103 protein-coding genes and 1 tRNA gene (2 of these 104 running past the window's edge) are annotated in these 110,481 nt (G+C 67.7%); 22 read left to right on the top strand and 82 right to left on the bottom strand.

The features are described 5' to 3' along the window. Positions 1 to 670: the 5' portion of an NAD(+) synthase gene (locus ACS5PK_RS05780; RefSeq protein ID WP_439439306.1), read on the bottom strand. 1,373 nt of this gene lie to the left of the window's left edge; 670 of the gene's 2,043 nt are visible here — the first part of the coding sequence; it begins with the start codon at positions 668 to 670; its stop codon lies off the left edge, out of view. Positions 671 to 747: 77 nt separating this feature from the next. Here ACS5PK_RS05780 and ACS5PK_RS05775 point away from each other — a divergent pair, with 77 nt between their 5' ends. Then, positions 748 to 1,932 carry a GNAT family N-acetyltransferase gene (locus ACS5PK_RS05775; protein WP_439439305.1) on the top strand — a complete coding sequence of 395 codons (1,185 nt, stop codon included), beginning with the start codon at positions 748 to 750 and terminating at the stop codon, positions 1,930 to 1,932. A gap of 75 nt (positions 1,933 to 2,007) precedes the next feature. Here ACS5PK_RS05775 and ppa read toward each other — a convergent pair whose 3' ends face one another. Continuing rightward, complete coding sequence (ppa, locus tag ACS5PK_RS05770) at positions 2,008 to 2,547, bottom strand: inorganic diphosphatase (protein WP_439439304.1); 540 nt, start codon at positions 2,545 to 2,547, stop codon at positions 2,008 to 2,010. 271 nt (positions 2,548 to 2,818) lie between these two features. Between ppa and ACS5PK_RS05765 the strand changes: the two genes are divergently transcribed. Further along, positions 2,819 to 5,044 (top strand): sodium-translocating pyrophosphatase, encoded by a 2,226-nt coding sequence (locus ACS5PK_RS05765; RefSeq protein WP_439439303.1) that lies wholly within the window; start codon positions 2,819 to 2,821, stop codon positions 5,042 to 5,044. 156 nt (positions 5,045 to 5,200) lie between these two features. Continuing rightward, positions 5,201 to 6,052: a J domain-containing protein gene (locus tag ACS5PK_RS05760; protein ID WP_439439302.1), complete on the top strand. Its 852-nt coding sequence runs from the start codon at positions 5,201 to 5,203 to the stop codon at positions 6,050 to 6,052. Positions 6,053 to 6,214: 162 nt separating this feature from the next. On the opposite strand, the gene ACS5PK_RS05755 is transcribed toward ACS5PK_RS05760, so the two are convergent. The 9 genes from ACS5PK_RS05755 to ACS5PK_RS05715 all read right to left on the bottom strand — a co-directional run bounded on the left by ACS5PK_RS05755 (position 6,215) and on the right by ACS5PK_RS05715 (position 14,817). Next, positions 6,215 to 7,813, bottom strand: coding sequence for a cytochrome D1 domain-containing protein (locus ACS5PK_RS05755; RefSeq protein ID WP_439439301.1), 1,599 nt, complete (start codon positions 7,811 to 7,813; stop codon positions 6,215 to 6,217). Continuing rightward, positions 7,810 to 9,057 (bottom strand): heme d1 biosynthesis radical SAM protein NirJ, encoded by a 1,248-nt coding sequence (nirJ, locus tag ACS5PK_RS05750; RefSeq protein ID WP_439439300.1) that lies wholly within the window; start codon positions 9,055 to 9,057, stop codon positions 7,810 to 7,812. The genes ACS5PK_RS05755 and nirJ overlap by 4 nt, the downstream gene beginning before the upstream one ends. 2 nt (positions 9,058 to 9,059) lie before the next feature. Next, a complete protein-coding gene (gene ahbB, locus ACS5PK_RS05745; protein ID WP_439439299.1) occupies positions 9,060 to 9,584 on the bottom strand; it encodes a siroheme decarboxylase subunit beta in 525 nt (174 codons plus the stop codon). Further along, positions 9,581 to 10,087, bottom strand: coding sequence for an Lrp/AsnC family transcriptional regulator (locus ACS5PK_RS05740; protein ID WP_439439298.1), 507 nt, complete (start codon positions 10,085 to 10,087; stop codon positions 9,581 to 9,583). Before ACS5PK_RS05740 ends, ahbB (ACS5PK_RS05745) begins: the two co-directional genes overlap by 4 nt. Further along, on the bottom strand, positions 10,080 to 11,123 hold the full coding sequence (gene ahbB, locus ACS5PK_RS05735) for a siroheme decarboxylase subunit beta (protein ID WP_439439297.1): 1,044 nt from the start codon (positions 11,121 to 11,123) through the stop codon (positions 10,080 to 10,082). The genes ACS5PK_RS05740 and ahbB (ACS5PK_RS05735) overlap by 8 nt, the downstream gene beginning before the upstream one ends. Further along, the gene (locus tag ACS5PK_RS05730; RefSeq protein ID WP_439439296.1) at positions 11,120 to 12,340 is read right to left on the bottom strand and encodes a cytochrome D1 domain-containing protein; all 1,221 of its coding nucleotides are present in this window, start codon (positions 12,338 to 12,340) and stop codon (positions 11,120 to 11,122) included. The genes ahbB (ACS5PK_RS05735) and ACS5PK_RS05730 overlap by 4 nt, the downstream gene beginning before the upstream one ends. Then, a complete protein-coding gene (locus ACS5PK_RS05725) occupies positions 12,337 to 12,693 on the bottom strand; it encodes a c-type cytochrome (RefSeq protein ID WP_439439295.1) in 357 nt (118 codons plus the stop codon). The genes ACS5PK_RS05730 and ACS5PK_RS05725 overlap by 4 nt, the downstream gene beginning before the upstream one ends. A gap of 6 nt (positions 12,694 to 12,699) precedes the next feature. Beyond that, the gene (locus ACS5PK_RS05720) at positions 12,700 to 13,005 is read right to left on the bottom strand and encodes a c-type cytochrome (RefSeq protein ID WP_183104767.1); all 306 of its coding nucleotides are present in this window, start codon (positions 13,003 to 13,005) and stop codon (positions 12,700 to 12,702) included. 78 nt (positions 13,006 to 13,083) lie between these two features. Further along, positions 13,084 to 14,817, bottom strand: coding sequence for a cytochrome D1 domain-containing protein (locus tag ACS5PK_RS05715; RefSeq protein WP_439439294.1), 1,734 nt, complete (start codon positions 14,815 to 14,817; stop codon positions 13,084 to 13,086). Between the two features lie 211 nt (positions 14,818 to 15,028). On the opposite strand from ACS5PK_RS05715, the gene cobA reads away from it, so the two are divergent. Continuing rightward, on the top strand, positions 15,029 to 15,862 hold the full coding sequence (gene cobA / locus ACS5PK_RS05710; RefSeq protein WP_439439293.1) for a uroporphyrinogen-III C-methyltransferase: 834 nt from the start codon (positions 15,029 to 15,031) through the stop codon (positions 15,860 to 15,862). Here the strand turns inward: cobA and ACS5PK_RS05705 are convergent. The 25 genes from ACS5PK_RS05705 to ACS5PK_RS05585 all read right to left on the bottom strand — a co-directional run bounded on the left by ACS5PK_RS05705 (position 15,847) and on the right by ACS5PK_RS05585 (position 43,584). Continuing rightward, positions 15,847 to 16,545 (bottom strand): Crp/Fnr family transcriptional regulator, encoded by a 699-nt coding sequence (locus tag ACS5PK_RS05705; protein WP_439439292.1) that lies wholly within the window; start codon positions 16,543 to 16,545, stop codon positions 15,847 to 15,849. The genes cobA and ACS5PK_RS05705 overlap by 16 nt on opposite strands. A gap of 220 nt (positions 16,546 to 16,765) precedes the next feature. Next, a complete protein-coding gene (locus tag ACS5PK_RS05700) occupies positions 16,766 to 18,625 on the bottom strand; it encodes a nitric oxide reductase activation protein NorD (protein ID WP_439439291.1) in 1,860 nt (619 codons plus the stop codon). Beyond that, positions 18,625 to 19,725 (bottom strand): 4Fe-4S binding protein, encoded by a 1,101-nt coding sequence (locus ACS5PK_RS05695; protein WP_439439290.1) that lies wholly within the window; start codon positions 19,723 to 19,725, stop codon positions 18,625 to 18,627. Before ACS5PK_RS05695 ends, ACS5PK_RS05700 begins: the two co-directional genes overlap by 1 nt. 31 nt (positions 19,726 to 19,756) lie before the next feature. Continuing rightward, positions 19,757 to 20,572, bottom strand: a complete 816-nt coding sequence (locus tag ACS5PK_RS05690) for a CbbQ/NirQ/NorQ/GpvN family protein (RefSeq protein ID WP_439439289.1) — start codon at positions 20,570 to 20,572, stop codon at positions 19,757 to 19,759. A gap of 36 nt (positions 20,573 to 20,608) precedes the next feature. Next, positions 20,609 to 22,060, bottom strand: a complete 1,452-nt coding sequence (locus tag ACS5PK_RS05685) for a cbb3-type cytochrome c oxidase subunit I (RefSeq protein ID WP_439439288.1) — start codon at positions 22,058 to 22,060, stop codon at positions 20,609 to 20,611. Positions 22,061 to 22,075: 15 nt separating this feature from the next. Further along, the gene (locus ACS5PK_RS05680; RefSeq protein WP_183104760.1) at positions 22,076 to 22,507 is read right to left on the bottom strand and encodes a c-type cytochrome; all 432 of its coding nucleotides are present in this window, start codon (positions 22,505 to 22,507) and stop codon (positions 22,076 to 22,078) included. A 166-nt stretch (positions 22,508 to 22,673) separates the two neighbouring features. Continuing rightward, positions 22,674 to 23,078, bottom strand: a complete 405-nt coding sequence (locus ACS5PK_RS05675; RefSeq protein WP_439439287.1) for a 50S ribosome-binding protein YggL — start codon at positions 23,076 to 23,078, stop codon at positions 22,674 to 22,676. Between the two features lie 64 nt (positions 23,079 to 23,142). Beyond that, positions 23,143 to 24,255, bottom strand: a complete 1,113-nt coding sequence (locus ACS5PK_RS05670; RefSeq protein ID WP_439439286.1) for a DUF5694 domain-containing protein — start codon at positions 24,253 to 24,255, stop codon at positions 23,143 to 23,145. A 693-nt stretch (positions 24,256 to 24,948) separates the two neighbouring features. Next, positions 24,949 to 25,025 (bottom strand) — tRNA-Pro (locus ACS5PK_RS05665). A gap of 29 nt (positions 25,026 to 25,054) precedes the next feature. Then, positions 25,055 to 25,531 carry a MerR family transcriptional regulator gene (locus ACS5PK_RS05660; protein ID WP_439439285.1) on the bottom strand — a complete coding sequence of 159 codons (477 nt, stop codon included), beginning with the start codon at positions 25,529 to 25,531 and terminating at the stop codon, positions 25,055 to 25,057. Positions 25,532 to 25,565: 34 nt separating this feature from the next. Further along, positions 25,566 to 25,934 (bottom strand): integration host factor subunit alpha, encoded by a 369-nt coding sequence (locus ACS5PK_RS05655; protein ID WP_439439284.1) that lies wholly within the window; start codon positions 25,932 to 25,934, stop codon positions 25,566 to 25,568. A gap of 14 nt (positions 25,935 to 25,948) precedes the next feature. After that, positions 25,949 to 28,384 carry a phenylalanine--tRNA ligase subunit beta gene (pheT, locus tag ACS5PK_RS05650; protein ID WP_439439283.1) on the bottom strand — a complete coding sequence of 812 codons (2,436 nt, stop codon included), beginning with the start codon at positions 28,382 to 28,384 and terminating at the stop codon, positions 25,949 to 25,951. A 67-nt stretch (positions 28,385 to 28,451) separates the two neighbouring features. After that, on the bottom strand, positions 28,452 to 29,495 hold the full coding sequence (gene pheS, locus ACS5PK_RS05645) for a phenylalanine--tRNA ligase subunit alpha (RefSeq protein WP_439439282.1): 1,044 nt from the start codon (positions 29,493 to 29,495) through the stop codon (positions 28,452 to 28,454). A gap of 130 nt (positions 29,496 to 29,625) precedes the next feature. Beyond that, the gene (gene rplT / locus ACS5PK_RS05640) at positions 29,626 to 29,982 is read right to left on the bottom strand and encodes a 50S ribosomal protein L20 (RefSeq protein ID WP_058934277.1); all 357 of its coding nucleotides are present in this window, start codon (positions 29,980 to 29,982) and stop codon (positions 29,626 to 29,628) included. A gap of 24 nt (positions 29,983 to 30,006) precedes the next feature. Next, complete coding sequence (gene rpmI, locus ACS5PK_RS05635) at positions 30,007 to 30,210, bottom strand: 50S ribosomal protein L35 (protein ID WP_183104755.1); 204 nt, start codon at positions 30,208 to 30,210, stop codon at positions 30,007 to 30,009. A gap of 327 nt (positions 30,211 to 30,537) precedes the next feature. Beyond that, a complete protein-coding gene (gene infC, locus ACS5PK_RS05630) occupies positions 30,538 to 31,083 on the bottom strand; it encodes a translation initiation factor IF-3 (protein WP_269630523.1) in 546 nt (181 codons plus the stop codon). A gap of 71 nt (positions 31,084 to 31,154) precedes the next feature. Further along, entirely contained in the window at positions 31,155 to 33,062 is a 1,908-nt protein-coding gene (gene thrS / locus ACS5PK_RS05625; protein WP_439439281.1) for a threonine--tRNA ligase, read from the bottom strand. Positions 33,063 to 33,341: 279 nt separating this feature from the next. Continuing rightward, positions 33,342 to 33,857 carry a glycine zipper 2TM domain-containing protein gene (locus ACS5PK_RS05620; protein WP_439439280.1) on the bottom strand — a complete coding sequence of 172 codons (516 nt, stop codon included), beginning with the start codon at positions 33,855 to 33,857 and terminating at the stop codon, positions 33,342 to 33,344. Between the two features lie 126 nt (positions 33,858 to 33,983). Then, entirely contained in the window at positions 33,984 to 35,069 is a 1,086-nt protein-coding gene (locus tag ACS5PK_RS05615) for a patatin-like phospholipase family protein (RefSeq protein ID WP_439439279.1), read from the bottom strand. A gap of 37 nt (positions 35,070 to 35,106) precedes the next feature. Beyond that, positions 35,107 to 37,305: a TonB-dependent receptor plug domain-containing protein gene (locus ACS5PK_RS05610; protein WP_439439278.1), complete on the bottom strand. Its 2,199-nt coding sequence runs from the start codon at positions 37,303 to 37,305 to the stop codon at positions 35,107 to 35,109. A 135-nt stretch (positions 37,306 to 37,440) separates the two neighbouring features. After that, on the bottom strand, positions 37,441 to 39,771 hold the full coding sequence (locus ACS5PK_RS05605) for a Tex family protein (protein WP_439439277.1): 2,331 nt from the start codon (positions 39,769 to 39,771) through the stop codon (positions 37,441 to 37,443). A 72-nt stretch (positions 39,772 to 39,843) separates the two neighbouring features. Further along, positions 39,844 to 41,124 (bottom strand): NAD(P)/FAD-dependent oxidoreductase, encoded by a 1,281-nt coding sequence (locus ACS5PK_RS05600; protein WP_439439276.1) that lies wholly within the window; start codon positions 41,122 to 41,124, stop codon positions 39,844 to 39,846. 66 nt (positions 41,125 to 41,190) lie between these two features. After that, positions 41,191 to 42,087: an SDR family oxidoreductase gene (locus tag ACS5PK_RS05595; protein ID WP_439439275.1), complete on the bottom strand. Its 897-nt coding sequence runs from the start codon at positions 42,085 to 42,087 to the stop codon at positions 41,191 to 41,193. A 4-nt stretch (positions 42,088 to 42,091) separates the two neighbouring features. Continuing rightward, positions 42,092 to 42,568 (bottom strand): GNAT family N-acetyltransferase, encoded by a 477-nt coding sequence (locus ACS5PK_RS05590; protein ID WP_439439274.1) that lies wholly within the window; start codon positions 42,566 to 42,568, stop codon positions 42,092 to 42,094. After that, complete coding sequence (locus ACS5PK_RS05585) at positions 42,568 to 43,584, bottom strand: NADP-dependent oxidoreductase (protein ID WP_439439273.1); 1,017 nt, start codon at positions 43,582 to 43,584, stop codon at positions 42,568 to 42,570. The genes ACS5PK_RS05590 and ACS5PK_RS05585 overlap by 1 nt, the downstream gene beginning before the upstream one ends. Positions 43,585 to 43,818: 234 nt before the next feature. On the opposite strand from ACS5PK_RS05585, the gene ACS5PK_RS05580 reads away from it, so the two are divergent. Together ACS5PK_RS05580 and ACS5PK_RS05575 are read left to right on the top strand one after the other, a co-directional pair. Next, a complete protein-coding gene (locus tag ACS5PK_RS05580; protein WP_439439272.1) occupies positions 43,819 to 45,384 on the top strand; it encodes a methyl-accepting chemotaxis protein in 1,566 nt (521 codons plus the stop codon). 153 nt (positions 45,385 to 45,537) lie between these two features. After that, positions 45,538 to 46,395 carry a substrate-binding periplasmic protein gene (locus ACS5PK_RS05575; protein ID WP_439439271.1) on the top strand — a complete coding sequence of 286 codons (858 nt, stop codon included), beginning with the start codon at positions 45,538 to 45,540 and terminating at the stop codon, positions 46,393 to 46,395. Between the two features lie 30 nt (positions 46,396 to 46,425). Here the strand turns inward: ACS5PK_RS05575 and ACS5PK_RS05570 are convergent, their stop codons facing one another. The 13 genes from ACS5PK_RS05570 to ACS5PK_RS05510 all read right to left on the bottom strand — a co-directional run bounded on the left by ACS5PK_RS05570 (position 46,426) and on the right by ACS5PK_RS05510 (position 61,440). Next, positions 46,426 to 46,887 (bottom strand): PaaI family thioesterase, encoded by a 462-nt coding sequence (locus ACS5PK_RS05570; RefSeq protein WP_439439270.1) that lies wholly within the window; start codon positions 46,885 to 46,887, stop codon positions 46,426 to 46,428. A gap of 26 nt (positions 46,888 to 46,913) precedes the next feature. Further along, complete coding sequence (locus tag ACS5PK_RS05565; RefSeq protein ID WP_439439269.1) at positions 46,914 to 47,705, bottom strand: SDR family oxidoreductase; 792 nt, start codon at positions 47,703 to 47,705, stop codon at positions 46,914 to 46,916. A 34-nt stretch (positions 47,706 to 47,739) separates the two neighbouring features. After that, positions 47,740 to 49,566: an acyl-CoA dehydrogenase gene (locus ACS5PK_RS05560; protein WP_439439590.1), complete on the bottom strand. Its 1,827-nt coding sequence runs from the start codon at positions 49,564 to 49,566 to the stop codon at positions 47,740 to 47,742. Between the two features lie 48 nt (positions 49,567 to 49,614). Then, complete coding sequence (locus ACS5PK_RS05555) at positions 49,615 to 50,031, bottom strand: PaaI family thioesterase (RefSeq protein WP_439439268.1); 417 nt, start codon at positions 50,029 to 50,031, stop codon at positions 49,615 to 49,617. A gap of 53 nt (positions 50,032 to 50,084) precedes the next feature. Next, the gene (locus ACS5PK_RS05550; protein WP_439439267.1) at positions 50,085 to 51,260 is read right to left on the bottom strand and encodes an acetyl-CoA C-acyltransferase; all 1,176 of its coding nucleotides are present in this window, start codon (positions 51,258 to 51,260) and stop codon (positions 50,085 to 50,087) included. Positions 51,261 to 51,414: 154 nt separating this feature from the next. Continuing rightward, the gene (locus ACS5PK_RS05545; protein WP_439439266.1) at positions 51,415 to 53,523 is read right to left on the bottom strand and encodes a 3-hydroxyacyl-CoA dehydrogenase NAD-binding domain-containing protein; all 2,109 of its coding nucleotides are present in this window, start codon (positions 53,521 to 53,523) and stop codon (positions 51,415 to 51,417) included. 295 nt (positions 53,524 to 53,818) lie between these two features. Further along, on the bottom strand, positions 53,819 to 54,163 hold the full coding sequence (locus ACS5PK_RS05540) for a hypothetical protein (RefSeq protein WP_439439265.1): 345 nt from the start codon (positions 54,161 to 54,163) through the stop codon (positions 53,819 to 53,821). 214 nt (positions 54,164 to 54,377) lie between these two features. Beyond that, positions 54,378 to 55,097 (bottom strand): ABC transporter ATP-binding protein, encoded by a 720-nt coding sequence (locus ACS5PK_RS05535; RefSeq protein WP_439439264.1) that lies wholly within the window; start codon positions 55,095 to 55,097, stop codon positions 54,378 to 54,380. Continuing rightward, a complete protein-coding gene (locus ACS5PK_RS05530) occupies positions 55,094 to 55,897 on the bottom strand; it encodes an ABC transporter ATP-binding protein (protein ID WP_439439263.1) in 804 nt (267 codons plus the stop codon). Before ACS5PK_RS05530 ends, ACS5PK_RS05535 begins: the two co-directional genes overlap by 4 nt. After that, positions 55,894 to 57,201 (bottom strand): branched-chain amino acid ABC transporter permease, encoded by a 1,308-nt coding sequence (locus ACS5PK_RS05525; protein ID WP_439439262.1) that lies wholly within the window; start codon positions 57,199 to 57,201, stop codon positions 55,894 to 55,896. Before ACS5PK_RS05525 ends, ACS5PK_RS05530 begins: the two co-directional genes overlap by 4 nt. 12 nt (positions 57,202 to 57,213) lie before the next feature. Continuing rightward, the gene (locus ACS5PK_RS05520) at positions 57,214 to 58,230 is read right to left on the bottom strand and encodes a branched-chain amino acid ABC transporter permease (protein WP_439439261.1); all 1,017 of its coding nucleotides are present in this window, start codon (positions 58,228 to 58,230) and stop codon (positions 57,214 to 57,216) included. A gap of 194 nt (positions 58,231 to 58,424) precedes the next feature. Then, complete coding sequence (locus ACS5PK_RS05515; protein WP_439439260.1) at positions 58,425 to 59,672, bottom strand: branched-chain amino acid ABC transporter substrate-binding protein; 1,248 nt, start codon at positions 59,670 to 59,672, stop codon at positions 58,425 to 58,427. A gap of 109 nt (positions 59,673 to 59,781) precedes the next feature. Beyond that, complete coding sequence (locus ACS5PK_RS05510; protein WP_439439259.1) at positions 59,782 to 61,440, bottom strand: 3-(methylthio)propionyl-CoA ligase; 1,659 nt, start codon at positions 61,438 to 61,440, stop codon at positions 59,782 to 59,784. Positions 61,441 to 61,547: 107 nt separating this feature from the next. On the opposite strand from ACS5PK_RS05510, the gene ACS5PK_RS05505 reads away from it, so the two are divergent. The 6 genes from ACS5PK_RS05505 to ACS5PK_RS05480 all read left to right on the top strand — a co-directional run bounded on the left by ACS5PK_RS05505 (position 61,548) and on the right by ACS5PK_RS05480 (position 66,077). Beyond that, positions 61,548 to 63,104: a protein adenylyltransferase SelO gene (locus ACS5PK_RS05505; RefSeq protein ID WP_439439258.1), complete on the top strand. Its 1,557-nt coding sequence runs from the start codon at positions 61,548 to 61,550 to the stop codon at positions 63,102 to 63,104. Then, complete coding sequence (gene msrB / locus ACS5PK_RS05500; protein ID WP_439439257.1) at positions 63,101 to 63,508, top strand: peptide-methionine (R)-S-oxide reductase MsrB; 408 nt, start codon at positions 63,101 to 63,103, stop codon at positions 63,506 to 63,508. Before ACS5PK_RS05505 ends, msrB begins: the two co-directional genes overlap by 4 nt. 24 nt (positions 63,509 to 63,532) lie before the next feature. Beyond that, positions 63,533 to 64,192: a septation protein A gene (locus ACS5PK_RS05495; RefSeq protein WP_439439256.1), complete on the top strand. Its 660-nt coding sequence runs from the start codon at positions 63,533 to 63,535 to the stop codon at positions 64,190 to 64,192. After that, complete coding sequence (locus ACS5PK_RS05490) at positions 64,189 to 64,476, top strand: BolA family protein (RefSeq protein ID WP_439439255.1); 288 nt, start codon at positions 64,189 to 64,191, stop codon at positions 64,474 to 64,476. The genes ACS5PK_RS05495 and ACS5PK_RS05490 overlap by 4 nt, the downstream gene beginning before the upstream one ends. Before the next feature lie 138 nt (positions 64,477 to 64,614). Then, positions 64,615 to 65,415, top strand: a complete 801-nt coding sequence (locus ACS5PK_RS05485) for a peptidylprolyl isomerase (protein WP_439439254.1) — start codon at positions 64,615 to 64,617, stop codon at positions 65,413 to 65,415. Positions 65,416 to 65,543: 128 nt separating this feature from the next. Beyond that, positions 65,544 to 66,077 (top strand): hypothetical protein, encoded by a 534-nt coding sequence (locus ACS5PK_RS05480; RefSeq protein ID WP_439439253.1) that lies wholly within the window; start codon positions 65,544 to 65,546, stop codon positions 66,075 to 66,077. Positions 66,078 to 66,090: 13 nt separating this feature from the next. Here ACS5PK_RS05480 and ACS5PK_RS05475 read toward each other — a convergent pair whose 3' ends face one another. After that, positions 66,091 to 66,759, bottom strand: a complete 669-nt coding sequence (locus ACS5PK_RS05475) for an ABC transporter ATP-binding protein (protein ID WP_439439252.1) — start codon at positions 66,757 to 66,759, stop codon at positions 66,091 to 66,093. Positions 66,760 to 66,787: 28 nt separating this feature from the next. Here ACS5PK_RS05475 and ACS5PK_RS05470 point away from each other — a divergent pair, with 28 nt between their 5' ends. Continuing rightward, a complete protein-coding gene (locus ACS5PK_RS05470; protein ID WP_439439251.1) occupies positions 66,788 to 67,402 on the top strand; it encodes an arylesterase in 615 nt (204 codons plus the stop codon). Positions 67,403 to 67,421: 19 nt separating this feature from the next. On the opposite strand, the gene ACS5PK_RS05465 is transcribed toward ACS5PK_RS05470, so the two are convergent. Next, positions 67,422 to 69,524, bottom strand: a complete 2,103-nt coding sequence (locus ACS5PK_RS05465) for a DUF6600 domain-containing protein (protein ID WP_439439250.1) — start codon at positions 69,522 to 69,524, stop codon at positions 67,422 to 67,424. A gap of 101 nt (positions 69,525 to 69,625) precedes the next feature. Next, positions 69,626 to 70,162 carry a peptide deformylase gene (gene def, locus ACS5PK_RS05460; protein ID WP_439439589.1) on the bottom strand — a complete coding sequence of 179 codons (537 nt, stop codon included), beginning with the start codon at positions 70,160 to 70,162 and terminating at the stop codon, positions 69,626 to 69,628. Positions 70,163 to 70,214: 52 nt separating this feature from the next. On the opposite strand from def, the gene ACS5PK_RS05455 reads away from it, so the two are divergent. After that, positions 70,215 to 71,174, top strand: coding sequence for an MBL fold metallo-hydrolase (locus ACS5PK_RS05455; protein ID WP_439439249.1), 960 nt, complete (start codon positions 70,215 to 70,217; stop codon positions 71,172 to 71,174). Between the two features lie 4 nt (positions 71,175 to 71,178). On the opposite strand, the gene ntrC is transcribed toward ACS5PK_RS05455, so the two are convergent. The 14 genes from ntrC to ACS5PK_RS05385 all read right to left on the bottom strand — a co-directional run bounded on the left by ntrC (position 71,179) and on the right by ACS5PK_RS05385 (position 87,093). After that, positions 71,179 to 72,657, bottom strand: a complete 1,479-nt coding sequence (gene ntrC, locus ACS5PK_RS05450; RefSeq protein WP_439439248.1) for a nitrogen regulation protein NR(I) — start codon at positions 72,655 to 72,657, stop codon at positions 71,179 to 71,181. A gap of 30 nt (positions 72,658 to 72,687) precedes the next feature. Next, on the bottom strand, positions 72,688 to 73,779 hold the full coding sequence (glnL, locus tag ACS5PK_RS05445) for a nitrogen regulation protein NR(II) (protein ID WP_439439247.1): 1,092 nt from the start codon (positions 73,777 to 73,779) through the stop codon (positions 72,688 to 72,690). Between the two features lie 26 nt (positions 73,780 to 73,805). After that, on the bottom strand, positions 73,806 to 74,348 hold the full coding sequence (locus ACS5PK_RS05440) for a hypothetical protein (protein ID WP_439439246.1): 543 nt from the start codon (positions 74,346 to 74,348) through the stop codon (positions 73,806 to 73,808). A gap of 162 nt (positions 74,349 to 74,510) precedes the next feature. Beyond that, positions 74,511 to 75,926 (bottom strand): type I glutamate--ammonia ligase, encoded by a 1,416-nt coding sequence (gene glnA, locus ACS5PK_RS05435; protein ID WP_439439245.1) that lies wholly within the window; start codon positions 75,924 to 75,926, stop codon positions 74,511 to 74,513. A gap of 268 nt (positions 75,927 to 76,194) precedes the next feature. Then, the gene (locus tag ACS5PK_RS05430; protein WP_439439244.1) at positions 76,195 to 76,989 is read right to left on the bottom strand and encodes a competence/damage-inducible protein A; all 795 of its coding nucleotides are present in this window, start codon (positions 76,987 to 76,989) and stop codon (positions 76,195 to 76,197) included. Between the two features lie 19 nt (positions 76,990 to 77,008). After that, positions 77,009 to 77,911, bottom strand: coding sequence for an EI24 domain-containing protein (locus tag ACS5PK_RS05425; RefSeq protein ID WP_439439243.1), 903 nt, complete (start codon positions 77,909 to 77,911; stop codon positions 77,009 to 77,011). A 102-nt stretch (positions 77,912 to 78,013) separates the two neighbouring features. Next, complete coding sequence (locus tag ACS5PK_RS05420; protein ID WP_439439242.1) at positions 78,014 to 78,997, bottom strand: sterol desaturase family protein; 984 nt, start codon at positions 78,995 to 78,997, stop codon at positions 78,014 to 78,016. Between the two features lie 29 nt (positions 78,998 to 79,026). After that, positions 79,027 to 79,833: a polysaccharide deacetylase family protein gene (locus tag ACS5PK_RS05415; RefSeq protein ID WP_439439241.1), complete on the bottom strand. Its 807-nt coding sequence runs from the start codon at positions 79,831 to 79,833 to the stop codon at positions 79,027 to 79,029. Further along, positions 79,833 to 80,822, bottom strand: a complete 990-nt coding sequence (locus ACS5PK_RS05410) for a YncE family protein (RefSeq protein ID WP_439439240.1) — start codon at positions 80,820 to 80,822, stop codon at positions 79,833 to 79,835. The genes ACS5PK_RS05415 and ACS5PK_RS05410 overlap by 1 nt, the downstream gene beginning before the upstream one ends. Before the next feature lie 97 nt (positions 80,823 to 80,919). After that, on the bottom strand, positions 80,920 to 83,331 hold the full coding sequence (locus tag ACS5PK_RS05405) for an ATP-binding protein (protein ID WP_439439239.1): 2,412 nt from the start codon (positions 83,329 to 83,331) through the stop codon (positions 80,920 to 80,922). Further along, positions 83,328 to 84,218 carry a substrate-binding periplasmic protein gene (locus ACS5PK_RS05400; protein WP_439439238.1) on the bottom strand — a complete coding sequence of 297 codons (891 nt, stop codon included), beginning with the start codon at positions 84,216 to 84,218 and terminating at the stop codon, positions 83,328 to 83,330. Before ACS5PK_RS05400 ends, ACS5PK_RS05405 begins: the two co-directional genes overlap by 4 nt. Next, positions 84,215 to 84,973: a substrate-binding periplasmic protein gene (locus ACS5PK_RS05395; RefSeq protein WP_439439237.1), complete on the bottom strand. Its 759-nt coding sequence runs from the start codon at positions 84,971 to 84,973 to the stop codon at positions 84,215 to 84,217. The genes ACS5PK_RS05400 and ACS5PK_RS05395 overlap by 4 nt, the downstream gene beginning before the upstream one ends. Continuing rightward, positions 84,970 to 86,112, bottom strand: a complete 1,143-nt coding sequence (locus ACS5PK_RS05390) for a GGDEF domain-containing response regulator (RefSeq protein ID WP_439439236.1) — start codon at positions 86,110 to 86,112, stop codon at positions 84,970 to 84,972. The genes ACS5PK_RS05395 and ACS5PK_RS05390 overlap by 4 nt, the downstream gene beginning before the upstream one ends. Positions 86,113 to 86,280: 168 nt before the next feature. Beyond that, the gene (locus ACS5PK_RS05385; RefSeq protein ID WP_439439235.1) at positions 86,281 to 87,093 is read right to left on the bottom strand and encodes a TIGR00266 family protein; all 813 of its coding nucleotides are present in this window, start codon (positions 87,091 to 87,093) and stop codon (positions 86,281 to 86,283) included. Positions 87,094 to 87,180: 87 nt separating this feature from the next. On the opposite strand from ACS5PK_RS05385, the gene ACS5PK_RS05380 reads away from it, so the two are divergent. After that, on the top strand, positions 87,181 to 87,987 hold the full coding sequence (locus tag ACS5PK_RS05380; protein WP_439439234.1) for an IclR family transcriptional regulator: 807 nt from the start codon (positions 87,181 to 87,183) through the stop codon (positions 87,985 to 87,987). A gap of 862 nt (positions 87,988 to 88,849) precedes the next feature. On the opposite strand, the gene phbB is transcribed toward ACS5PK_RS05380, so the two are convergent. The 3 genes from phbB to phaC form a co-directional block, all read right to left on the bottom strand. After that, the gene (gene phbB, locus ACS5PK_RS05375; RefSeq protein WP_439439233.1) at positions 88,850 to 89,593 is read right to left on the bottom strand and encodes an acetoacetyl-CoA reductase; all 744 of its coding nucleotides are present in this window, start codon (positions 89,591 to 89,593) and stop codon (positions 88,850 to 88,852) included. Between the two features lie 181 nt (positions 89,594 to 89,774). Beyond that, entirely contained in the window at positions 89,775 to 90,956 is a 1,182-nt protein-coding gene (locus ACS5PK_RS05370) for an acetyl-CoA C-acetyltransferase (protein ID WP_439439232.1), read from the bottom strand. 63 nt (positions 90,957 to 91,019) lie between these two features. After that, positions 91,020 to 92,765, bottom strand: a complete 1,746-nt coding sequence (gene phaC, locus ACS5PK_RS05365; RefSeq protein WP_439439231.1) for a class I poly(R)-hydroxyalkanoic acid synthase — start codon at positions 92,763 to 92,765, stop codon at positions 91,020 to 91,022. Positions 92,766 to 92,995: 230 nt separating this feature from the next. On the opposite strand from phaC, the gene ACS5PK_RS05360 reads away from it, so the two are divergent. Next, positions 92,996 to 93,292 carry a hypothetical protein gene (locus ACS5PK_RS05360; RefSeq protein WP_439439230.1) on the top strand — a complete coding sequence of 99 codons (297 nt, stop codon included), beginning with the start codon at positions 92,996 to 92,998 and terminating at the stop codon, positions 93,290 to 93,292. Here the strand turns inward: ACS5PK_RS05360 and pgeF are convergent. Together pgeF and maiA are read right to left on the bottom strand one after the other, a co-directional pair. Beyond that, a complete protein-coding gene (pgeF, locus tag ACS5PK_RS05355) occupies positions 93,224 to 94,009 on the bottom strand; it encodes a peptidoglycan editing factor PgeF (RefSeq protein ID WP_439439229.1) in 786 nt (261 codons plus the stop codon). The genes ACS5PK_RS05360 and pgeF overlap by 69 nt on opposite strands. After that, a complete protein-coding gene (gene maiA, locus ACS5PK_RS05350; protein WP_439439228.1) occupies positions 94,006 to 94,644 on the bottom strand; it encodes a maleylacetoacetate isomerase in 639 nt (212 codons plus the stop codon). The genes pgeF and maiA overlap by 4 nt, the downstream gene beginning before the upstream one ends. A gap of 95 nt (positions 94,645 to 94,739) precedes the next feature. Between maiA and ACS5PK_RS05345 the strand changes: the two genes are divergently transcribed. Further along, positions 94,740 to 95,288 (top strand): NUDIX hydrolase, encoded by a 549-nt coding sequence (locus ACS5PK_RS05345; protein ID WP_439439227.1) that lies wholly within the window; start codon positions 94,740 to 94,742, stop codon positions 95,286 to 95,288. Positions 95,289 to 95,354: 66 nt separating this feature from the next. On the opposite strand, the gene ACS5PK_RS05340 is transcribed toward ACS5PK_RS05345, so the two are convergent. Continuing rightward, on the bottom strand, positions 95,355 to 97,268 hold the full coding sequence (locus ACS5PK_RS05340; RefSeq protein WP_439439226.1) for an EAL domain-containing protein: 1,914 nt from the start codon (positions 97,266 to 97,268) through the stop codon (positions 95,355 to 95,357). A 37-nt stretch (positions 97,269 to 97,305) separates the two neighbouring features. Next, positions 97,306 to 97,917 carry a transglutaminase-like cysteine peptidase gene (locus tag ACS5PK_RS05335; protein ID WP_439439588.1) on the bottom strand — a complete coding sequence of 204 codons (612 nt, stop codon included), beginning with the start codon at positions 97,915 to 97,917 and terminating at the stop codon, positions 97,306 to 97,308. A gap of 331 nt (positions 97,918 to 98,248) precedes the next feature. On the opposite strand from ACS5PK_RS05335, the gene ACS5PK_RS05330 reads away from it, so the two are divergent. Beyond that, positions 98,249 to 99,112: an HDOD domain-containing protein gene (locus tag ACS5PK_RS05330; protein WP_439439225.1), complete on the top strand. Its 864-nt coding sequence runs from the start codon at positions 98,249 to 98,251 to the stop codon at positions 99,110 to 99,112. Positions 99,113 to 99,721: 609 nt separating this feature from the next. Here the strand turns inward: ACS5PK_RS05330 and ACS5PK_RS05325 are convergent. Both ACS5PK_RS05325 and ACS5PK_RS05320 read right to left on the bottom strand, forming a co-directional pair. Further along, positions 99,722 to 100,768 (bottom strand): M35 family metallo-endopeptidase, encoded by a 1,047-nt coding sequence (locus ACS5PK_RS05325; RefSeq protein ID WP_439439224.1) that lies wholly within the window; start codon positions 100,766 to 100,768, stop codon positions 99,722 to 99,724. A gap of 213 nt (positions 100,769 to 100,981) precedes the next feature. Continuing rightward, on the bottom strand, positions 100,982 to 102,154 hold the full coding sequence (locus ACS5PK_RS05320; RefSeq protein ID WP_439439223.1) for a rhodanese-like domain-containing protein: 1,173 nt from the start codon (positions 102,152 to 102,154) through the stop codon (positions 100,982 to 100,984). 188 nt (positions 102,155 to 102,342) lie between these two features. On the opposite strand from ACS5PK_RS05320, the gene sorT reads away from it, so the two are divergent. The 4 genes from sorT (at position 102,343) to ACS5PK_RS05300 (ending at position 105,431) form a co-directional block, all read left to right on the top strand. Further along, positions 102,343 to 103,557 carry a SorT family sulfite dehydrogenase catalytic subunit gene (gene sorT, locus ACS5PK_RS05315; RefSeq protein ID WP_439439222.1) on the top strand — a complete coding sequence of 405 codons (1,215 nt, stop codon included), beginning with the start codon at positions 102,343 to 102,345 and terminating at the stop codon, positions 103,555 to 103,557. Beyond that, entirely contained in the window at positions 103,557 to 103,916 is a 360-nt protein-coding gene (gene sorU, locus ACS5PK_RS05310) for a SorU family sulfite dehydrogenase c-type cytochrome subunit (protein ID WP_439439221.1), read from the top strand. Before sorT ends, sorU begins: the two co-directional genes overlap by 1 nt. Before the next feature lie 124 nt (positions 103,917 to 104,040). Continuing rightward, positions 104,041 to 104,793 (top strand): hypothetical protein, encoded by a 753-nt coding sequence (locus ACS5PK_RS05305; protein ID WP_439439220.1) that lies wholly within the window; start codon positions 104,041 to 104,043, stop codon positions 104,791 to 104,793. Positions 104,794 to 104,846: 53 nt separating this feature from the next. Then, positions 104,847 to 105,431 (top strand): hypothetical protein, encoded by a 585-nt coding sequence (locus tag ACS5PK_RS05300; protein WP_439439219.1) that lies wholly within the window; start codon positions 104,847 to 104,849, stop codon positions 105,429 to 105,431. 23 nt (positions 105,432 to 105,454) lie between these two features. Here the strand turns inward: ACS5PK_RS05300 and ACS5PK_RS05295 are convergent, their stop codons facing one another. The 7 genes from ACS5PK_RS05295 to lpdA all read right to left on the bottom strand — a co-directional run. Further along, on the bottom strand, positions 105,455 to 106,168 hold the full coding sequence (locus ACS5PK_RS05295; RefSeq protein ID WP_439439218.1) for a LiaI-LiaF-like domain-containing protein: 714 nt from the start codon (positions 106,166 to 106,168) through the stop codon (positions 105,455 to 105,457). After that, entirely contained in the window at positions 106,165 to 106,554 is a 390-nt protein-coding gene (locus ACS5PK_RS05290; protein WP_439439217.1) for a LiaF transmembrane domain-containing protein, read from the bottom strand. Before ACS5PK_RS05290 ends, ACS5PK_RS05295 begins: the two co-directional genes overlap by 4 nt. Before the next feature lie 158 nt (positions 106,555 to 106,712). Next, positions 106,713 to 107,684, bottom strand: a complete 972-nt coding sequence (locus ACS5PK_RS05285) for a J domain-containing protein (protein WP_439439216.1) — start codon at positions 107,682 to 107,684, stop codon at positions 106,713 to 106,715. Further along, positions 107,685 to 108,041 (bottom strand): hypothetical protein, encoded by a 357-nt coding sequence (locus tag ACS5PK_RS05280; RefSeq protein ID WP_439439215.1) that lies wholly within the window; start codon positions 108,039 to 108,041, stop codon positions 107,685 to 107,687. Further along, positions 108,038 to 108,946, bottom strand: a complete 909-nt coding sequence (locus tag ACS5PK_RS05275) for a hypothetical protein (protein WP_439439214.1) — start codon at positions 108,944 to 108,946, stop codon at positions 108,038 to 108,040. The genes ACS5PK_RS05280 and ACS5PK_RS05275 overlap by 4 nt, the downstream gene beginning before the upstream one ends. Positions 108,947 to 109,158: 212 nt before the next feature. Next, positions 109,159 to 109,923, bottom strand: a complete 765-nt coding sequence (locus ACS5PK_RS05270; protein ID WP_439439213.1) for a hypothetical protein — start codon at positions 109,921 to 109,923, stop codon at positions 109,159 to 109,161. Between the two features lie 186 nt (positions 109,924 to 110,109). Beyond that, positions 110,110 to 110,481 carry the 3' portion of a dihydrolipoyl dehydrogenase gene (gene lpdA, locus ACS5PK_RS05265; RefSeq protein WP_439439212.1) on the bottom strand. 1,431 nt of this gene lie beyond the right edge of the window, so only the last 372 of its 1,803 coding nucleotides appear in the window; the start codon falls outside the window, past its right edge — the gene reads right to left on this strand; it ends in the stop codon at positions 110,110 to 110,112.

The following is a 110,481-nucleotide window of genomic DNA, read 5'->3' as shown; positions in this document are numbered from 1 at the left end:
GCTGCGACACCAACTGGCGCCGGTACGCCGCCTTGCCCACCGTGACATTGGAGGCTGACAGGTTCACCAGCACCGTCGCGCCGGCCAGGGCCGCGTAGCTGGAGGGCGGGATGGGGGTCCAGACGTCCTCGCAGATCTCGGCATGCAGCACCAGGCCCGGCACGTCCTGCGCCTCGACCAGCACATCGCTGCCCACCGGCACGCGCTGGCCCAGCAGCTCGATCTCGCGGCTCAGTAGTTCGTCGGCCGCGTTGAACTGGCGGGCCTCGTAGAACTCGGCATAGTTGGGCAGATAGGTCTTGGGCCACACGGCCAGCAGCCGGCCGCGATGCAGGGCCACGGCGCAGTTGAAGAGCCGGTGCTCCAGGCGCAGCGGCAGGCCCACGATGGCAATGGGCGCCAGCGCCAGGGAGTGCTGCAGCAGCTCGGCGAGGGCCTCCTCGCAGGCGTCCAGCAGGGCTCGCTGGTGGAAGAGATCGTCGCAGCTGTAGGCCGAGAGGCCCAGCTCGGGGAAGGCCACCACGGCCGCGCCGGCCTCGTGCGCCTGCTGCATCAGGGCCGCCGTCTGCAGCGCATTGAAGGCAGGATCGGCAATGCGGCACTGAGGCACGCCCACCGCAATGCGCGCCAGTTGGTGGTTGTAGAGGTTGTGAAATTCCATGGCCAGCATCCTGCCATCATTTTTTGCCCGGGGTCCAAATCCCTGCGCGACAGGGGCTTGCGGTCAGCGCCCTAAGATCCCGGCCGATGAGCCCTCGCCCACCCTTGGAGGTCCGGATCGACGACGATCCCGGCCAACTGCCCGCCACCGCCTGGAACGCCCTGCTGGACGCCAGCGCGCAGCCCACGCCCTTCATGCGCCTCGAGTACCTCCAGGCGCTGCACGCTTCGGGTTCGGCGGTGTCCGGGAGCGGCTGGACGCCGCAGTTCTTCAGCGTCTGGGAGGGGCCCGCGCTGGTGGCCGCCTGCCCGGCCTACCTCAAGGCCCATTCCTACGGCGAGTACGTCTTCGACTGGGCCTGGGCGGACGCCTATGCCCGCCACGGCCTGGCCTACTACCCCAAGCTGCTGGTGGCCGTGCCCTTCACGCCCGTGCCCGGCAGCCGGCTGCTGGCGCGCGACGCAGCGGCGCGCCAGGCCCTGGTCCAGGCGCTGCGGGCCCATGCGCAGACGCTGCAGCTGTCCTCGGCCCATGTGCTGTTCCCCACGACCGAGGAGCAGGCGGCACTGATGGACGCAGGCTGGCTCGGTCGCAGCGGCGTGCAGTTCCACTGGGAGGTGGGGCCGACGCCGCCATCCAGCTTCGACGCCTTCCTGGCGAGCCTTCAGCGCGACAAGCGCAAGAAGATCCAGCAGGAGCAGCGCCGCGTGCGCGAGGCCGGCATCCGCTACCGGGTGCTGCAGGGCGAGGAGATTCTTGAGCAGGACTGGGACTTCTTCCACCGCTGCTACCGCCAGACCTACGCCGAGCACCGCAGCACGCCCTACCTCAGCCGGGACTTCTTCCGGCGCATGGCGGCGGGCATGGCGCGGCATTGGCTGCTCTTCGTCGCCGAGCGCGAGGGCGAGCCGGTCGCCTGCTCCCTCATCGCCCTGGACCCGGACCAGGGCGTGGCCTACGGCCGTTACTGGGGCAGCCTGGTCGACATCTCCTGCCTGCATTTCGACGCCTGCTACTACCAGCCCCTGGCCTGGTGCATGGCCCAGGGCTACCGTCGATTCGAGGGCGGCGCCCAGGGCGAGCACAAGCTGGCGCGCGGTCTGCTGCCCGTGAACACGCAGTCGGCGCACTGGCTGGCCCACCCCGACTTTCGCGACGCCGTGGCGGACTATCTGGCCCGCGAGGGCCCCGCCATCGCCGGCTATGCCGAGGACCTGCGGGCGCACCAGCCCTTCAAGCGCGCCCCGGCCGCCGAGTCCGGATCGCCATGAAAAACGCCGCCGGGGCCAGGGCCGCGGCGGCGTGGTCTGGGTAAGGCGCTGACCGGGGGTCAGGGCTTGCCCGGCTTACTTCTGCAGGGACTTGGCGTAGTTCTCGATGCCGGTCAGGATCTCGGCCTTGGCGGACTCAGGGCCTTCCCAGCCCTGCACCTTGACCCACTTGCCCGCTTCCAGGTCCTTGTAGTGCTCGAAGAAGTGCTGGATGGCCTTCAGGCGCATCGGGTTGATGTCCTCGGGCTTGTTCCAGTGGTCGTAGATGGGCAGGATCTTGCTGGTGGGCACGGCCAGCAGCTTGGCGTCACCGCCGGCTTCGTCGTCCATCTTCAGGACGCCGATGGGGCGGCAGGTCACGACCACGCCCGGGGTCAGGGCGAAGGGCGTGATCACCAGCACGTCCACGGGGTCGCCGTCATCCGACAGGGTCTGGGGGACGTAGCCGTAGTTGCACGGGTAGTGCATGGCCGTGGTCATGAAGCGGTCCACGAACAGGGCGCCGGTCTCCTTGTCGACCTCGTACTTGATCGGGTCGGCGTTCATCGGGATCTCGATGATCACGTTGAATTGCTCAGGCGCCTTGGGGCCGGGGGTCACGTTGTGCAGGCTCATGGTCTTATCTGTAGTCAACGAAAGGGGGTCCGCGCTTGCGTCACGGGGAAACCCGGATTCTACTGGCGCCCCTGATCTCAGCCTGACACAGGCATGCGACCTGCCCTGCGGCGGCCGTCAAGGTATTTCCGGCAACCACTGGTAAACGATCAATCTTTCGGCACTTCCACTCGCATAGCATGCCCCGACGGACCTGTTGAACGGCGTGCAGGACTGGCGTTGAGAAGCAGGCGTTTTTTCAAACGGCAGAGACAACGAAGGAGACATGTACATGTCGACGAGTGTGGCGCTGTATTTCGCGCTGGCCTGCGGCCTGGCCGCGGTTCTTTATGGTTTCATTCAACGCAGCTGGATCCTGAGTCAGGACGCCGGCAATGCCCGGATGCAGGAGATCGCCGCGGCGATCCAGCAAGGCGCGGCGGCCTATCTGGGCCGGCAGTACCGCACCATCGCCATCGTGGGCGTCGTGCTGGCCATCGCCATCGCGGTGGTACCGGGGCTGGGCCTGCAGACGGCGGTCGGCTTCGTCATCGGGGCCGCGCTGTCGGGCATCTGCGGCTTCATCGGCATGAACATCTCGGTGCGGGCCAATGTGCGCACCGCGCAGGCCGCCACCAAGGGCATGGGCCCGGCGCTGAACGTGGCCTTCAAGGGCGGTGCCATCACCGGCATGCTGGTCGTGGGCCTGGGCCTGATCGGCGTGGGCGGCTTCTACTACGCCATCACCGGCGGTACGGGCGCCACCAGCGAGGCCCTCAAGCCCATGCTGGGCCTGGCCTTCGGCTCCTCGCTGATTTCCATCTTCGCCCGCCTGGGCGGCGGCATCTTCACCAAGGGCGCTGACGTCGGTGCCGACCTGGTGGGCAAGGTCGAGGCCGGCATCCCCGAGGATGACCCGCGCAACCCGGCCGTGATCGCCGACAACGTGGGCGACAACGTCGGCGACTGCGCCGGCATGGCGGCCGACCTCTTCGAGACCTATGCCGTGACCCTGATCGCCGCCATGGCGCTGGGCGCGCTGATGGTGGGCGGTTCCGCAACCCATGCCGGCGTCGTTTACCCGCTGGCGCTGGGCGGCGTGTCCATCATCGCCTCCATCATCGGCTGCGGCTTCGTCAAGGCCAGCGAGGGCATGAAGAACGTGATGCCCGCGCTGTACAAGGGCCTGATCGTGGCCGGCGTGCTGAGCCTGATCGCCTTCTACTTCGTCACCACGGCCATGTTCCCCGGCGAGATCGAGCTGGCCGGCGGTCTCAAGGCCAACGCCATGTCCCTGTTCGGCGCCTGCGCCGTGGGCCTGGTGCTGACCGCCGCCATGGTCTGGATCACCGAGTACTACACCGGCACGCAGTACGCCCCGGTGCAGCACGTCGCGCAGGCCTCGACCACCGGCCACGGTACCAACATCATCGCCGGCCTGGGCGTCTCGATGAAGTCCACGGGCTGGCCCGTGATCTTCGTGTGCGCCGCCATCTACACCGCCTTCCATCTGGCAGGTCTGTACGGCATCGCCGTGGCGGCCACGTCCATGCTGTCCATGGCCGGCATCATCGTGGCCCTGGACGCCTACGGCCCCATCACCGACAACGCCGGCGGCATTGCCGAGATGAGCGACCTGCCCGACAGCGTGCGGGACATCACCGACCCGCTGGACGCCGTGGGCAACACCACCAAGGCCGTGACCAAGGGTTATGCCATCGGCTCGGCCGGCCTGGCCGCCCTGGTGCTGTTCGCCGACTACACCCACGCGCTCGAAGCCCGGGGCATGCACCTGAGCTTCGACCTGTCCGACCACAAGGTCATCGTGGGCCTGTTCATCGGCGGCCTGATCCCCTACCTCTTCGGTGCGATGGCCATGGAGGCCGTCGGCCGTGCCGCGGGCTCGGTGGTCGTCGAGGTGCGCCGGCAGTTCAAGGAGATCCCCGGCATCATGGAAGGCACGGCCAAGCCCGATTACAGCGCGGCCGTGGACATGCTGACCTCCGCCGCCATCAAGGAAATGATCGTTCCTTCACTGCTGCCGGTGATCGCCCCCATCGTGGTCGGCATGACCCTGGGCCCGGCCGCCCTGGGCGGTGTGCTGATGGGCACCATCGTGACCGGCCTCTTCGTGGGCATCTCCATGTGCACCGGCGGCGGCGCCTGGGACAACGCCAAGAAGCTGATCGAGGAAGGCTTCACCGATGACAAGGGCGTGGTGCACCGCAAGGGCTCCGAGGCGCACAAGGCCGCCGTCACCGGCGACACCGTGGGCGACCCCTACAAGGACACCGCCGGCCCGGCCGTGAACCCCTTGATCAAGATCATCAACATCGTGGCCCTGCTGATCGTGCCCCTGCTGCCCATGACGCCGGGCACGGCCAAGCCTGTGGAGGCCAGCCCTGCCCCCGTCAGCGCCCCGGCGCAGGCCGCCTCCGAAGCCGCGGGCATGGCCTCGGCTCCGCTGATGGCCTCCCCAGCCCCGGCGGCAGAGGGCGCCTCCGCGCCCAAGCCCTGAACGGCGGCGGACCCGGACCGCCTTCCTGCCCAGGATTACCCGAATCCAGGCAAAAGAGCTCGCATCTGCGGGCTCTTTTCATTGGGGGGCACCCGGCGGCAGGCCACAATAGTGCCCAGTATGTTTGCGAGTCGTGACACCTTTCCTGGATCTGCCATGCGCCGCCCTGTGCTCACTCGCCACGAGTTCGAACGCCGCCGCCAGCAACTGGCGGACCTGCAGCGCTACGTCGCCGAGCAGGAGCAGAGCTTCCACCTCCTGCACGCCTCGCTGCAGGCCTTCGTGGACCGCTACATCGCCCTGCTGGGCCCGCTCTACCTGGAACTGGACGCACTGGAATCCCAGCTGCACGCCGCCAGCCTCTACCTGGCCGAGGCCCTTCGCCGCAACGGCCTGGAGGCGCCCCTGCCCACGCCGCCGCGGGCGACCGCCCTGCCCCAGGTGCCGCGACTGCCGGAGTCGGCCCCGCTGCCGCGTCAGCCCGAGGGCGGGGGCGTGGTCGAGATCGAGCCACCGTCACTCAAGCAGCTCTACCGCCGTGCCGCCATGCGCCTGCACCCGGACTTGGCGCCCAACGAGGCCCAGCGCCGCCAGCGGGAGCAGGCCATGATGGACGCCAACAAGGCCTATGCCGAGGGCAACCGCTTCCTGCTGGAGAAGCTGCTGCTGGAGGCCGGAGAGGACCCGCTCAAGGTCACCGGCAGCAATGGCGACGCCGTGCTGGAGTGGCTGCGCCGCAGCGAGCTGGCCGTGCAGGGCCGGCTGCGCGTGGTGCAGGCCCACCTGATCTCCCTGCAGGCCCATCCCATGCACCAGTTGATGCAGGCCATCGAAGGCGCCGAGGGCCGCGGCCTGGCGCCCTTCGAGATCATGCAGAGCCGCCTGCGCACCCAGATCAGCCAGCGCCGCCAGGAGCTCTACATCGGCCAGCGCCTGCAGCCCGAGTCCGATCTGGCGGTGGCCTTTCTCACGCAGCGCGTCGAGCGTCTGGGCGCCTCGGCCTGCTGATCCGGCGCCGCAGCGCGGCTTCGGTCGCTGCACGAGTGGGGCGGGAACGCTTCAGAAGGGCACGGACGGCGCGATCGCCGCTGCATCGAGCTCCTCCCCCCCCCACACTGCGCCGCCAGCCCGGCCTTGCGGGCCCGGCTGTGCGCCTCACGGCCTCCCTGCTCAGTGCGAGGTGCCTTCCTCGCGGCTGATCTTGTTCCAGACGTTGTACTTGCCCACCGGCTTGCTCATGGGCAGGCGCTTCAGTTCCTTGAAGGTCCGGGCGTCGTACACGATCAGCGCGCCGTCCAGCTCCCACAGGCTGGCCAGCACGTAGCGCCCGTCCTTGGTGAACTCGACGTGGGCCAGGGTCTTCCCCGGCTCGCACACCTGGGCGACGACCTCCAGGCGCTGCTTGTCGATGATGCTCAGCGTGTCCCTGGCCGTGGGGCTCATCATGGAGTCCGCCCAGGCGTAGGGGCTCTGAGCATGGCTGCGCATGAAGAAGCCCGGGCCGGGGGTGGCAATCTCCTTGACCAGCTGCCAGCTCTTGAGGTCGACCACGCTGATGCGGCCGTCCTTGAGATTGGGGCTGGCCAGCAGGCGCCGGCCTTCGCGGGTGAAGCTGATGCCCGATCCCAGGTGCGGCAGCCCCGGGATGGGCAGCTCGGCGATCTTCCTGCGCACATCCAGGTTGACCACCTGCCCCAGGCTGCCGGCGCCCTCGCGCGGCCGCGCCGAGCCCAGCACGTGGGCGTAGCTGTCGTCGAAGAAGAAGTCGTCCAGCGGCTCGTCCAGCAGGGTGCGGCGGATGTTCTGGTAGCCCGGTGTGGGCAGGGACTCGCCCATCTTGTAGTCGTGCACATAGCCCTCGTGGATGGGCTCGGCCTGGGGGTCGTAGCTGATCTCCCAGAGCTCGGGCAGGTCCTTGAGGGCCACGACGAAGCTCTTGCGCGGCGTGGCGTCATACACCGCCGACACGCGCGAGCTCTGCGCGCCGTCGCGGCTCTGGGCGGGGTAGCTGCGCACCAGCTGCAGGTCCGCGTCGAAGAGCACAGCGGTGCGCGGCAGGTAGTTGGCCGCCATCACCCAGCGCCCATCGGCGCTCACGGCCACATTGCGCATGTTCAGGCCGGCCCGCACCTCGGCCACCAGCTTCAGGTTCCAGAGGTCGTACTTGCTGATCCAGCCGTCCCGCGAGCCGAAGAACACATAGCGGCCGTCCGGCGTGAACTTCGGGCCGCCATGCAGGGCGTAGCGGCTGGCAAAGCGGTGCAGAACCTCGAAGCGCTCGCCATCCACCAGGCTCACATGGTGGTCGCCGCCCTCCACCACCACGAAAAGGTTCATGGGGTCCGCCTTCCACTGGGGCCTGGCCGGCCAGCGGACGCTGTCGAGCTCGAAGCTGCGGGAGGCACGGATGTCGGCGTCGCTCCAGCGCGGCACGGGCAGCTGGGGCGCGTAGACAAAGGCCTGCAGCGCCTGGATCTCGGCCTCGCTGAGCTGGGCGCCGAAGGCTGGCATCTGCGTGGCCGCGCGACCGTTGCGGATCACCGCCAGGGCCTCGGGCCTGCGCAGGCGCTCCAGGCTTTCGGGCAGCAGGGCCGGGCCCATGCCGCCGGTGCGCTCGGTGCCGTGGCAGCTGGCGCAGTGCTGCTGGTACAGGGTCGCGCCGGACAGCGGCCTGGCGACCTCGTCTGCCGCACGGGCGTAGTCCAGTCCCGCCATGACGAGGCCGGCCGCCAGCAGCAGCTTGCAGAAGGACTTGAGGGACTCGTTCATGCCGACAGCACCTCGATGACGCGGCGCTTGCCGCTGAAGGGGGTGAGCTCCACGCGCGCCAGGCGGCTCGCAGCCTCGGGCGAGAGGCCGATCTCGCCATCGTCGAGATAGCAGCCCGGGTCCTCGGCCCAGTAGTCGCCGGTCAGCTGATGGGCGCGCACCCGCGTGTTGCCGCCGCACAGGGCGAAATGCTGGCATTCGGCGCAGCGGCCCTTGACCGGGCGCGGATGGCGCTTGAGCCCGTCCATCAGCGGATCGCTGCGGTCGCTCCAGATGGCCGAGAAGGGTCGCTGGCGCACATTGCCCAGGTCGTGATGGCCCCACATGGTGTCGGGGTGGACCTCGCCCTGGCTGTCGATGTTGGCCACGCCCACGCCCGAGGCATTGCCGCCCCAGGCCACCAGCCGTGCGCGCAGCGGGGCCTGCCACTGCGGCCAGCGCCGCCCCACCCAGGCGAGCAGGTAGGCGGCGTCGGCGTCATTGTTGCCGGTGACGTAGTCGCGGCGGCTGCCGGCCTCGGCATCGGCCCAGGCGGTCTCGAAGAGCAGTTCCAGGGCCTGGCGCGTGGCCTCGAAGTGGGCGTCTCGGCCGCGGTGGATGTTGCCGCGGCCAGCGTAGTTGAGGTGAGAGAAGTAGAACTTGTCCACGCCCTCGTCCTTCATCAGCTGCAGCAGGAAGGGGAAGTCCTGGCCGTTGAGGTCGGTGAAGGTGTAGCGCAGGCCGGTCTTCACGCCGCGTTCGTGCAGCAGGCGGATGCCGGCCATGGACTGATCGTAGGCCCCCTCCTTGCGGCGGAAGCGGTCATGCGTGGCGCGGCTGCCGTCGATGCTGACGCCCACGTAGTCGAAGTCCTGGGCCGCGATGCGGTCCGCCATCGCGGCGTCGATCAGCGTGCCGTTGCTGGAGAGCGCCGTGTAGAAACCCTGCTGCTGCGCGCGGCTGGCGATCTCGAAGAGCTGCGGATGCAGCAGCGGCTCGCCGCCGGAGAGGATCAGCACCGGCACGCCATAGGCGCGCAGATCGTCCATCACGGTACAGATTTCCTCATGGCTGAGCTCACCGGGATAGTGATGGTCGGCCGAGAGCGCATAGCAGTGCTTGCAGGTGAGGTTGCAGCGCCGGGTCAGGTTCCAGATGACCACGGGCCGCGGCTCACGGCCCGAAGCGCTGCGGCGGGCGCTGGGATAGACGCCCTCGCGCTCGGCTTGGGCGATCTCGCGCAGGTAGTGGCTGATGCGAAGCATGGTCAGTCTCCCATGGCTGCCGGCGGTGCCGACAGGCGCAGCCCGGTCTTCTTCAGGATGGCGCTGCTGTAGAGGATGTCGCTGGCACGGCAGGCGTCACCCAGCAGGCTGCGGATCTCCTGGACTTGCGCCTCCACCTCCTCGCGGCTGCGGCCGTGCAGCATGGCGAAGAGGTTGTAGGGCCAGGCCGGCAGGTGGCGCGGGCGGCGATAGCAGTGGCTGACGCAGGCAAGGCCGCCGATGCGCTCGCCGATCTCGTCAACCAGCGCATCGTCCACATCCCACACTGTCATGCCGTTGGCCAGGTAGCCCAGGCGGTAATGATTGGGCACGGCGCCGATGCGGCGGATCAGGCCGCGGTCCTGCATGTCCTGCATCAGGTGCAGGACCTCGGTCTCGGTAATGCCCAGCAGCGCACCCAGCGCCTCGTAGGGCTTGGCCACCAGGGGCAGGCCCTGCTGGGTGGCGGCGATGAGATGGCGCTCCAGCGCGCTGAGCTGTGCGGGCGCCTGCCATGAAGCGTTCATGCGCGGGTCTCCGTCGTGGCGCGGGCCGGCAGGTGCAGGCCCACGAAATACTCACGCTCCTTGGGAAAGGCCCAGACCGTCAGCCCCGTCTCGGCCTCGATGGCCTGGACCACGCGTGCGATGCCGGCCTCCTGCTCGGTGGCCAGCACGAACCACATGTTCAGCAGGTGCTCGCGGCGGTAGTTGTGGGCCACCTCCGGGTGCGCATTGACCAGGGCGGTCACGGCCTCGTAGCGTTCCTGCGGCACCTGCAGCGCCGCCAGCACGAAGCGGCCACCGGCTCGCTCGATCTGGAACAGCGGGCCGAAGCGGGTCAGCGTGCCCTCGCCCAACAGGCGGTGCAGGCGGTCCAGCAGCTCGGCCTCGCTGCAGCCCAGCTCCTCAGCCACGGCGGCGAAGGGCCGCGGCACCAGGGGCAACGCGCCCTGCAGGCGGTTGATCAGCGCCGCGTCGAGGGCATCAAGGCGCGCCAGGCTGCGGCGCGCGACGGAAGGCTCATGCATGGGCACACTCCTGTAGCAACGCACTTGCGGCCGCAGCCGGCAGTGCATCGACGAAATAGCCCGAGCCGCACTGCTTGAAGCGGCGGCGGCTGAACAGCTGGGCCTGGGGAAAGGCACGAAGGCCCGCGGCCTCGCGGGCGGCGGCCAGCGCCGCGCACACGCCCTCGCGCTCGCGGCCATGGATCATGCAGAAGAGGTTGTAGGGCCAGCCCGGCGCCCGCTCGCGGCGGTAGCACAGGGTGACGCCGGACTGCTGTGCGAGCACGCGCGCATGGGCATCGACTGCCTCGTCGGGCACGTCGAAGACGCACATCGCGTTGCTGGCAATGCCCAGCTCATGGTGCCGCACGATGACGCCGAAGCGCCGCAGCACGCCCTCGTCCAGCCAGGCCTGCAGCGTGGCCAGGACCTGGGCCTCGGTCCACCCAAGGGCCTGGGCCCAGGCGGCATAGGGCCGCGGCTGCAGAGGCAGCCCCCGCTCCAGCAAGGCTGCGAGCGGCCGTTGCGCCTGTGTGATGGCCCGCACACGCGCCGGCTGGGCCGCGCCGGCCGGCACGGGCACGGGGCCGCGTGCGCGCAGGTCGAAGCCCAGGTTGATGCGATAGGGCCGCACCATGGGCAGGCGCAGGGCTTGCAGGCCGCAGGCCAGCTCCAGCTCATGCAGGCGCTGCTCGATCCACTCGCGCGAGGGGCCGGTGATCACGAACCACAGCGAGTACGCATGTTCGCGCTCGTAGTTGTGATTGACGCCCGGCACCGCATTGACCACGGCGGCCACCGCCTCCAGGCGTTCAGGCGGCACCGCCAGCGCGCACAGCAACCCTGCCCCACCCGACCCCGGCGCGAAGACGCCGCCCAGGCGCGAGACCGAACCCTGGCTCAACGCCTGAGCCAGCTGCTCGATCACCACCGCCTCGCTGCAGCCATAGCGCCTGCCCATGGCCTCGAAGGGCTGGGGGACCAGGGGCAGCTGCTGCTGCCAGTCGTTCAGCAGGGCTTCGCGCAGCGGCGAGGGGCTGGCGGTCGGCTCGCTCACAGGCCCACCTTGCCGGCCCGGCTGGTGAAGAAGATGCCGCTGGGAGAGGCCGACTCCAGCGTCGCCATCGTGGCGAAGCTGGTGGTGTCGATGACCGACACGCGGTTGGCGTCGCGCGAGGAGATCCACACGGCCTCGCCGCGCGGCGTGAACTCCATGTGCAGCACGGCCTTGCCGGGACTCAGCGTCTGCACGATCTGCCGGGTCTGGGTGTCTATCACCTGCACACGGTCGTAATCGGGCACGGCGAAGTTGACCCAGACCTGGCGCCCGTCCGGCCGCGCCATCACGAAGACCGGCTGGCCCTGCACGGGAATGCGGCCGACCTCGCGCCAGGTCTCGGTGTCCACCACCAGCACCTCATGGCGGCCAATGGCGGGCAGGTAGGCGTGGCGGCCGGCCACGGCCCAGCCGCGCAGGTGCGGCATCTTGAACACGGGCAGCGGCTCCTGGCCGCGGCCATAGCCACCCAGGATGCGCTCCACGCGGGGCTCGGCGGCCCACAGGTCGATCTTGGCCAGGCCGTCCTCGCCGAAGAGGCCGGCGATGTAGTGGCGGCCGTCCGGCGTCACCAGCGCGTCGTAGGGCTGGCGGCCGATGTGGCGGAACTTCTGCAGCTTTGGCGCACGCGGGTCGGCGAGGTCGGCAATCCAGATCTCGTCGGCGTCGAAGAGCGCGTAGATGAAGCGCTGCCCCGGCAGGTCCGCCAGGCCCACCACGCGCGAGAACTTGCCCGGCGCGTACTCGGCGGGGATGTCGGCCAGGAGCTGCAGGGTCTGGGCATCGAAGACCTTGATGCCACCGGGCTGGTAGTTCTGCGCCACCACGAGGCGGCCATCCTGCGAGATCGCCCCGCCGATGGAATTGCCGGCCTGCTGCACGCGGGCCACGATGCGGCGCTCGCCCAGGTTCACCTTGCTCAGGGCACCGTCGCGGCCAAAGACGTAGGCATGCAGGCCGTCACGGGCATAGACGATGGAGGCATGGGACAGATCGCCCAGACCCTCGATGCGGCCCAGCACGCTGCGGCTGCTGGTGTTGACCACCTGCAGGCGGCCGTCGGCACGCTCCACCACCAGGCCCAGGTCGCCCGTGCCCAGCCAGCGCGTCACCGGAGTCGACGTCTGTGGCACGGTGGCGCAGGCACCCAGCAGGCTCAGCAGCAGGGCGGACACGGCCGGCCACAGCCCCTTCAGCCAGGGGCGCTTCTTGTTCATGGTTGTCTCCTCGGCACCGCCTGCGCAGGCGTCTCGCGGCCTGGCGGCGGGCTCAGCAGCTGCAGCGCCAGCCAGTCGGCCTCCTCGCTGCTCAGCATGCTTTTCCAGGGCGGCATGGGCGTGCCCGGCCGGCCGTGGAAGATGGTGGCGCTGAGGCTCTGCCAGGGCTTGCCCTGCAGCGCATCGGCCGTGAGGGCCGGCCCCAGGCCACCGGTGAGCCGCATGCCGTGACAGGACCCGCAGTCCTGCCGCAGCATGCGCAGCAGCTCGGTCTGGCGCTCAGGCATGGGCTCGGCCCGGCCGAGGAGCGGCCAGGCCAGGACCAGCAGGAGCAGACCGACCGCGCCGCGCATGGCCGCTCAGCTCTTCAGGATCTGCTCGACGGCAGCCTTGAGGTCGCCATCGCTGATCTTGTCCGGGCCGACGGGCGCCATCGGAATGGGGCCGAAGGTGCCGGCGCCGCCCTTGCGGACCTTCTCCATCAGCTTGGCCGTGACGTCCTGCCCCTTGTACTTGGCCGCAATGTCCTTGAAGGACGGGCCCACGACCTTCTTGTCCTTGCTGTGGCAGGCCATGCAGCCGGCCTTGTTCATGGCCTCGTCCACATTGGCATGCGCCGTCACGGCCGCGAGGCCCAGGCTCAGGGTGATCAACAACGCTTTCATGTGTGCTCCTTGGCTTTTTGTCCTGAAGACCGCCCCAGCCCTCGCTCGACGGCTGGGGTCAGGTCTTGCCTGCTTCACTCAGTACACGTCGTGCTGGGTGTTGTAGACGTTGAAGTGGCCGGTCGGCGTGATCAGGCGCGGGTCCTTGATGACGGCCTTGAGCTTCAGCGTCTTGTCGTCGACGACCACCAGCGCGGACTGTTTGTCCTTGGCGGACCAGACGGCGAACCACACCTCGTCACCGGCCTTGTTGAACTCGGGCTGCACGACGCGCTGGGCGCCACCGTCCTTGATGTCGGCCCACTCGGCGATGGGCAGCACGGTGTAGCCCTTGTCCAGGTTCTTGATGTCGAACACGGCGACCGACTGCGACAGCTTGGGATCCGGGTTGAGCGGCGTATCCACGTACAGGTGCTGGCTCTTGGGGTGGCTCTTCAGGAACAGCGAACCGCCGCCCTGCCCCTTGAGCACGGCCACTTGCTTGAAGGCGTACTGCTTGTGACCCTTGGGATCGGTGGCGATCAGGGAGATGGCCTCGGAGCCCAGGTGGCCCGTGGACCAGACCGGACCGAACTTCGGGTGCACGAAGTTGGCGCCGCGGCCCGGGTGAGGGATCTTGTCCACGTCGACCAGCGCGGCCAGCTTGCCTTCCTTGGCGTCCACCGCGGCAATCTTGTTGCTCTGGTTGGCGGCCACCATGAAGTAGCGCTTGCTGGAGTCCCAGCCGCCGTCATGCAGGAAGCGGGCAGTGCCGATCTCGGTGGTCTTGAGGGCGTTCAGGTCGGAGTAGTCGACCATCAGCGTCTTGCCGGTCTCCTTGACGTTCACCACGAACTCGGGCTTGAAGTGCGAGGCCACGATGGAGGCCACGCGCGGCTCGGGGTGGTACTCCTGCTTGTCCACCGTCATGCCGCGGGTGGCGACGATCTTCAGCGGCTCCAGCGTGTCGCCCTTCATGATCACGTACTGCGGCGGCCAGTAGCTGCCGGCGATGGCGAGCTTGTCCTCGTAGCCCTTGTACTTGGAGGTGTCCACCGAACGGGCTTCCAGGCCCACGCGGATCTCGGCCACGTTGTCGGGCTTCTCCATCCACAGGTCGATCATGTTGACCTTGGCGTCACGACCGATCACGTAGAGATAGCGGCCGGACGCCGAGGTGCGGGAGATGTGCACCGCGTAGCCGGTCTTGACGATGTTGATGATCTTCTTGGTATCGCCGTCGATCAGCGCGACCTCGCCGCTGTCACGCAGCGTGGTCGAGAAGATGTTGTCGATGTTGTAGCTGTTCATCTTCTTCGTCGGGCGCTTCGACGGGTCGATGAGGACCTTCCAGGTGCCCTTCATCTGCTCCATGCCGAACTCCGGCGGCATGGGCGGGTCCTGCTGGATGTAGCGGGCCATCAGATCGACTTCCTTGTCGTTCATCTCGCCCGAGGTCAGCCAGTTGGGCATGCCGGCGGCCGAGCCGTAGGCGATGAAGATCTTCAGGTAGTCGGTGCCCTTGGCCAGCGTGATGTCCGGCGTCAGCGGCTTGCCGGTGGCGCCCTTGCGCAGCACGCCGTGGCAGCCGGCGCAGCGTTCGAAGTAGATCTTGCGACCCTGCTCGAACTCCGCCTGCGTCATCGCCGGCGCCTTGGGATTGCTGCTCTGGTACATGGGCTCACTGGCCAGGGGCGAGGCGCCTGCCTGGTAGTTCACCTCCGCGGGGGTCACGCTCTTCTTGGCATCCTGTGCCTGAGCATGCAGGCTGGCCAGCAGGGCCAGGGCGGCCACGCTGATCACGGCGAACCGGGGACTTTGCGGTGTCTTCATCACTCCACTCCGACAGGGACGGGGCCCAACAAACACTTGGGCGGCGCCCCAGAGGCAGCACATCGTCCAGACTTTGCTGGGCTCGACAGGGGCTGCGTGTGCCTGGTTCGAGCGAAGCCATCGTCCCGCCGGCCGCCCCTGGCGTCCTTGAACTGGTTCAAGGACGCCACAAGAGCCCCTTTTCACAATGGGCTCATCCAAGGAGAGCCTCATGAGCCGACTCGACGAGCCGCTGTACTTCTCGACCCACACCAGCGCCCGCGCGGAACAGCCCGCGCCGGTCACGCTGGTCGGCGCAGGCCCTGGTGACCCCGATCTGCTGACGGTCAAGGCTGCTCGCGCCCTTGGCCAGGCCACGCTGGTGCTCTACGACCACCTGGTGTCCAAGGACGTGCTGAAGCTGATCCGCGATGACGCGGACTTGATCTATGTCGGCAAGGAAGCCGGCCACCACACGCTGACCCAGGAAGGCATCATCGAGCTGATGATCCGCCTGGCCCGCAGTGGCCGCGCGGTGCTGCGGCTCAAAGGCGGCGATCCCTACATCTTCGGCCGTGGCGGCGAGGAGGCACAGGCCCTGGCTGCCGCCGGCATTCCCTTCGAGACGATTCCCGGCATCAGCGCTGCGCAGGCCGCGGGCGCGCTGGCGGGCATCCCGCTGACCCATCGCGACCACGCCTGCTCCCTGGTCTTCGCCACCGGGCATCTGCGCGAGGCCGTGGACGGCGAGCCGCGGTCCGTGGACCTGGACTGGGACATGCTGGCCCGGCCGCGCCAGACCGTGGTGATCTACATGGGCCTGGGCAGCCTGGCCATCATCAGCGAGCAGCTGATCGGCCACGGCCTGTCGCCGGACACGCCGGCCGCGCTGGTGGAGAAGGCCAGCACCCCGCAGCAGCGCTGCCTGCGTGGCAGCCTGCAGACCCTGCCCATGCTGGCCCGGCTGCATGGGGTGAAGCCACCGGCCCTGCTGATCATCGGCGAGGTGGCCGCGCTGCATGAGCAGCTGGCACCCGCGATGAAGGCCACTCACTGCAAGGGGTAGGAAGCCAGGCCGCGGGTGTTGAGGATGCGGATGTCGCGGCGATCGATCTGGATCAAGCCTTCCGCCTCCAGTTCGTGCAGCACCCGCGAGAAGTACTCCGGCGTCAGCGAGAGCCGCGAAGCGATGGTGGCCTTGCTCACGGGGAGCGACACGGTGAGCGTTTCTCCATCCCCATAGTCGTCGTCGTCCTGCTCGCTGAGCAGGAAGCCGATCACGCGCTGGATGCCACTGTGCAGGCAGTAGGACTCCACATCGCGGATCAGGCCGTGCAGGCGGCGCGAGACACCGGCCAGCATGCGCAGCGCAAAGCGCGGGTCGCGGGCAATCTCCTCCATCACCGCCGCCTTGCTGATGGACAGCAGCAGGCATTCCGACAGCGTCTGCGCATTCACGATGTGCGGACGGTCGGTGAACATGAGGGCCTCACCGAAGCTGTTGCCTGGGCCCACGAGCTCAATCACCTTCTCGGCTCCGCTGGGCGACAACGCATACAGCTTGACCTGCCCCGTCACCACCACATGGAAGGCATCGCAGGACTGGCCCACGCGGAACACAGTCTCCCCGCGACCCATGCGATGCAGCTGGCAGCCCTGCTGGGCCAGGGCCTGCAGCTCCTGGGGCTGCATGTCGCCGAACAGCGGCAGGACGGACAGGTAGCGGGGGAGATCGAAGGTGGCTGGCATGGGGGGCTCCCGGAATGGCTGGCGACCTTTGCAGGTCTGACGGACGCGATTCTGTGGAGCGCACTCCCCGCCGATTTGAGGCGGATCAAGTACGACCGGCGGCTAGTTCTTCCGAACGATGGGGCTGTTGTGGTGCCCTAGTTCCTCGGACGTACCGCGTTTGAGGCGGCACCCTGCTGGCCACCTCGCCGAGATCGCTGAGCACTCAGGCAGACAGCACTCAGGCCGCCAGCCGCGCATACAGCCGAGGCAGGCTGCTGACGAGCTCCTGCGGCCGCCGCAGGTGCACGAAGCCCTGCTGGCCGAAGAGATAGGGCAGGTAGTCGGCCGGGCCCTCGTCGATGCTGATGCACATCGGGCTCAGCCCCGCCTCGCGCGCAGCCAGCACGGCCTGACGCGTGTCCTCCAGGCCCCAGCGGCCCTCGTAATGATCCAGATCATTGGGCTTGCCGTCGGTCAGCAGCAGCAGCAGGCGCTGGCGCTCGGGTCGCTCGGCCAGGCGCTCGGTGGCATGGCGCAGGGCCGCGCCCATGCGGGTGTAGAAGCCCGGCTTGATGGCGCCCACGCGGTGGCGGGGCACCGCCCCCCAGCGTTCCTCAAAGCCCTTGAGCTGCTGGATGCGCACCTGCTGGCGCTTGACCGAGGAGAAGCCCAGCATCTCGAAGGGATCGCCCAGGCCGGCCAGAGCCTCGCCGAAAACGTAGAGCGCATCGCGGATCACGTCGATCACCCGCGTCTCGCCCTGCACGCAGGCATCGGTGGAAAGGCTCAGATCGGCCATCAGCAGGCAAGCCAGGCTGCGGTCCTGCCGCTGCGCCTGCTGGAAGACGGGTGGTGACTCCGCCGCGCGCCGGTCGCCCTGCAAACGCGTCTCGCTGGCGTAGCGCACCCAGGCGTCCAGGTCCAGCTCGTCCCCCTGGGGCAGGCCCTTCTGCCATCGGGGTGCCGCGCGCAGCACTTCCAGGCGGCGCCGCATGCGCTGGCCCAGCAGACGCAGGGCTGGTGGCGGCAGCCAGGGCTCAGGCCGGGCGGCGACGAAGCGCTGCAGGCCGCAGTAGTCCTCGCGCAGCTGCCGCGCCTTCCAGTCCCACTCGGGCAGGCGCTCGGGCAGACCGACGGGGGCGTCGTCCGCAGCGGCGCTGGGCAGGTCCAGGTCGAAGCGCACCCGCGAGGCCAGGGTCTCGCCGCCCTCGGCCACGTCGAGCTGCCGCATATCGTTGGCGACGGCCGCGGCGTCGCTGTCCGGGTCGTCATCGCCCGCGCGGTTGACCTTGACGAACTCAGACCAGGACAGCACAGACTCGGCCCGGAACATCAGGATCAGGCCCTGCCTGCTGCTGCTGTCCTCATTGCGCCGGGCGCTGCGGCGCTGGCGGTCCTGGGCGGCCTTGCTGCCGCTGGTGGGCGGCGGTGCATCCTTGCGAACCGGCATGGCCGCCGTCGCCGGGGCCGGCTGCAGCCACAGCCACACGGCGGCCAGGGCCTCGGGCTCCAGCGATTGCGCGGCCGCAGGCAGCGCGTCCAGGCGGCCGCGGGCCTGCAGGGCCTGGCGCAGCAGGCGCTCGGCAGCTGCGTCGGCGCCCATGGTGTCCGGGTCGGGCCGCTGGCGCAGGTGGGCATCCAGCAGGCGCTCATGAAGCTCGGCCAGGCCCGGGAAGCGCTCCAGCGCCAGGGCCGTGGCGCGCACATTGGCGGCCAGCCAGCCGCCCTGCCCGGCCTCGTCGACACCGCCAGCCTCCCAGCAGGACGACAGCGCCGCCAGCCAAAGGTAGAGGCCGCGGTTCAGGGCGGGATCGGCGAACACGTCCAGGCGGGCCGGCAGCGCCAGCACCTCGGGCCCCAGCTGGGCCTGGGCAGCACGCTGCTCACTGCCGGCCAGGCGCTGCAGCCAACCGCGCGGTCCGCCATGGCGCAGGGCCTGGGCTTCTGCCAGGCGCAGGGCATGCGAGCCGCCGCCGGCGCGGAACAGCAGGCCCAGTGCGCGCTGCACCTGTGCCAGCTCCGCGGCGGCCTCGGGATGGCCCTGCTCGGCGGCACGCGTCACCCAGCGGTGCCAGGTCTTGCCTACCCACTCTTCCATCAGGCGGCCTCCCGGTCGGGGCGTGTGCCGTTGGTGGCGGAGTTGGTGGCGGAGTTGGTGCCGGAGCTGGTGCCGGCGTTGGTGGCGGAGCTGGCGGTCTCGCGCCCGGGCGGCATGTCACCGGGTGCTGCCTGCTGCAGGGCCTCCAACCTCTTTTGGCGCAAAGTCTCGCGCACGGCCTCCAGGCCGACCTGCCATTTCAGGAGCGGTGCCTTCTCACGCCGGCCCTGCGAGCTTTCGCAGGCATCCAGGCACTGGCCGCACTGCACGCAGGAGAACATCATGCGCTTGATGTTGCGCGGGTTCAGGCGCATGGGGCAGGCGGCGTCGCAGGCTGAGCCGGACAGGCCGGGGGCGATGTCGCAGGACTTGCAGTCCCGGGCCTGCTCCCGCTTGAAGGCCACCACCATGCCGCGCGGATTGGCCATCCACATGAGACTCTGGAACAGGCCCACGGCACAGCCGAAGCGGCAGAAAAGATGGCGGGCAAAGGCGAACTCGGCGCTGAACACCAGGGTGCCGATGCCGATGAAGCGCACCTGGTTGGGCGTCAGCGTGCCGTTCCACAGGCCGCTCCACAGCTCCCGGGGCGGCAGCAGGTAGCTGGCCAGGGTGATGGCCCACACAAAGCCCATCAGCACGCAGGCCAGGCCGAACACCGGCCACCAGCGGCCGTCCGGGCTACGCCCGGCTCGCTTCACGGGCAGGCGGTCCCACAGCGAGAGCTTGCCGATGGCGCGGTGCAGCAGCCCGTTGAGCAGCTCCACGATGGAGAAATGCGGACACAGCCAGCCGCAGTAGAGCCGGCCGTAGCGCCAGGCCACGAAGAGGAAGCTGCCGACCACGCCTACGATGGGCAGCAAGGCCTTCAGCAGCAGGTTCAGCGCGGCGTCAGCGCCGCTGGCCCGGCCATGCTGGACGGCGTCCAGCCCCAGATGCCAGGGCTGGCCGAAGAGCCACAGCTGCGTCTCGTGAAGGTCAAAGCGCAGCAGGTCCAGCAGCGGCGCCGAGACGAACAGCAGGAAGAAGCCCAGCTGCAGGCCGCGGCGCAGGCGCTGGGAAGGCGCCGAGCGGCCGCTGCCCCTGGCGGGCTTCAGCATGGCAGAGGGAGGCTGCTCCATGTCAACCCAGTCACACCAGGACGGCCTCCACGACCTCGGCCAGTGCGGCTGCGGTGTCGGCCTCGTCGGTCAGCGCATCCACGATGGCCGTCTGCACCGCCAGGCGCAGCGGCAGGCCGGCCACGGCCAGGCGGGCTGCGGCGACCAGCAGCCGGGTGCTGACGGTCTCTTCCAGGTCATGCTCGCCCAGTCGGCGCAGCGCCGAGGCCAGGCGCACCAGCTGCTGGGACAGCCGCTCGTCACAGGCTGATTCGGTCTGCACGATGCGCTGCTCCACCTCGGGCGCCGGATAGCCCATCTGCAGCGCCACGAAACGCTGGCGCGTGCTGGGCTTCAGGCTTTTGAGCAGGTTCTGGTAGCCGGGGTTGTAGGAGATGACCAGCATGAAGCCGGGCGCCGCGGCGATCTGCTCGCCGGTGCGCTCGATGGGCAGCATGCGGCGGTCATCCGCCAGCGGGTGCAGCACCACCGTGGTGTCGCGGCGCGCCTCCACCACCTCGTCGAGGTAGCAGACGGCGCCCTGGCGCACGGCCCGCGTCAGCGGCCCGTCGCTCCAGACGGTGGCACCGTCCTGGATCAGGAAGCGGCCCACCAGGTCGGCCGCCGTGAGGTCGTCATGGCAGCTGACCGTGATGAGGGGGCGGCCCAGGCGGGCCGCCATGTGCTCGACGAAGCGCGTCTTGCCGCAGCCCGTGGGCCCCTTGATGAGCAGGGGCAGGCGCTGAGCATGCGCATGCGCGAAGACCCGGCATTCCTCTCCCTGCTCCGCATAGAAAGGCAGTTCACCCTGCCCCAGCTGGGCGGCGCTTGCCTGGAGTCTGTCCACCGGGTCCTCCTCGTTCACAGGTCCATCACAGGTCGGTCACAGATCGCGCACGCGCTGCGAGGGCTGGGCACGCAGCAAGCCACCGCCGCGGGCGTCGGCGTCGGCCTGCGTCAGCGGCTCACCGCCGATGAAGAAGCTCGACAGATAGGCCAGCAAGCCCAGCAGGAAGCCCACGCCGCCGGCCAGTCGCACCCAGTAGAAGAAGCGCAGCTGGTCCTGGGTGGCCATGAAGCTCATCGCGCCTTCGGTGGGCATGCGTTGCAGCCAGACCTGCAGGATGCCGGCGCCGGTCAAGGCCAGCACCATCACGCCCATGGAGACGGTCATGATCCAGAAGCTCCACATCTCCATGTTCTGCGCACGTTGGCTGTTGGCGATGCGACCGCGCAGGATGGGCATGGCGTAGCTGATCAGCGTGATCACCACCAGCACGTAGGCACCGTAGAAGGCCAGGTGGCCGTGGGCCGCGGTGACCTGGGTGCCGTGGGTGTAGTAGTTGACCGGCGACAGCGTGTGGATGAATCCCCAGAGGCCCGCCCCCAGGAAGCCCATCACCGAGGTGCCCACGGCCCACAGCACGGCTGCCTGGTTCGGATGCTCGCGGCGGCGGCGCTGCACCATGTTGAAGGCGAAGACCGTCATCATGAAGAAGGGGATGGGTTCCAGCGCCGAGAAGATGCTGCCGATCCAGGTCCAGTAGCCGGGCAGGCCGATGAAGTAGAAGTGGTGGCCGGTGCCCAGGATGCCCGTCATCAGCGCGAAGGCGATGATCACGTACAGCCACTTGTCGATCACCTCGCGGTCCACGCCGGTGGTCTTGATCAGCACATAGGCCAGCAGCGAGCCCAGGATCAGCTCCCAGACGCCTTCCACCCAGAGGTGAACCACGAACCACCAGTACATCTTGTCCCGCACCAGGTTGTGCGGATTGACGAAGCTGAACAGGAACATCAGCGCCAGGCCCCACAGGCCCATCAGCAGGACCAGGGAGATGGCCGTCTTGCGGCCCTTCAGCACGGTCATGCTGATGTTGTAGAGGAAGCCCAGGGCCACGACCACGATGCCCAGCTTGGTGGGCAGCGGCTGCTCCAGGAACTCGCGCCCCATGGTCTGCAGCAGGTCATTGCCCGTCAGCTCGGCCAGCTTGGCGTAAGGCACGGCCAGGTAGCCCACGATGGTGAGCGCCCCGGCGACGAGGAAGATCCAGAACAGGGCCAGCGCCAGCTTGGGGCTGTGCAGCTCGGTCTCGGACTCCTCCGGCACCATGTAGTAGGCCGCCCCCATGAAGCCGAACAGCAGCCACACGATCAGCAGATTGGTGTGGACCATCCGTGCCTGGTTGAAGGGAATGTAGGGGAAGAGAAAATCCCCGACGAGGTACTGCAGGCCCAGACCCAGCCCGAAGAGGATCTGGCCAGTGAAGAGGGCCAGGGCGGCGATGAAGTAGTACTTCGCCACTGCCTGGGATTTGTACTTGAGTGCGGTCATGATGGGTGCGCCTCCTCAGCCTTCGATGTTGGGGGGCCACTGCTCGGTGTTGATCTCGCCGGTCCACTTGAGGAACTCGACCAGATCATTGAGCTGCTGCTCGTCCAGGTTGAATTGCGGCATCTGGCGGCGCCCTTCCGCGTGCGTGGGCTGGGCCTTCATCCAGGCCTTGATGAACTCGCCGCCACGGCGCTTGTAGACATTGCCCAGCTCAGGCGCGAAATAGGCACCCTCGCCCAGGAGGGTGTGGCAACCGATGCAGTTGCGCGTCTCCCAGATCTTCTTGCCTGCGACCACCGCGGGCGTGATGGCCTGCGCGTTGGAGCGCTGCGGGATGCGCTGCTCCGTGTGGAACACGATGGCCGCGAACAGCAGGGCAAAAAATACAGAACCGCCCCAGAACATGTTTCGTGCCATCTGCTTGGTGAAACCGCTGCCCTGACTCATGGGGCCTCCTTGCGTGGATCAAACAGATGGGCGCAAGACTAGGGGGCGGGAGGGCAAGAATCCTTGAACCGGTTCAAGAAGCCGGCAATTCCGAAAGATATAAGAAAGATATAGCTATTGACAAAGAAAAAACCGCCCGAAGGCGGTTCATGCGGGGTGGCAGACCTCAGACGTCCTGCATCTGCAACTCTTCTTCGCGGGGGTACCAGGCATCGACCCAGGCGCTGATGCGCACCTGCGCGACGGCCGGATAGGCCTTGAGCCAGGCCGCAGCAGCGGCGCGCTGCGCTTCGCTCACCGAGCCTCGGCCCAGCGTGCCGACGAAGCCATCGGTCTCGGCCAGGGGCAGCCAGCCGCCCAGGCCGCCGATCTGCAAGCCTTGAGCAGCCAGGGCGGGATAGACGGCGCCGCAGAAGGCATCCAGGGCCGCATCGTCCAGGGCAGACTTGAACTTCAGCTCCACCCAGAAGCCCAGCTCCTGGAACTCGCCGACGCGCAGCTTCTTGCGCTGGCGGCGGTTCAGGCGGGACAGGCGGCGCTTGGACAGCGAAGGAACGGTGTGTTGAGTCATGCCCGGCATTGTACGGACCCAGGGGCCTGCGCCGTTCTGCCCCACCGCGGCCACCTTCGCCTCTTCAGTCCTTGAGCAAGGCCATCGGATCCACCAGACGCACATCGTGCATCTGCTGGAGATAGGCCTCGTAGTAGCCTTTGTGCGAAGCCCCCACGACGGTAAGCATGCGCGAGCCCGGATGCAGGCCCAGCACCTCGCGCACATGGGCCACCATGCGCAGATTGCGGGTCTCCCAGTAGCCAAGGTAGTTGCGCCCGTAGCCTTGCGGCGAGGGCTCCGCCAGGGCGGCACCAAAGTCCGAACGGTAGGCCAGGGCCGGCGCATCCGGCGCGTTGCAGGCCCGGTAGAGCTTCAGCAGCCCACCAGGCTCCTTCAAACCGGCTCGCAGGGCCTTGTCCTGAGCCGCCCTCTGTCGACTGGCCTCGTTGTCCCAGGCCTTGCGGATCGCAGCCTCCTGGGCCTTCGGGTCCGCGGGGTCGGGCTGGTCTGCCGTGTGGTCATCCACGCTGTAGACGCGCTGCAGGCCCAGTCCGACGGCCAGCGGAGCGGCGATCCAGCTGTCCTCGCTGATCCGCGTGCGCAGGCGCTCCAGGCGAGCGACCAGGGCTTCGTCAAGCCCCTCGCCCGCCCGGCGCTCGGCCAAGGGCAGATACAGCCACTGCACGAGCGCTGACACCGGTTCACCCGCTGCCAGCAGCACGGCCGCCAAGTGCCGGCGCTGGGCCGCCGCGGGCTGCCCAGGCCAGTTGCCAAGCAGGCGCTCGGCCTCCAGATTGGCCTGGATCACGTCCAAGCCGGTGGACGCGGCCGCAGCCGCCACCTCCGGGCAGTAGGACTTCACGGTGTCGGCATAGCGTGCCGGTTGCCGGCGCAACGCATCACACTGGAGGCCCGAGAGACGCTCGACGGCGATGAGCTGGGGCTGCCAACGCTGCAGCCGCTGCAGAAGGGGCTGCAGCGCGTCCTGGCTCAGCACACCCTCCATCTCACCCAGATGAGGCGTTCCCAGCACCAGCACCTCGTTGGCGGCGCCCGCGGGCGGCCCCTTGAGCAGGCTGGGCTGGAAAGCCGGCTGGTACGGCTTACCGCTCTGCTGCGCGTGGGCGAACTGCGCGCCACCAAGCCACAGCAGGGTGGCAAGCAGGGAAAGGATTCGAATTCTCTTGGGCGTCACGACCGCTCCCTCGCAATGACATCTCGACGGCCTCGGCAGCCCTGCGACAGTCCGGCAGTGGCCACTGAGGAAGGCTCAGCAGCCTGGCCTGCACCGTGGCCATGTGCCCGCCGCACCAGGTCGGCGAGGCATCAGGACATCAGAAGCCAGGGCTGAGCGGATCAGCCCGGCGCACGCGGGTCGCTGCTGTGTCGTCATGGTGGCTGAGCCGGCCCGATCCAACACAGGCGCTTGAGATGAACTGCAGCAGGCGGTGACTCAGCGGTCGCCCATGGCGCATGAGCGTCGCGAGCCGCAAGGCGGAAATCATGGGAGCGGTATCACCCGGTGGACCTCAGCGGACGGACGCCTCCAAGCAGGGTCAGGTCTTGCCTGATCTCCGGGCTGGGGGCCTCGCAAGCGCAAGGCGGGGCGTGGATGAACCGCAGCGGCCCCGGGTCATCAGGCTGCAATGCGCAGGCCCGCAGCCCTCACACAGGCACTGAGTGCACTGAGGCGGCGCGAGGAGTACCCAGCGCAAGATGCCGCGTCCATGGATGCCAAGATTTGGGGGCCGCGCTAGGTACCGCGCTCTAGGTACCGCGCATTTGTAGGTACCGCGCATTAGGTGCCGCGCATTAGGTGCCAGACGCAAATAGAGGTGCAGACAGCAAAAAGCCCGGTACCTTTCAGTACCGGGCTCGTGCTTATCTTTGGTCGGGGTGGCGGGATTCGAACTCGCGACCCCTTGCACCCCATGCAAGTGCGCTACCAGGCTGCGCTACACCCCGACGAAGAAACAAGATTATAGAACGATTTTTTAGAGCTGTGCAAGTAGTGTTGAGCGAATTGCCAATAATTCTTCGCGCACCTGTTCCAGGCTCAGTTTTTCCACGCTGACGCTCAGGCGAGCGGACTCGTGCTTGTCAGCAGCCATGGCCATGGCCTGCACGTGCGAAGCCTCGATGGCATGCAGCTCCTGCGCAAGCGCTTCGGCGGCCACGGCCTCGTCATGGAAGCTGGCAGCCGTCTCGGGACGCGCCAAGCCATCGGCCAGTTGGTTGCGGGCCCCGCTGATGGTGAAGCCCTGGTCATAAAGCAGATCGCGGATGCGGCGGATCAGCAGCACCTCGTGGTGCTGGTAATAGCGCCGGTTGCCGCGCCGCTTCATGGGCTTGAGCTGCGTGAACTCCTGCTCCCAGTAGCGCAGCACATAGGGCTTCACGCCGCACAGCTCGCTGACCTCACCGATGGTGAAGTAGCGTTTGGCGGGAATGGCGGGAAGCGCTTTGTCCATTGAAATCAAGGGCTTCAGGTGGGGAGGTCAGACTCTACTCGAAGTCCTCGTCGCCGGGAACATCCCCCTGCACCACCCCCTTGAGTTTGTGGCTCGCATGGAAGGTCACGACATTACGTGCCTTGATGGGGATGGACTCGCCCGTGCGGGGGTTGCGCCCGGGGCGCGGCGCCTTGCGACGGATGTTGAAGTTGCCGAAGCCCGAGAGCTTCACCTCACGCCCTTGCACCAGGCTGTCGTGGATGATGTCGAAGAAGGCTTCGACCATGTCCTTGGACTCGCGCTTGTTGAGGCCCAGTTTGTCGAACAACAGTTCGGCCAGCTCGGCCTTGGTCAGCGTGGGCGTCTCCAGGCTGGGCAGCAGCAGCGGGCCGCCGGCTGGTTTCATCTCGTCCGTGCTCATGCGAAAGCTCCTCCTCAGGCGCGCAAGCGCGCGCCCAGCTTTTCACCCAGGGCCGACAGCACCGTGGCCACGGCCTGTTCGATGCGTTCGTCCGTCAGCGTGGCTTCTTCGTCCAGCAACTCAAGACGGATCGCCATGCTGCGCTCGCCTTCTTTCAGCTCGCCGCTGGGCTGGGCCGGCTTGAAGATGTCAAACAGACGCGCCGAGCGTACCAGGGCATCCCCGGCCGTGCCGATGGTTTGCATCAAGGATTCGTGTGTGACGGTATCCGAGACGATCACCGCGATGTCACGCAGCACGGCCTGCTGGCGCGGCACGCCCTGCCCCACGGGCAGCGTGCGGGCCAGCACGGCATCCAGTTCCAGTTCGAACAGCACCGGTGCGCCGGCACCCTGGGGCAATTCGTAGGCCTGGCGCCACTTGGGATGCAGCTCGCCGATCACGCCGATGGGCTGGCCGTCCAGCTCCACACGGGCACTGCGGCCGGGATGCAGTGCCGGATGCGGGGCTGCCACGAAACGCAGCGGGCGCGGCGCGAACAGTGCTTCCAGATCACCCTTGACGTCGAAGAAATCGACAGCGCGGTCACGCTGGCTCCATTGCTGCTGGTCTGCCGGGCCAAAGGCCAGGCCGCCCAGGCGCATGGGCTGGGCGATGCCGGCCACGCTGGAGGCGCCGGTCTGCACCGAGGCGTCGCGCAGGAAGACCCGGCCGATCTCAAACACCCGCACGCGGCTGGCCTTGCGGGCCAGGTTGTGCCGCAGCACATTGAGCAGGCTGCCCATCAGGCTGGTGCGCATCACCGAGAGCTGGCTGGTGATGGGGTTCAGCAGGCGGATGGGGTTCTCCTCGCCGGCCAGCTCGCGCTCCCAGCGCTCCTCGACGAAGCTGAAGTTGATGGTCTCGAAGTAGTCGCGGGCAGCCACTGCATGACGCAGGGCATGCACGCCACGGCGCGATTCCGAGCGGGTCTTGGCCACCACCGGCGCCAGCGGCGGCGTGGACGGCAGCTTGCCGTAGCCCAGCACACGGATGACTTCCTCGATCAGATCCTCTTCCAGGCTGATGTCGAAGCGCCAGCTCGGTGGCGTGACGGTCAGCGTGCCATCACCCTCCACGAACGGCAGGCCCAGGCGACGGAACACGCCCGCGCATTCGTCTTGCGTGACCGGCATGCCGATCACCTTGGCGGCACGTGCCACGCGCAGGGCCACGGGCTTGGGCGCGGGCATGTTGACGCGCTGGTCCACCAGCGGACCGGCTTCGCCGCCGCAGATCTCCAGCACCAACTGGGTGATGCGCTCAATGTGCTCAGCGATGCTTTCCGGGTCCACGCCGCGCTCGAAGCGGTGGCCGGCGTCGGTGCTGAAGTTGTAGCGGCGGGCGCGGCCCATGACGGCTTCAGGCCACCAGAAGGCCGCCTCGATATAGACGTTGCGGGTGTCGTCAGAGACCGCCGTGTGGTCGCCACCCATGATGCCAGCCAGGGACTCGACTTGGCTCGCGTCGGCGATCACGCCCACCTTCTCGTCCAGCTCAACGGTATTGCCGTTCAGCAGCTTCAGCTGTTCGCCGGCCTTGGCCCAGCGCACCACCAGCTCGCTGTCGATCTTGTCCAGGTCGAAGATGTGCGAGGGGCGGCCCAGCTCGAACATGACGTAGTTGGAGATGTCCACCAGGGCAGACACCGAGCGCTGGCCGCAGCGCGCCAGGCGCTGCACCATCCAGGCAGGCGTCTGCGCCTTGTGATTGACATTGCGGACCACACGGCCGGCGAAGCGGCCGCAGAGGTCCGGGGCCTCCACGCGCACGGGCACGGTCTGGTCGACCACCGGCTTCACGGGCGAGATGGCCGGCAGTGTCAGCGGCGAGCCGGTCAGCGCGGCCACCTCGCGGGCCACGCCCAGCACAGAGAGGCCGTGGCCCAGATTGGGCGTGAGCTTCAGCGTGAAGAGCGTGTCGTCCAGGTTCAGGAACTCACGGATGTTCTGGCCGACGGGCGCATCCAGCGGCAACTCCAGCAGGCCGCCGTGGTCCTCGCTGAGCTTGAGCTCACGGGCCGAGCACAGCATGCCGAAACTCTCGACGCCGCGCAGCTTGCCCACCTTGATCAGGAAGGGCTTGCCATCCTCGCCAGGTGGCAGCTCGGCGCCCACGGTGGCCAGGGGCACCTTGATGCCGGCACGTGCATTGGGCGCGCCGCAGACGATCTGCAGCGGCTCGCCGTTGTTGAAGGACGGACCGGCATTGACCTTGCAGACCCGCAGTTTGTCGGCGTTAGGGTGCTGCTCGGCTTCCAGGATCTCGGCGACGACGATGCCGCTGAAGGGCGGCGCGGCCGGGCTCAGCTCCTCGACTTCCATGCCGGACATGGTCAGCAGCGAAGCCAGCTCTTGGGTGTTCAGGGGCGGATTGCAGAAGGCCCGCAGCCAGGACTCAGGGAATTGCATGGGATTCTCGTCAGCGTGTTCGGTGGTGTTCTTGCGATGCGCGATGCGTGTGATCGGGCCGCGGGGCTTACTTGAACTGGCTCAGGAAGCGCAGGTCGCCCTCGAAGAACAGGCGCAGGTCATTGACGCCGTAGCGCAGCATGGCCAGACGGTCGATGCCGGAGCCGAAGGCGAAGCCGATGTAGCGCTCCGGGTCCAGGCCCATATTGCGGATCACCTGCGGGTGCACCTGGCCGGCGCCCGAGACCTCCAGCCAGCGGCCCTTGAGCGGGCCGGTCTCGAACATGATGTCGATCTCGGCGCTGGGCTCGGTGAAGGGGAAGTAGCTGGGGCGGAAGCGCAGCTGCAGGGCGTCGGTCTCGAAGAAGGCCGTGATGAAGTTCAGGTAGACCGACTTCAGGTCCTTGAAGCTGATGTTCTCACCCACCCACAGGCCTTCGACCTGGTGGAACATGGGCGAGTGCGTGGCGTCGCTGTCCACGCGGTAGGTGCGGCCCGGGGCGATGACGCGGATCTCGGGCATCGCCTCCTGGCCGGCATAGCGCTTGGCGTGGGCCTGCGCGTAGCGGATCTGCATGGGACTGGTGTGGGGGCGCAGGTTGAACCAGCGGCCGCCTTCGTCCTTCATGTCCACGTAGAAGGTGTCCTGCATGGAACGGGCAGGATGGTTCTCGGGGTTGTTCAGCGAGGAGAAGCTGAACCAGTCCGTCTCGATCTCGGGGCCATCGGCCACGTCGAAGCCCATGGAGCCGAAGATGGCCTCGATGCGCTCCATGGCACGCGTGATGGGGTGCAGGCCACCGGTACCGCGCTGACGGCCGGGCAGGCTCACATCGAGGGCCTCGGCCTTGAGCTGCTTCTCCAGCTCGGCATCGGCCAGGGCCTGGCGGCGGGCATTCAGGGCCGCCTCGATGCCCTGCTTGAGCTGGTTGATCTCGGCACCGCGGGTCTTCTTCTCCTCGACCGGCAGTGCGGCCAGGCCCTTCATCAGCTCGGTCACCTGGCCGGACTTGCCCAGAAATCGCGCCTTGGCGTTCTCCAGGTCGGCAGGGGTGGAGGCCTGGGCAAATTCAGCCTGGGCGCTTTGCAGCAATTGGGCGAGATCGTTCATCGCAGCGGCGGACTCGTAAGCAGTAAAGCAATAAGAAAAGGCCGAACACCAGGGTGTCGGCCTTCAAGGGGTGCGCACCCCGGCTGGACACCGGGGCCGCCCTGATGCGGCTTGCACCGCACCGGGACATTTAGGCGAGAGCGGCCTTCACCTTGGCGAAGATGCTGGCAAAACCAGCCGGATCGTTGACGGCGAGATCAGCCAGGACCTTGCGGTCGATGTCGATCTGGGCCTTCTTCAGGCCAGCCACGAACTTGCTGTAGCTCAGACCCAGGCCACGGCTTGCCGCGTTGATACGGGCAATCCACAGCTGGCGGAACACGCGCTTCTTGGCACGGCGGTCACGGTAGGCGTACTGGCCTGCCTTCATCACCGCCTGCTTGGCGATGCGGAAGACATTCTTACGACGACCACGGAAGCCCTTGGCCAGAGCCAGGACCTTCTTGTGACGAGCACGTGCGGTAACACCACGTTTGACGCGAGGCATGTTGTATCTCCTTAAATCGCGGGATTACAGACCGGCATAGGGCAGCATCGCAGCGATGTGACCCATGTTGGTTTCATGCACGTTCACGGCACCGCGGAGCTGGCGCTTGTTCTTCGTGGTCTTCTTGGTCAGGATGTGGCGCTTGTAGGCCTGACCGCGCTTGACGGTACCACCCGGACGGACGCGGAAACGCTTCTTGGCGCCGCTCTTGGTCTTCATTTTGGGCATGACTGCTCCTTTTAAATGCGTCCCCTGGGGCGGTTGCGGGCCTCGCAACACTTGCCAGCCTCAGGGAGACTAATAAGCCCGCCGACGACCAGATCGACGGGCCTGAACCATGGGCCTGCAAGCAGGCCCTTTGCTACGTCCATCGGCATACAGCCGACCACGTTGTCGCCCAAAGGGCGACTGAAACCTTCGACAGCGCAGCCTTTCGGGCCGTCCGCCGGGCCGCCCCAAGGACGGCCTCTTGCAATCAAAACCGGGCCAAGGCCCGGTTTTGATTGCACCCCCTCGGGGGGTGGGCCCGCGTACTCGCGGGCCCGGGGGCAAACATCAGCGCTTCTTGGGGGCCAAAACCATGATCATCTGCCGCCCTTCCAACTTGGGCATGTGCTCGACGACCGCCACATCCGCCAGCTCGTCACGGATACGCTCAAGCAGGCGCATGCCGATGTCCTGGTGGGTGATTTCGCGACCACGGTAACGCAGCGTCACCTTGCCCTTGTCACCATCCTCGGCGATGAAGCGGCGGAGATTGCGCATCTTGATCTGGTAGTCGCCTTCGTCCGTACCCGGGCGGAACTTGACTTCCTTGACCTCGATGACCTTCTGCTTGGCCTTGGCCTCGGCCGCGCGCTTCTGCTCCAGGTACTTGAACTTGCCATAGTCCATCAGCCGGCAAACCGGCGGATTGGCAGTGGCGGAGATCTCGACGAGATCCACATCCATATCGCCCGCCATGCGCAGGGCTTCCTGGATGCTCACGACACCGATGGGTTCGTTCTCCGGGCCGTTCAGACGGACCTCGGGAGCAAGGATTTCGCGGTTCAGCCGATGCTTACGCTCGGGAATCGCACGACGGTCAGCAAAAGTAGCGATGGTGCCACCCTTTCAATGAGCCCAAGGCAAGGGGCCCGGCAATAAGCAAAAGCGCGCCCAACTCCAACCACTCAGGCCTTGTTGGTGATGTCCGCCGCCAGCCTCTCAGTGAAGCTGGCTAGCGACATCACACCCAGGTCCTGGTTGCCACGGGCGCGCACCGCAACGGCTCCATTTGCCTTCTCCTTGTCACCGACGACAAGAATGTATGGAACCTTCTGCAAGGAATGCTCGCGGATTTTATACGTGATCTTTTCGTTGCGCAAATCCGCGGCGACCCTAAGCCCTTGTTTTTGCAGCGATTTCACGATTTCAGCCACGTAATCGGCCTGGGCATCCGTGATATTGGCCACCACGACCTGGGTCGGAGCCAGCCAAACGGGCAGCGCGCCGGCATGCTGCTCGATCAGGATGCCGATGAAACGCTCCAGACTGCCCACGATGGCACGGTGCAGCATGACGGGGCGCTGGCGGCTGCCATCCTCGGCCACGAACTCGGCGTCAAGGCGCTCCGGCATGTTGGGATCAACCTGGATGGTGCCGCACTGCCACTGGCGGCCCAGCGCGTCCTTGAGTGTGTACTCGATCTTGGGGCCGTAGAAGGCGCCCTCGCCCGGCAGGTACTCGAATTCGCAGCCCGAGGCGCGCAGGCCCTCGGCCAGGGCAGCCTCAGCCTTGTCCCAGCTCTCTTCGGTGCCGATGCGCTGCTCGGGGCGCGTGGACAGCTTGTAGAGGATCTCGGTGAAGCCGAAGTCCTTGTAGACCTTCTGCAGCAGGGTCGTGAATGCCGTGACCTCGGCCTGGATCATGTCTTCCGTGCAGAAGATGTGGCCGTCGTCCTGTGTGAAGCCGCGCACGCGCATGATGCCGTGCAGACCGCCGGTGGGCTCGTTGCGGTGACACTGGCCGAACTCGCCGAAACGCAGCGGCAGGTCGCGGTAGCTCTTGATGCCCTGCTTGAAGATCAGGATGTGACCGGGGCAGTTCATCGGCTTGAGCGCGTAGTCACGCTTCTCCGACTCCGTCGTGAACATGTTCTCTCGGTACTTGTCCCAGTGGCCGGTCTTCTCCCACAGCGTCTTGTCGATGATTTGCGGACCCTTGACCTCCAGGTAGCCGTTCTCGCGGTAGACGCGGCGCATGTACTGCTCCACCTCCTGCCAGACCGTCCAGCCCTTGGGGTGCCAGAACACCACGCCGGGGGCATGCTCGTCAATGTGGAAGAGGTCCAGGTCCTTGCCCAGGCGGCGGTGGTCGCGTTTCTCGGCCTCCTCCAGCAGGGTGAGGTACTTCTGCAGATCGTCCTTGGACGCCCAGGCCGTGCCGTAGATGCGCTGCAGCTGCTCATTGCGGTGATCGCCGCGCCAGTAGGCGCCCGCCACCTTCATCAGCTTGAAGTGCTTGAGCTTGCCCGTGGAGGGCACGTGGGGGCCGCGGCAAAGGTCAGTGAAGGCGCCCTCCGCGTAGAGGGACACGTCCTCGCCCTGCGGGATGGACTCGATGATCTCGGCCTTGTAGGCCTCGCCGAGGCCCTTGAAGTAGGCCACGGCCTCGTCGCGCGGCAACACCGAGCGCACCACCTTCTCGTCCTTCTTCGCCAGCTCGGCCATCTTGGACTCGATGGCGACCAGGTCGTCCGGCGTGAAGGGTCGCTTGTAGCTGAAGTCGTAGTAAAAGCCGTTCTCGATGACCGGGCCGATGGTGACCTGGGCCTCGGGGAAGAGTTCCTTGACCGCGTAGGCCAGCAGGTGGGCCGTGGAGTGGCGGATGATTTCAAGGCCGTCGGCGTCCTTGTCGGTGACGATGGCCAGTTGGGCGTCGGACTCGATCAGGTGGCTGGTATCAACCAGCTTGCCGTCGACCTTGCCGGCCAGCGCGGCCTTGGCCAGGCCAGCGCCGATGGAGGCGGCCACTTCGGCCACGGTGACGGCCTGCGGGAACTCGCGCTTGGAACCGTCAGGCAGTTGGATGGAAATCATGGGGTGCTCCGAATCGCAAGGGCTCCGGTGTTCGTGCGTCATGGCAGCTTGAACGGAGCCCGGAAATGAAAAAGCGCGGCCTGGTGCCGCGCTTTGTTCGGGAGGCATCACCGGATCGGGGTGATGGGGTGATGCCCAAAGACGAGACGTGCCGCGGCCGACTATGCTCCGGTGGAGGTCGTAGTTCGCGGTGTCATAACCATCTCGCCTTTCTCAGCCCTTGTTCGTCAAAGAGGGCTTGATTGTAGCCCCAAGATGCCCGGAGCCCGCGACGGCTGCTCAGTAGCGCTGCAGCCGTCCATCAACAATGCGCACACGGTCACCGCTGCGCAGGCCGTCCAGACGTTCGAAATCGAAGGCCTGCTCGCCCCCGCGCTCCAGCCGCACCCAGACGCGGTAGCGGGATCCACCACCACGGTTGCCGTCGCGCTCAATCTCGTTGCCGATCACGGCCCCCACGACGGCGCCGATGGCGGTCGTGACGCCCCGGTCGTGGCGATTGCCCATCTCGTGCCCGATCACCCCGCCAATGACACCGCCCGCCACGGCGCCCGCGCCGGAACTACCGCGATCACCGCCGCGGCCGTGGGCCTCGATGCGAGCCACGGTGCCGTACAGCACGCGATCGCTGCCGTAGCGGCCGGGCGGCGGGGTGTAGCGACGGTCCTCGTAGCGCCTGTCCTCATAGCGGCCGCCGTCATAGGCCCGGCCGTCGCCATGGACCTGGCCATCGTCCCAGTCGCGGCGGCGCTCATGGGCGCAGCCCGCCAGTGTCAGCAGGGACAGGACCGACAAGGCGGCAGCCAAAGTCCAGGAGCGAGGATTGGAGGAAGACATGGGCAGTACCCACAGGGAAGTCAGGACAGCCCCCCAACGCGCGAGGCCTGTTTTTGGTTGATGCCGCGGCAACTTGTTACACGCTCACAGGGGCAAGGCCTGGATCGAGTCCTGCCTGCAGGCCTCCGCAAACTCATCCCTGAGGCGCTGGCTTTCGTCGATGGCACGGCGCCAGGCGGCGGCGCGGGCGGCCACATCATCGCCATAGCGCTGGAAGTCGGCCCGATCGGGCAGCTTGGCGTTGGGCAGGGTGCGCACCCAGTCCGGGTGCGGGGCCAGCAGCACCACGTTGTCCAGGAAGGCGGTGGCACGGTGACGGTGCTTGAGGCCCTTGTCCAGCCAGCCCGGCACGACCGCGCGCTGGAAATGCGGATAGAGCACAACCCCCTCCCCCACCATGGCGGCGTAATTGAGGTGCAGGTGGTAGTCGGTGATGCCGCCATCCCAGTAGGCGCCGGCCGGCGCGCCGGCGATGTCATGCACGGCCTGCAGCCAGAAGGGAATGGAGCAGCTCGCCAGCAGCGCCGTCTGCAGATTGCGCGCGTTCAGCCCCACCTGGCGGCTGCGGTAGTCCCGCAGGTCCATGGGCAGGGGTGAGCGCAGGTCCGAGAACACCACGCGCTCCAACCAGCGGCCCATGGCCCGCCGTGACAGGGCATTAGCGGCAAAGGCCGCGGCATAGCCCATTGGCGTGCGCCAGCGGTGCTCGCGCGCCAGCAGGCCATGCCCGCGGGAGGTGAAGAGGTGCAGACGCCAGCGGGGATGGCTCAGCACCTGAGCCTCCCGGCCGCCAAAGACCTCATCCAGCTTCCGACCAAAGCCCCGCGACACAATTGCCGCCGTGGGCGACTTGCCCGGCTCGCTCTCGTACTGCTGGTGGATGTATTCCTCGGCCAGGCGCTGGAACTCGGGGACCGCGTCAGCAGGGCGATGCGCCAGACAGGCCGTGCTCATGCGCCAGGCGCCGATCGACGCACCCAGCAGGTGAACTTCCTGCCGACTGCCGGACAGCCAGTCGCCAAAGATGTACTGGTCCAGCGGATTGAGGATCAGCCCCTTGGGCCCGCCAGCCGCTGCAGGGATGACCTGGACGTCCTGAGGCCGCAGCCCCTGCTGCGCCAAACGGACGCGGGCCCGAGGGCCCGCGAAGATCTGCAATGCTTTCGTCATGGGCGCGATTAGAACCGCTGACGAAAGCCCGAGCGGATCAGAGCTTCATTTCCAGGCCGACGTTGAAGTTGGTGCGGCCTTGACGATCGCTGCGACTGCCGTAGCCACTGCTAAGCGTGGTGCTGTTCCAGGTGTCCACCGGCACGAAGTTGTTGGCCGCAATGCGCAGAGCGGTCGTGCGGCTGAAGGACCATTGCGCGAACACGTCCAGCGAGCGGCTGCGCGATTGCGCCACGCCCTGGCTGGCCGTCTGCCGCGTGGCATAGCCGGGGGTGTAGGCCAGGCTGGCGCCGGTGCTGAGCGGCAGGCTGGTGAAGCGGTAGTCAAAGCCCAGGTTGGCAGACCAGGGTTGCTGGCCTTCCAGACGGTTGTTGGGCCCTTCCACGGCCTCGACCCTGGAGCGGTAGATGTTCAGCGCGCTGCGCAGGTTCAGGGGCAGCTTGGCGTCAAACAGCGCGGGGAAGAGCTCGCCTGCGCGGCCCTTGAGCTCCAGCTCCAGGCCGCTGCTCTGGGCCTTGGAGATGTTGACCGGCTGAGAGATCCAGCGCGGCACGCCGGCCCAGCTCACGGTCTGCAGCGAGACCACGTTGCGGATCAGGTCCTTCACCTCGCGATGGAAGACGCCAATGCTGAGCATGCCGCCACCGGTGAAGTACTTCTCATAGGCCAGATCCAGACCCGTGGCCAGTTCCGGCTTGAGCAGGGGGTTGCCCAAGCGGTCGGGAGAGAGCTCGCTGTTGGGCTTGCTGACATCCGGGAACAGGCTGCTGATGCCGGGCCGCGCCAGCATGGCATTGAGTTCGGGCGCCTTGTAACTGCGCGTCAGGCTGGCGCGGATCAGGTCGCGACCCTTGGGGTCGAGCTTGTAGTTGAGGTGCCACAGGGGCGTCAGCACCGAGCTGGTGTTGCGGATGGTGCTGTCCAGGCCACGGCTCTCGGTGACGATGCGTTCATTGCGCAGGCCCAGGTAGGTGGACCATTGCGGGGACAGCTCCCACTCGTCCTGCACAAAAAAGGCCTGGCGCTGGATGCGCGCGCCGAAGGGCTGGCCGTCAAAGTCGGGCAGCTGCGGACGGCCCAGCTCGGCGACGGTGCGTTCCTCGTCGCGGCGGCGCCATTCAAGGTCCCAGCCCAGGGTCAGGCTGTGGGCATCACCGATCAGCTGGCCGAACTTGCCGGCCTGGGTCACGCTGCGATCTTCGTTGGAGCCCGTGGTGAGGCGGCGCTCGGCGTGATCGCGGTAGGTCTGGCTTCGGAAGGTGCCGCCGGAATCGCCGGCACCGAGCTTGAGCTCCAGCTTCTGGGTGTCATTGAAGCGGCGCGACCACTGAGAGTTCAGGCGGATGTTGTGCCACGTGCCCTTGTTGAGCGCGTCGTCGTCCAGCACCGCATTGGGCGTGGCCGATTCGGTGACAAAGGTCTGGCGGTTGTTCCAGAAGCCCTTCTGGATGAAGGCCTGGAGGCTGGCGTTCTCCTCGTCGGAGATCTTCCAGTTGATGCGCGGGGCGGTGTTGAAGCCATGACCCCAGAAGGCCTGCTCGTTGTCCTGCAGCGAGTCCGCGCTGAGGCCGTCAGCGCCTGGCATGTGGCGCGCATTGCGGGCATCGTTCTGGCCACGCCACTCGAACAAGGACACCGGCAGCGAGTAGGCAAAGCCGCCCTGGCGCGAGCCATAGGTGAAATTGGCGCCAGGCGTGGGGCGCACGGCGTTGTAGCCAAAGCCCACGCGCAGGTCTTTCTGCGTGACCTTGGGGGCTTCCTTCAGGATGATGTTGATGGCGCCGGCCACCGCCTGCGCGCTCTGGTCCGCCGTAGGGCCCTTGGTGACCTCGATGCGCTCGACCTGGGCTGGGTTCAACTGGGTGAAGTCGAAGCCGGGAGGCGCCGGATCGCCGTTGATCAGGATGAGGGTGTAGCCCGCGCCCAGGCCGCGCATACGGGGCCCGCCGCCCTGCATGTCCACGCCAGGCAGGCGCTTGAGCACGTCGGCGAGGTTGCTGTCGCCGTACTTGTCCATCTCCTCGCGGCCGTAGATCTGCTTGGCCACAGGGGCGCGGCGGCGCAGCTCGGTGTCGCTTTGCGGGCGGGCGGTGATCTCGACCCGCTCCAGCTTGTTGCCTTGCTGAGGGCGTGCCTGGGGATCTGCCCCTTGCGGCATTTCCTGGGCCATTGCCGGCAGGGCGCTCAGGGAGGTTAGAGCAAGCGCCGCAGCAGCGGCAATAGGGTGAAGGCGCACGGATACTCCTGGACGGCGTCCTGTTCGTCGGACTGGGGCGCACGATAGCGGCGCCAGCGCACACTGTCAGCCCCGCTGCGACCAGCGGCGGTTTCAGCGGCGTCACTGGTCTGTGCCGGCGCCGAAATGCCGGAATCAGCGCTTGCCCTGCAGCTTGGCGAAAGCAGCGGCCATGGCATTGCCAGCCGGCGCGGCCGGCGCGGCGGAACGGCCCGGCCGCTCATTGCGGGCGGCGGGGCGGAAGCTGTTGTCCGCCTTGGCGCCCCCGCGCGGCGCGGCGGCGTCCAGCTTCATGGTCAGGGAGATGCGCTTGCGGGCCAGGTCGACCTCCAGCACCTTGACCTTGACGATGTCGCCCGTCTTGACTACCTCGCGGGCGTCGTTGACGAACTTGTTGGACAGCTGGCTCACATGCACCAGTCCATCCTGGTGCACGCCCAGGTCCACGAAGGCGCCGAACTGCGCCACGTTGGAGACCGTGCCCTCGAGAATCATGCCCTCGGCAAGGTCCTTGATGTCCTCGACGCCCTCGTTGAAGCGCGCCACCTTGAAGTCCGGGCGCGGGTCGCGGCCGGGTTTCTCCAGCTCGGCCAGGATGTCCTTGACGGTGATGGCGCCGAAGCGCTCGTCGGCAAAGGCCTCCGGCCTGAGGCTGCGGATCACATCGGACTTGCCCATGACTTCCGTGATGGGGCGGCCGACCTGACCCAGGATGCGCTGCACCACCGGGTAGGTTTCGGGGTGCACGCCAGAGAGGTCCAGCGGGTTGTCGCCATCCCGGATGCGCAGAAAGCCTGCCGCCTGCTCGAAGGTCTTGGGGCCCAGGCCGGTGACGTCCAGCAGCTGCTGGCGGTTACGGAAGGCGCCGTTGGCATCGCGCCAGCGCACGATGGAACCCGCCACCGTGGCCGACAGACCGGACACACGCGACAGCAGCGGGGCCGAGGCCGTGTTGAGGTCCACCCCCACCGAGTTCACGCAGTCCTCGACCACCGCATCCAGCGTGCGCGCCAGCTCGCTCTGATTGACGTCATGCTGGTACTGGCCCACGCCGATGCTCTTGGGGTCGATCTTCACCAGTTCGGCCAGCGGATCCTGCAGGCGGCGGGCGATGGACACGGCGCCGCGCAGGCTCACGTCCAACTCCGGCAGCTCCTTGGAGGCGAACTCCGAGGCCGAGTAGACCGAGGCGCCGGCTTCGCTCACCACGACCTTCTCGATGTGAGTGCCCGGGGCCAGTTGCTGGATGCGCTTGATGAGATCGGCGGCGAGCTTGTCGGTCTCGCGCGAGGCGGTGCCATTGCCGATGGCGATCAGGTTCACGCCATGCGTCGCGCACAGACGGCCCAGGGTGTGGATGGAACCTTCCCAATCCTTGCGCGGCTCATGGGGGTAGACGGTGGAGGTATCCAGCACGCGGCCGGTGTCGCTCACCACGGCCACCTTCACGCCAGTGCGGATGCCCGGATCCAGGCCCATCACCACGCGCTTGCCGGCCGGCGCGGCCAGCAGCAGGTCGCGCAGGTTCTCGGCGAAGACCTTGATGGCCACGCGCTCGGCCTCTTCCCGCAGGCGGGCGAAGAGATCGCGCTCCAGGCTCATCGAGAGCTTGACCTTCCAGGTCCAGGCCACGGTCTTGCGGATGAGCTCGTCGGCTGGGCGCTTGCCATGGCTCCAGCCCAGGTGGCGGGCGATGCGGCCCTCGGCCAGCGAGGGCTGGCCGGGCAGGATCTCTTCATCGAGCACCAGCTTGGCGTCCAGGAACTCCTGCGTGCGGCCACGGAAGACGGCCAGTGCGCGGTGCGAGGGCACGGTCTTGATGGGCTCGGCGTAGTCGAAGTAGTCGCGGAACTTGGCCACGTCGGCGTTGTTCTCGTCCTTGCCTTCCATGAGCTTGGACTTGAACAGGCCCTCCTCCCACAGCCACTCGCGCAGCTTGCCGATCAGCACGGCGTCCTCGGCCCAGCGCTCGGAGAGCAGGTCCCGCACGCCGTCCAGCACCGCATAGGCATCGGCAAAGCCGGCCTCGGCATTGATGAAGGCCTGCGCCTCGGCCGCCGGATCCAGCGAGGGGTCAGCAAAGAGCTTGTCCGCCAGGGGCTCCAGGCCCGCCTCGCGGGCGATCATGCCCTTGGTGCGGCGCTTGGGCTTGTACGGGAGGTACAGGTCTTCCAGCTCCTGCTTGGTCGGCGCGGCCTCGATGGCACCGCGCAGCTCGGGCGTCAGCTTGCCCTGCTCCTCGATGCTCTTGAGCACCGCGGCGCGGCGATCCTCCAGCTCGCGCAGATAGCCCAGGCGGGACTCCAGCTCGCGCAGCTGGCTGTCGTCCAGCCCATCGGTGACTTCCTTGCGGTAGCGGGCGATGAAGGGCACGGTGGCCCCGCCATCGAGCAGTTCCACGGCCGCGTTGACCTGGGCCGGGCGAACATTCAGCTCGGCGGCAATCTGAAGCAGGATCTTGTCCAAGACGTCTGGAAGGGAAATGCTGAAAGCGCGCGAGTGTGCCACAGCGCCCGCACGGGCTCGTTTCGGGGCGTTTCAGCCGCGGCGAGCCAGGTAGGCCGCCGCGCCCTCGCCCGCCACCCAGCCGCTGGCCATGCTGGCCGTCAGCAGATAGCCGCCGGTGGGGGCCTCCCAGTCCAGCATCTCACCGGCGCAGAAAAGGCCCGGCCGCTGGCGCAGCATCAGGTGCTCGTCCAGGCTCTCCAGCCGCACGCCGCCGGCCGTGCTGATGGCCTCGGCCACGGGCCGCGCGGCAGCCAGGTGCAGCGGCAGGCGCTTGAGGGTGCGGGCCAGCAGCAGCGCATCCTGCACTTCGCCCTTGTCCAGCACCTCGTACAGCAGCGCCGCCTTCAGCCCCTCGATGCCCAGACGGCTCTTGAGATGCGTGGAGAGGGAACGCGGGCCGCGCGGTCGCCGCACCTCGGCCAGCACTTGGGCCTCGTCGTGGTTGGGCAGCAGGTCCAGGTGCAGCAGGGCCTCGCCGAACTCGGCGATCTCCTCGCGCAGCAGGGCCGAGGCCGCATAGACCAGCGAGCCCTCGATGCCGCTGGCCGTGATCACGAACTCGCCCTGGCGCTCGAAGCGACGGCCACTGCGGCCCTCGAAGATCAGGCGCACCGGCTTCACCGGCTGACCGGCCCAGCGTTCGATGAAGAAGGCCGACCAGCCCGGCTCGGCCACGCCGACGCGGCGCGGGCCCAGGTCGAAGCCGCAGTTGGCGGCGCGCAGCGGAGCGACCTCGGCACCGGCCTCGCCCAGCAGGCCCTGCCACTGTCCGGTGGAGCCCAGTTGCGGCCAGGAGGCACCGCCCAGCGCCAGCACCAGGGCGGCAGGCGCGGGCACCGTGTGTTCGCCCTCGGGCGTGGCAAAGCGCAGCGCACCGTCGGCATCCCAGCCCAGCCAGCGCTGGCGCATGTGGAAGCGCACGCCCGCGGCGCGCAGGCGCTGCAGCCAGGCGCGCAGCAGAGGCGCGGCCTTCATGTCGGTCGGGAAGACGCGGCCCGAGCTGCCGACGAAGGTCTCGATGCCCAGGCCGGCCGCCCACAGACGCAGCCCCGGTCCGTCGAGCCGGTCCAGCCAGGGCCGCACGGCCCCGGCACGCTCGGCAAAGCGCTGCTCGAAGGCCTCGCGGCCCTCGGAATGCGTCAGGTTGAGGCCGCCCTTGCCTGCCAGCAGGAACTTGCGGCCCACGGTGGGCATGGCGTCGTAGAGGTCGACACGCAGGCCCGCCAAGGCCAGCCGCTCGGCTGCCATCAGGCCCGCGGGACCTCCGCCGATGACCAGGGCTTGTGCGGGTGTGGGGGCTTGAGTGGACATGGCGGGACTTCAGCAGGCGGGCCGGCAGTGTGCCAGAAGTGGCCGACTGCGCGGCCCCGCCCTGCCTCAAGCCTGGCGCAGCGCCGCCACCAGCTGCTCGCGCAGGGCCGGCTTGTCCTGGAAGGGATCGGTCGGCTTGCGCTGCTGCAGCACGTCTTCCAGGCGCGTCCGCACCCCACCCAGCACCTGCGGGTGGCTGAAGATGTAGAAACGGTCCTCGTCCATGGCCTGGAAGACCAGGGCGGCCACATCCGCCGCCGTGACCTTGCCGGCGCTGACCGCCTTGTCCGTCATGGCCTGGGAGACCAACTGGCTACGGCTGGGCTTGTCCATGGGATGGTCAGGCGTGCGGTTGCGGTGGCTCTGCGAGATGCCGGTGGGCACGAAGTACGGGCACAGCACCGAGCAGCGCACCTGATCGCTGACGAGGGTCAGGTCTTGATAGAGCGTCTCGCTGAGGCTCACCACGGCGTGCTTGCTGACGTTGTAGACGCCCATGTTCGGCGGATTGAGCATGCCGGCCATGGAGGCGGTGTTGACGATATGCCCTTCGTAGGACGGATCCGCCTCGGCCGCGGCCAGCATCATGGGCGTGAACAGGCGCACGCCATGGACCACGCCCATCAGGTTGACGCCCAGCACCCATTCCCAGTCGGACAGGCTGTTCTCCCAGATCAGGCCGCCCGAGCCCACGCCGGCGTTGTTGAAGACGAAGTGAGGCGCTCCGAAGCGTGCCTGCACCGCATCGGCCAGGTCCTGCATCTGATCAGCCTTGGCCACGTCCACCTGACGCAGCAGCAGGGGGTGGCCGGCGAACTCGGCCTCCAGCCCTGCCAGGGCGTCGGCCTGCACATCGCAGAGCACGAGGTTCATGCCGCGCTGCGCGGCCAGGCGGGCGACCTCGAGGCCGAAGCCCGAGGCGGCGCCGGTGATCACGGCCGTGCGGCCTTGGTACTGCTTCATCGAGTCACTCCACGGGCGCCGCGTCGCGGCACATGTCGATATGGGGGATGCCGTCCTCGTCGTAGACAGGCGTGACCGCCCGGAAGCCGAGGCTGGCGTAGAAATCCTGCAGATGGGCCTGGGCGCTGAGCTCCTGGCCGACGCCAGGCCAGCGCTGCTCGCACTCGCGCAGGGCCTGGCGCACCAGCGACCGGCCCTGGCCCTGGCCGCGCAGGGCCGGCGATGTGAGCACACGGCCGATGGCGGCGCGCTGCTGCTGCGGCCCCTTGAGACCTGGCGGCAGCAGGCGGGCGTAGGCCAGCAGGCGCCCGGTGGCGTCCCGGCCCATGACGTGCAGGCAGTCGCGGTCACGGCCGTCGGTGTCCAGGTAGAGGCAGCGCTGCTCGACGACGAAGACCTCGTTGCGCAAGGCCAGCATCTCGTAGACGCCCTCGGCATCCAGGGCCTGCAGGGGCAGGCAGGACCAGAAGAGCGGCCCCATCAGACGAGCTTCACCAGCTGCTTGCCGAAGTTGCGCCCCTTGAGCAGCCCCAGGAAGGCCTCGGGCGCGGCGGCCAGGCCCTCGGCCACGGACTCGCGGTACTTGAGCTTGCCGGTGGCCACCATCATGCCCAGCTCCTTCAGCGCCTCGGGCCACAGTTGCATGTGCTCGGAGACGATGAAGCCCTCGATCTTCATGCGGTTCACCAGGATCAGCTGCGGCGCCATCATGGGGATGGGCTCGCCGTTGTAGCCCGAGATCATGCCGCACATGGCAATGCGGCTGAAGGCGTTGGCGCGCAACATCACGGCGTCCAGGATCATGCCGCCGACGTTCTCGAAGTGGCCATCTATGCCCTGCGGGCAGGCCTTCTTGAGCGCGGCGCTGAGCGATTTCAGGTCGCGGTGCTCCTTGTAGTCAATGCAAGCATCAAAGCCCAGCTCCTCGACCACGTAGCGGCACTTGTCCGGGCCGCCGGCAATGCCCACGGCGCGCGCGCCGCGCGCCCGGGCCAACTGGCCCACGGCGCCACCCACGGCACCGCTGGCGGCGCTCACCACCACGGTCTCGCCAGCCTTGGGCTTGATGATCTGGGTGAGGCCGTACCAGGCCGTCACGCCCGGCATGCCCACGGCGCCCAGGTAGGCCGACAGGGGGATGTGGGTGGTGTCCACCTTCTGCAGGACGCCGCGCTGGCCGGCATCGACCAGTTGGTATTCCTGCCAGCCGCCCATGCCCACGACCTTGTCGCCGGCCTTGAACTGCGGATTGCGGGACTCGACCACCTCGCCCACCGTGCCGCCCATCATGACCTGGTCGAGGGGCTGCGGGTCGGCATAGCTCTTGGCGTCGTTCATGCGGCCGCGCATGTAGGGATCGAGGCTCAGATAGTGGTTGCGCACCAGCACCTGGCCCTCCTGCACGGCGGGCATCGGGGCTTCGACCAGGCGGAAGTTGTCCGTCGTCGGCTCTCCGGCGGGGCGGGACACCAGGTGGATCTGGCGGTTGATGCTCATGGGGCTCTCCTCAATGTCTGGGGGTGCTCAGGGTCGCGGCACCGGTGCGGGGATTGAATCATGGCCCATCCGTGAAGCCCGTCTCGAGGGCGACAAAAACGAACGATCGTTCGTATGTTTCCAGTAAGTAAACGATTGCAACAATAAGTTTCAAAAGAAGGACTCAATGCAGTCGCTCTGGCGCAGAGAGTCATTTTGCAATCGATGCGCATTCTTCGTCTCCCTGGAGCCCCTATGCAACTGACGAACTTCAAGATCGGAACCCGCCTGCTGGTGGCCATGCTGCTGGTGGCGCTGCTGGGCGTGCTGATCGGCATCGCGGCCCTGCGAAGTCTGGCGCATGTGGCGGAGAACGGTCAGACCATGTACAGCAGTGAGTTCCTTGCCGCCACCAACGTCAAGCAGGCGAACATCGACCTGCTGTACGTCGACCGAGACCTGCGCAACGTGCTGCTTGCGCCCACGCCGGAGAAGCGGGCCGCCGCCCGGCAAAGCATTGCCGAGGATCTCCAGTTGATGCATGCCAACTTGGCGAAGGCCTTCCCGCTTTACTACACCGAGGCAGGCAAGGCGGAGGTGGCCAAAGCGCAGGCACTGCTCGCCCAATGGGAGCTCGCCTTGAACAGCATGCTGGGCAAGCTGGCCGAGGGCTCCGACCAGGAAGTCGCTCAAGCGCATCTGTACGAGACCTATTCCCCCCTCGCCCAGCGGCTGGATCAACAGCTGACCGTCTTGGCCCAGCGCAAGGAGGCCAATGCCAGACGAGAGGCTGAAGAAGACATGGGCACCTACGAGAGCAGCCGTCATCTGGTGATCGGCCTGATCCTGGCCAGCCTGGCCGCCGCCGCCTTCATGGCGCTCTACCTCGCACGCCAGGTCAGCCAGGGGCTGCAGCGCGCGGTGGCATCGGCCCGCGCCATGAGCGAGGGCGACATGAGCCGGAGCCTGCATGTCCAAGGCCGTGACGAAGTGGCACAGCTCGCCACCGCGCTGGAGGAGATGCGCAGCAAGCTGAGGGAGGTGGTGCAGACGGTGCGTGCCAACGCTGAGAGCGTGGCCACCGGCAGCGCCCAGATCGCCACCGGCAATTCCGACCTCAGCCAGCGCACCGAGGAGCAGGCCAGTGCCCTGGAGCAGACCGCCGCCACCATGGACGAGCTGGGCTCCACCGTGCGCAACAACGCCGACAACGCCCAGCAGGCCAATCAGCTCGCGCTCAATGCCTCCGAAGTGGCTCAGCGCGGCGGCGGCGTGGTGACCGAGGTGGTCGAGACCATGAAGGGCATCAACGAGAGCTCGCGCCGCATCGCAGACATCATCGGCGTGATCGATGGCATCGCCTTCCAGACCAATATCCTGGCCCTGAATGCCGCGGTGGAAGCCGCACGCGCAGGCGATCAGGGCCGCGGCTTCGCCGTGGTGGCAGGCGAGGTCCGCACGCTTGCGCAGCGCAGCGCGGAGGCGGCCAAGGAGATCAAGTCCCTGATCGGGGCCAGTGTCGAGCGCGTCGAGCAGGGCACACAGTTGGTCGACCGGGCCGGCAGCACCATGGACGAGGTGGTGAGTGCCATTCGCAGCGTGACGGACATCGTGGGCGAGATCAGCGCGGCCAGCCGCGAGCAGAGCAGTGGCATCGGCCAGGTCGGCGAAGCGGTGACCCAGATGGACAGGGTCACGCAGCAGAACGCCGCCCTCGTCGAGGAAAGCGCCGCGGCGGCCGAAAGCCTCAGGAACCAGTCCGCGCAGTTGCTCGAGGTGGTGGCTTTCTTCCGACTGCAAAGCGGCGCCGCGGCGCGCTAGCGCGATGCCAAGCCTGGAGATGGGCGCTGCCGCTGCCCCTGCATTCGGCACTGCCGTCCCTGCGACATCCATCACGGAGAAGCGGGCCGGCGTGGCGGCTGAAATCGGTTGCCAAACCGACAGGCCCCGCGGCCATGACATAGACTGCCGGCCGTGTTGATTCCTGCCCTGACTCGGTGCCGGCTCCTGCGTCATGGGCTGGTCTTGCTGCTGGGCCTGGCCCTTGCGCAGGCCCAGGCGCTTGAGTTGCGCCTGTGCCAGACCGATTCGCCACGCTATGACTACCGTCTCGCCCTGACACGTCTCCTGCTGGAGAAGACGGCGCAGCGCGGCGAGTCCTCCACCCTGAGCCGCCATGGCCTCGGGGCGGACCCCTCGCAGGACCGCTGCCTGGAACTGCTGCGCAGCGGCGAGGTGGACCTGGTCTACCTGCCGCCCAACCCGGCACGGATGGCAGAGTTTGCAGTGCTGCCCATCGACCTGCATGCCGGGCGCCTGGGCTACCGGCTGCTACTGATCCGCAAGGAGGACGCACCGCGCTTCGCCCGTGTCCACCGCCTGGACCAGCTGCGCAGCCTCACCGGCGGATTCGGCCGCCAGTGGGCCGACCTGGCCGTGTTCGAGGCCAACGGCCTGCCCGTCGTCGCTGGACCAGGCACCGAGGCCTTGCTCGGCATGCTGCGCGCCCGGCGCTTCGACTATCTGCAGCGCGGCGTGTCCGAGGCCTATGCCGAGCTGGCCAGCTTTGGCGGGGACAGCGATCTCATGGTCGAGCCCCACCTGGCCCTGCTCTATGCCCTGCCGGTCTACTTCATGGTACGCAAGGACCGCCGGCCCCTGCTACAGCGCCTGCAACGAGGCCTGCAGCTCGCGCAGCAGGACGGCAGCTTCCGGCGGCTGCTGGACCAGCACCAGGGGCGGGACTGGGCCCGTGCGGCCATCGAGCGTCGACAGGTGCTGGAACTGAAATCGCCCTGGCCCGAGTTGACACCGCCTTCGCTCGAGCGCTGAAGGCCGCTTGCCGCGGTACCGCAGCCGGGCTCAGTCCGCTTCGCGGCGCTGCAGGGACTTGAGCTGGCGCCCCTTCCCCGGCAGGGCACGCAGGTACTTGAAGGTGGCGGTGGCGTGGGCGCAGAGCCGGCCATCCTCGCCGAGCACCCGCCCCTCGCAAAAGGCCATGGTGGCCGTGTGATGCAGCAGTTCGCCCTGGGCACGCAGCTCGCCCTCGGCAGGGCGCATAAAGCTGGTCTTCATCTCGATGGTGACCACGCCCGGGCCCATGCCTTCCTGGTGCATGTGGATGCTGCGCGCGGCATGCGCCATGGCCACGTCCAGCAGGCTCATCAGCACGCCGCCGTGGGCCACCTCCCAGGAATTGAGATGCCCCTCGCGGATGTCCACCCGCAGCTCCGCGCGGCCCTCACCCAGGCTGTGCAGCTCGAAACCCAGCTGCTCGACAAAGGGGATGCGAACGGGAAAGGACAGGGGCGGCGTGCGTTTCATGCGCGCAGTCTAGCGGCGGCGCGGCCTCAGACGCCGTGGATGGCTGACACGCCGCCGTCCACGGCCAGCACCTGCCCGGTGATGTGCTTGCCGGCGCGGGAGGCGAACAGCAGGGCCGCGCCCTTGAGGTCATCCTCGTCGCCCAGGCGGCGCAGGGGCGCGGCCTCGGCGATCTTGTCCTCGCCCACGGTGGCGAGCAGGCCCTGCGTCATCTTGCTGGGGAAGAAGCCCGGGGCCAGGGCATTTACCGTGATGCCGTAGCGGCCCCATTCGCCGGCCAGCGCACGGGTGAAGTTCACGGCGGCGCCCTTGCTGGTGTTGTAGGCGATGGTCTTCATCATCGGCGGATTGCCGCCCAGGCCGGCGATGGAGGCCACGTTGATGATGCGGCCGTGGCGGCGCGGGATCATGCAGGCCTTGGCCGCCGCCTGGCTCATCACGAAGAGGCTGCGGATGTTGAGGTTCATCACCTTGTCCCAGGCCTCCAGGGGATGGTCCTCGGCAGACGCACCCCAGGTAGCACCGGCGTTGTTGACCAGGATGTCGATCTGGCCGAGGCGCTCCATCGTCTGGTCCACGATGCCGCGGGCCTGGGTCTCGTCGGCGGCGTCGGCGGCAATCCAGCGGGCATCGATGCCGCGGGCCTGCAGGTGCGCCACGGCTTCCTCCAGGTCCGGGGCCTTGCGCGAGCTGAGCATGATCTTCGCGCCAGCCTCGCCCAGGCTCTCGGCAATCTGAAGCCCCAGGCCGCGCGAGCCGCCGGTGACCAGGGCCACCTGGCCGCTGAGGTCGAACAAGTCCTGCACCTTGGTGCTCATGGGAAGTCTCCTTGAAGTCTTGACCGGGGAACGTTCAGAACCAGGCGTCTTGCACCTGGCGACACAGCGCCTCACGGCGCTGCACCACGGCCAGCCAGGGCGGGAGGCGCGGCAGCTCGTAGGCGAAGAAGTAGGCCTGTGCGGCACGCTTGCCCTGGGCGAAGTCGCTGGCGTCGTCCGGTGCGAGCGCCAGCACCACGTCCAGCCAGATCCAGGCCAGCACCGTGTGGCCGAAGGCCTGCAGATAGGGCGTGGCATTGGCCAGCGCGGCTTCGGGCTCACCCGTGGCCCAGGCGGCCTTGGTGGCGGCGCCCACCTGCGCCAGGGCCTGGGCGAGCTGGTTCGCCGCCTCGGCAAGACCTGGCACCTGGCCGGCGGCCGCGATGGTCTCGTTCATGCGGCGGGCCAGCGCCATCAGCGCCGCACCGCCTTCCATCACCACCTTGCGGCCCAGCAGGTCCAGGGCCTGGATGCCGTGCGTGCCCTCGTGGATCATGTTGAGGCGGTTGTCGCGCCAGTACTGCTCCACCGGGAAGTCGCGCGTGTAGCCGTAGCCGCCCAGCACCTGGATGGCCAGGGAGTTGGCCTCCAGGCACCACTCGCTGGGCCAGCTCTTGGCGATGGGGATCAGCACCTCCAGCAGCAGGCGCGCGCGGCCTGCGCCTTCGGCATCGGCCGTGTGCTGCTCGTCGACCAGGCGGGCGCAGAACAGTTCCAGGGCCAGCGCCCCTTCCACATAGCTCTTCTGCGCGAGCAGCATGCGCTTGACGTCGGCATGCTCGATGATGGGCCGCTGGGGCGAGGCGGCGTCCTTGCCCGCTGCCGTCATGGGCCGGCCCTGCGGCCGCTGCCGGGCGTAGGCCAGGCTGGCCTCGTAGCCGGCATAGCCCAGCATGGTGGCGCCCAGGCCCACGCCAATGCGGGCCTCGTTCATCATGTGGAACATGGCCTTGAGGCCCTCGCCCGGTGCCCCGACGCGATAGCCGATGGCCCCACCCTGCCCGCCCGGCTGGTGGCGGCCCTCGCCGAAGTTCAGCAGGCAGTTGGTGGTGCCGCGGTAGCCCAGCTTGTGGTTGAGGCCAGCCAGCACCACGTCGTTGCGCTCGCCGGTGAGCCGGCCTTCGGCATCGACCAGCCACTTGGGCACGATGAACAGCGAGATGCCGCGCACGCCGGGCACCAGCCTGCCATCGGGGCCGGGGATCTTGGCCAGGACCAGGTGAACGATGTTCTCGCGCAGCTCATGCTCGCCGCCCGAGATCCACATCTTGTGGCCGCGCAGGCGGTAGCGCGGGCCGAGGGGATCGGCCTCGAAGGCCTCACCGTCCGGCTCGGCCCGCGTGGCCACGTCGGACAGCGAGGAGCCGGCCTGCGGCTCCGACAGGCACATGGTGCCGAACCAGCGGCCCTCGAACTCGCGGCTCGCAAAGACCTCGCGCTGCCGCGGCGTGCCATGGGCCATCAGCAGGTTGGCATTGCCGTTGGTGAGCATCGCGTAGGCGCCCAGGGCGATGCAGGCCTTGCTGAAGAAGGCATTGGCCGCCATCTCCACGGTGCAGGGCAGCTGCATGCCGCCGTGCTCGTAGTCCTGGGCGGCGCTGAGCATGCCGGAGTCGACATAGGCGTCCAGCGCCTCGCGCGTGGCCTCGGGCAGGTGCACACGTTCGCCGTCGAAGTGGGGCTCCTGGGTGTCGAGCAGGCGGTTGACGGGGGCGAACTTCTCGCGGGCGATGCGCTCGCAGGTATCCAGCACGGCGTCAAAGGTCTCGCGGCTGTGGTCCGAGAAGCGCGCGCGCTGGCTCAGGGTCTGCGCCTTCAGCCAGTCGTAGAGCAGGAAGTCGAGGGTGTCGCGCATGGCGATCTCCAGCAGTCGTTGCGCCGTGGGCGCCAGGGTGGCTTCAGGGTGGTTTCAGGCCGTGGTGATCGCCATGGTGGCGGACGCCTTCATGACCAGGGTGCGGGTCTCGCCGTCCACGGCATGGACCTCGGCCTCGGTGAAGCTCAGCGTGCGCCCGGCCTTGATCACCCAGGCCTCGCAGTCCAGCTGCTGGCCGCGGGCGCCTCGCAGCAGGCTGGTCTTGAGCTCGGCCGTCAGCACCCAGTGGCCGGCGGGCGCCAGGGTCTGGGCGGCCGAGCCCATGCTGTGATCGGCCAGGGAGGCCAGCACGCCCGCATGCACCAGGCCCGTGTGCTGGCGCAGGCCCTCGCGGATGGCCAGGCGCATGCGCACCCGGCCCGCCTCCACGGCCACAGCCTGCACGCCCAGCTCGACCATGAAGGGAGAGCGGGCGATGAAGCCCTGCAGCGTGGCGAGGTCCAGTTCCATGGCAGCTCCAGTCCGGGCCGCCTGCGCAGGCCCGAGGCATCAGGGGATGGGGGTCAGAGCACTTCGAAGACGCCCGCGGCGCCCATGCCCCCGCCGATGCACATGGTCACGCACACCCGCTTGGCGCCGCGGCGGCGGCCTTCCAGCAGGGCGTGGCCGGTCAGGCGCTGGCCCGACATGCCGTAGGGGTGGCCCACGGCGATGGCGCCGCCATTGACGTTCAGCCGCTCCATGGGGATGCCCAGGGTGTCGGCGCAGTAGAGCACCTGCACGGCAAAGGCCTCGTTGAGCTCCCACAGGTCGATGTCGTCCACGCCCAGGCCCAGGCGCTTGAGCACCTTGGGAATGGCGTAGACGGGGCCGATGCCCATTTCATCGGGCTCGCAGCCGGCCACGGCAAAGCCCAGGAAGCGGCCCAGGGGCTGGAGGCCCTGCTGCTGGGCGTAGCGCTCGCTGACCAGCACGCAGGCCCCGGCGCCATCGGAGAACTGGCTGGCATTGCCCGCGCTCACCACGCCGCCCGGCAGCGCGCTGCGCAGGTCCTTGATGCCTTCGTAGGTCGTGCCCTCGCGCAGGCCTTCGTCCACGCTGATGCTGAGCTCGCGCGTCATCAGGCCCTGCACCTTGTCCACCACGCCGGCGGTGACGGTGATGGGGGCGATCTCCTCGGCAAAGAGGCCGGCCGCCTGCGCGGCGCAGGCCTTCTGCTGGCTGGCGGCGCCGTAGTGGTCCTGGCGCTCGCGCGAGATGCCGTAGCGCTTGGCCACGTTCTCGGCGGTCTGCAGCATGGTCCAGTAGATCTCGGGCTTGTGCTTGGACAGCCAGCTCTCCGCGATCATGTGCTTGTTCATTTCCTGCTGCACGCAGGAGATGCTCTCCACGCCGCCGGCCACGTAGACATCGCCCTCGCCGGCCATGATGCGCTGGGCGGCCAGAGCGATGGTCTGCAGGCCGCTGGAGCAGAAACGGTTGACCGTCATGCCTGCGACGCTGATGGGCAGACCGGCGCGCAGCGCGATCTGGCGGGCGATGTTGTTGCCCGTCGCCCCCTCGGGGAAGGCGCAGCCCATCAGCACGTCCTCGACGGCATCCGGCGCGATGCCGGCGCGCTCGACGGCTGCCTGGACCACATGGCCGCCCAGGGTGGCGCCGTGGGTCATGTTGAAGGCGCCCTTCCAGCTCTTGGCGAGCGGGGTGCGGGCGGTGGAAACAATCAGTGCTTGGCTCATGAAAAACTCTCCGCGATGAGGCGAGAACAACCCGCCGCAAACCTCAACCCAATCCCAGCGGTGCCCGAGGATCCGGCTGCGCCGGGCCTGCGGGCCCGACTCCTCGCCAGGCTGGGAGGGTCCGCTGGCCCCTCCCAGTCCGGGCTCGGCCCCATCAATCCGTGACCCCCTTGCCTTCGGCAACAAGGCGCTGGATCAGCGGCGCCGGCTGCCAGAAGCTGGCGTCATCCAGCGGGTTGCGGGCGAAGCGCTTCATGGCCTCGACCACGTTGTAGAGGCCCACGGTGTCGGCATAGCACATGGGGCCGCCGCGCCACAGCGGGAAACCGTAGCCGGTGAGGTAGACCATGTCGATGTCCGAGGCGCGCAGGGCGATGCCCTCCTCCAGGATGTGGGCGGCTTCATTGACCAGGGAGAAGACCAGGCGCTGCACGATCTCCTCGTCGCTGATCTTGCGCGGCGTGATGCCCTGCGCGGCGCGGTGCTGCTCGATCATCTCGACCACAACAGCCGACGGCAGGGCGTCGCGCTTGCCCGGCGCGTAGTCGTACCAGCCGGCGCCCGTCTTCTGGCCGAAGCGGCCCATCTCGCAGAGCAGATCGGCCGTCTTCGAGTAGCGCAGATGCGGCTTCTCCTGGTAGCGACGCTTGCGGATGTACCAGCCCACGTCGTTGCCGGCGAGATCGCCCATGCGGAAGGGGCCCATGGCGAAGCCGAACTTCTCGACGGCCTTGTCCACCTGCTGCGGCGTGCAACCCTCCTCCAGCAGGAAGCCGGCCTGGCGGCTGTACTGCTCGATCATGCGGTTGCCGATGAAGCCGTCGCACACGCCCGAGACCACGCAGGTCTTGCGTATGGTCTTGCCCAGGGCCATCACGGTGGCCAGCACGTCCTTGGCCGTGTCCTTGCCGCGCACGACCTCCAGCAGCTTCATCACATTGGCCGGGCTGAAGAAGTGCATGCCGATCACGTCCTGCGGGCGCTTCGTGAAGGCGGCGATGCGGTTGAGGTCCAGCGTCGAGGTGTTGGAGGCCAGGATGGCACCAGGCTTCATCACGGCATCGAGCTGCTCGAAGACCTGCTGCTTGACGCCCAGGTCCTCGAACACGGCCTCGATGACCAGGTCAGCATCGCCGATGTCCGCGTAGCTCAGCGTGGTGCTCAGCAGGGCCATGCGCTGCTGGTACTTGTCTTCCTTGAGCTTGCCCTTCTTGAGCTGGCCCTCGTAGTTCTTGCGGATGGTGGCCACGCCGCGGTCCAGGGCGTCCTGCTTCATCTCCAGGATCACGACCGGAATGCCGGCGTTGAGGAAGTTCATGCTGATGCCGCCACCCATGGTGCCAGCGCCGATCACCGCCACCTTCTTGATTTCGCGACGGGGCGTGTCCTCGGGCACGTCGGGGATCTTGCTGGTGGCGCGCTCGGCGAAGAAGGCGTGGCGCAGGGCCTTGCTCTGCGGCGTCATCATCAGGGCCACAAAGCCCTCGCGCTCGGCCTTGATGCCTTCATCGAAAGGCTTGTAGACCGAGGCCGCCACGGCTTCCAGGCAGCGCAGCGGCGCCGGGAAGTGCTTGGCCTGGGCTGCCACCATGTTGCGGGCGAACTGGAAGTAGGCGTCGGGCTCGGCATGGCGGGCCTTGAGGTCGCGCACGCGGGGCAGCGGGCTGCCGTCGGCATGCTTGGCAATGATGGTCTCGGCGAAGTCCAGGGCCTCGCTCATCAGGTCGCCGCTGGCAATCTTGTCGAAGAGCTTCTGGCCCGGGACCATGGCCAGAAGCTGGCTCTCCACAGCCTCGCCGCTGACGATCATGTTCAGCGCCGGCTCCACGCCCAGCGCACGCGGCAGGCGCTGCGTGCCGCCCGCGCCAGGCAGCAGGCCGATCTTGACCTCAGGCAGCGCGATCTTGGCGCCCGGCGCCGCCACGCGGTAATGGCAACCCAGGGACAGCTCCAGCCCACCGCCCATGCAGACGGTGTGGATGGCGGCGATGACAGGCTTGCTGCAGGCCTCGACCTTGGCGATCAGGGAGTGGAGATTGGGCTCGGCCAGGGCCTTGGGGCTGCCGAACTCACGGATGTCCGCGCCACCCGAAAAGGCCTTGCCGGCGCCGGTGATGATGACGGCCTTGACCGCGGCATTGGCCTCGGCCTGGTCAATCCCTTCGGCCACCGCCTTGCGGGTGGCGTAACCCAGGCCGTTGACCGGCGGGTTGTTCAGGGTGATCACGGCAACGGCGCCGTGAAGCTCGTAGCTGGCACTCATGGGAGGGATTCCTTCCTTGGGCAGTGGGAGGGCTGCGGCAACCTTGAAGCGTGTCGTGCACCGCAGAAATAGAACGATCGTTCGATTCTAGGCAGCGCCGGTGGCGCCTTCCTGTCCCAGCGGCGACAAACCGGGACAACCCTGAGTGCGAAGCGCACGGCTGCCTGGCGGTGCAGGCAGGGCTAGAAGGGGACCATGGGGCCTAGGCTGCCATGATGCGATGGCGTCAGGCCGGCATCAAGGTCGCAGCGCAGCCCCGAGGCAGCCCTCAGCCACGGGCCGCGCCAAGCGCTGCTCAGCCGCGATTCAGGAGCTGGGTCGGCGCGAAGCCGTCATTGGGACGCTCGGGTTCGTCCTCGGGCAGCAGCTCGGGCGTGACGCTGTCCCCGCTGTGTGGCAAGGGCTCGTGGTGAACGACCCGGTGGTGGGCCCGCTCGTCGGCCAGACGCAGGTCCGACAGTTCCTTCTGGAGCTGCTCGATCTGGCGGCGGGCGGCCGTGTTCTGTTGGGTCAGTTGGTGGCGCGCGGCGTCCAGCTGGGACATGCGGCGCTCCTGCGCCTTCTGGTGCTGCCAGGCCCACAGCCAGGTGCCCAGCACCCCGAGCAACAGGCCGCCCAGTGCGGCCAACAACATCGACATCGTTGCTTGATTCCCCATCATTCCCCCTGCGCCGATGGTGAACGGAGGCAAGCGGTGAGCGCCACCCCACCGGGCTGGAAAGAATGTAACTCTGCCAGGGGAGCCCGACCATCCTCAAGGTAGGGGCAAGCAAGACCTGGCCCCCTGCCCCCGGGGGAGTCAGCGATTCCTTCACGCAAGGGCTGTGGTGCGAAAGCCGCAGTCGCGCGGCGGGCTAGACCTCCAGCCACTCCTTGCGGATGTAGGCATTGGCCCGCAGCTCGGCCGGGCTGCCCTCGAAGACCATGCGGCCGTGGCCCATCACGTAGCAGCGCTCGGCGATGTCCAGCGCGATGGCCAGCTTCTGCTCGATCAGCAGCACCGCGATGCCGCGCCGCTTGAGCTCCTTCAGGTACTCGGCGACCAGCTCCACGATCATGGGCGCCAGACCCTCGGTGGGCTCGTCGATGAGGATGAGGTCCGGGTCGCCCATCAGCGTGCGGCACAGGGTCAGCATCTGCTGCTCGCCACCCGAGAGCACGCCGGCCTCGGTGTGCTGGCGCTCCAGCAGGCGGGGGAACATGCGGTACATGTCCTCGAAGGTCCATCGCGGCTGCTTCAGTCCGCGCTTCTGACCCAGCAGCAGGTTCTGGTGCACGGTGAGGTGGGGAAAGATGTCGCGATTCTCGGGCACATAGCCGATGCCGGCGTGGGCAATCTCGAAGGCCTTGCGGCCCAGCAGCTCCTGCTCGCCGAAGCGCACCGAGCCCGTTCCGTCCACCAGGCCCATGATGGTCTTGGCCGTCGTCGAGCGGCCCGAGCCGTTGCGGCCCAGCAGGGCCACGATCTCGCCGGGCTGCACCACCATGTCCACCCCGTGCAGCACATGGCTCTTGCCGTAGAAGGCATGGACCTTGTCGAGCACCAGGCGGCGTCCCGTCTTGATATCGTTCATGCCGTCACTCCCGCCGCAGCCTGCTCGGCCAGCACCGATCCCAGGTAGGCCTGCTGCACGCGCGCATCCGCGCGCACGGCCTCGGGCGTGTCGAAGGCGATGACCTCGCCGTAGACCAGCACCGCGATGCGGTCCGCCAGGCCGAAGACCACGCCCATGTCGTGCTCCACCGTCAGCAGGGTGCGCCCCTCGGTGACCTGACGAATCAGCTGGATGAAGCGCTGCGTCTCGCTCTTGCTCATGCCCGCGGTGGGCTCGTCCAGCAGGATCACCGAGGCGCCGCTGGCGATGGTCATGCCGATCTCCAGCGCGCGGGCCTCGGCATAGGTGAGGTTCATGGCCAGGACGTCTCGGCGCTTGTCCAGCTGGATCTGCTCCAGCAGCTCCTCCACCCGGTCGTTGAGCCTGTCCAGCCCGGCCAGGAAATGCCAGAAGCTGTAGCGGTAGCCCATGGACCACAGCAGGGCGCAGCGGATGTTCTCGAACACCGAGAGCCGCGAGAAGAGGTTGGAGACCTGGAAGCTGCGTGCCAGGCCCTGGCGGTTGATCTTGTAGGGCGGCAGGCCGTCGATGCGCCGGCCATGCAGGCGCACCTCGCCGCTCGTGGGCGCGAAGCGGCCGCTGATCAGGTTGAAGAGCGTGGACTTGCCGGCGCCATTGGGGCCGATCAGCGCGACGCGCTCGCCCGCCTTCACCTGCAGCTGCGCGCCGCGGATGATCTCGCTGCGGCCGAATCGCTTGCGCAGGTCCAGCAGTTCCAGCGCATAGGGCGTGCCTGGGACATTGGCGGCTTGGCTCACAGACTCTCCCTGCGCTTGATGTCCTGCTCGATCTCTTCCTGGGTCTGGTCCCACTCGGCCTTGAAGCGCCGCCGGGACAGCTCGAAGAGGCCCAGCCCGACGACCATGGCCAGCACCGCGCCGAACCAGGCATCGACCGAGTTGCTACGGATGCGCGCGCCCATGAAGCCCAGCTCCGGCCCCATCGCGGCATTGAGCTGCAGGTGGTAGAGCATCTCCACGATGCAGCTGGCCCCCAGCAGCACAGTCAGCCCCGTGCCGGCCAGCGCCAGGTAGGCCGTCCACAGGCGCGCGAGCTTGCCGAAGGCCGCCACGCGCAGGTTCATCATGATCAGCGCGGCGATGCCGCCCGGCGCATACATCACCATGAAGAGGAAGACCAGGCCCAGGTACAGCAGCCAGGCCTGCGTGAGCTCGGACAGCAGCACGCCGGCCAGCACCATCAGCACCGCGCCGATGATGGGCCCGAAGAAGAAGGTGGCACCGCCCAGGAAGGTGAAGAGCAGGTAGGCGCCCGAGCGCGCCGCGCCGACCACCTCCGCAGTGACGATCTCGAAGTTCAGCGCCCCCAGGCCGCCCGCGATGCCCGCGAAGAAGCCCGAGATCAGGAAGGCCAGGAAGCGCACCCAGCGGGTGTCGTAGCCGATGAACTCGACGCGCTCGGGGTTGTCGCGCACGGCGTTGAGCATGCGGCCCAGCGGCGTGCGGGTCAGCGCAAAGAGCGCGGCGGTGCTGAGGAAGCAGTACAGCGCGATCAGGTAATAGACCTGGATCTGCGGCCCGAAGCTGATGCCTATCACCGGCGTGCCCACCACCCGGTTGCCCGACACGCCACCCTCGCCTCCGAAGAACTCCGGCAGCATCAACGACATGGACCAGATCAGCTCGCCCAGGCCCAGGGTGATCATCGCGAAGGGCGTGCCGGACTTCTTGGTCGACACATAGCCGAACAGGGCCGCGAAGAAGAGCCCGGCCAGCCCGCCCGCCAGCGGCACCAGGCTCACCGGCAGGGCCAGCTGCCCTGCCGAGACCTGGTTGAGCGTGTGCATGGCCAGGAAGCCGCCCAGGCCGCTGTAGACCGCATGACCGAAGCTGAGCATGCCGCCCTGCCCCAGCAGCAGGTTGTAGGCCAGGCAGGCGATGATGCCTATGCCCATCTGCGACAGCATGGTGTGGGCCAGGCTGCTGGTCCACATCAGGGGCGCCACGCCCAGCACCAGGGCGTAGAAGCCCCACACCAGCCAGCGGCCGACGTTCCAGGGCTTGAAGTGGAAATGCGCCGCGCTGGCGCGCACATGGTTCATCAGCCGGCTCCCTCAGTCGTCCCGCGTGCCGAACAGGCCCTTGGGCCGGAAGATCAGGATCAGCACCATCAGCAGATAGGGCAGGATGGGCGCGACCTGGGCCAGCGAGAGCTTCAGCAGCGGATAGCCCGGCGTGGCCGGCGTGACAGCCAGGCCCGCGCGCTGCGCCAGCGTGGCCAGCGAGGCATCCACCGTCAGCGGCAGGGTCTGGATCAGGCCGATCAGCAGCGAGGCCACGAAGGCCCCGGCCAAGGAGCCCACGCCGCCCACCACCACCACCACGAAGATGATGGAGCCCACGATGGCAGCCATGGCTGGCTCTGTGACGAAGGTGATGCCCCCGATGACGCCGGCCAGCGCCGCCAGCGCACAGCCGCTGCCGAAAACCAGCATCAGCACCCGCGGCACGTTGTGGCCCAGGGCCTCGGCCATCTCCGGGTGCGTCAGCGCCGCCTGGATCACGAGGCCGATGCGGCTGCGGGTGAGCAGGGCCCACAGCCCCACCAGCATGGCGAGAGCCACGACCATCATGAAAGCGCGGGTCAGCGGGAACTTGGAGCAGGCGGCGGCCGCACACTGCGCCGGGCTGGCGTCGCCCCAGACGAGGGTCAGGCCTTGCGCGGCCCCCTGCACCAGGGTGAAGGCCGAACCCTGCAGGGCCGGCGGCGGGCTGAAGGGCACCGAGGTGCGGCCGAAGACCAGCTGCACCAGCTCCAGGATCACATAGGACAGGCCGAAGGTGATCAGCAGCTCCGGCACATGGCCAAACTTGTGCACCCGCCGCAGGGCCGTGCGCTCGAACAGCGCGCCCAAGGCCCCCACCGCCAGCGGCGCCAGCAGCAGGGCCGGCCAGAAGCCCAGCCAGCCCGCCAGCACATAGGCCGCATAGGCGCCCAGCATGTAGAAGCTGGCATGTGCAAAGTTCAGCACGCCCATCATGCTGAAGATCAGCGTCAGGCCCGCGCTGAGCATGAACAGCAGCAGGCCCGAGGCCAGGCCGTTGAGCAGGTTGATCAGGAGTTGGTCCACAAGACCTCGTGCGGGTTCAGGACGCGAAGGCGATCAGCGACAGCAGGCACCATCTCCTGCCATCAGCACGGAATCGGGTACGCAGCTGCGGCAGCGAGCGGGTCGAGGTGGCGATGAGGCGCGCAGCCGTACTGCCGTACGGCGAGCACCGCAAGCGCCAGATCGGCCCGCGCAGCCTGCAGATGCAGCCCGATTCAAGGTCTCTTCATTTGGCAGGAGGTCGGCGTCGAGGAGACATACGCGTCGTACATCTTCAGCGGCACCAGCGTGTAGCCGGTGTTCTCGGGGCTGTAGGGGTACTTGGCGTCCGCCTTGTTCCAGACCGAGATGAACAGCGGCTGCTGCAGCTGGTGGTCGGTCTTGCGCACCTGCACCTCGCCGTTGAAGCTCTTCACCGTGAGCCCTTCCAGCGCGGCCGCCACCTTGACCGGTTCGGTGCTCTTGGCCTTGGCCATGGCCTCGCCCAGCAGGCTGTAGATGTGGATGACGCTGCCGGTGTAGAAGTCGTCATTGAAGCGCTTCTTGTACTCGTCCATCCACTTGCCCATCTGGCCACCGAGGTTGTAGTGGTTGTAGGACACCTGGAACACACGCCCCGCCGAGGCCGCGCCCAGCGCCGTGGGCGTGCCGCTGACGCCGGCGTAGTAGGTGAAGAACTTGCCCGTGTAGCCGGCCTCGTTGGCGGCCTTGACCAGCAGGGTCAGGTCTGAACCCCAGTTGCCGGTAATGACGGTGTCGGCGCCGCTGGCCTTGATCTTGGCCACGTAGGGCGCGAAGTCGCGCACCTGGGCCAGGGGGTGGAGGTCCTCGCCAACGACCTGGATGTCCGGCCGCTTGCGGGCCAGCATCTCCTTGGCGTACTTGGCCACCTGCTGGCCGTGGGCGTAGTTCTGGTTGAGCAGGAAGACCTTCTTGACGTCGGCCTGGTCCTTCATGAAGGTGGTGATGGCCTCCATCTTCATGGAGGTGTCGGCGTCCATGCGGAAGTGCCAGTAGCTGCACTTGCTGTTGGTGAGGTCCGGGTCCACGGCCGAGTGGTTGAGGTACAGCACCTCCTTGCCCGGGTTGCGCTCGTTGTGCTTGTTGATGGCGTCGATCAGCGCCAGCGCCGCGCCGGAGCCATTGCCCTGGGTGACGTAGCGCACGCCCTGGTCGATGGCGGACTTCAGCGCATTGAGGGTCTCGGCGGGGCTGAGCTTGTTGTCGATGGCGATGATCTCGAACTTCACGCCGGCCGGATTCGTGGCATTGAACTTCTCGGCGAAGAACTGGAAGCTCTTGACCTGGTTCTGGCCCACCGGGCCCATCAGGCCGGACAGGGGGTCGATCCAGGCGATCTTCACCGTCTCGCCCTTCTGGGCCTGGGCCCCCAGGCTCAGTCCGGCGAGAAGCACGGACGCTGCGAGGTGACGCAGCCTGAACTCACGCGATGCAGTCAACATGGATGTCTCCTTCTGACCCTTTGCCGGGCCTGTTCTCGGTCTCAACATGTCATGCAGGCCCGTCCCTGGGGCTGGGCCTGCGTCAGCGAACGCGGTGGCCGGCCGGGCGTCAGGCCCCGGGCAGGCGGTGCTCGGCAAACTGCTGGCGCAGCTTGAGCTTCTGGATCTTGCCGGTGGCCGTGTGGGGGATCTCGTCAACGAAGACCACGTCATCCGGGATCTGCCACTTGGCGATGCGGCCCTCATAGAAGGCCAGCATCTCCTCGCGGCTCAGGCTGGCCCCGGGCTTGCGCACCACCACCAGCAGCGGGCGTTCGTCCCACTTGGGATGGCGGCAGGCAATGGCGGCGGCCTCGTGCACGGCCGGGTGAGCCATGGCGATGTTTTCCAGGTCGATGGAGGAGATCCACTCGCCGCCGGACTTGATCACGTCCTTGCTGCGGTCGGTGATCTGCATGAAGCCGTCGGCATCGATGGTGGCCACGTCGCCCGTGGGGAACCACAGTCCCGCATCGACGCCCTGCTCCTTCACCGGCACCAGGGCGGATTCGTTCTGGCCGAAGTAGCTGTTGATCACCCAGTGGCCGCGCACGACGAGATTGCCGCTGCTGGCGCCGTCCCAAGGCTGGGCGTCACCCGCGTCGTCGATCACGGCCATGTCGATGCCGTAGATCACCTTGCCCTGCTTCTCCAGGATGCGGCGCTGCTCCTCCTGCGGCAGCTTGAGCTGGCGCGCAGTGAGCTTGGACAGCGTGCCCAGGGGCGAGAGCTCGGTCATGCCCCAGGCGTGGATGACCTCGACGCCGTAGTCGTCCATCAGCGTGCGCAGCATGGCCGGCGGGCAGGCCGAGCCGCCAATCACCGTGCGTTTGAAGCTGCTGAACTGCAGCTTGTTGGCACCCACATGGTTGAGCAGGCCCAGCCACACGGTGGGCACGCCGGCGCTGAAGGTCACTTGCTCGGACTCGAAGAGCTCGTAGAGTGACTTGCCGTCCAGGTGCGGTCCCGGGAACACCAGCTTGGCGCCCACGATGGCACAGCTGTAAGGCAGGCCCCAGGCGTTGACGTGGAACATGGGCACCACGGGCAGGATCACGTCCTTGGAGGAGCAGTCCATGGCGTCCGGCAGGGCCGAGGCGAAGGCATGCAGCACGCTGGAGCGGTGGCTGTAGACGGCGCCCTTGGGGTGGCCCGTGGTGCCGGAGGTGTAGCAGATGCTGGAGGCCGCGTTCTCGTCGAAGCTGGGCCAGGTGTAGCGGCCGTCCTCGTCCTCCACCAGCTCTTCGTAGCACAGCAGCCCTTGCAGGCTGGTCTGGGCCGGCATGTGGGCGCGGTCCGTCATCAGCACATAGTGGCGGATGTGCGGCAGCTGCGGCGCCAGCTTCTCCACCAGAGGCAGGAAGTTGAGATCGAAGCACAGGGCCAGGTCTTGCGCGTCATTCGCGATCCAGGCGATCTGCTCGGGAAAGAGGCGCGGATTGATGGTGTGGCAGACCAGTTGGGAGCCCGAGCTGCCGTAGTAGATCTCGAGGTGCCGGTAGCCGTTCCAGGCCAGGGTGCCGACGCGGTCCCCCGCCTTCAACCCCAGCCGGGCCAGCGCCTGCGCCAGCTTGCGTGAGCGCAGCTCACAGGCCTTCCAGTTGTAGCGATGCAGGTCGCCTTCGACCCGCTTGCTGACGATCTCTGTGTCACCCGAGTGCCGGGCCGCGTGCTGGATCAGCGAAGAGATCAGCAGCGGCATGGACATCATCTGTCCCATCAAGCCCATCAATGTCTCCTTGGTTCTTGCCCTGCGTGGGGCTGAACTCGACCGTTGCGGGCCATGTTAACCCTGCGCGGCGTGGCGGCTTAGTCACTCTCGTTACACTGGATCTCATGGTTTTCGACAAGGGCACGCACCCCTCACAGGACCCGGGCAGCGAGGCCCTTGCCAGTACCGCCACGGACTGGCAGGCGCAGCTGAGCCAGGTGTCCGCAATGCATCCCGCCAGCTTCACCCGCCTGGGTGACGGCTTCCTGACACGCCTGCCGCCCGAGCCGCTGCCCGCACCGCACTGGGTGGCGCACAGCGCGCCCTGTGCCCAGTTGCTGGGCCTGCCGCCAGACTGGCGCAGCAACGAGGCCTTGCAGGTCTTCAGCGGCAATGCGCTGTGGGAAGGCATGGATCCCTGGGCCAGCGTCTATAGCGGGCACCAGTTCGGCGTCTGGGCCGGCCAGCTCGGTGACGGGCGCGCCCTGCACCTGGGCGAGCTGCTGCACGAGGGCCAGCGCTGGGAGCTGCAGCTCAAGGGCGCGGGGCGCACGCCTTACTCCCGCCGCGGCGATGGCCGCGCGGTGCTGCGATCCTCCATCCGCGAATTCCTGTGCTCCGAGGCCATGGCCGCGCTGGGCATCCCGAGCACCCGCGCGCTGTGCATCACCGGCTCGCCGCAGGGCGTGCAGCGCGAGACGGTGGAGACCGCCGCCGTCGTGACCCGTGTGGCGCCCAGCTTCCTGCGCTTCGGTCACCTGGAGCACTTTGCGCATCACGGCCAGCATGAGGCCCTGCGCCAGTTGATGGCTCACCTACTGAGCCACCATGCGCCCGAATGCCTGGAGGCGCCCATCCCGCCGGTGGCCTTCCTGGAGAAGATCGCCCGCCAGACCGCCGAACTGCTGGCCGCCTGGCAGTGCGTGGGCTTCTGCCATGGCGTGATGAACACCGACAACATGTCCCTGCTGGGCCTGACCCTGGACTACGGCCCCTTCGGCTTCCTGGACGGTTTCGACCCCGGCCACGTCTGCAACCACTCCGACCACCAGGGCCGCTATGCCTACGCCCGGCAGCCCCAGGTCGCCTTCTGGAACCTGCATGCCCTGGCCCAGGCCCTGATGCCCCTGATCGACGGCGAGGAGGAGGCCGTGGCCGAGCTGCTGGGCGAGGCCCTGGAGCCCTACCGCCAGGTCTTTCAGCAGGCCATGCTGACGCGCATGCGGGCCAAGCTGGGCCTGGCGCGGGCCGAGCCCGAGGACCAGGCCCTGATCGACGACTGGCTGCGCCTGCTGGCCCTGCACCGCACGGACTACACCATCGCCCACCGCCGCCTGTCCGCTTGGCCGGCCATGGTCGAGGCCGAGGCCGGCCCGCTGCGCGACCTCTTCCTGGACCGCGAACGCTTCGACCTCTGGGCCCTGCGCTACCGCCAGCGTCTGGCCCGCGAGGGCAGCATCGATGCCGAGCGCCTGTCCCGCATGCGCGCCGTCAACCCGGCCGTGGTACTGCGCAACCATCTCGCCGAGACCGCCATCCGCCAGGCCCAGGCAGGAGACTTCAAAGAAATCGAGCGCCTGCTGAAAGTTCTGCAGCACCCGTTCGACGAACCGGTTCAAGCGTCCGATGCGGACTTCCCGCCCGACTGGGCCTCCCATCTCGAAGTGTCCTGTTCATCATGAGCAACAAGCCCTACCCCATCCAGAAGAGCAACGCCGACTGGCGCGCCCAACTCGACGACACGCAGTACCAGGTGACCCGCCACGCCGCCACCGAGCGCGCCTTCACCGGCCAGTACTGGGACCACTGGGAGCGAGGCCACTACGACTGCGTCTGCTGCGGCACGCGGCTCTTCGAGGCACAGACCAAGTTCGACGCCGGCTGCGGCTGGCCCAGCTACTGGGCGCCGGTGAATGCCGACGTGGTCGAGCGCGTGGAGGACCGCAGCCACGGCATGGTGCGGGTGGAGGTGCGCTGCCGGCAATGCGGCGCCCACCTGGGCCATGTTTTCCCTGACGGCCCGGCGCCGACTGGCGAACGCTTCTGCATCAACTCGGCCGCGATAGACTTCGCGCCCGATGCCTGAGCCTCAGGCGCTGACACACCCTCCATGAAGCTCCTGCTCGATTTCCTGCCGCTGATCCTCTTCTTCGGCACCTTCAAGTTCGCCGAGTCGCACAAGGCCGCCGCCGCGGCCTTCGCGTCCTCGCACTTCGGCTTCATGGTGTCCGGCGGCACGGTGGGGCCCGAGGAGGCGCCCGTGCTGCTGGCCACGCTGGTGGTGATGGTCGCCACGCTGGCGCAGGCCCTGATCACCAAGCTGCGAGGCCACAAGATCGACCTCATGCTGTGGATCAGCCTGGGCCTGGTCGTGGTCCTGGGCGGCCTGACCGTCTGGCTGCACGACGAGACCTTCATCAAGTGGAAGCCCACCGGCCTCTACTGGGGCATGGCCCTGGTGTTCCTGCTCAGCGATCTGCTGTTCGGCAAGAACCTGCTGCGCAGCATGATGGAAAAGGACGTCAAGCTGCCCGACTTCGCCTGGCGGCGCATGAACTGGGGCTCGGTGCTCTTCTTCGTCGCCCTGGGCTTCCTGAACCTTTACGTAGCTTTTCACTACCCGACGGCAACCTGGGCCAACTTCAAGGTCTTCGGTGTCACCGGGCTCTTCGTGCTCTTCACGCTGGGCCAGGGCATCTACATGAGCCGCCACATCATCGAACCCACGCCTGGCGCCGAAGGTCCGTCCGAAGAGGGAGTCCGCCCATGAGCAGCACGACGCCCCAGCCCCGCGCCTCGATGGCCGTGATCGAGCAGCGCCTGCGCGAAGGCCTGCAGCCTGAGTTGCTGGAGGTCCATGACGACAGCGCCAGGCATGCCGGCCATGCTGGCGCGCGCGAAGGCGGCCACTACACGGTGCGCATCGTCAGCGAGCGCTTCAGGGGTCTCACGAGGGTCGCACGCCACCGGCTCGTATATGATTTGATGGCTGAGCTGATGCGTCAGGGCATTCATGCCCTGGTCATCGATGCGAAGGCTCCGGGAGAACCCTGAGCCTCACCGAATGGCGCCCCGGACCTGACGGTTCTGAGGGCGTCTGTTTTTATCCAAACCTCGCCGCGTAACGCGGTGTATCACTGATAGAACCGGTGGCGTGATCGCCGGTGGAGTCTGTTGAAAGGCCCAATGTCCATGAAGAAGATTGTGCTCGCCGCCTCGATCGCGGCCCTGACCGCAGCCCTGGCTCCCCTGTCGGCCAGTGCCCAGAACGTCGCAACGGTGAACGGCAAGGCCGTGCCCAAGGCTCGCGTCGACCAGCTGATCGAACAGGTCACCAAGAACGGCCAGCCCCGCAGCCCCGAGCTGGAGACGCAGGTCAAGGACGAAGTGGTCCGCCGCGAGATCTTCATCCAGGAAGCCGAGAAGCGCGGCATCCCGGCCAGCGCCGACTACAAGACCCAGATGGAACTGGCTCGCCAGATGATCCTGATCCGCGGCCTGATGGAAGACTTCAAGAAGAAGAACCCCGTCACCGACGCGGAAGCCCAGAAGGAATACGAGCAGTTCAAGGCCGCCAACAGCGGCCAGGAATACCGTGCCCGCCACATCCTGGTCGAGAAGGAAGACGAGGCCAAGGCCCTGATCAAGCAGCTCAACGGCGGCGCCAAGTTCGAGGACCTCGCGGCCAAGAACTCCAAGGACACCGGCTCTGCGGCCAATGGCGGCGACCTGGACTTTGCCAATCCCAACAACTTCGTGCCCGAGTTCTCCAAGGCCATGACCGCCCTGAAGAAGGGTGAGATGACCCAGGAGCCGGTGAAGTCGCAGTTCGGCTATCACATCATCAAGCTCGAAGACACCCGCGAAGCCACCTTCCCGGCCTTCGACGACGTCAAGGCTCAGATCAAGCAGCGCATCGAGCAACAGAAGATGGGCGAGTTCCAGCGCGAGCTGGTGAGCAAGGCCAAGACCGACTACAAGTTCGCCCAGTGAGCTTGCGTGCCCAGACGAGCCACGCCGTGGCTCCCTGAAGAACCCGGCCTGGTGCCGGGTTTTTTCATGGGCTCGGCCGCCGCGCGCCTGCCATGTGCCGGCCTCATGCCGACTAGCACGAGCACAGATTGAACACGTTATCCATCAAGCAGTTCGGCGCCCCTTCCGTCTTCGCCCTCGAATGCGTCCATGAGCCCATCCCCAATGAGAACGGGTGGGTCTTCGGGCGAATGTGCCTGTGGGTCAGCGGTTTGAGGCTTGGAAACTTCGATGAACCCGCCTGCATGCTCAACGTCACCGCCGGCCAACTGCAGGACGTGATGGATCGACTCCCGGACCTGCAGGCGCCAGCGTTCGAGCGCCTGACCGATGCCGAGCTGCACAGGCTGCTCAGGCAGGTACTCTACGGCCCATGCGACGGTCCCCATGCCGAGGTACTTGCCGATGCACAGCAGTACCGCAGGTTCGAATTCCTCACCAACGGTGGCGAATCGTTTGACCGATTCACGTCCTTCATTGCCCTGTCGAACGGTCAGGTCCGGATACTGTTCACGGAGTTGGCGTCCGAGCCCATTGGTGCGCACGTGGACGCGACCACCTTCGTCGCCGTCGTCGCAGCGTTTCTTGAATGGATGAGAGCGGAAGCAGTACTGACCCACTAGCCAGCAGAGGAGGTCACGCCAGCCGGCCTGCTTCGATTCGAAGCTGCCGCTCGCAGCGCTCCGCAATCGCCAGGTCATGCGTGACCATCACCAGCGTCGTCCCCGCCTCACGGTTGAGCTCGAACATCAGCGCCATCACCTGGGCGCCGGTGGCGAAGTCCAGGCTGCCGGTGGGCTCGTCGGCCAGCAGCAGAGCCGGGCGCTGCACGAAGGCGCGGGCCAGGGCCACGCGCTGCTGCTCTCCGCCCGAGAGCACGCGGGGATAGTGATAGAGCCGCTGCCCCAGGCCGACGCGCTCCAGCATGGCCTGCGCCTGGCCCCGGGCCTCGCGGTCGCCGCGCAGCTCCAGCGGCAGCATCACGTTCTCCAGGGCCGTCAGGTTGGACAGCAGCTGGAAGTTCTGGAACACGAAGCCCACATGGGCCGCACGCAGGGCCGCGCGTGCGTCCTCGTCCAGTGCATAGAGATCCTGCCCCTGCAGGCGCACTGTGCCCTGGCTGGGCGTGTCCAGGCCGGCCAGCAGGGCCAGCAGCGTGCTCTTGCCGGAGCCCGATGCCCCGACGATGGCCACGGACTCCCGGGCCTGCAGGCTGAAGCTGATGTCATGCAGAATCTGCAGCTCGCCGGTGGCATCGCGGACAGTCTTGCCCAGGTGTTCGACTTCGAGGATGGATACAGACATGAGGAGAGCGATGCAACGCCGGATGTGGATGGCCCACTGTAGCCTGAGCCTGGGCCTGCTGTTGGCACCAGGGCTGGCGCGCGCGACGAAGCGCAAGATCCTGGTGCTGGGCGACAGCCTGTCTGCGGAATATGGCCTCGCGCGCGGCAGCGGCTGGGTCGCCTTGCTGGAAGCCAGGCTGAAGTCGGAGAAGCGCGAGATCGAGGTGGTCAATGCCAGCATCAGCGGCGACACCACTTCCGGCGGCCGCTCCCGCCTGCCGGCCCTGCTGAAGAAGGAGCAGCCCAGCCACCTGGTCATCGAGCTGGGCGGCAACGATGCGCTGCGCGGTCTGCCGCTGGCCATGACGCGCGACAACCTGCGTGCCATGGTCCAGCAAGCTCGCAGAGTCGGCGCCCGGGTGCTGCTGGTGGGCATGCAGATGCCAGCGAACTATGGCGCCGCCTACGGCCGCGAGTTCGCGGCCAGCTTCGAGACCGTCGCCCGGGAGGAGAAAGTCGGCCTGGTGCCCTTCCTGCTGGCAGGCGTGGCCGACCGGCCGGATGCCGAAGCCTGGTTTCAGCCCGATCGCATCCATCCCCTGGCCAAGGCCCACCCGCTGATGCTGGAGCAGGTCTGGAAAGGGCTCGCCCCCCTGCTGTGAACGCCGCTGAGCGGACGGATCAGCGCTGCTCGTCCTGCCGACCCTTGCGGGGCACGTTGTCCTGCTGAACCGGACGTACCGGGCGCGATTCCTCCTGGCGCTGGGGCTGCGCCACCCGCGGCGGCTCTACCCGCGGCGGCTCCTGTGCACGAACGGGTTCGCGCGCCCGCTCGGGCTGGATCTGGCGCATGGGCACCTCGCGCTGCTGCTCGCGTTGGATCTGCTCGCGCTGCTGTTGGTCGCGCTGCATCTGCTCGCGCTGCTGCTGCTCGAAGCGCTGCTGGCGCTCCTGGCGATCGATACGGTCCTGGCGGTCCTGCCGTTCCTGGCGCTCGCGCTCGGCCATGCGCTCACGATCCTGGCGCTCCCGCTCCATGCGCTCCGGCACACCACGATCCGGCAAGGCTTGCGGCAGGGCCGAGGAGTCACGGCTCTCCTGGCGCACCGGCGGCTCGGGCAGGCGACGCAGAGGCGGGCCATCCTCGCGGGCTCGCGACGGGATGGGCGCAGCGGCGGGCGGCGTCACCGAGGGAGGGGCCGTCGGCTGAGCCTGCGGCAGGACCGGCGGCGACACCGCGGGCGGGGTCACCTGGGGCTGGGGCTGGGGCTGGGGCTGGGGCTGGGGCAGCGGGCGCAGGGGCACGCCGCCGTCTTCCCGATCGCCGCGCCCGCGGGGATTGTCGCGACGCACAGGCACCGGGTCCTGTGCGGCCGGATGCCCAGGCTGCGCCGGCAGGGCCTGCACGGGAGCCGGCACGCCGGGCACCTGCGGCGCCAAGCTGCGCAGAGGCAAGCCCGCATCGCCACGGGCTTCCTGGGGGCGCCATTCCTGGCGGCTGGGGGCCTGGGGCAGGACACGCAAGGGCACATTGGTGTCGGTGTTGGCCACGACGCGCGCCGCCGTGTCGCTCCAAATGCTCACTGCACCCCGCACCTCGCGATTGCTGCGCGGCGGCGGCAGGGCCGAGCCCCGGTTCACCACTGTCACCGGGTCATGCTCGCGGTTGATGCGCTGGCCATAGTGCGGACTGTGGTGATAGCTGGGCACATAGACCTCGCGCGGCGCCAGCGGATACCAGCCATAGCGCGGCGGCGGCGGGCGCGAGCCTATGCTGATGCCCACGCTGACGACCGGCCCACCCACCCAGGCCACCAGGGCCGGCGCATAGGCCGGGCGCGGCACGTAGCGCCCAGGCACCCAGCACCAGCGCTCGCGCACCATGACCCAACGGCCATAGTGGAAGGGCGCAAAGCCCCAGGGGGCGTCGTCCACCCAGGACCAGCCCCAATGCCGGGTCCAGACCCAGCGACCGTAGCGATAAGGCGCCCAGTCCGGCGCCACCTGCTGCGGAATCCAGACGGTGCCGTACTCCTCGGCCTGCTCCCAGCGGCCGTAGCGGTCGAGGTCCTCCGCCCCCGTCATCTCCGGAGAAACATAGCGATAGGCCGGCAGCTCACCCTCGCTGCGGCTCATGCCCAGCAGCCAATCGGCAAAGCGGTCGCGCTCCAGCACCTGGCGCTCGACCCGCGGGCCATCGCCCCACCAGAACTCGGCCTGCTCATTGGGCTGCAGCCACACGGGCGGCGTGCCGGGCGCGCGGGCCTCGAAGCGGAGTTCTCCCTCCCAGTTGAAGGCGCGGCTGCCGCGGTCCAGTTGGTCCACGCGGTACAGGCCCTTGCGCTCGAAGAAGAAGCGGCCCTCGCGCGTACGAACCTGCAGCTCGCGCACCGCCTCGGCGTTGCGCAGGCGCAGGCCCAGCTGGCCGCGGGCAAGCAGCAGCTCGAGGTGGTCTTCGTCGAGGCGGCTCAGCTCCAGATCGGCGGAATCGTCCAGCCAGAGGCTGGTCGAGCCCACGCGCAGGGCCAGGCGGCCATCACGTTCGGTGCGGATGCGGTCCCCCTCGCCCAGGGTCTGGTTGGGCATGAGGCGTTGCCAGTCCTTGGTCTCGGCATCGAAGACCCAGGCTGTGCCCTGCGTTTGTGCCACGCGGGCTGCGCGCGTGGGCGGGTCCTCCGCGTGTGCAGGCAGGGCCCAGAGGCTCGCTGCCAGCAGCAAGGCGCTGGCAAAAGCACTGGACAGGGGGCGCAGCAGGGATGTGCGCGGCAAGTGTCTCGTCGTCATGGAGGATCTCCTCGGCTGACGGCCCAACGCAGCAAACGGCCCGCACGATGACCGGGTGGATGTAACAAGTGGGCGATGGGCGCCCCGCTGCCCGGACAGGGTCAGTCGTCACTGCCGGGGTCCAGGCCCGGAAACAACACCGAGGTATAGCCGAAGCGGCTGAAGTCCCGGATGCGCGAAGGGTAGAGCCGGCCTATCAGGTGGTCGCATTCATGCTGGACCACGCGGGCATGGAAACCTTCGGCCTCGCGCTCGATGGGCAGGCCCTGCGCGTCGAAGCCGCTGTATCGGATGCGCCGCCAGCGCGGCACCACGCCCCGCAAGCCCGGCACCGAGAGGCATCCCTCCCAGCCCTCCTCTTCCTCGTCGCCCAGGGGGACGATGACAGGGTTGATCAGCACGGTCATGGGCACAGGCGGCGCCTCCGGATAACGCTCATTGCGCTCGAAGCCGAAAATCACCAGCTGCAGGTCCACGCCGATCTGTGGCGCGGCCAGCCCGGCGCCATTGGCTGCTTTCATGGTGTCCAGCATGTCCTGGACCAGGGCGTCGAGTTCGGGGGTGCGGAACTCGTGCACCGGCTGTGCCTGACGCAGCAGGCGCTCGTCGCCCATCTTCAGCAATTCCCTCACGGCCATGGGTCGCGCCTCACGCATCAGTTATCGTTGCAGGCCATTTTAGGGAGCCTGCATGCCACCGTATCTGCTGTCCTTGGGTCCAGGCCTGTACCGCATCGACACCGCCTTCCAGCGCGACGACTTCGATGCCGCCTATCTCATCGTCGACCAGGGGCGCGCCGCCTTCGTCGACACCGGCACCAACCATGCCGTGCCGCGCCTGCTGGGTGCCCTCGCCCACCTGGGCCTGGCGCCCGAGGCCGTGGACTGGGTGATTCCCACCCATGTGCACCTGGACCACGCCGGTGGCGTCGGTCTGCTGATGCAGTCCCTGCCCCAGGCCCGCCTGCTGGCCCATCCGCGCGGACTGCGTCATCTGGTGGACCCGCGCGCCCTGTGGGCCGGCGCCCTGGCCGTGTATGGCGAGCAGGAGATGCTGCGTTCCTACGGCCAGTTGCAAGCCGTGCCCGCCGAGCGCGCCGAGGCCAGTGAGGACGGTCAGCGCCTGCGCGTGGGCAGCCGCGAGCTGCTGCTGATCGACACGCCGGGCCATGCCCGCCACCACCACTGCCTCTTCGATGCGCAAAGCGGCTGCTGGTTCACCGGTGACACCTTTGGCCTGTCCTACCGTGAATTCGACGTGGACGGCCGTCCCTGGCTCTTTCCCACCAGCACGCCTGTGCAGTTCGACCCGCCCGCCCTGAAGCAGTCCATGCAGCGCATGCTGGATCTGCAGCCCCAGGGCATGCTGCTGACGCACTTCGGGCGCATCGGTCACAGCGCAGCGGAGGTGAGCGCGATGCACCTGCGGCTGCTGGAGTTGCTGGACGAAACCGTGGCGCTGAGCCAGGCCCTTCACGGCGCCGAGAACCGCCATGAGGCCCTGAAGGCCGCGCTGTCCGACCTCTATCTGCGCTCCCTGGCCGCGCATGGCTGCCCCCTGCCGCCCGAGCGGCAGCTGGCGCTGCTCGCCATGGACATTGAACTCAATGCCCAGGGCATAGGCGTCTGGCTGGACAAGCCGGCAGCCTGAGCGATCAGACGTCCAGGCCCAGCTCCTGGATCTTGCGGGTGATGGTGTTGCGGCCGATGCCCAGCTTCTGCGCAGCCTCGATGCGACGGCCGCGGGTCATGTCCAGGGCCGTCATGATCAGGCTGGCCTCGAAGCGGCGGCAGAGTTGGTCCCAGACCTCGGGCTCGCCCGCTGCCAGCAACCGCCGGGCCTCGCGGGCCATCTCGGCCACCCAGGCATCGGGTCCACCGCCAAAGCTGGGCAGGGCCGCGCCGCTGCTGGAGAAGGCCGGGCCCGCTGCCACGGCCGGGGGGATCTCGCCGCCCGGTGCAGGCTCCGAGGGGCGCTCTGCCCGCAGCAGCTCCTGCGGCAGGTCCTTGGCCTCCACCTGCTGCGAGGGGGCCATCACGCTGAGCCAGTGGCAAATGTTCTCCAGCTGCCGCACGTTGCCGGGGAAGTCGAAGGCACACAGCGATGCCAGGGCCGCCTCAGACAGACGCTTGGGCTCCACACCAAGCTCGGTGGCGCTGCGCTGAAGGAAGAAACGGGCCAGCACAGGCACGTCTTCACGGCGCTCGCGCAGCGGCGGCAGGCGCAGGCGGATCACATTGAGGCGGTGAAAGAGATCCTCGCGGAAGGCCCCCTGGCGCACGCGTTCTTCCAGGTTCTGGTGCGTGGCGGCGATGACCCGCACATTGCTGCGCAGCGGGCTGTGTCCGCCCACGCGGTAGTACTGTCCATCCGACAGCACGCGCAGCAGGCGGGTCTGCAGATCCAGCGGCATGTCACCGATTTCGTCCAGGAAAAGGGTGCCGCCCTCCGCCTGCTCGAAACGGCCGCGCCGGGTGGCCTGCGCGCCGGTGAAGGCACCGCGCTCATGGCCGAAGAGCTCGGACTCCAGCAGATCCTTGGGAATGGCCGCCGTGTTGATGGCCACAAAGGGTCCTTCGGCCCGCGGGCTGTGCTTGTGAAGGGCCCGCGCAACCAGCTCCTTGCCCGAGCCCGACTCGCCGGTGATCAGCACCGTGACATTGCTCTGAGAGAGTCGACCGATGGCGCGAAACACGTCCTGCATGGCCGGCGCCTGGCCCAGCATCTCGGGCACTTGGGCTGCGGACTCCTGCTCCACCGCAGCCTCCCGCAGGCTCTCCTCCTGGGCCCGCCGGATCAATTCGACGGCGCGTGAGAGGTCAAAGGGCTTGGGCAGGTATTCGAAGGCGCCGCCCTGGAAGGCCGACACAGCACTGTCCAGATCCGAATAGGCCGTCATGATGATGACCGGCAGGCCCGGATGCTTCTCCTTGACCTTGGCCAGCAGGTCCAGGCCCGAGCCCCCCGGCATGCGAATGTCGGAAACGAGCACCTGCGGGCTGTCCTCCTCAAGGGCTGCGAGCAGGTCGCGCGTATTGCTGAAGCAGCGCACCGGCAGCCCCTCGCGCGCCAAGGCCTTCTCGAGCACGAAGCGGATCGAGTGGTCGTCATCAACAATCCAGATGGATTTCATGCAGCTCTCCCCTTTGCCACAGGTACTCCCTCAGGGCAAAGGCAGGGTGATTCGGAAGTCCGTCCGTCCAGGCTCGCTGTCGCAGTCGATCATGCCCTGGTGCTGTTGCGCGATCGTCTGCGAGAGTGTCAACCCGAGGCCGGAGCCGCCCTCCCGCCCCGATACCAGGGGATAGAAGATGCGGTCGCGGATCTCGGGTGGCACGCCCGGCCCGTTGTCCTCGATATGCAATTCCAATGCCAGGCGCCAGCGCTGCTTGCCGATGGTCACTTGTCGGGCCACGCGGGTGCGCAGCACGATCTCGGCGTCCCCGGCCGCGATGCGCGGCGCCAGGGCCAGGGCGGCGTTCTGGACGATGTTGAGCACGGCCTGGATCAGCTGCTCGCGGTCACCCCGGAAGTCGGGCAGCGAGGTGTCGTAATCGCGCCGTACCTTGAGCCCCTTGGGGTACTCGACCAGGATCAGCGAACGCACCCGCTCGCAGACCTCATGGATGTTGACGTCCCCCACCACCTGGGCCCGCCGGTGCGGCGCCAGCAGGCGGTCGACCAGGGACTGCAGACGGTCGGCCTCGTGGATGATGACGTCGGTGTACTCGGCCAGTTCCGGCCCCAGGGCCGTGGGCTGCAGCTCCAGCGCCAGCAGCTGCGCCGCGCCACGGATGCCGCCCAGCGGGTTCTTGATCTCGTGGGCCAGGTTGCGGATCAGTTCCTTGGTGGCCTGCACCTGGTCCAGCGTGCGCTCCTCGCGGTCCTGGCGGGACTGCTGGGCGTTCTCTATCAGCTCCAGCAGCAGCAGGTCCGGCTGGTCGGTCTGGCTCACGATCACCTGGACAGGCAGCGTCTCCTCATGAGGACGCAGGCCGCGGCGCAACTGGGTCTCGAAGCGGCTGCTGGAGTAGGCGTTGCGGGACACGCCCTCCATGGCTTCACGCAGCCGTGTCGTGTCTTCGAGCCAGTCCTGGGCATGGCCTCGCGCCAGCACGCGGCGCGAGAGCTGCATCTGGGTCTCGAACGCCGCATTGACATGCACGCAGGCACCATCAGGGTGCACCAGGGCCACCATGGTGGCCAGCATGTCCAGGGCGCGCATGCCCTCGGGGTCTTGATCAATGGCAGTCATGTCGGAGTCCAGCCCCGGCATGCAGCTCAGGGCAGTTTGCTGAGTTCCCGCTTGATGGCCGCGATATCGGCCTCCTGGCGCGAGATGCTGGCCTTGAGGTCAGCCACGCGGTCCAGGTACTTCTGGTAGTTGCGCTCGTCACCCCGGCGCTCGGGCGTGCCGTTGGCGTACTCCTTCTGCAGCTCGCCCAGCTTGGACTCGGCCTCTCGAAGCTCGCGCTCCAGCACGCCACGGCGGTCGGAATCGCGGGCTTTCTGCAAGGCGGGATCCACCTTGGCGGCAGGGCCTTCACCATTGGCCTGCCCTGACGCGGCAGCTCGCGGTTTGGGCACAGACACGACGGTCACCGGCGTGCCCTCGATGGTGCGGCAGCCTTTTTCCTGCGCTTCCTTGGGTGACAGCGCGTCCGTGTAGAGCACGGGCGGCCCGGGACAGCGGTAGACCTGGGAGGCCTGGGCTGGGTGAGCGCCCTGGGCCTGCGCCGTGGCGCCGAGCGCCAGGAGTCCGCACAGGAGAAGAAGGCCAGGCGCGACCGGGCCGCGGGACGGAATGAAAGGTTTGCTTTGCATGCAGCGGGGCGCGATCGAAGCCATGAGCAGCCATTGTGGCGCATTCACGCTCGATCTTCGCGTCGCAAAGGCCCGCACAAACACCCGGCAACAAAAGAAAAAGGGACGGCCCAGGCCGTCCCTTGTGCTGCGAGGTCCGTGCAGACACCTCGCACCTTGCCATCACAGGGCGTAGTACATGTCGTACTCGACCGGGTGGGTGGCCATGCGGAAGCGGGTCACTTCCTGCATCTTCAGCTCGATGTAGGCGTCGATGAAGGCATCGGTGAACACACCGCCCTTGGTCAGGAAGGCGCGGTCCTTGTCCAGGTACTCCAGGGCCTGGTCCAGGCTGTGGCAGACGGTCGGGATCTTCGCGTCTTCTTCGGGCGGCAGGTGGTACAGGTCCTTGGTGGCGGCTTCGCCCGGGTGGATCTTGTTCTCCACGCCGTCCAGGCCAGCCATCAGCAGGGCCGCGAAGCACAGGTAGGGGTTGGCGCTGGGATCCGGGAAGCGGGCTTCCACGCGACGGCCCTTGGGGTTGGCCACGTAGGGGATGCGGATCGAGGCAGAGCGGTTCTTGGCCGAGTAGGCCAGCTTCACCGGGGCTTCGAAGCCGGGCACCAGACGCTTGTAGCTGTTGGTGCCGGGGTTGGTGATGGCGTTCAGGGCACGGGCGTGCTTGATGATGCCGCCGATGTAGTAGAGGGCGAAATCGCTCAGGCCTGCGTAGCCGTCACCGGCGAACAGGTTCTTGCCCTCCTTCCACACGGACTGGTGCACGTGCATGCCGCTGCCGTTGTCGCCGACGATGGGCTTGGGCATGAAGGTGGCGGTCTTGCCGTAGGCGTGGGCCACGTTCTGGATCACGTACTTCTGCAGCTGGGTCCAGTCGGCGCGCTCGACCAGGGAGCTGAACTTGGTGCCGATTTCCATCTGGCCGGCATTGGCCACCTCATGGTGGTGCACTTCGACGGGAATGCCCAGCGATTCGAGGATCAGGCACATCTCCGAGCGCATGTCCTGGCCGCTGTCGACCGGAGGCACAGGGAAGTAGCCGCCCTTGACGGTGGGACGGTAGCCGCTGTTGCCGTGCTCGTATTCCTTGCCGGTGTTCCAGGCAGCTTCTTCGGATTCGATCTTGAAGAAGCAGCCGGACATGTCATTGGCCCAGCGCACGGAGTCGAAGATGAAGAATTCAGGCTCAGGACCGAAGAAGGCGGCGTCGCCCAGGCCGGAAGCCTTCAGATAGGCTTCGGCGCGCTTGGCCAGGGAGCGGGGATCGCGCTCGTAGGCCTTGCCGTCGGCCGGGTCGATGACGTCGCAGGTCAGGATCAGGGTCGGCTCTTCGAAGAAGGGGTCGATATTGGCCGTGTTCGGGTCCGGCATCAGCAGCATGTCGGAGGCTTCGATGCCCTTCCAGCCAGCGATCGACGAACCATCGAAGGCATGGCCCGACGAGAACTTGTCTTCATCGAAGTGAGACACGGGCACGGACACGTGCTGTTCCTTGCCACGGGTATCGGTGAAACGGAAGTCGACGAACTTGACTTCGTTCTCCTTCACCATCTTCATCACATCAGCGACGGTCTTGGCCATCAATCACTCCTAGCGGGTAGCAGGTATGGGGGGGGTCTCGGAATTCGGCGGGCGCTGCGGCTGATCTGAAGCCGGTCGCGCATGCACCAAAAACAGAGCAGGTTTCGTGCCAATCGACCACCGCCCGGCTGGGCGAAGGCCCAGCCCGGTGCACAGGCCCTGGCGACGCGGAATTATGCGCCCCCAGCCAGGTAGCTCCCTGACGCCGATCGACAAGCCTCGATTCACCCCCCGGACGATGCACCATCATGACGCATCCGCACCAGCATCAGCGCACCAATTCAGTGCCAATGTTTGCACCAATTTGGGATAGACCTGCCTTCAATGCCTCGAAGGCGGCGTCCAGGGCCGCAGCGTCTCCCTTGACGCCCAGTTCCACATGCCGCCCCCATTGCGGGTGGTCGACGCTGGGCAGGCTGAAGACCTTGATGCCAGGAAAGCGGGCTTCGATCTCCAGCATGAGGGGCGTGAGCGTTGCCTCCAGCGCCCCCGGCAGCACGACGGAGCGCTCCTGCACGCGCAGGGCGCGATGCTGCTGCGGGTAGCGGGTATCCAGCACCCACTCCATCATGGGATGGGCCATCACCGGGAAACCAGGCACGAAGTGCACGTCACCGACGTAGAAGCCGGGAATGCGGTTGTAGGGATTGGGAATGAGGCCGGCGCCCTCCGGGAACTCGCCCATCTGGAAGCGGCGGAGGGTGTCCGCGGACTGCTCGTCTGCGACGCTGCCCTGCTCCTGCGCCACCTCCTGGATACGCTGCCAGATGAGCGCGCGAGCCTCGGGGTGGAGCACCAGCGGACGGGCGAGCGCAGCGGCGGCGGCCTGGCGGCTGTGGTCGTCCGGCGTGGCACCGATGCCGCCGCAGCTGAAGACCAGATCGCCGCTGGCAAAGGCCTCGCGGAACACGGCCGTCTGCGCCTCGCGGTCGTCTCCGATATAGCGAGCCCAGGTGAGGCTCATGCCGCGAGCCTGGAGTCGTTCGATACAGGCGGCGAGGTGCTTGTCCTGGCGCTTGCCAGACAGGATCTCGTCGCCCACGATGATCAGTCCTACCCGCATGACCGTGCGTCCTTTGGGCTCAGCGAGGCGGCAGTTCCGGCACGACTTCCAGCGCTGGCGGCGGCGTCTGGCCGGCTGGCAAGGGATCCAGCAGCTCTGCCCGGCCCTCGGTGGCTCGCGACTGTCGCAGCTCGTGCAGGGCCTGCAGGCAGTAATGGGCAAACCACAGCGAGCTGAAGGCGAAGACCAGGGTGTACAGGAACACCGAGCCCAGGATCAGGAAGGGCGCCAGCGCCAGGCTCAGCACGCCAAAGGCCCAGATGGCCGTCGGCGCAGCGCCCAGAAAGCCGGTGAGCAGGCCCAGGCCCAGCAGGGGCAGCTTGTGCTCGCTGAGGATGCGCCGCCGCTCGATGCGCGAGGCATGCTCGGCCAGCACGTCGAAGGCAAAGACCCGGTAGCCCAGCCAACCCCAGATCAGCGGCGGCAGGAACAGGGCTAGGGGCGGGATCAGCCAGAAGGGCATGCTCAGCAGCAGTGCCAGCATCGCCAGCAGCGTGTGGCCCAGGGACCAGGCCACGCTCACCCAGAAGGGCGCGCCCTTCTTTCGCTCCAGGCCCGGGAAGCGGCGCTGGGCCACCAGATTGCTCATGGCCGGCGTCATGAAGACCGCCACCAGCAGCAGGCTGAAGACCAGCAGGGCCGGCACCGCCATGGCCAGCAGCACCAGGGGTGCGATGGCCGTGCGCAGGCCTTGCAGGCCCACGTGATCCAGCCAGGTCAGCACCGTCTCGACCAGGCGCCATGACTCCAGGCTGGCACGCACGCTGTCCAGGGCGGGCTCCCAGAAGAAGTACATCAGCCCCCAGGCCAGCGGCCCGGCGATCAGCAGAGGCAGCAGGGAAAGGCCGATGACGCGCGGGTGCAGGCAATAGGCCGCGGCACGCCAGAAGGCATCGGCCACGCGGGACAGGGTGCTGAGCATGGATCTCCTCGAGAAGCAACGCCCGGTCATGCGCCGGGTCCGCCAGGATGCCCAGCATAGCAAGCCCGCCGATACGCCGGCCGTGCCGGCGGTCAGGGTCGTTCAGCCCTGGCGGCGCGCCGGGCGCAGGGCCGTGGCCACACGCTTCAGGCCCAGCCACTGCTGCGCCCAGAAGCCGCGGCCGTAGTCGCGGCCGCCCTCCTCGGCAAGCTGGTCGCGCACGCCTGTGGCGTCATAGCGCAGCTCGAAATTGGCGGTACCGAACAGCACATCCCAGATCGGAAAGAGCACGGCGAAGTTGTGCCCACCCAGCGTGCCCCTGCCACCCGACTCATGCCCGATGCCAATGGAGTGGTGCAGCCGATGGAAGCGCGGGCTCACGAAGACCCGCTCCAGCACTGGCCCGAACCACAGGCGCACATTCGCATGCTGCAGGTTCTCCATCAGCTGCGAGAAAGCCACCAAGGCCACGAACTGCCCCGGCTCCACACCGATGAAGCGAGCCAGCAGCACGAAGAAGACATCGCGCAGCACGTCGTCCAGCAGGTGGTTGCGGTTGTCGCTCCACATGCTCATCGAACGCTGGCTGTGGTGCAGGGCATGCAGGGCCCACCACCACTCGAACTGGTGCTGGGCGCGGTGCAGCCAGTAATTGAAGAAGTCGAAGACCAGCAGGTACAGCACGAAGCTGACCCAGGGCACATCGGTGAGGCCAGGCCACAGCGAGTCCAGCTGCCAGGTAGGCAGGCCGGCCAGGCGCATCTCGCCCGAGACCATGTCCAGCAGCGGGTCCAGGCTGAAGAACATGGCAAGGCGGAACAGGCCCAGGCGGTGGATCAAGGTGTAGATCACGTCCACCCGGATGGCGCGGCGGTCCTGCTGAACCTCCACCGGCCGCCAGCGTTCCAGTCTTCGGATCAGCAGCAGCATCAGCAGCACCTGGATCAAGCCAACCAGCAACCAGCCCGTGCCGTCATAGGCCTCCTCCAGGCGATTGCCCAGGCCCAGGGCAAAGGCCAGGGGCTGGACGACGAGCTCGAACAGCCACTGCTGGGCCTGCGCGAAGAGATCAGAGAACCAGTCCATGCGTGGGATGCCTGCTGTGCTTTGGGGGGTCAGGGCTTGCGCGCGGCCAGCGGGCGCTCGGCGCTGCCGCCGCGCATCAGCCCGGCGTAGCGCGGGTGCTCGCGCAGGGGGGCGAAGCAGTAGCCCTTGTCCTTGAGGCCCTTCATCAGCGGCTCCAGCACGGCCGGGGCCCAGGCGTCCTGGCGCGACCAGATGCCCAGGTGGGCCATGAGGATGTCGCCCGGCTTGACGTTCTTGAGCGCGCGGTTGAGCAACTGCTCGTTGGAGTAGCGCTCCGAGGGCAGTTCATCACCCAGGAAGCCGGCCGGGCTCCAGCCCACATGGCTGTAGCCACAGGCCTTGGCCGCCGCCAGCAGGGCCGGCGAGGTCTTGCCGGCCGGTGCGCGGAAGATGGGGTCCAAACGGCGCCCGGTCATCTCTGTGAAGCGTTGGGCGGTCTTGTTGAGCTCCTCGCAGTACTCGGCGGCACTGAGGTCGCGGAGCTTGGGCGGCTCGATGCCGGCCTGCACCTTCATGCGGAAGCGCCCGTCCGGCAGGTCCTCCAGCCAGATGTCATGCGACCAGGTGTGCGAGCCGAAGTCATGCCCTTCGGCCGCGCGGGCCCGCCACCAGGGCGCCCATTCCTCGTCCAGGGTCCGGCCGTCCGACAGCGTGGGCTCATTGGCCAGGAAGAAGGTGGCCTGCGCGTCGTAGCGCCTGAGCAGGTCGGCCACGAGGGGTGCGACACCCATATGGCCGGTATCAAAGCTCAGGAAGACCGGCTTTTCATCGGGTTTGCAGGCGGCCTGGGCTGCCAGGGCGGCGGCCAGGGCCGACGCCACCATCCACTGCTTCATCACTGCCTCGACACATGGTCCAGGGTCCAGACCCCGTGCGGCGACTTGCCCACCTTGACCTGCTTCACGACCTTCTTGGTCTGCAGGTCGATCATGGTCAGCTTGCGGGCCCAACGCGAGGTCACCAGCAGCGTCTTGCCGTCAGGCAGGATCTCCATGTCATCAGGGCCACCGGGTGCATTGAAGGTCTCGGCCACAGTGAAGCCCTGGAGGTCGATCTTGCTGATGGTGTTGTTGGCCCGGTTGCTGACCAGCACATGGCGCTTGTCGCCCATGGAGCGGAAGCTGTGCGCACCCTCCCCCGTCAGCAGGCGCTTGACCAGCTTGGGTGCGGGGCCGCTGACGTCGTAGACCTCCACATGGCTGTCGCCCGTGAGCGCCACCAGCAGGTGCTTGTCGTCCTGAGTCAGGAAGATGTCCGCGGGCATCTTGCCCACCGGCACCTTCCAGCGCGGCGCCTGGGTGTTGAGGTCGATCGCGGTAATCTCGTCGGAGTCCTGCAGGCTCACGTAGGCCACGGTGCTCTTGGTGTCCACGTAGAGATGGCTGGGCGTCTTGGGCGCCGGGATGCGCTTGACCAGCTGCAGGGGCTCCTTGGCGTTCTGCGGCTGCCAGCGGTACAGGGCGATGTGGTCCAGGCGGTTGCCCGCGGTGATGAACCACTTCATGTCCGGCGAGAAGCGCAGGTGGTAAGGATCCGTGATGCCGTGCAGCACCCGCTGCACCTGGGCCGTGACCGGGTCGATGAAGGTCAGCGAATCGCCCAGGGCGTTGGCGACGATCATGGACTTGTCGTCTGGCGTCAGGTAGAGGTGGTGGGGCTCCTTGCCCGTCGGGATGCGGCGCAGCTGGGTGAAGCTCACCGGGTCGATGACGCTGATGTCGGCATCCAGCGAGTTGAGAACGAAGAGCGGGTGCGGGGTGGCCTGGGCCAGGGCAGCGCCAGCCAGGAGCGCCAGGGCCAGCAGTGGCCGGCAGAAACGGGACATGTGTATTCCTTGAACCGGGGGCGGCAAGCAGCACCGCCATCACCCTCAAGTGTATTCGTCCCCCTGCAGGCAAGCGCTGCAGGCGAGCTGCGCTGCATCAAGCCTCCGGTGCTGCGCCGCTGGCAGCGGCACCTGGCGGCTCGGCGGCGTCGCGGCGCCGATAGGGCAGGCAGACCCGGAAGCAGCTGCCCACGCCCGGGGTGGACTCCACCGCCACCTGCCCCTGGTGCTTGGCCACGATCTTGCTGACGATGTCCAGTCCCAGACCGCTGCCCAGACCGATGGGCTTGGTGGTGAAGAAGGCGTCGAAGATGCGCGGCAGCACGTCTGCGGGAATGCCTGCCCCGCTGTCGCGGATGGCCACGACCACCTGGCCGGCCTCGGTCTTGACGGTGATCTCCAGGCGCCCACGGTACTGCATGGCCTGCAGGGCGTTCTGGAGGAGGTTGGTCCAGACCTGGTTCAGCTCGTCAGGCCAGCACAGCAGAGGCTCGACGGGCTCGTAATGCCGCACCAGCTCCACATGCTGCTTGATCTGGCTGTGATAGATGGTCAGCACCGTCTCCAGTCCTTCAGTCACATCGGCCATGACGGGATCGCTGCTGGCGTCAAAGCGCGAGTAGGCCCTCAACGCGAAGACAATCTTGGCCACGCGGTCAACGGCCGCATTGATGTTCTCCGCATTGCGCGCGACGGCCGACAGCGCGAAGACCGCCCGCGCCAGCGCCGGGCCATCCTCGCTGCGCAGCAAGGGCAGGCAGGCAGGCAACTGCGCCTCGATCTGCATCTGGGCCAGCAGGCCGGCCAGTTCCTCGGCCTGCGGCACCTGTTCGGCCTGCAGGCGCTCCAGCAGCCGGCGCTGCAGGGCCCGCTCCTCCCGACTGGAGAGCACCGCGGGCGCGGCACCGGCCAGCTCCAGCAGTTGGCGGAACTGCGTCAGGCGCTCGAGGTCCAGCCGCTGCATCAGCTCCGGGAAGCCCCCCAGGCATTCCTGCAGGGAGGCCAGGATGTTGCGCGCACTGGCCTTGACCGCCCCCAGCGGCGTGTTGATCTCATGGGCCACGCCCGCCACCAACTGCCCCAGGGCCGCCATCTTCTCGGACTGCACCAGCTGTCCCTGGGCCTGACGCAGTTCGCGCAGGGTACGGTCCGCCTCCTGGCGAGCCGCCTCCTCCGCAGAGTAGGCCGATGCATTGGACAAGGCGATGGCAGCAAAGGCTGCCGTGGAGCGCAGGATCTCGCGCACGCGCTCGCGAGCCTGGTAGGCAAAGGGCTGGTAGGACTGCACGATCACCACCCCGCGGCGCTCCCCATGGACCTCCAGCGGGCGGAACAGGGCAGAGCGCACGGAGTTGCGAGACTCTATGCCCTCCGGCAGCGGGGCGAGCGCGGCCTGGTCATCGTTGACAGCTGTCACCTCCGCCTCGGCAAGGAAGCTGCGCACGGTGTTCCAGCGCAGGTCATCCAGGGGCATCAGCATCTGCGCGGCCCGCTGGCCATCCTCCACGTAGTAGACCAGGCGCAAGGCCCGGCCGTCCGGTTCGAGCAGGGCGACGCCGAAGCCATCCAGGGGCAGCAGCTCGGCCAGGTGCTTGTGCAGCGTGTAGCAGATGGCCTGCTGATCCAGGCTGGTGGTCAGCTGCAGGCCGATGTCACCCAGCTGGCGCAAGGTGGCGGCAGAGCCTGCCAGCGCCTCGTTGGCCTGGGACAGCTCGGCCGTGCGCTCCTGGATGGCCTCGGCCAGATGGTCCCGGTGCCTGGACAGCTCATTCTCGTAGGCCTGCTGCTGGGCCAGGTAGTCCGACAGGTTGGCCTGCAGCAGATTGACGCCGGACACCAGCTGGCTGAGCTCATCGCCGCGCCCACCGCGACGACGCAGGGCCAGCGGGGTGTCCAGCCGCCCCGGCGCCAGCGCGGCCAGGTGGCTGGCGATGCGACGCACATGGACCGTCACCGAGCGGTTGAACATCAGCATGATGAAGCCGGCCAAGGCCAGCGACTGGATCAGCTGGGTCATGACGATGTTCAGGATCTCGGCCCGCAGCCGCTGCCACAGCATGCGCTCGTCACCGTGCAGGACCAGCTCGCCCAGCATCATGCTTGTCTGGCCAGGAAAGGCCTGGTAGCTGAGCTGCACCACACGGGAAGGGGCCACGCTGGAGGCCTTCCAGCCGGGCTTGCAGACCTCTGCCAGCAGATTGTTGCCATCGTAGCTGTCACTCGAAGGGCGGACTTCGATGCAGCCGATGGATTCGATCTGGGCCGCGCTACGCAGGTGCACGACCAGCCCGTCGCGGTCGACTTCCCAGATGACCTTGGCCAGCGTGTGCTGGTAGACATGCTCCATCAGGAGCAACTCGTCCCTCATGCGCGCGATGCCTTCACCCCAGGCAAACCACGTGCGCACGCCAACGGCCAGCAAGGTGAAGAGCGCACTGAAAACCAGCGTGGCCAAGACCAGCTTGCCGCCCAGTGTGGCCGGGCCGCGCAGCACAGGGCGTCGAATCATCGGCGAGGCTCCCGGCCATGGGCCACGAGGTCGCGTGGCTCCGCGCCTTCGCGCCACTGCTGCAGGATGTGGTCGTGCAGGCCGGAGCGCTTCACCTCGTCCAGGGCCAGCCGGAAACGCTCGACCTGGGCGTCCGAGGTCTTGTTGCCGAAAGCCATGTACCAGGCCGAGCCCAGCTCCGGCAGGGCCAGGGACTTGTGCAGCGCGCGATCCGGGTCATCCCCGCTGCGCCGGGCAATGTAGCGTGCAGCCAGCTCCGTCATGATCCACAGGTCCACGCGCCCCCGTCGAAGCTTGTCGTAGTTGTGCTCATAGCGGACGCTGGACTGCAGGTTGAACCCCTTGACGAAGCCCTGCCCTTCGAGGAACTGTTCGCCGATGTCCTCGTTGACCGTAGCCACCTGGAAGGGCTTGGCCTCCTCCAGCCGCCGCAGGGTGATGGGATGCCGCGCATGGGAGAACAGATAGAAATCGGTCGGTGCGATGGTACCCACCCACTTGAAGTGCGACTCCCGCTCCTTGCTGCGCCCGATCGAGTAGATCAGCACATCCTTGTGCAGCCGCGCCAGTTCGTAGGCGCGTGCCCAGGGCATGGACTGGATGGGGGCCGTCAGATGCAGCTGGCGCAGCACGGCCTGAACCACCTGCGTCGACAGGCCCGTCATGCGCTGCGATTCCTGGGGGCTGGCGAAGTTGTAGGGGGGCAGCTCCTCGGTGACGATGCGAAGCCCGTCTTCAGTTGCCGGCACCAGACCGCGCGGCTCTGCCTGCAGGGCGGTCGGCCAGCCGAGCGTCGTGCCCAGGCCCGCGCCCAGGCCCGCGCCCAGCCCGACGAACCGGCGCCGCGACAACCCCCTGGCGTGGCCCTCCTGGCGTACCTGATTCAAGGCGACGCTCCCATCAGGCGCTGCAACTGCCCTTCGCGGCGCAGGGACTCGTAGGCCTTGCGCAGGGCCTCGATCTTGGCAGCAGAGGTGCCGCGGCTGAAGGCCATATAGGCCGAGACATCCAGCTCCGGCAGCGGCAGCAGCAGGCGGAACTGCGTGCAGTCCATGGCCATCAGCCTGCAGTTCTCGGCGAGATCCCGGGCCCCCATGGGAACCAGGTCCACCTGCCCACGCCGCAGCTGGCGCAGGGTTTCCATGATGTCCGAGGACACGACGAGACGGGTGAACCCGAGGGCCTTGAGCCGCTGATGCCGCACGTCGTCGCGCACCACGGCCACGCGCAGCCCGCGGGCGTCGGACATGCTGTGCAGGTGCAGGTCCTCTCGCGCCTTCAGCCCGTAAAGGTTGTAGCGCAGCCGCAGCAACTCGCCTACCCATTCGAACAGAGGCTCGCGCTCCGGCGTCCTGGCCAGCAGATAGATCAGCACATCGGGCTCCTTGAGGGCCATGTCATAGGCCCGAGCCCAGGGCACCAGCATCAGCTGGTAAGGCTGCAGCCCTGCCCTGCGCAGGCTCTGTTCGACGAAGGCCACCGAATTGCCTCTGAGCTGCCCCTGCTCCATGTAGGCATAGGACGTGGGTTCAGTCACGGCCACGACCTGCACCGCGGACTGCGGCGTGGCCAGGACGCCTGAGCTCGCCCAGCCGCCCATCACCCAGGCGAGCAGCGCTGCACGGCGGCCACCGGCTCTCATCGCTGCCCCGGCGGGGCGCCGGCGGGAACTGGCGGCGCCAATCCCAGTTCCACGCGATTGCGCCCTCGCCGCTTGGCCTCGTAGAGCGCTGCATCGGCCCGGCTCAGCAGCGTCTGCAGGCTGTCTCCCTCGCAGAGTGCGGCCACACCAAAGCTGGCAGTGCGAGCGCCCAGGCCCTCGAAGGGATGGGCGGCCAGCGTCGCACGCAGCTTCTCGGCCAGCGCCAGCCCGCCTTCGACGCCCGTGCAGGGGCACAGCAGAAGGAACTCCTCACCGCCCCAGCGGCCCAGCAGGTCGTTGGCACGGACCTGCGCCTCCATCAAGGAGGCAAAGCGCTGAAGCACCAGGTCCCCCACGGCATGCCCATGGCCGTCATTGACCTGCTTGAAGTGGTCGACATCCAGGATCACCACCGTCATGGGCTGACGGTAACGCTGCGCACGCTCCAGCTCCTGTGACAGGGCCTCGTCCAGGGCCCGGCGATTGGGCAGGCCGGTCAAGGCATCGGTGATGGACAGCCGCTCCAACGCGAGGGACTTGCGCTCCAGCTCCTGCTTCTGCGCCTCCAGGAGTTCTGCACGATTGCGCAGCTCGGCCGTCTGCTCGCGAACCTGCGCATCCAGCTGCTGGTTGGCGACTTCCAGGGCCATGCAATAGCGCTCCAGTTCCCGGGACTGCCGGAATGCCGTCAGCGCGGCTCGCGTGGTCATCACGATGTCGTCGTGATCAAAGGGCTTCTCGAGGAAGCGGTACAGATTGGCGTTGTTGATGGCGCTCTTGATACCGCCCAGGTCGCTTTGCCCGGTCAGCATGATCTTCAGGCTGTCCGGCCAGCGCTGGTGCACCTCGGCGAGCAAGGCATCGCCGCGCATGCCGGGCATGATGTAGTCGGAGATGATCACGGCCAGGCGGCGGCCCTGGGCGCCGAGCTCCTCGATGAGTTCCAGGGCCTCCTCGCCACTCTCGGCGATCTCGATCTGGCGCCCCGGCTTGAGTCCGAGCTGCTGCGACAGCAGGGCCCTGAGCGCATGCAGCAGGGTCAGATCATCATCGACACACAGCACCACACCGTCCATTCGCCCCCCGGCATCGACACCAGCGCAGAGCCCGGCGCCACGGCCCTGGGGCCGGGATGACAAGCCGGACGCCGCCGATCCTCCTGACGACAGGGCGGGCCGCACGGCCGCGCCAGTCTAGCGTGCCGACCGGGTTTGCGGCAGCGGGCTGCCCCCCGAGCGAGGCTCAAGCCGGCATCAGTCATGCCCCGTCGGCGTGAGCGGAGGGGGCAGGAGCGAAGGTCGGCCAGCTTACTCGTCGTCGCCGCCCAGGATGGAGCCCAGCATGCCGCCGGCGCCAAAGCCGCCCAGCAAAGAGCCCTCCTCCTTGCGACCGCCATTCTGCGGCGCTGCGGCGAAGATGCGCGAAGCCAGGCGCGAGAAGGGCAGGCTTTGCAGCCAGACCTCGCCGGGGCCGGTCATCTTGGCCAGGAACAGGCCTTCGCCGCCGAACAGGGCGGTCTTGATCTTGCCCACGTACTGGATCTCGAAATTGACGCTGGGCGTGTAGGCCACCACGCAACCGGTGTCGACCAGCAGTGTCTGGCCGGGCTGCAGGGTGCGGCGCACCACGGTGCCGCCTGCGTGCACAAAGGCCAGGCCGTCGCCGTCCAGCTTCTGCATGATGAAGCCCTCGCCGCCAAAGAAGCCCGTGCTGAGCTTCTGCTGGACGGCGATGCCCAGGGACACGCCGCGTGCCGCGCAGAGGAAGGCATCCTTCTGGCAGATGAGGGTACCGCCGAGCTGGCGCAGGTCCATGGGCAGGATCTTGCCCGGGTACGGTGCGGCGAAGGCCACGCGCTGCTTGCCGCTGCCATTGTTGGTGTAGACAGTGGTGAAGAGCGATTCACCCGTGATCAGGCGTTTGCCAGCGCCCAGCAGCTTGCCGAAGAAGCCGCCCTGGTTGGCACCACCATCTCCGAAGACGGTATCCATGGCGATGCCTGCATCCATGAACATCATGCTGCCCGCTTCGCCGATCGCTGCCTCGCCGGGGTCCAGCTCGACCTCGACGAATTGCATTTCTGCGCCCTTGATCTCGTAGTCCACGACATCCATTGCCATTGCCAGTCCTCCTCATAAAAACCTTGGCTCCGCGATGTTAACGAATGCAAACTCATTTGCTTCGGGCCACTGCCTATACTGCGCCGCATGGATGAGTCGAAGACGCAGCCCGGGAGGGTGCCCGCATTGAAGCCGGGGGACAGCTATGTGCAGTCCTTTGCACGCGGCCTTTCCGTCATCAGGGCCTTCAGCGCCGACGCCTCGGCACAGACGCTGACTGAAGTCGCTCGCCGCTGCGGCCTGACCCGCGCCGGGGCGCGCCGCATCCTGCTGACCCTCGAGACCCTGGGCTATGTGCGCACGGAGGGTCGGCTCTTCTCCCTGACACCCAAGATTCTGGATCTGGGTTTTGCCTATCTGTCCTCGCAGCCCCTGTGGCAGTTCGCCGAGCCGGTGATGCAGGTGCTGGCCAGCGACCTCAAGGAGAGCTGTTCGGCCGCGGTATTGGAGGGTCAGGACATCGTCTACGTGCTGCGAGTGCCGGCCCGCAAGATCATGAGCGTGAACCTGGGCGTGGGCAGCCGGCTGCCTGCCTGGTGCACATCCATGGGCCGAGTGCTGCTGGCGGGCATGCCGGATGCACAGCTGGATCAGCATCTGGCCCAGGTGAAGTGGCAGGCCTACACCCAGCGCACCGCCATGAACCTCGACGAAGTCCGCACCCGCATCCTTCAGGCGCGCAGCCAGGGCTGGTGTCTGGTGAACCAGGAACTGGAAGACGGCCTCGTCTCGCTGGCGGCCCCCATCCTGGACCGCCAGGGCCAGACCATCGCCGCGCTCAATATTGGCGCCCAGGTCAACCGCACACCACCGGAGGCCCTGCTGGAGAACGCCCTGCCCCGCCTGCTGGATTCAGCGAGGAGCATTTCGCGGCTTCTTCAAATCAAGACTTGACCCCCCCCCTACCGGCTGCGCCGGCCCCCCAGGGGGCGAGCTTGAGGGCCCGGCAAAGCCGGATCCCCAAGCTCTGTGCCTGAAAACAAGACGGGACCCGCTGGGCCCGTCTTGTTTCGTGGGTGGTGGTTGATGGGTCGATCGCAGCACTCCGACTCAGTCGGATCCGAGCTTTCGCCCCCGGAGCGCGTGCCTTGAAACCAAGACGGGACACACTGGCCCGTCTTGTTTCGTGGGTGCTAGCTGATGGGTCGATAGCAGCACCCCGACTCAGTCGGATCCGAGCTTTCGCCCCCGGAGCGCGTGCCTTGAAAAACAAACTGGGCCCCGAAGTGGGTCCCAGTTTGTTTCCCCAGCGGAGCTTGGGGATCCGGCTTTGCTGGTCCCTCAAACTCTGCGCCTGAAACCAAGACGGGACACACTGGCCCGTCTTGTTTCGTGGGTGGTGGTTGATGGGTCGATAGCAGCACCCCGACTCAGTCGGATCCGAGCTTTCGCCCCCGGAGCGCGTGCCTTGAAAAACAAACTGGGCCCCGAAGTGGGCCCAGTTTGTTTCCCCAGCGGAGCTTGGGGATCCGGCTTTGCTGGTCCCTCAAGCTCTGCGCCTGAAACCAAGACGGGACACACTGGCCCGTCTTGTTTCGTGGGTGGTGGTTGATGGGTCGATAGCAGCACTCCGACTCAGTCGGATCCGAGCTTTCGCCCCCCGGAGCGCGTGCCTTGAAAAACAAACTGGGACCCGAAGTGGGTCCCAGTTTGTTTCCCCAGCGGAGCTTGGGGATCCGGCTTTGCCGGTCCCTCAAGCTCGCCCCCCTGGGGGGGGCCGGCGCAGCCGGTAGGGGGGGGCCATCAGCACTATCCATTACCCCATGTGCAAGCCCCCGTTGCAGGAGAAGTCAGCGCCGGTGGTGAAACCAGAGTCCTCGCCAGCCAGCCAGGCCACGATGGAGCCGATCTCCTCGGGCGCGCCCAGGCGCTTGACCGGGATGGTGGCCACGATCTTCTCCAGCACCTCGGGCTTGATGGCTCGGACCATGTCGGTACCGATGTAGCCCGGGCTCACGGTATTCACCGTCACACCCTTGGACGCCAGCTCCTGCGCCAGGGCCATGGTGAAGCCATGCATGCCCGCCTTGGCAGCCGAGTAGTTGGTCTGGCCGGCCTGCCCCTTCTCACCATTGACCGAGCTGATCTGGATGATGCGGCCCCAGCCCTTCTCCACCATGCCCGGCACGACCTGCTTGGTCACGTTGAACATGGAATTGAGGTTGGTGTCGATCACGGCCTTCCAGTCCTCCGGCGTCATCTTGAGGAACATGCGGTCCCGCGTGATGCCGGCGTTGTTGACCAGCACATCGATGGTGCCGTGCTCGGCGATGGCATTGCTGAAGGCGGCGACCGTCGAGTCCCAGTCAGCCACATTGCCGACGGAAGCGTAGAAGGTGTAGCCCTCGGCCTTCTGCTCGTCGAGCCATTTCTGGAAGTCACGGCTGGGGCCGCAGCCCGCGATGACCTTGTAGCCGGCCTGGTGAAGCCTGCGGCAAATGGCCGTGCCGATGCCGCCCATGCCGCCGGTGACGTATGCAACTTTTTGCGTTTGAATCATGTGAATCTCCTTCGCCTCCATGGCTGTTCAGGGGAGCCCGGTGTCGGCGCCGCGTCCTACGCGCCATCCGGGCTGCTGTTGTCGTTCGAAGAAGACGCGCATTGCCGGAACCCCAGGCTCGCCCAGCCCCTGGGAGGGGTCAAGCGGGTTGGCCCTGAGAGTTCCCTGAAATCCCTCCGTGTCAGCGCTCCACGCAGAGCGCCACACCCATGCCACCGCCGATGCACAGTGAGGCGATGCCCTTCCTGGCATCGCGACGCTGCATCTCGTGCAGCAGGGTCACGAGGATGCGCGCACCCGAGGCCCCGATGGGATGACCCAGGGCGATCGCACCGCCGTTGACATTCACCTTGGCCAGATCCCAGCCCATCTCCTGATGGACCGCGCAGGCCTGGGCCGCGAAGGCCTCGTTGATCTCCAGCAGATCCAGGTCCTGCGGCGTCCAGCCGGCGCGCTGCAGGGCCTTGCGGGCGGCGGGCACCGGGCCCATGCCCATGGTCGCCGGGTCCAGGCCCGCGCTGGCATAGGACGCGATGCGTGCCAGCGGCGTCAGGCCCAGGGCCTTGGCCTTGTCGGCGCTCATCAGCAGCAGGCCGGCGGCGCCGTCGTTGAGGCCGGAGGCATTGCCCGCGGTCACCGAGCCCGCCTTGTCGAAGGCCGGGCGCAGGCCGGCCAGGGCCTCGGCATTGGTCTTGCGGTTGATGAATTCATCCGCGTCGAAGACGATGGGGTCACCCTTCTTCTGCGGCAGGCTCACCGGCACGATCTCGTCCTTGAAGCGGCCGGCGTCCTGAGCGGCAGCGGCCTTCTGCTGGGAGGCCAGGGCCAGGGCATCCTGAGCCTCGCGGCTGATGGTGTACTGCTTCGCGACGTTCTCGGCCGTGATGCCCATGTGGTACTGGTTGTAGACGTCCCAGAGGCCGTCCACGATCATGGTGTCCACGAGTTTCCAGTCGCCCATGCGCTGGCCTTCGCGCGAGCCGGGCAGCACGTGGGGCGCCAGGCTCATGTTCTCCTGGCCGCCAGCGATGATGATGTCGCTGTCGCCGTCGCGGATGGCCTGTGCGGCCAGCATCACCGCCTTCAGGCCGGAGCCGCAAACCTTGTTGATGGTCATGGCCGGCACGGCATGCGGCAGGCCGGCCTTGATGACGGTCTGGCGCGCGGGGTTCTGGCCCGAGCCGGCGGTCAGCACCTGGCCCAGGATCACTTCATCGACCTGCTCGGGCGCGACGCCCGAACGGCGCAGCAGCTCGCGCACCACGGTGGCGCCAAGCTCCGGGGCGGCGGTCTTGGCCAGGCTGCCGCCGAACTTGCCGATGGCGGTGCGCGCCGCGGCGACGATGACGATCTCGGTGCTCATGAGGAATCTCCGAAAATGGGATGAGGCAGGCGGCCCCGACAGGACCGCCGTCGATGGAGGGGATCAGGCCTTCTGCTTCACATAGCGGCCCGGCGCCGGCTCGAGGGCCTTGTGCTGGCGACTGCCCGGCGCCTTGGGCGCTGGCTTCAGTGCGCCGGCATGGCTGGCCAGCCAGTGCGACCAGTCCGTCCACCAAGAGCCGGGATGCTCGACGGCCGTCTCCAGCCACTGCGCAGAATCCACCGGCAGCGCGGCGCTCTTGCCCGTCCAGTAGCTGCGCTTCTTCTTGGCCGGCGGGTTGATCACGCCGGCAATATGGCCGGAGGCGCCCAGCACGAAGCGCTTCTTCCCCTTGAAGACCTGGGTGCTGCGGTAGGCCGCCTCCCAGGGCACGATGTGGTCCTCGCGCGAGCCGTAGATGTAGACCGGCGCCTCGATGGCCCCCAGGTCCAGGCGCTCGCCGCAGATGGTCAGCGCACCGGGCTTCCTCAGCTCGTTCTGCAGGTAGGTGTGGCGCAGGTACCAGCAGTACATGGGTCCGGGCAGGTTGGTCGAGTCGCCGTTCCAGTAGAGCAGGTCGAAGGCCGGCGGGGCCTCGCCCTTGAGGTAGTTGCCCACCACATAGTTCCAGACCAGGTCATTGGGCCGCAGGAAGCTGAAGGTGGTGGCCAGCTCCTGGCCCTTGAGCAGGCCCGGGCCCTTGGGAGCGTCGGGGCCGATGCTCATCTCGCGCATGCGCACCAGGGCCTCGTCGACGAAGAGGTCCAGCACGCCATTGCTGGTGAAGTCGATGAGTGTGGTCAGCAGGGTGACACTGGCCGCGGGCTGCTCGCCACGTGCTGCCAGCACGGCCAGGGCCGTGGCCAGGAGGGTGCCGCCCACGCAGAAGCCCAGGGCGTTGATCTTCTTGCTGCCGCTGATGGCCTGCACCGTGCGGATGGCCTGGATGACGGCCTGCTCGATGTAGTCGTCCCAGGTCCAGCCTGCACAGGACTCGTCGGGGTTGCGCCAGCTCACGACAAAGGTGCGATGGCCCTGCTCCACGGCGTAGCGTATCAGGGAGTTGTCCGGCTGCAGGTCGAGGATGTAGTACTTGTTGATGCAGGGCGGCACCATCAGAAAGGGCAGCTCGTGCACTTCCTTGGTCAGGGGCTTGTACTCGATCAGCTGGAAGAAGTCGTTCTCGAACACCACGTCGCCCGCGGTCGTCGCCACATTGCGGCCGACCTCGAAGGCCGATTCATCCGTCTGCGAGACATGGCCGCGCTGCATGTCCGCCCACAACAGCTGCATGCCGCGGGCAATGCTCTCGCCCTGCGTCTTGAGGGCCAGTTGCTGGGCCTCGGGATTCAGGGCCAGGAAATTGCTGGGCGCCGAGGCGTCAACGAACTGCTGCACCGCAAACTTGATGCGGGCGCGGGCCTTGTCGTCCCCCTCCACCTGCTCAGCCATGCGCTGCAGGGTCTGGGCATTGAGCAGGTAGAGCTGGGCCGTGAAGGCCGCGACCGGATTGCTGCCCCAGGCCTCGCTGGCAAAGCGCCGGTCAGGCAGCTTGGCGGGATGGCCGGCGGAAGCAGTAACCGCCTGGTTCCACAGCCCGCTGGCCTGGCTGAGGTAGTCTTTCTGCAGGGACGCCCAGGCATCCATGGGAATCTTCAGGCCGGCGAAGGTCTTCATGGCCTCGCCCATCCCCGCCTGGAAATCGGCCGCCACGTGCTCAGCCATCTTGCCAGCGGCCTCTGCAGCAGCCCCCAGGGAAAAGGGATCGTTGGCGGATGCGGCGCCCGCATCCTTGCTCTTGGAATTCATGTGTCTCCTCGCGGAATGAACGGACGCTGAAACAGCGCCGCCCGTGACAGTCTCGCACCGGGGCCGGGGACCTCGGGCCGGGGCATCGTCGCTGGGAGCTCATGTCCTGAGCCACCACCGCCAGCATACCCAGGCAAGAAGCTTGCCACAGTCCTTGTTGTACGCTTGAAAACTTACCTTCTTATGACGCTCGCGATTCGAGAATCGCGAGGAAAGTCTCCCGCCTCTCCATGTACCTCATCGCGATTGCCTGGCTCTACGTCGCCCTCATGATGGCGCTGGCCGAAGCCAGCAGCCCGCAGGGCAGCCTCTTTGGCGCCCTGCTGACCTTTCTGCTCTACGGCGTCGCCCCCATGGCGCTGGTGCTCTACCTCGTGGGGACGCCAGCGCGGCGCAAGGCTCGGCGTCTGGCTGAAGCGCAGGAACAGGCTCAGTCCCTGAGCGAGCCCACGCCCGACTCAGGCCAGGGTGATGGCCGCCACCATGCGCCCGCTGAGCCGCTCCCGCCGGTAGGAAAAGAACCGTGAGGGCTCGCTGTAGGTGCACCAGCGACCGCCGCTGAGGCGGGACACGCCGGCCGCACGCAGCCGCAAGGCGGCCAGTGCAGGCAGATTGGCCCGCCAGCGTGACTCGCCGGCTGCATTGGGCTGGAAGCGGAAGAGCTGGCCCTGGGCCGGGCCGAGGTCCGCCCGCGGCTCCACGCTGAAGGCTTCCAGCACATCAGCCCCCACCTCGAAAGCCTCGGGGCCGATGCAGGCGCCCAGCCAGGCCTGGATCTCGCCTGGCAGGCAGGCCGAGGCTTCGCACAGGGCCTGTACCGTCTTCTCCAGCACGCCGTCGGCCAGCCCGCGCCAGCCCGCGTGGGCACCACCGACCGCCTTTGGTGCGGCGAAGAGCACCGGCAGACAGTCGGCCACCTGAATGGCGCAGCCCAGCCCCGGGATGGTGCTGATGCAGGCATCGGCCTTGGGCACGCGCGCATCGGGCAAGGCCCATTCAGGCTTGAGCGTCAGCACCTTGCTGCCATGGACCTGGGGCATGAAGACCAGGCGTGCGCCCAGGGCATCGGCCACACGACGCCGGTTTTCCTCGACGGCCGCCGGTTCGTCCTGCACGGCCGAGCCCACATTGAGGCTGGCATACGGCCCGGTGCTGACACCGCCGGCCCGACTGCTCATCAAGGCGCGTACCTGCGGCGCGTCCCACTCGGGCTGCAGCCAGTCCGGATGCAGCGCGGGACTCATTCGGCGTCAGGGCAGGCTGAGGGCTGTGTCTTGGCAAAGGCATCCAGCTTCATGCAGGCCGCGTGGATGCGCATGACGGTGGGCACGTGGTCCAGGCGGGCCTTGAAGCGCTGGGCATTGAAGACCTGGGGCACCAGCAGGCAGTCGGCCAGCCCTGGGGTGTCGCCGAAACAGAAGGTGCCTGCACGGCCTTCGCCCACCAGTCGGCGCTCGACCACCTCCAGGCCGGTCTCCACCCAGTGACGATACCAGCGGTCCTTGTTCTCCTCGCTGACGCCCAGCTCCTGCGTCAGGTAGCGCAGCACGCGCAGGTTGTTGAGCGGATGAATCTCGCAGGCGATGTCCTGCGAGATCGCCCGAACATAGGCCCGATCCAGAGGCCCGCGCGGCAGCAGTGGCGGCTCGGGATGGGTCTCGTCCAGGTATTCGATGATGGCCATGGACTGCGTGACGCTGGCCTCGCCGTCGCGTAGCAAGGGCACCAGGCGCGAGGCGGAGACGGCGCTGTAGGACTCATTGAACTGCTCGTTCTTCGCCAGGTGCACGCTGCGGTAGTCGTAGTCCAGGCCCTTGAGCGCCAGGGCGATGCGCACGCGGTAGGAGGCAGAGGATCGGAAGTAGTTGAAGAGTTCCATGGCTGGTCGGATGCTGAGCTGAGGGAGGCCGCTGTGCCGCAGTGCGGCAAGGGGCCGATCCCGGTATGTTGCCACGGGCCCGCTACACTGGATCGATGTTCCTCACCCGACGATTCAAGCATTGCCCCAGCTGCGGCGGCCAGGTCGCCTACCAGGTGCCGGCCGACGACAACCGCGAGCGGGCCACCTGCACCGTCTGCGCGGCCATCCACTACGAGAACCCGCTCAATGTGGTGGGCACGCTGCCAGTCTGGGAAGAGCAGGTACTGCTGTGCAAGCGTGCCATCGAGCCGCGCTACGGCAAATGGACCCTGCCGGCCGGCTTCATGGAGCTGGGAGAGACCACGGCCGAGGGCGCGCTGCGCGAGACCGACGAGGAAGCCGGCGCGCGCATCGAGCTGCAGCCTCTCTATTGCGTGCACAACGTGGTGCAGGCGGGCCAGGTCCACTTCTTCTATCGCGCCCGGCTGCTGTCGCCAGCGTTCAATCCTGGCCCCGAGACCCTGGAGGCCCGGCTCTTCAGCGAGGACGAAATCCCCTGGGACGAGCTGGCCTTCCGGACCGTCCGAGAAACCCTGGTGCGCTTCTTCGAGGACCGTCGGCGCGGCCAGGGCTACGGCCTGCACAGCGCCGACATCCGCTAAGCGCGCCGCCGGCTCCCTGCGGCACGCTTGGTTGCGCAAGGGCTGGCGATCTGCCAGCGGCAGGGCTCAGGGCTTGATCATCTGCCCCGTCGCCCAGGGGCCCGTGATGCCGTCGATCTCGATATCCCACAAGGCCTGGGCATCCAGGCCGTCGGCAACGCCCTCTGCATAGACCTTCAAAGCCAGGCTGCGCAGCATGATGACCAGTCCACGCACGAAGGCGGCCCGCGAGGCGTCGCCGGAAATGCCGTTGACCACCGCGGCATCCAGCTTCACGTAGTCCAGGCCCGCCTGGTAGAGGCGGTCGACCTGGGCCAGGCCAGCCCCCGCATGCTCCAGCCCCAAGGCCACGCCCAGGGGCCGGATCTGGCGCCCCAGTTCATGAAGCAGGTCGAAATGCAGCAGTGCCGCCGACTCGCCCAGCTCCAGGCCCAGCCGGCGTGCCGACTGCGGCGACTGGAAGACCATCTCGCGCAGCCGTGCAACAAAGCCCCCCTCCTGCAACGAAGCCGGGGCCAGGTTGACACAGCGGGGCTGACCGTCCTCCGAGATGGCAGCCAAGGCCAGTTGCACCGCGCGAAGATCGGTTTCCGCGCTGAGCTTGCTGCGCAGGGCCAGCGGCAGCCAGCGTGCAGCCTGCAGATAGTCCCCCTGTGACAGCAACTGCAGCTGCAGCGGGCATTCCCAGTGCAGCAGCAGGCCCTGGCGGTCCATCACCGGGAAAGGCTGGAGACGGGCACGGCCGGCATCCAGGCAGTCGCTGATCTGCTGGCGCCAGATACGCTCGCCCTGGGCCGGCTGGTCTTCGTCGGCAACGCGCTGGTAGGCCAGGCAGACGCCCGTGCCCTGTTCGGCACGGGCCAGCACGGCGTCGGCCTCGGCAAACCACTGAGACATGGGCCGCCCACGCGCCATGTCGATGGCGGCCACGGCCAGATGCACGCCGCTCTCGCCGCCGTGCAAGGCCGAGCGCAAGGCCTCGGCCAGGGCCTGCGCGGTGTCTTCGGCCACGTCCGGGGCCGGCAGCCACAAGGCGAGGTCAGCGCCGTTGAGCCGCCCGGCCAGGCAGCCGCGCACACGGTCGGGATAGGCCTTCACCGCACGGGCGATGGCCTGGATGAGCTGGTCGACCTGCTGGTGGCCCAGGCGCTGGTTGAGATCGGCCAGCGAGCACAGGCGCATCAGGATGAAGCCGCCGCGCACCGGACCATCGTCGCGCCCGAGGGCCGACTCGAACTCGGCCAGGAACTGCTTGCGCACGGTCAGGCCCGTCAGGCCGTCGCTGTAGGCCTGGCGTTGCAGTACCTGCAGCTGCTCGGCCTGCGCCTCGAACAGCGAACGGACCTTGGCCACCATGGTGTTCAGCGCGCCGGTCAGGCGCGCCAGCTCAGGCACACGGGCTTCCTCGATGGTCATGAACTGCCCCTGCACCAGGGCATTGGCCTGCTGCACCGCAGCGTCCAGCGGCTCCCGGATGCGCCTAAGACCCAATGCAGCCAGCCCCCCCGCCAAGGCGCCCACGCCCACCAGCCAGGCGGCAATGCGAAGAAAGCTCTGCCACAGCGTTTCGTGGGCGAAGGCACTCTGACTCTGGACCTCCACACTGCCCAGGGACTTCCAGCCGTCGGAGACCTGCGCCACGCCCGGCTGCACTTCCAGCGGCAGCCAGGCGACGAACCAGTCCGGAGCACGCCCTTTGGCCGCGGCCGCGGTCTTCTCGAAGGCAATCGAGCCGTCTGCGCGCTTCCAGCGCAGGGACTGATAGGCGCCGGTGTCGAACTGCGCCGAGATCAGCAGGCTCATGAGGCTCTCCTCACCCCGCTGCTGCGACAGGGCCAGGGCCAGGGCGCCGGCGTTGTCCTCGTTCTTCAGTTGCAGCTGAGTCTGCAGCACTTCACGAACCGAGCTGGCCGACACAGCCACGCTGGCCATCAGGGCCAGCAGCAGCACGGCGAGCAGCAGGGCCGCGACTTGACGCATCAAAGACATGGTGAGTGGTTCCCCTCGGCACTGTTCATTAGAAGCCCTCCGCCCGGGCCTTGCCCAGCGCGTCGCGCCATTGCGACAGGCGGGCCGTCGGATTGCCCGCAGGTGCACCTGCCACGCCGCTCCACAACCCCTCGCTGTTGAAGCTGAAGACCGGCGACAGGTCGGTACGGACGGACGCCGGCCGGACCTGGCTCTGGAGGTTATCCAGGATCAGGGGCTCGGATTGTGGCTGCGCATAGTAGGCCAGCACCATGTGGGCCTGCGGCCGGCCGTCGAGCATGGCCCGGACATAGACCAGCCGGAGCTGCGCGGGCTCCAGCCCCAGGGCCAGCAGGCTGAAGTACTTGGCGATGGCGTAGTCCTCGCAATCGCCGCGGCCCTTCTCCAGCGTTTCCAGCGGGCTGGCCCAGTAGTCGACCACGCCCCAGACTTCCTGATCGTCGCGGAACTGGATGCGGCGGTTGTAGAAGTCGTTGACGGCGGCCAGCCGCCCTTCCTCGTCCAGCCCCTGGGCCTTCTCCAGCATCTGCACCAGGGCCCTCGCGCCGGCCAGGGCCTTGGCCGAGCGGCCGGCGGCCAGCTCCAGCACGCGGTTGCTGTCCAGGGCCTGGCTCCACATCCCCAGGCCGGCCAGCAGCATGACCAGCAAGGCCTGCCGTCCACGCCGCAACCCGGGCCAGGGCCGAGACTGCCGCTCGTGGGCGGCGTGGCACCTCGCAGGGGCATGGTGAGCGGTCAACGACAGCAAGGGATGCCTGGAGTTCTCTTGTTCTTGGGCCGGACAGGATGCATGGGCCGAGCCAGTATCGCTCGCCCATCCATCCGCTTGGCGGCGAATGGGAAAGCGAGAGGTGCCCATCTGCCAGCAAAGCTCCCAGAGCGGGGAATTTCCACAGATTGCGACGGCTCTCGTTCCTGAGCCCATCCATAATCAAGCGCTTCAAGGCCACCCTTTGCCGGCCACCCACCCCATGAAGTCGCAAGCCATTCGACAGGAACTGGACCAGGCACGCGCCAACGGTCCCCTGCGCCAGATCGTCATTCCCCCTTGCCCCGAGATGCTGCAGCGCCTGCAGCAGGCCATGCGGGGCCCCGAACCGGACCTGACCGAGGTGGCCCGCATCGCGGCCAGCGACGTCGCCATGTCTGCCACCTTGCTGCGCACCGCCAACAGCCCGCTGCACCTGGCTGACGGCATGCCTTGCAGCGCCGTGGGCCAGGCCATGACCCGGCTGGGCCTGGACGAGACGGCGGCCATCCTGACCGGCTTTGCTCTACGCCATGCCATCCCCGTCAACAGCCCGCACCTGACGCGTTTCTGGCAGAGAGCAGCCAAGCGAGCCCACGCGATGCGTTACATCGCCCGCCAGTTGCCGGGTCTGTCCCCGGACCTGGCCCACACCTACGGTCTGTTCTGCCATGTGGGCATCCCCGTGCTGCTGCAGAGCGTGCGCGGCTACGGCGCCACCATGGTCGAGGCGGGTGCGCGGATCGATCGCCCCTACATTGCCACCGAGAACGCCAATCACAAGACCGACCATGCCGTGGTTGGCGCCCTGCTGGCCCGCGCCTGGAACCTGGCGCCGTCGCTGATGGCGGCGATACGCCTGCATCATGATTTCGAGTCGCTGGGTGATGCCGACATCGAGCCCGAGGTCCACACCCTTGTGGCCGCCGGCCTGATTGCCGAGCACCTGATGCGCCGCCACGAAGGCCTGCCCGAGGACGCCGACTGGGCCAGCCACCACCAGCGCGCCATGGACTGGCTGCACATCGACCACGAGGACCTGGACGTCTGGAACGAAGCCGTGCAGGACCTGTTGGCCGAAGAATAGCCACGCCAGCATGAAGCAAAGGCAGGCCTCAAGCCTGCCTTTTCCATTTCGGGCCGGCGCCGGGCCACCCCAAGCCGGCCCACTTGGCAAAGAGGGCGGCTCACCGCCGCCCTCTTTGCTGTCCCCACGGGACACCGACCCGACTCGCGCGCATTCAGCGCCGCGAAACCGGGCGAGGGGCCTATCCCCAGGGCCGGCGCCGGGCCGCCCCAAGCCGGCCCACCTGGCAAAGAGGGCGGCTCAACGCCGCCCTCCTTGCTGTCCCCCCGGGAGACCGGCCCGACTCGCGCGCATTCAGCGCCGCGAAACCGGGCGAGGGGCCTATCCCCAGGGCCGGTGCCGGGCCGCCCCAAGCCGGCCCACCTGGCAAAGAGGGCGGCTCAACGCCGCCCTCTTTGCTGTCCCCCCGGGAGACCGACCGGACTCGCGCGCGTTCAGCGCCGCGAGACCGAGCGAGGGGCCTATCCCCAGGGCCGGCGCCGGGCCGCCCCAAGCCGGCCCACTTGGCAAAGAGGGCGGCTCAACGCCGCCCTCTTTGCCGTCCCCCCGGGGGACCGACCGGACTCGCGCGCGTTCAGCGCCGCGAGACCGGGCGAGGGGCTCACCACCTCACGGCAAGCTCGGCGTGTTCTCCGCGAAGTACTCGTGGCTATCCGCGTTATCCAGCGCCTTGGTGGGGTTGGACAGCGCCAGCGACTTGGCCGCGCTCTGGCCATACGCCCAGTCGTCAGTGCCGGCGACCACCGTAAAGTGCGTCATCTCGTGCACCAGGGTGCCCCCCTTGGAGTCCGTGCCCGTCATCGGAGCCGACCAGAAGGCACCGCAGACATAGATCTTGTAGGGCTGATTGGGATAGACATAGGCATAGGTACCCGAATCCTTGCAGCTGCAGTCCAGGGTCAGCGCCTTGGTTTTGAAAGCATCCAGGGTCTTGGCATAGTGCGACTTGGCGGTGTTCCAACCCGTCGTACTGAAGGCGCCGAACCAGGTCTTGTAACGCGTGGTTGCCGAGGGCGTAGCGCTCAGGTAGGAGTAGGCCGACTGCGAGTAGTTGGTCGCGGCCGTGACGGCGTTGGTCAGGGTAGTCTTCTGTGTGGCCGTGCAGTTGCCCGTGTAGGAGATGGAGCCGGCCAGCGAAGGCGCCAGCGTGACCTGCGCCTCGGGCTGCTGGGTGCGACCTTCCAGCCACAGGTAGACAGGGCCGCTGCCGGCATCAGGCGCCAGTTGGGCGGTCTGGCCCGACTGCTGCTTTGCCAGGCCCACGTACTCGATGGCATAGCGACCGTTCTGGCTCATGTCGTAGCCGCCGGTCAGTTCGACCTGGAAACTCATGGACGCGCCAGGCGCCAGACGCACGATCTCGTGCTCAGCCGCCGCGGTGCGCTTCACCAAGCGGCCGGTGTAGGCCACGGGCTCCCCGTCACGCGTGACGCGGAACAGGGCGGACTCGTGCACCTGCCCCGGCAACTGCGTCTTGGGCAGGAACATCGGCGTGCGCGAGGTGTTGGTGAGCGTCAGGGTGACGTGGACGTCCACGTCGCCCTTCAGCACAGGGCTGGCCACTTCCAGACGGACGGACAGACCTGCCGCCTGAGCCGAGACCGCTGCGGTGGCAGCGCCAGCCAGGATTGCCCACTTGACCATGGTTTGGTTCATCGGTGACTCCATCGAGTTTGAGGGGCGCCGCGCATCACCCCCGTGGTGATGCGCAAGCTGCCGGCGACTCTAGGTAGCCACTTTCGGGGCGCCAACTGTCAGGCCCTACAGTCAGGCCTGCAGGGGACAGCCATGAAGGGAAAACGATGAGGCGAGCGCATGGCTTTCATGCGATCTTCGCCGGCCCGCCCGGAGGCTCTCCTGCAGCCGAGCTCAGCTGCCCGCGGCCTCCACGGGCAAGCCTTCGGACTCCCACTCGGGCAGGCCGCCGCGCAGCCAGTACACGGACTTGAAACCCTTGGACTGAGCCATCTTCGCGGCCTTGTAGGACTTCCAGCACTCGGCCCCGTTGCAGGCAAAGATCACGGCTTGCGAGGGCTTCAGCTTGTCGGTCTTGTCCAAGGCGCTGAAGTCATCGAGGGCGGGATTGAAGGCCACATCCTTGAGGCTCTTCTCCACATAGGGCAGCCACAGCGCGCCGCGAATGTGCCGGGCCTGGTACTCCTTCTCGATGCGGGTGTCCACCAGCACGGCGCCCTTGGCCTGCAGCTGCTGGGCCTCGCGCGCCGTCACCCGCGTCACACCGGGCAACTGAGTGGGCGTGAAGTGACCGAGGTCGGCCACCCGCTTGTACTCCTGCATCTCGGGCTTGAAGCGCGCCTGGCTCAGGCCCGTGCTGGCAGGCACAGCGGCGAACCATTGGGCCAGCCGGACGCGGGCCTCCGCCGGCAAGTCCTTCTTGACGACCACGCTGAAACCGCCGGGCACGGGCTCGGAACTGGCCAGCACCTTGGCCGCCTGGCCGTACTGGCCTTGCCACTCCTTCCATTCGCTCTGACGCACGACCGTGGCATCGGCGCTGCCCACCAGCAAGGCGGCCAGGCCCGCCTGCGGATAACGCTCGTGCGCCACGCGCAGGTCCTGCATGGACAGTCCGCCCTGCGTCAGCAGGCCGCGCGCCATGTAGGTGTAGATGGAGTCCTGCTGCGGAAGGTACAGCCGCCGGCCACGCAGGGCTGCGAGATCCGCCAACTCCGCGCGAGCGACCAGCACGAAGGGCTCGGAGCCCTGGGTTGCGCCCAGGAGTTCATAGCCACGGCTCAAGGCCGAGGCCGCAACCTGCGCCGGGCCGATGAAAAGCTCGTAGCCGCCGCTGCGCGTGGCCCGCATCATGTCGGTGAGGTCCTCGCTGGTGCCCAGGTTGACGGGTTGCCCCAGCACCTTGCCCAGACCCGATTCAACCCCTTGCTGAGAGACCGTCAGGCCTGCCTTGCGCGCCGTAGGCTCCACGACGACCATCGCGTTGACCGCTGCCTGGGCCTGTCCGGCCAGTTGCAGCCCCAGCATTACCACCCCCAGAGCACGCATGCCATTGTTCTTGCTCATGTACATCCCCAACTGTTTTGATAGGTGCTCAGCGTAGTGGCACATCCGCACACACACTGTCGATTGACGGTGAGTTTTGTTTCAGATCGTCACAGCTGCATCCTCTGTAACTGGGTCGCCCCCCTGCCGCCACACCCCACAATGCGCGCTGCGCCCCCGGGCGATGACCATGACGACAAGGAGCCAAGATGAGCCATGACGATCTGATTGCCCGCCGCCGTGTGCTGGGGGGAGCCGCCACCGCCTTCGGGGCCCTGGGACTCAGCGGCTGGGCCCAGGCACAGGGCGCAGCGCCGACGGCCACGCCGCCGGCCAAGCCCCTGCCCGCCTATGCTGCCTGGAAGAATCCCGCCGCGCTGGTGGTCCACAGCGGCACCACCATCGAGACCCGCCGCAGCGCCTTCGGCAGCAGCGTCATCACGCCAGCCCAGCAGCTCTACATCCGCAACAACCTCCCCGCACCGGACGCCAGCGTCCTGGACAAGCGCGACGACTGGTCCCTGGAGGTCAGCGGCGTGAAGCAGCCGCGCAGCCTCAGCCTGGCCGAGCTCAAGACCCTGGGCCTGGAGACCGTCGCCACCGTGCTGCAGTGCTCGGGCAACGGCCGCGGCTTCTTCCCCAGCAAGCCCAGCGGCACGCCCTGGACCGTGGGCGCCGCGGGCTGCGTGCTGTGGAGTGGCGTGCCGGTGCGCAACGTCGTCGCCGCTCTGGGCGGCCTGGCCGAGGGCGCCGTGTTCCTGACCGGCACTGGCGGCGAGAAGCTGCCCGAAGGTGTGGACCCCCTGAGTGTGCTTGTCGAGCGCTCGGTGCCCATCAAGGCCCTGGAGGACTGCCTGCTGGCCTGGGAGATGAACGGCGAGCCGCTGTCCCTGGCCCATGGCGGCCCCCTGCGCCTGATCGTGCCGGGCTACCAGGGCGTCAACAACATCAAGTACATCAAGCGACTGTCCTTTGGCAGCACCGAGTCCAAGGCCAAGATCATGGCTCACGGCTACCGCATGACCCCGCCCGGCGCCCAGAGCAGCCCGGACCAGGCCTCGGTCTGGGAGATGAACGTCAAGTCCTGGATCAACGGCCCCTTGTCGGACGGCGGCCCTGTGAAGGCCGGCCGCGTGCAGATCCACGGCGTGGCTTTCGGCGGCACGCAGGCCATCGAGCGCGTGGAAGTCAGCGTGGATGGCGGCGAGAGCTGGCATACGGCCCGCCTGATCGGCCCGGACCTCGGCCGCTTCGCCTGGCGCCAGTTCGCCTTGTCTGTGCAACTGCCGGCAGGCAGCTACCAACTGGCCAGCCGGGCCGTTGACGTGGCGGGCAATGTGCAGCCAGCCGATCGCGTCGAGAACGCCCACGGCTACAACAACAACAGCTGGCGCGACCACGCTGTCAAGCTGGTGGTGGCCTGATGGCAAGACCTGACCCCAGGTTCCGGCCCGCACGGGCGGGCCTGCTGCTGCCCTTGCTGGCGGCGGGCCTGTCCTCTGCCGCCCTTGCCGCCGAGGACACTCAGCTGCAGCGCGGTCGCGAGCTGTTCACCGCCAAGGCCGCTCCGCCTTGCGCGGTCTGCCATACGCTGGCCGCCGCCGGCAGCAGTGGAGAAGTAGGCCCCGTGCTGGATGAGCTCAAGCCGGACGCCGCGCGGGTACGACGGGTGCTTCAGAGCGGCCTGGGCGTCATGCCCAGCTACGCCGGCAAGCTGGACGCGGCTGACATGGAGGCGCTGGCCCAGTTCGTCTCTCGCTCGGCCGGCAGCGTCAAGCCCTGAGCCAGGGGGCAAGCACCCTCGCTGAACGAACGTTCGTGCAGTAGTGCACGGCGCCGCGGTCAAACCCTGAACAGCCGGCCCAGCCTTGCTCCCTAGGATGCGCGCACTCAGGGAGAAGAATGTCATGTCACGTCGCTGGCGCCTGGGGCTGTTCATGGCCCTGATGGCTGGATTGGCCGGGCTGAGCTGCTATCAGTACCTGCAGCTGCAAGCCGCGCTGCCCTTGCCCTTGCAGGCAGACCCGCGCCTGGCCGAGTACCAGGCCTTGAAGCGGCTGGCGGGCGAACTGGCGCGCCCCCTGCGCCAGCCCGGTATCCACAAGGACGAGGTGCTGGCCTTCCGGGCTCGGCAGGAAACCCTGGCCGTGCTGCGCTCCTATGCACTCAACACCCCCTTCCGCTCCGAACTTCTGCTGGTGGCCGACACCCCTGCCTGGACCGAAGCGTGGCTGGGCGGCCCGCAGGCGCGTCGCGTGCATGAGGGGCTCTCGGGTCCGGCCACCTGGATACTGCCGATCAACAACGGGCAGCGATGGTCCTTGCAGGTCCGCCGCCTTGAAGACGGCAGCCCGGCGCCGGACACCGTCGCGCTGAACCGGCACCTGCTGGCCCTGCTCGCCAGCAGCAGCGCCTGTGCTCTGGTCCTGGGCATCGCCTGGGGTCGGCATGCCGCCCGGGAGCGTCAGCCCGGGCAGGCGGACGGCGCACGGCCTGTCTGGGACACTGTCCGCACCGACCTCGGCGCGCTTGACGAAGCCGTTAGCAACCACATGCGCCTGCGCGGTGAACTGGCTCGGCAAAGCGAGGAGCTTGCCGCCGTCACCGAGGCCGTGCGCCTGCGGCGCGAACAGCGCCGGCGCGACGGCCAGCCGGCCTGAGCAGGCCTGGCCATGAGCTTCGGCCCCTGCCGCGCAGCACCGACAATCGCGGCATGCCCGCCAGCCTGCACTACCTCTCGCACCGCGAGCGTCAGCACCGCATCGCCGCCCTGATCATCGCCCTGCTCTTCGCCCCCCTGGGCTGGAAGCTCTTCGGCCCACGCGGCGAATGGGTCACGATCCAGTCCCTTCGCTGGCAGCGCGACATCGAGATCGAGCGCCTGGTCGAAGTCCAGGACTCCAGCTGGTGCGACGAGATGCCCACCGGCGTGCAGGAGGTGCAGCGCAAGCTCATGGAAGACCCCAGCGGCCAGCGTGCCGAGCCCAGCCCCCATTGCCGCTACAGCGGCCTGCAATGGCGCCCGCTGCGTACCGTGCGCACACAAGGCCTGCATCCGCAAGTGCCGCAGTGGGGGTCGCCGGTGCTGGCCAGCCTCAGGCCGGACCAGGCCGGCGCCGAGCGCGTCGGCAAGTACAAGGGGGTCTACGAGGTGCTCATGGTCGACGCCAAGGAGCGCGACTGGACCTGTCGACTCAGCCTCCAGCAATGGCAGTCACTGAAGCCGGGGCAGCAGTTCCGGCTCTTCGTCGATCGCTTTGGCGTGGCCAACTGCAGCACCGTGCCGGGCCTGCGCTGAGGGCATGCACGGCTGGATGCGCTCTAGTGACGCACCGTGATGCCGCCCAGCACCAGCGAGCCCCGCAACTCCAGCTCGCGGCTGGCGGCAGCCAGCGGCTGTGTCTTGTCCTCGACCTGGCCCAGCACCGAGGAGGCGGTGACGCGCAGCCGGCAGTCGGGTGGCAAGCGCAGCTCCAGGCCCGCCATCACCACAGACACCTCCAGCACCGCGCGCTGGAAGCCCGCCTGGCTCAGGTCCAGCTCCACGCCTGCCAGCACCGCCTGCACCTGCCCGCCAGTGAAGTCGGACGACTGCACCCGGACCTCCTGGCCGCTCAGCACTGCCTTGAGGTCGAGCTGGCGGTCATGGACATCCTGATTGACATGGCCAAAGGGCCCCCCCTGTCCCGGCTGCCGCGCCATCACCATCACGCCCAGGCCTATCAGCACCAGGGGCCAGAAGTCGCGCCAGTCCATATGCAGCCATCCCAGGCGACGCAGCAGCAGCAGGCTGCCCAGGCCCAGCAGCAGGCCGCCTATCAGCTGCTCGCGCCTGTCGCCCGGCGCGGCCGTCAACAAACGGGCGGCACCCAGCGCCACCATCAGTACCGGCCAGAAGGGCAGGATGCGGCGCAGTTCCAGGACATGCAGGTTGTCCAGCAGAAAGGCCCCACCGGCCAGTACCAGCGTCAGGCCCAGCCACAGCTGATGGCGGGCGGCGCGGCCGGGTGTGCTGCGCGTGTTGCTCGTGTTCATGTTTGATCCTCCCCACGCTCCAGCAGGTAGTGAAGCATCTTGGCAACGCCCAGGGCGATCAGCAGCCAGGGCCAGGAGTCACGGAAGCTGAAGTTGGACCACCCCGTCTCGCAGGCATAGAACCAGGCAGCGACCGCGCCCAGAAACAGGGCACGGGTCAGCCCACGCGCGCTGCGCGCCAGCAGCAGGCTCAGGCCGGCCAGCACGGCGATCACCAGGGACCATGGCGCCTCGAACTGGAACCAGCTGGGCCAGCCGTGGCGCTGCACCAGCAGCACCAGGCCGACCAGGATCAGGAAAAGTCCGAAACCCCCGCGCCCTTCGCCGTGATGCCGGCGCCGCTCCAGGCGGCGGCGTGCTCGCCAACTCTGCTGTTCGATGTCCATGAATGTTCTCCAAGGCGTCCATGGCATCGCTCGCCATGTGCAGCCGGACCATAGCCGCGCGCGCTGCGCCTGTCCTCGGAAATGTCGTGAAGCGGCGGCTGCGCATGACGAAACGCAGGGGTGCACGACGAATGGCAAGCCGCCCCCGGGCCCGGGGCTCAGCCGCCGTAGGGCCGATAGGTGTAGCGCCCGGGCAGTTGCACCGCCACCACGCCGTAGCGGCCGGGGGATTCGAACCAGGTGGAGGGATAGGTCTCCTGTGGCTGCGTGCCCAGGGCGCTCACCAGGGCGTCTAGGATCAGGGCCTGCAGTTGCCGCTCGGCATCGGGCCCCAGCAGGAGTTCCAGCTTGGCGCCATTGAGGGCCTTGTTGAGATCGACCACCAGCGACTCGCGGTTCTTCAGGATGTAGCTGCGCAGGGACACGGCGTCGAAGCTGCCCAGCACGAGCTGCACACGGGGGATCGTCATGATGCCCGTGCCCAGGTAGAGCTCGATCGGCGCATCCAGCAGCTCCAGGGTGCGTGCCTCACGATCGCGGATCGACTCCCTAGCCTCGCGCTCGCGCAGGGCTGGCGATCGCTGCAGCAAGGCCTCCTTTCGGCGCAGCAGGTCCCGGAGTTCCTCCTCCGTGTGTCCGGCGGCGGAGAAGTTCTGGCGCAAACTGGCCCAGTCGTCCTCCTGGACCCTGTGCGGCCACAGCCAGCCCACGAGGATGGCCACCAGCAGCAGCAGCAGGCCTCCGAGAATCCAGCGCCCGCCGCCCACCGAGGGCGCGGGCCTTGCCGCCCGCCCGGTCCCACGCGGGGCGGCGTTGCGGGAGCGCGGCATCTTGGCGCCGCCGTGGGCATCAGCCGTGGCATCAGCCGCAGCAGGGGCTGCGACAGGAGTGGCGCCTGCCGACTGTGCCGCCAGCCAGTCGTCGTAGGCGGCACGCCGGGCAGGGTCCGACAACACGTCATAGGCTTCGGTGATGGCCGCTGCCCGTGCTGCGGCATCCGGATCGTCAGGGCGTCGATCCGGATGGAAGCGCTGGATCAGGCTGCGGTAGGCGGCACGCAGCACCTCGGGACTGGCCCGGGCACTGACTTCGAGGGTGTCGTAGTGGTTCACGGCGCGCGGATCAGTCACTCAGTCCAGCCGCTCAAAGCTCGTCTGGGCACCATCCCGCTCTCGCAGGACGAAGCGCCTGGGTTCGGCGGACAGGATCTGGTTGGCGTCGTGCTTGACGGCGCCGTCGGCATCCAGGATCGTCCAGACCAGGCGTTGCCCATCCAGCTGCCAGACGCCGTACTGCAGCACGGCGTCCTCGCCATCGCGGATCTCCCAGTCGCCATTGGCGCGCATCACCAAGGGCGTGCTCAGGCGCGAGGACTTCCAGCGGCCGACGAATTGCTCAGGCGCCAGCGGCTTCTGGCAGGCGGCGAGCAGGACGACGCCCCCTGCCACAGCCAGCAGGCCTGCAAGGGCGCGGCGGCGCTGGCTCATTCGTCTTTCATCCGTTCCTTCAACTGGCGCAGCCGCAGCTGCAGGCGCTTGCGGTCCACGTCGTTGGTGGTGAGGGAGATCTCCAGCGCGAGCTGCTCAGCCTCGAACTTGAGGCGCTGCTGCTCTTCGCGGGCTGCTTCCAGGGCCTGCTGGACATTGCGGGAGGCTTCCTCGCCACGCCGACGGGATTCCTCCTCCCAGCGACGCTGCTCATCCTCGGCCCGGCGGTTGTCCGTGGCGGCCTGGCGCTCGGCGTTCTCCTTGCGGCGACGCTCCGCTTCCATGAGTTCCATCTCGGCCCTGTTGGCCGGGCGCACGCCATAGGTCTGGTAGTAGTCCTGGAGCATGGCCTGTTCCGAGGCGCGCCGCTCCTGGGCCTCGCGCAGCTCCATCTGCTCGCGCGCGGCCTTCGTGGTGCAGCGCGAGACGCCCAGCGAAACACCCAGGACAAGCAACAGCAGCACCGACACGCTCACGACGCGGCGCAAGGCCGGCGACCAGTCGCTGAACAGCCCGTCCCGCCCCATGCCGGAGGGCGGGATGTCGGCCCGGGCCATCAGCGCATCGGCACGCAAGGCAAGGGCGTCAGCGCGCAGGCCCAGGGCGTCGGCGCGCGCGCCGGACACCGAGGCTGTCGTGGCCAGGGCTCCGCCGACACTCAGCGCCGCAGCGGCCTTGGCGGCCGCGTCCAGGTCGGCGTCATAGCCCGCCCGCGAGATCGGATCGTTGAGCGTGGTGAACGCCACGCGAAGCAGCTGGACCTTGTCATTGAAATCCTGGGCGGACAGGCTCGCCCGCTGAGCCTCCAAGGCGTCCAGTTCGAGGCGGTAGCCCGTGCGCACTTCCGTGGCGGTGGCCTGCGGTCGCACGCCGAGCAGTTCGTACAGTGTCCTGTTGTCCTTCATTCCCTACCCCATGTCCGCCGTCCGGTACGGCTCCGTCACCCCGCGCGCATGCCTGGCCGGATGCTTTCATGCGCACTGCAAATCGGGGGCAAGTTTAGCGAGGCCTGAGCAGGGCGCGCGTCAAGGGCTGCGCATTCTCTTGGCCTGCAAGCGCCCAGGAGCTTCGGGTTTTCCATGAAACACGACCGCGCCGGGGGGCAGACTGCGCCGTATCAGGAGCCAGGGGGCAGGGCATTGTCCAGCTTGCGCAGCGCTTCATCCACCGTCTCGAGCCAGCGCCGGTCCAGCTCCCGCTGACACATCAGGTGCCGCGTCGGTGACTCCACCATGCCAGGCAGCATCACCACCTCCAGGGCGCGCGCCGCCGTGCCGAGGTCCCTCAACAGGTGGGAGGCCTCGTCCAGGTCGGTGAACATGAAGTCCGCATGCCCGCGCAGCAGCATGTGGACCTGGCGCGCAGGTGGGGCACTCACGCGCAGCACGCCTGACCCGCGCTGCCGCAACCAGGCGTCGAGCTGCGGGCCGTAGGAGGCGCCGTCAGTCAGCAGCAGCCGCAGGCCGGGATCTTCGACCAGGGCCTGCGCGCTGGGAAACCTGCGCATGCGCAGTGCGGCACTGCGCGTGGCCAGGAAGACCGAGGGCGACTCCCGGTAGAGAGGCCCCGAGAACCAGGCGCCCGCCGCACGCTCCGGCGTCTTGAACACACCCACGAGACAGATCGGCTCCACGCTTTGCAGGATGTCCTGCAGGGAGCGCTTGAGGGGAGCGGGGACCAGGGGAGGCATGGCCAGCTCGGCGGGCCATGCCTTGCGCAGACGCTCGACCAGGCTGCCGGCCGCACGCCCCTGGGCATCGGTGTACATCATGGGCGGGATGTCGAAGTAGTGCAGCTCGCGCGGCACCTGCGCCGATGCCGGCCAGTGCAGGCCCAGGACGGCGACCAGCAGCAGGATCGTGGCGAGATGGCGGTTCTTCACGATGCTCGGCGGGAACAGCGTAGCCCTGAGTGTGCGCCTGAGCCCTCGCCTTGAAAGTCCCATGAATCGGGGCTCAGGGGCGCGTGCCCGTTTGCCCATAAAAAAAACCCCGGCGACAGGTGTCACCGGGGTGCCGGGGCAGGCCCTGCCGCTCAGGGCCAGGCCGCGCCGGGTCAGCAGGCTTGCTTACTTGCGTGCCGGAGGCACGTCCGTGCAGCTGCCGTGCGCGACCTCTGCGGCCATGCCTATGCTCTCGCCCAGGGTGGGATGCGGGTGGATGGTCTTGCCGATGTCCACGGCATCCGCGCCCATCTCGATGGCGAGGGCGATCTCGCCGATCATGTCACCCGCATGCGTGCCGACGATGCCGCCGCCCACGATGCGATGGGTCTCCTCATCGAAGAGCAGCTTGGTGAAGCCCTCGTCGCGGCCGTTGGCGATGGCGCGGCCGGACGCCGCCCAGGGGAAGAGACCCTTCTTGACCTTCACCCCCTGTGCCTTGGCCTGCTCCTCGGTGAGGCCCACCCAGGCCACTTCCGGGTCGGTGTAGGCCACGCT

It is taken from the genome of Roseateles sp. DB2, assembly GCF_051857535.1.
GTDB lineage: Bacteria > Pseudomonadota > Gammaproteobacteria > Burkholderiales > Burkholderiaceae_C > Roseateles_B.
The sequence above is the reverse complement of the archived record's forward strand: the minus strand, read 5'-3'. Positions and strand labels throughout refer to the sequence as shown.

What these genes read in the sequence shown, in the direction of transcription:
- ACS5PK_RS05775 (WP_439439305.1), top strand. Translation starts at nt 748, where the DNA reads ATGAGCCCTCGCCCACCCTTGGAGGTCCGGATCGACGACGATCCCGGC.
- ppa (WP_439439304.1), bottom strand. Translation starts at nt 2,547, where the DNA reads ATGAGCCTGCACAACGTGACCCCCGGCCCCAAGGCGCCTGAGCAATTC.
- ACS5PK_RS05765 (WP_439439303.1), top strand. Translation starts at nt 2,819, where the DNA reads ATGTCGACGAGTGTGGCGCTGTATTTCGCGCTGGCCTGCGGCCTGGCC.
- ACS5PK_RS05760 (WP_439439302.1), top strand. Translation starts at nt 5,201, where the DNA reads ATGCGCCGCCCTGTGCTCACTCGCCACGAGTTCGAACGCCGCCGCCAG.
- ACS5PK_RS05755 (WP_439439301.1), bottom strand. Translation starts at nt 7,813, where the DNA reads ATGAACGAGTCCCTCAAGTCCTTCTGCAAGCTGCTGCTGGCGGCCGGC.
- nirJ (WP_439439300.1), bottom strand. Translation starts at nt 9,057, where the DNA reads ATGCTTCGCATCAGCCACTACCTGCGCGAGATCGCCCAAGCCGAGCGC.
- ahbB (WP_439439299.1), bottom strand. Translation starts at nt 9,584, where the DNA reads ATGAACGCTTCATGGCAGGCGCCCGCACAGCTCAGCGCGCTGGAGCGC.
- ACS5PK_RS05740 (WP_439439298.1), bottom strand. Translation starts at nt 10,087, where the DNA reads ATGCATGAGCCTTCCGTCGCGCGCCGCAGCCTGGCGCGCCTTGATGCC.
- ACS5PK_RS05730 (WP_439439296.1), bottom strand. Translation starts at nt 12,340, where the DNA reads ATGAACAAGAAGCGCCCCTGGCTGAAGGGGCTGTGGCCGGCCGTGTCC.
- ACS5PK_RS05725 (WP_439439295.1), bottom strand. Translation starts at nt 12,693, where the DNA reads ATGCGCGGCGCGGTCGGTCTGCTCCTGCTGGTCCTGGCCTGGCCGCTC.
- ACS5PK_RS05720 (WP_183104767.1), bottom strand. Translation starts at nt 13,005, where the DNA reads ATGAAAGCGTTGTTGATCACCCTGAGCCTGGGCCTCGCGGCCGTGACG.
- ACS5PK_RS05715 (WP_439439294.1), bottom strand. Translation starts at nt 14,817, where the DNA reads ATGAAGACACCGCAAAGTCCCCGGTTCGCCGTGATCAGCGTGGCCGCC.
- cobA (WP_439439293.1), top strand. Translation starts at nt 15,029, where the DNA reads ATGAGCCGACTCGACGAGCCGCTGTACTTCTCGACCCACACCAGCGCC.
- ACS5PK_RS05705 (WP_439439292.1), bottom strand. Translation starts at nt 16,545, where the DNA reads ATGCCAGCCACCTTCGATCTCCCCCGCTACCTGTCCGTCCTGCCGCTG.
- ACS5PK_RS05700 (WP_439439291.1), bottom strand. Translation starts at nt 18,625, where the DNA reads ATGGAAGAGTGGGTAGGCAAGACCTGGCACCGCTGGGTGACGCGTGCC.
- ACS5PK_RS05695 (WP_439439290.1), bottom strand. Translation starts at nt 19,725, where the DNA reads ATGCTGAAGCCCGCCAGGGGCAGCGGCCGCTCGGCGCCTTCCCAGCGC.
- ACS5PK_RS05685 (WP_439439288.1), bottom strand. Translation starts at nt 22,060, where the DNA reads ATGACCGCACTCAAGTACAAATCCCAGGCAGTGGCGAAGTACTACTTC.
- ACS5PK_RS05680 (WP_183104760.1), bottom strand. Translation starts at nt 22,507, where the DNA reads ATGAGTCAGGGCAGCGGTTTCACCAAGCAGATGGCACGAAACATGTTC.
- ACS5PK_RS05675 (WP_439439287.1), bottom strand. Translation starts at nt 23,078, where the DNA reads ATGACTCAACACACCGTTCCTTCGCTGTCCAAGCGCCGCCTGTCCCGC.
- ACS5PK_RS05660 (WP_439439285.1), bottom strand. Translation starts at nt 25,531, where the DNA reads ATGGACAAAGCGCTTCCCGCCATTCCCGCCAAACGCTACTTCACCATC.
- ACS5PK_RS05655 (WP_439439284.1), bottom strand. Translation starts at nt 25,934, where the DNA reads ATGAGCACGGACGAGATGAAACCAGCCGGCGGCCCGCTGCTGCTGCCC.
- pheT (WP_439439283.1), bottom strand. Translation starts at nt 28,384, where the DNA reads ATGCAATTCCCTGAGTCCTGGCTGCGGGCCTTCTGCAATCCGCCCCTG.
- pheS (WP_439439282.1), bottom strand. Translation starts at nt 29,495, where the DNA reads ATGAACGATCTCGCCCAATTGCTGCAAAGCGCCCAGGCTGAATTTGCC.
- rplT (WP_058934277.1), bottom strand. Translation starts at nt 29,982, where the DNA reads ATGCCTCGCGTCAAACGTGGTGTTACCGCACGTGCTCGTCACAAGAAG.
- rpmI (WP_183104755.1), bottom strand. Translation starts at nt 30,210, where the DNA reads ATGCCCAAAATGAAGACCAAGAGCGGCGCCAAGAAGCGTTTCCGCGTC.
- thrS (WP_439439281.1), bottom strand. Translation starts at nt 33,062, where the DNA reads ATGATTTCCATCCAACTGCCTGACGGTTCCAAGCGCGAGTTCCCGCAG.
- ACS5PK_RS05615 (WP_439439279.1), bottom strand. Translation starts at nt 35,069, where the DNA reads ATGACGAAAGCATTGCAGATCTTCGCGGGCCCTCGGGCCCGCGTCCGT.
- ACS5PK_RS05600 (WP_439439276.1), bottom strand. Translation starts at nt 41,124, where the DNA reads ATGTCCACTCAAGCCCCCACACCCGCACAAGCCCTGGTCATCGGCGGA.
- ACS5PK_RS05595 (WP_439439275.1), bottom strand. Translation starts at nt 42,087, where the DNA reads ATGAAGCAGTACCAAGGCCGCACGGCCGTGATCACCGGCGCCGCCTCG.
- ACS5PK_RS05590 (WP_439439274.1), bottom strand. Translation starts at nt 42,568, where the DNA reads ATGGGGCCGCTCTTCTGGTCCTGCCTGCCCCTGCAGGCCCTGGATGCC.
- ACS5PK_RS05585 (WP_439439273.1), bottom strand. Translation starts at nt 43,584, where the DNA reads ATGAGCATCAACCGCCAGATCCACCTGGTGTCCCGCCCCGCCGGAGAG.
- ACS5PK_RS05580 (WP_439439272.1), top strand. Translation starts at nt 43,819, where the DNA reads ATGCAACTGACGAACTTCAAGATCGGAACCCGCCTGCTGGTGGCCATG.
- ACS5PK_RS05570 (WP_439439270.1), bottom strand. Translation starts at nt 46,887, where the DNA reads ATGAAACGCACGCCGCCCCTGTCCTTTCCCGTTCGCATCCCCTTTGTC.
- ACS5PK_RS05565 (WP_439439269.1), bottom strand. Translation starts at nt 47,705, where the DNA reads ATGAGCACCAAGGTGCAGGACTTGTTCGACCTCAGCGGCCAGGTGGCC.
- ACS5PK_RS05555 (WP_439439268.1), bottom strand. Translation starts at nt 50,031, where the DNA reads ATGGAACTGGACCTCGCCACGCTGCAGGGCTTCATCGCCCGCTCTCCC.
- ACS5PK_RS05550 (WP_439439267.1), bottom strand. Translation starts at nt 51,260, where the DNA reads ATGAGCCAAGCACTGATTGTTTCCACCGCCCGCACCCCGCTCGCCAAG.
- ACS5PK_RS05545 (WP_439439266.1), bottom strand. Translation starts at nt 53,523, where the DNA reads ATGAGTGCCAGCTACGAGCTTCACGGCGCCGTTGCCGTGATCACCCTG.
- ACS5PK_RS05540 (WP_439439265.1), bottom strand. Translation starts at nt 54,163, where the DNA reads ATGTCGATGTTGTTGGCCGCACTGGGCGGCCTGTTGCTCGGGGTGCTG.
- ACS5PK_RS05535 (WP_439439264.1), bottom strand. Translation starts at nt 55,097, where the DNA reads ATGAACGATATCAAGACGGGACGCCGCCTGGTGCTCGACAAGGTCCAT.
- ACS5PK_RS05525 (WP_439439262.1), bottom strand. Translation starts at nt 57,201, where the DNA reads ATGAACCATGTGCGCGCCAGCGCGGCGCATTTCCACTTCAAGCCCTGG.
- ACS5PK_RS05515 (WP_439439260.1), bottom strand. Translation starts at nt 59,672, where the DNA reads ATGTTGACTGCATCGCGTGAGTTCAGGCTGCGTCACCTCGCAGCGTCC.
- ACS5PK_RS05510 (WP_439439259.1), bottom strand. Translation starts at nt 61,440, where the DNA reads ATGGGCTTGATGGGACAGATGATGTCCATGCCGCTGCTGATCTCTTCG.
- ACS5PK_RS05505 (WP_439439258.1), top strand. Translation starts at nt 61,548, where the DNA reads ATGGTTTTCGACAAGGGCACGCACCCCTCACAGGACCCGGGCAGCGAG.
- msrB (WP_439439257.1), top strand. Translation starts at nt 63,101, where the DNA reads ATGAGCAACAAGCCCTACCCCATCCAGAAGAGCAACGCCGACTGGCGC.
- ACS5PK_RS05495 (WP_439439256.1), top strand. Translation starts at nt 63,533, where the DNA reads ATGAAGCTCCTGCTCGATTTCCTGCCGCTGATCCTCTTCTTCGGCACC.
- ACS5PK_RS05490 (WP_439439255.1), top strand. Translation starts at nt 64,189, where the DNA reads ATGAGCAGCACGACGCCCCAGCCCCGCGCCTCGATGGCCGTGATCGAG.
- ACS5PK_RS05485 (WP_439439254.1), top strand. Translation starts at nt 64,615, where the DNA reads ATGAAGAAGATTGTGCTCGCCGCCTCGATCGCGGCCCTGACCGCAGCC.
- ACS5PK_RS05475 (WP_439439252.1), bottom strand. Translation starts at nt 66,759, where the DNA reads ATGTCTGTATCCATCCTCGAAGTCGAACACCTGGGCAAGACTGTCCGC.
- ACS5PK_RS05470 (WP_439439251.1), top strand. Translation starts at nt 66,788, where the DNA reads ATGGCCCACTGTAGCCTGAGCCTGGGCCTGCTGTTGGCACCAGGGCTG.
- ACS5PK_RS05465 (WP_439439250.1), bottom strand. Translation starts at nt 69,524, where the DNA reads ATGACGACGAGACACTTGCCGCGCACATCCCTGCTGCGCCCCCTGTCC.
- def (WP_439439589.1), bottom strand. Translation starts at nt 70,162, where the DNA reads ATGGCCGTGAGGGAATTGCTGAAGATGGGCGACGAGCGCCTGCTGCGT.
- ACS5PK_RS05455 (WP_439439249.1), top strand. Translation starts at nt 70,215, where the DNA reads ATGCCACCGTATCTGCTGTCCTTGGGTCCAGGCCTGTACCGCATCGAC.
- ntrC (WP_439439248.1), bottom strand. Translation starts at nt 72,657, where the DNA reads ATGAAATCCATCTGGATTGTTGATGACGACCACTCGATCCGCTTCGTG.
- glnL (WP_439439247.1), bottom strand. Translation starts at nt 73,779, where the DNA reads ATGACTGCCATTGATCAAGACCCCGAGGGCATGCGCGCCCTGGACATG.
- ACS5PK_RS05440 (WP_439439246.1), bottom strand. Translation starts at nt 74,348, where the DNA reads ATGCAAAGCAAACCTTTCATTCCGTCCCGCGGCCCGGTCGCGCCTGGC.
- glnA (WP_439439245.1), bottom strand. Translation starts at nt 75,926, where the DNA reads ATGGCCAAGACCGTCGCTGATGTGATGAAGATGGTGAAGGAGAACGAA.
- ACS5PK_RS05430 (WP_439439244.1), bottom strand. Translation starts at nt 76,989, where the DNA reads ATGCGGGTAGGACTGATCATCGTGGGCGACGAGATCCTGTCTGGCAAG.
- ACS5PK_RS05425 (WP_439439243.1), bottom strand. Translation starts at nt 77,911, where the DNA reads ATGCTCAGCACCCTGTCCCGCGTGGCCGATGCCTTCTGGCGTGCCGCG.
- ACS5PK_RS05420 (WP_439439242.1), bottom strand. Translation starts at nt 78,997, where the DNA reads ATGGACTGGTTCTCTGATCTCTTCGCGCAGGCCCAGCAGTGGCTGTTC.
- ACS5PK_RS05415 (WP_439439241.1), bottom strand. Translation starts at nt 79,833, where the DNA reads ATGAAGCAGTGGATGGTGGCGTCGGCCCTGGCCGCCGCCCTGGCAGCC.
- ACS5PK_RS05410 (WP_439439240.1), bottom strand. Translation starts at nt 80,822, where the DNA reads ATGTCCCGTTTCTGCCGGCCACTGCTGGCCCTGGCGCTCCTGGCTGGC.
- ACS5PK_RS05405 (WP_439439239.1), bottom strand. Translation starts at nt 83,331, where the DNA reads ATGATTCGACGCCCTGTGCTGCGCGGCCCGGCCACACTGGGCGGCAAG.
- ACS5PK_RS05395 (WP_439439237.1), bottom strand. Translation starts at nt 84,973, where the DNA reads ATGAGAGCCGGTGGCCGCCGTGCAGCGCTGCTCGCCTGGGTGATGGGC.
- ACS5PK_RS05385 (WP_439439235.1), bottom strand. Translation starts at nt 87,093, where the DNA reads ATGGCAATGGATGTCGTGGACTACGAGATCAAGGGCGCAGAAATGCAA.
- ACS5PK_RS05380 (WP_439439234.1), top strand. Translation starts at nt 87,181, where the DNA reads ATGGATGAGTCGAAGACGCAGCCCGGGAGGGTGCCCGCATTGAAGCCG.
- phbB (WP_439439233.1), bottom strand. Translation starts at nt 89,593, where the DNA reads ATGATTCAAACGCAAAAAGTTGCATACGTCACCGGCGGCATGGGCGGC.
- ACS5PK_RS05370 (WP_439439232.1), bottom strand. Translation starts at nt 90,956, where the DNA reads ATGAGCACCGAGATCGTCATCGTCGCCGCGGCGCGCACCGCCATCGGC.
- phaC (WP_439439231.1), bottom strand. Translation starts at nt 92,765, where the DNA reads ATGAATTCCAAGAGCAAGGATGCGGGCGCCGCATCCGCCAACGATCCC.
- ACS5PK_RS05360 (WP_439439230.1), top strand. Translation starts at nt 92,996, where the DNA reads ATGTACCTCATCGCGATTGCCTGGCTCTACGTCGCCCTCATGATGGCG.
- pgeF (WP_439439229.1), bottom strand. Translation starts at nt 94,009, where the DNA reads ATGAGTCCCGCGCTGCATCCGGACTGGCTGCAGCCCGAGTGGGACGCG.
- maiA (WP_439439228.1), bottom strand. Translation starts at nt 94,644, where the DNA reads ATGGAACTCTTCAACTACTTCCGATCCTCTGCCTCCTACCGCGTGCGC.
- ACS5PK_RS05345 (WP_439439227.1), top strand. Translation starts at nt 94,740, where the DNA reads ATGTTCCTCACCCGACGATTCAAGCATTGCCCCAGCTGCGGCGGCCAG.
- ACS5PK_RS05340 (WP_439439226.1), bottom strand. Translation starts at nt 97,268, where the DNA reads ATGCGTCAAGTCGCGGCCCTGCTGCTCGCCGTGCTGCTGCTGGCCCTG.
- ACS5PK_RS05335 (WP_439439588.1), bottom strand. Translation starts at nt 97,917, where the DNA reads ATGCTGCTGGCCGGCCTGGGGATGTGGAGCCAGGCCCTGGACAGCAAC.
- ACS5PK_RS05330 (WP_439439225.1), top strand. Translation starts at nt 98,249, where the DNA reads ATGAAGTCGCAAGCCATTCGACAGGAACTGGACCAGGCACGCGCCAAC.
- ACS5PK_RS05325 (WP_439439224.1), bottom strand. Translation starts at nt 100,768, where the DNA reads ATGAACCAAACCATGGTCAAGTGGGCAATCCTGGCTGGCGCTGCCACC.
- ACS5PK_RS05320 (WP_439439223.1), bottom strand. Translation starts at nt 102,154, where the DNA reads ATGAGCAAGAACAATGGCATGCGTGCTCTGGGGGTGGTAATGCTGGGG.
- sorT (WP_439439222.1), top strand. Translation starts at nt 102,343, where the DNA reads ATGAGCCATGACGATCTGATTGCCCGCCGCCGTGTGCTGGGGGGAGCC.
- sorU (WP_439439221.1), top strand. Translation starts at nt 103,557, where the DNA reads ATGGCAAGACCTGACCCCAGGTTCCGGCCCGCACGGGCGGGCCTGCTG.
- ACS5PK_RS05305 (WP_439439220.1), top strand. Translation starts at nt 104,041, where the DNA reads ATGTCACGTCGCTGGCGCCTGGGGCTGTTCATGGCCCTGATGGCTGGA.
- ACS5PK_RS05300 (WP_439439219.1), top strand. Translation starts at nt 104,847, where the DNA reads ATGCCCGCCAGCCTGCACTACCTCTCGCACCGCGAGCGTCAGCACCGC.
- ACS5PK_RS05295 (WP_439439218.1), bottom strand. Translation starts at nt 106,168, where the DNA reads ATGAACACGAGCAACACGCGCAGCACACCCGGCCGCGCCGCCCGCCAT.
- ACS5PK_RS05290 (WP_439439217.1), bottom strand. Translation starts at nt 106,554, where the DNA reads ATGGACATCGAACAGCAGAGTTGGCGAGCACGCCGCCGCCTGGAGCGG.
- ACS5PK_RS05280 (WP_439439215.1), bottom strand. Translation starts at nt 108,041, where the DNA reads ATGAGCCAGCGCCGCCGCGCCCTTGCAGGCCTGCTGGCTGTGGCAGGG.
- ACS5PK_RS05275 (WP_439439214.1), bottom strand. Translation starts at nt 108,946, where the DNA reads ATGAAGGACAACAGGACACTGTACGAACTGCTCGGCGTGCGACCGCAG.